This is a genomic window from Tamlana carrageenivorans (assembly GCF_002893765.1).
Lineage (GTDB): Bacteria > Bacteroidota > Bacteroidia > Flavobacteriales > Flavobacteriaceae > Pseudotamlana > Pseudotamlana carrageenivorans.
Genome location: NZ_CP025938.1, coordinates 3,475,587 through 3,590,929, shown reverse-complemented (window position 1 = coordinate 3,590,929; position 115,343 = coordinate 3,475,587). Strand labels below are relative to the sequence as shown.

Here is a 115,343-nt window from a genome sequence, read left to right as displayed (position 1 = left end):
TTAGCTAAAAAATGATCATATAATATGTCTACAATCACACCTGAATAGTGCCCATATTTTTTATGAAGCCTTTTTGTGCTTAATCTTACCGTTGGATGTGCATCGGTAAACGTGTCTATATGTCGATGTAGCAAGATTCCTATTTGAATATCTTTTGGGAACTGCATATACTTTTTTCCCTTAACGCCATCGGCAATAAAGTTTCCTATGGTAACCAATTCATTTTCGCCAGAAAGATAGATGTGCGCTAAATAATTCATTTTGGAAATTTACGAATTCCCTTTTAACAATTCCGATTTTGAAATACTATATTTGTTTCGGAAAAGAGGCGAATTACTATATGCTTTAGGCCGTAAGCTATAACTTATAAAGGCTTTTCAATTTTGACCTAATGTAATGTATAACACGGATATTTTTGGTCAACAGTCAACAGTCAATAGTTAATAGTCAACGGTCAATATTAAATAATAAATAATCAATACAAATATGACACTTATAAAATCAATTTCAGGCATTAGAGGAACTATAGGCGGTGCGGTTGGTGAAAATTTAACACCCATTGACGCTGTAAAATTTGCTTCGGCTTACGGGGTTTGGTTAAAACAACAACGTAATAAAGAGCACTATAAAGTGGTTGTAGGTCGTGATGCACGAATTTCGGGTAAGATGATTCAGGATTTAGTCATGAACACCCTTATAGGGTTGGGGATTGATGTCGTTGACGTCGGGCTATCAACAACACCTACAGTGGAGGTTGCTGTACCGATGGAAGTTGCCGATGGAGGGATCATTCTAACAGCAAGTCATAACCCAAAACAATGGAATGCTTTAAAATTATTAAATGATAAAGGCGAGTTTTTAAATGCTGTTGAAGGGGCTAAAATTCTTGAGATTGCCGAAGGCGATGCTATAAATTTTGCTGATGTGGATAGTCTTGGTAAAATCACAAAGAATAAAGCATACATCGATTTACATATTATTGAAGTATTAGACTTAGATTTAGTAAACGTTGGCGCTATTGAATCGGAGCGTTTTAAAGTGGTTGTTGATGGTGTGAATTCAACAGGAGGGATTGCTATTCCGTTACTATTAGAGCGTTTAGGTGTTGAAGTGATTAAATTATACTGCGAGCCTAATGGCGAGTTCCCTCATAATCCAGAGCCTTTAAAGGAGCATTTAACCGATTTATCGGAAGCGGTTAAAAAACATAATGCCGATTTAGGTATTGTTGTCGATCCTGATGTGGATCGTTTAGCCTTTATGGACGAAAATGGTGAGATGTTTGGCGAAGAATATACCTTGGTAGCTTGTGCCGACTACGTATTAAGTAGAACGCCTGGTAATACGGTGAGTAATATGAGTTCGACACGCGCCCTTCGTGATGTTACCGAAAAGCATGGCGGTATGTATGAAGCGAGTGCTGTGGGTGAAGTGAATGTGGTAAACCTTATGAAAAAGAACAAGGTTGTTATTGGTGGTGAAGGAAACGGCGGTATTATTTATCCAGATTCACACTATGGTCGTGATGCTTTAGTTGGTGTCGCTTTATTTTTAAGTTTGCTTGCCGATAAAAAAATGAAAGTGAGTGAACTTAGAAAAACGTACCCAAGTTACTTTATGGGTAAAAAGAGGATTGAACTTACACCTGGTTTAGATGTTGATGGCATTTTAAAAGAAATTGCTATCCGCTATAAAAATGAAGAACTAACCACTATTGATGGTGTTAAAATCGATTTCGCAGAAAGTTGGGTACACCTAAGAAAAAGTAATACCGAACCTATTATTAGAATTTATACCGAAGCTAAATCGCAAGAAGAAGCCGATACTTTAGGTGATAAATTTATTGCTGAGTTAGGTGAAATTGCAAAGTCCTTGTAATTGTAATAAACCTTAAATAAGCTGTTTAAAAGGTGGGTCAATCATTTTGTTTTAATAAAATGGTCTAAAAATCACTTTTTAAACAGCTTTTTATTTGAGTTGTATTTTAGGATTTTTACCACGATGTTTCCAGCGTTTGTGCGTCCAGAAATAGTATTCTGGTGCCTCGTAAATTTGTTTTTCTACCTCACGTAAAAACATATCTGTTAGCTCGTAGTCTTTAAATTCCTTGGGGTTTTCAGATAAAAGAATAAATTCCGATTCGTAATAACCGCGTTTCACTTTATTAACTTTTAGATAAGCTATAGTTAAGTCTAATTTTTTAGCAATACGCTCGGCACCAGTAAAACAAGGTACTTCAATACCCATAAATTCACCCCAATACACATCTTTAGAAAGTTTTGGCGATTGGTCGCTCAAAAAAGCCATAATACTTTTTAAGCCCTTTGCCTCATTATTTGTTATAACGTTTATAGTTTCTTTAGTGCTTATTAATGTTGTGTTGTATCTGGCTCTAATTTTTCTAACCAAGCGATCAAAATACTTGTTATTAAGTTTTTTGTAAACCCCAAAACCAGGAAGTGAGGTTTGGTTTTGAAGTTCTACAACCCATTCCCAACTGGCATAATGTCCAAACATAAGTAAAATACTTTTGTCTGATTTTTCCACTTTTTTAAAGACTTCAGGGTTTTTAAGAATAAAACGTTTTTGTAATGCTTCTCTAGAAATGGTAATGGTTTTTGCCATTTCCAGAAACATATCACACAAATGTTTATAGAATTTTTTTCTAATAGCAAAAATGTCTTTTTCTGATTTTTCTGGAAATACCAACTTTAAGTTTTCTGTAATGACCTTCTTGCGGTACCCAATAATATAATAGACTAACACATATACCATATCGGAAATGAGATACAAGATCCTAAAGGGTAAAATGGAAATTATCCATAATAAAGGATAAACAATAATATAAGCTAGTAAATGCATTAATTAATTTTAGATTTGCAGTAGCAAATATATGTTAAATCCTATTTAAACTTTTAATCCTTTATGGACAATTTAAGCTTAGTCACTATTATCATCATTGTAGCCAACGCTATCATATCCTATAAAGGTTTTGGTGATTTTAATTTTTTTGAAAAATATAAATTCCAAATCGGTGCTATTCAACGAGGGGAAAAAATTAGAATGTTTAGTTCTGGGTTTTTACATGCCGATACACAACATTTAATTTTTAATATGCTGTCCTTGTATTTTTTTGCTGATGTGGTTATTAATCATTTAGGGGCCTTTCCTTTTATAATTATCTATGTAGGGAGCTTGCTTCTTGGTAATTTGCTGTCTTATTATTTTCATAAAAATGAATACCAATACAGTGCTGTAGGGGCGAGTGGAGCAGTTTCAGGAATTATATATTCCGCTATTTTGTTGCAGCCAGGTATGAAACTCATGTTTTTCTTTATTCCAATTGCTATACCGGCTTATCTTTTCGGAATTGGATATCTGCTGTATTCCATTTATGGTATGAAAAACAGTATTGGAAACATTGGTCATGATGCCCATTTTGGAGGTGCTGTTGGTGGTTATTTGTTTACATTACTTTTAGCGCCTTGGCTTTTTCAAACCAATATGTTAATGATTGTTTTGTTAGCTTTACCAATTGTTTTATTGTACATTTTAAAAAGAACAGGAAAGTTATAAAAACGATTAGGCTTAACGGTTTTAGAGCTCTAAATCCTTCAGTTTTCTTTGCCAAACTATTATGGCATAAGTATTGAAATTATACTACTACAAAATATTACTTATATTTGGTAAGTTGCTGATATTTAACAGGATAAACAATCTATTTAAGAATCAATAAAATGGCTAAATCGGTCTTTAATGACAGATTGACCTAAAATAATATATGAAGAAATCTAATTTTATTACCCTTGACAGTTTGTCATTACAGGAGTTTGATGAAAATGCAGAATTAATCCCGTTAATGACACCTGAAGATGAGGAAGCGATTAATAATGAAGAGTTGCCAGAAACTTTACCCATTTTGTCTTTACGAAATACCGTATTGTTTCCTGGGGTAGTTATTCCTATTACAGCCGGGCGCGATAAGTCTATTAAACTGATTAATGATGCCAATAAAGGCGGAAAAGTTATTGGAGTAGTGGCTCAGAAAGACGAATCGGTTGAAGATCCTTCGGCTCAAGAAATTCATGAAACGGGTACCGTTGCTAAAATTCTACGTGTTTTAAAAATGCCCGATGGCAATGTTACGGTAATTATTCAAGGTAAAAAGCGTTTTAAAGTGGCCGAAGTGCTTACTGAAGAGCCTTACATGACTGCTACCATTAGAGATATTCCTGAAGCCAAACCAGCTCTAAAAAACAAGGAGTTTACTGCTATTATCGACTCAATTAAAGATTTGGCTTTAGATATCATCAAGGAAAACCCGAATATTCCTAGTGAAGCGTCTTTTGCTATCAAAAACATCGAGAGCAATTCATTTTTAGTGAATTTTGTGTCTTCTAATATGAACCTTTCGGTAGCTGAAAAACAAGAGTTATTAGAGATCAATGAGTTGAAAAAACGTGCGCTTGCGACTTTAAAATATATGAATGTTGAATTTCAGAAGCTTGAACTAAAAAACGATATTCAGTCTAAGGTTCAAATGGATATGAGTCAGCAGCAACGTGAATATTTCTTGCATCAACAAATGAAAACCATCCAAGAAGAATTGGGCGGTGTAAGTCATGATCAGGAAATTGAAGAAATGAAAACGAAAGCTAAAGAAAAGCTTTGGGATGAAAAAGTAGCGAAGCATTTCGAGAAGGAAATTGCAAAAATGCAACGAATGAATCCGCAAGTTGCAGAGTATTCAATTCAACGTAACTACCTCGAGTTGTTTTTAGAATTGCCTTGGAATGAGTTTTCAGAAGATAAATTTGACTTAAAACGGGCTATGAAAGTTCTAGATCGTGATCACTTCGGATTAGAAGATGTGAAACGACGTATCATTGAATATCTGGCTGTTTTAAAGTTACGTAATGATATGAAATCACCAATTCTTTGTCTTTACGGACCTCCAGGGGTTGGAAAAACTTCATTAGGGAAATCTATTGCTGAAGCTTTAGGGCGTGAGTATGTTAGAGTTTCATTAGGTGGTTTACGTGATGAAGCAGAGATTCGCGGGCATAGAAAAACCTATATTGGTGCGATGCCAGGACGTATTATTCAGAGTTTAAAAAAGGCTGGAACCTCAAATCCTGTGTTTGTTTTAGATGAAATTGATAAATTATCCAATTCTCATCAAGGTGATCCATCATCTGCTTTATTAGAAGTTTTAGATCCAGAACAAAACAGTGAGTTTCACGACAATTTCTTAGAAATGGGTTACGACCTGTCTAAAGTGATGTTTATAGCCACCTCTAATAGTTTGTCTACCATTCAGCCGGCTTTATTAGACCGTATGGAGATTATAAATGTGACAGGTTATACCATTGAAGAGAAGGTTGAAATTGCCAAACGTCATTTACTTCCTAAACAATTAAAAGAACATGGTTTAAGTGATAAGGATTTAAAAATAGGAAAACCGCAATTAGAGAAAATTGTTGAAGGTTATACACGTGAATCTGGTGTTCGTGGTTTAGAAAAACAAGTGGCAAAAATGGTGCGTTATGCAGCCAAAAACATTGCCATGGAAGAAGATTATAATATTAAAGTGACTAACGACGATATTATTGAAGTTCTTGGCGGACCAAAATTAGAACGCGATAAATATGAAAATAATAATGTTGCCGGTGTTGTTACAGGTTTAGCTTGGACACGTGTTGGTGGTGATATATTATTTATTGAGTCTATTTTATCTAAAGGAAAAGGTAGTTTAACCATTACTGGGAATTTAGGTAAGGTTATGAAAGAGTCGGCTACCATTGCCATGGAATACATCAAATCGAATGCTGACGCCTTTGGAATTGATGCTTCTATTTTCGAAAAGTATAATGTGCATATTCACGTACCTGAAGGGGCTACGCCGAAAGACGGACCTAGTGCTGGTGTTACTATGTTAACCTCTTTAGTGTCATTATTTACTCAGAAAAAAGTAAAGAATAACTTAGCTATGACAGGTGAAATTACCCTTCGCGGTAAAGTACTACCTGTAGGAGGTATAAAAGAAAAGATTTTAGCTGCCAAACGCGCCAGAATAAAAGAAATTTTATTGTGTGAGGATAACAGACGAGATATTGAAGAGATAAAACCAGAATATTTAAAAGGTTTAACCTTTCACTATGTTACCGATATGAGTGATGTTATTAAAATAGCGGTGACTAATCAAAAGGTGAAAAATGCTAAAAAACTGTAGACCTTAGGGTGTATGCCATAGGCTGTATGCTATATGCAATTTCACAACGTAAATTATGAAACGAAAGTGATAACTTTAAACTTTAAACTTTTCACTTCTAATATCTAATATCTAACTATTTACCTTTTAATAGAGGCTTGTCGAAATTCTATAATGAATGTATGCATTATGATTTTTCGACAAGCTTTTTTTATTTATGGCTTTATGCTATAGGTTTTAAGCGCTATGTTATAAGCTATTTCACAACGTTAATCACGGAACGAAAGCCTTAACTTTTAATATCTAATATGTAACGGCTCACTTTAATTATATTTCGACAAGCTTAATATGACAATCAGTATACTTTTCGGCCAGCTTCTTTTTTTTGATTTAAAATAAAAGATACATGCCATCGTTTTAAGATAGATTTACTTACTTTGTGTCGTAAATATGGTGAAAAAAACTATTCTTTCTTTTTGTTTACTCATGGGTACTTTCGCTTCAGCACAAGTTGGAGGTGAAAGCACGTATCAATTTTTAAATCTAATTTCTTCACCACGCCAAGCAGCATTAGGTGGTAAGGTATTTACCAATGTCGATTACGATGTTACCCAACCCTTATTTAATCCAGCAACTATAAATATGGAAATGGATAATCAGTTGGCTGTAAACTATACCAGTTACTTAGGAGGTATAAGCTATGGGTCTGCTGCTTATGCTTATACTTACGACAGACGCGTACAAACGTTTCATGGCGGTATAAACTATATAAATTATGGTTCGTTTGATGGTTATGATGAAGATGGTAATTCTACAGGGGCCTTTTCAGGAAGTGAAGCTGCATTATCTTTAGGTTATGCGTTTCAGTTAGGGTATTCCGATTTTTATTTCGGATCCAATTTAAAGCTGATCACTTCAAAATTAGAACAATATACTTCTTTTGGCGTTGCTGTCGATGTAGGATTAATTTACATTGATGATTATTTAGGATTGAATGCAGCTTTGGTGGTTAGAAATTTTGGTACTCAAATAACAACCTATGCCGATGTTTATGAAAAACTGCCTTTTGAAGTTGGTTTTGGGATCTCCCAAAAATTAGATAATGTCCCTATTAGGTGGCATGTAACCTTAGAAAACTTACAACAATGGCCCATTGCTAGACCAAATCCGTCGCGAACAACTAGTGATTTAGAAGGTAATGAAACAGAGGAAAGTATAAGTTTTTTAGGTCAGGTTATTAGGCACACCATTATTGGAGCCGAACTGTTTCCCGATAAAGGTTTTAATGTGCGTTTGGGATATAATTTTAGAAGAGGCGAAGATTTAAGAATTATCGATCAGCGTAACTTTTCAGGGCTTTCAGCTGGGCTCTCTATAAAAATGAATAAAATGCGTTTTAGTTACACATATGCGAGTTATACGAGTGCAGCTAATGCTAATTTCTTCGGACTTCAAATTGATTTACAATAGGTTTTTAAGTTATAAGTATTTAAAGTTACGAGTACTTAAAGTTATAAGTTGTTGATAAATTAAATGTTAAATACTTTGAATGTAAGTTGGTTTTTTGATTTATCACTTAATAACCAATAAAACAATATAACTTTATACCTTTGCAGCCTTTATAAACAATTTTAATGAACAAGATTACCATTGCCATTGATGGGTTTTCATCTACTGGAAAAAGTACAGTCGCTAAACAATTAGCAAAACATTTAGGTTATGTATACGTCGATACGGGTGCCATGTATCGCAGTGTGGCGTATTATGCTATGCAAAACGGACTAATAACTAAAGAGTCTTTTAATGTTGAGGCTTTGGTTGATCAACTTTCTAATATCAACATTACATTTAAATTTAACGACGCTTTAGGTTTTGCTGAAGTTTACTTAAACGATGTGAATATAGAAAAGGACATACGCACCTTAGAAGTGTCTAAATTTGTGAGTACTGTAGCCTCGGTTTCTGCAGTTCGAAAAAAACTAGTAGAACAGCAGCAAAAAATGGGAGAAAATAAAGGTGTTGTTATGGATGGTCGTGACATCGGAACCGTAGTTTTTCCAAATGCCGAACTTAAATTGTTTATGGTAGCTTCCGCGGAAACAAGAGCCAAACGCCGTTATCAAGAACTTATTGAAAAAGGGGATAAGGTAACTTATGAAGCGGTACTTAAAAATGTAGAAGAACGTGATTTTTTAGATACGACACGCGCAGATTCTCCTCTTGTGAAGGCTGAAGATGCTATTGAATTTGATAATTCGATATTGAACAAGGAAGAGCAGTTTGAGAAGTTACTGGACTTAGTGGAAACTAAATTGTAATCAATTTTTACAGAGAGATACCCAGTGAAAAATAACCAATACTTCTGTAGCATTGTGTGCTCTCTGCGAATCTTTAAATTATAAAAAAAACGAATCTTTAAACATTTAAAGATTCGTTTTATATAGCCTGTAATTTTGTTATGTTACAAATTAGGGATGATTAACTCTTGGCCTGGATGAATTAAATCAGGGTTCTTTAAAATATCAGAGTTTGATTTAAATATATCTTGATATTTTGATGCTTTTCCGTAATACTGAACAGCAATTTTACCAAGGGTTTCACCGCTTTTAACTACATGTCTGTGGAAAACACTGGTGTCGGCAACAGTAATATTCGCTTTAATGTCAGCAGGGTTTTCGCCACCAATTTCTTTAATTTTATCCCAAAGGATGTTTTTTTCATATTGGGTTTTGGCCTGCCCTTTTACTTTTAAAATGCCATCACCTTCTCTTACTTCACCGTTTTTAATTTGTAAAGATTCTCCTAAATCGAGTACTGGTTGATATTTTTCTTTTGCAGTCATAATGAATTAAATAAAATGTTATTGTTTTTTTTCAATCATAACAAGGTATGAAAATTATTAGTGAAAAAGCATACGATGTAGTAAGAAATTCATCCAATCTATGAACTAAAAACAGCTTCTCTTTTAAACCAAAATGATAATCTTTCGTCGGTGACGATATCTTATTTTGTTTTTCTCTTCATCTTAATGATAAAAAAGGGCTAATCATAGGGCAAATTTGCGTTCTTATACACTACAAAACCACTTAACATCAGGGTTTTAAAATTACATGATCATTTTTAGGTATTTAAATCATTATTATGTATTTTTGCACTCCTTTTAGCGGGTTATTGGAAAGATAAAAGGAATGAAATCAATTTTTATATAACACTTCTGTGTGTTAATCGCTTAAATCTTCCAAAACATACAGAATACAAAACATAATGTATTCAGGTTAAAAAAAACTAAGATACATTATCAATTAACAAAATGGCGGAAAACGCAAAACAAGCTGAGGTTGAGGCAACTGAAGCTAAAACTGTAGAAGCTCCAGTAGTATCTGAAGCTAAAGCAAACCCTGAAAAATTCTTAAAAGAGTTTAACTGGCACAACTACCAAGAAGGTATTGATGAAGTTGACGATTTACAATTAAAAGAATTTGAAAAGTTAGTAGCAGAAAATTTCGTTGACACTTTAGACGACGAAGTTGTAGAGGGAACTGTAGTACATATTACAGATCGTGATGCTATTATCGATATTAACGCTAAATCTGAAGGCGTTATCTCTTTGAACGAGTTTCGTTACAACCCTAACTTAGCGGTTGGAGACAAAGTAGAAGTATTAATTGATGTACGTGAAGACGCTACAGGACAATTAGTATTATCTCACAGAAAAGCACGTGTAATCAAAGCATGGGATCGTGTAAACGCTGCTCATGAGTCTGGTGAAATCGTAAACGGTTTCGTTAAGTGTAGAACTAAAGGAGGTATGATTGTAGATGTTTTCGGAATTGAAGCATTCTTACCAGGTTCTCAAATTGACGTGAAGCCAATTAGAGATTACGATCAGTACGTAAATAAAACAATGGAATTCAAAGTTGTTAAAATCAACCACGAATTTAAAAACGTTGTTGTTTCTCATAAAGCACTTATCGAGGCTGATATTGAAGAACAAAAGAAAGAAATTATTGGTCAATTAGAAAAAGGTCAAGTATTAGAAGGTGTTGTTAAAAACATTACTTCTTACGGTGTATTCATCGATCTTGGTGGTGTAGATGGTTTAATCCACATTACTGATTTATCTTGGTCTAGAATTAACCACCCTAACGAGATTGTTGAGTTAGACCAGAAATTAAACGTTGTTATCCTTGATTTTGATGAAAACAAATCAAGAATCCAATTAGGTCTTAAACAATTATCTAAACACCCATGGGAAGCTTTAGCTGATACTGTAAAAGTTGGTGATAAAGTAAAAGGTAAAGTTGTTGTAATCGCTGATTACGGTGCATTTATCGAGGTTGCTGATGGTGTTGAAGGATTAATTCACGTTTCTGAAATGTCATGGTCTACACACTTACGTTCTGCTCAAGATTTCGTATCTGTAGGCGATGAGGTTGAAGCGGTTATCTTAACTTTAGATAGAGAAGATCGTAAAATGTCTCTTGGTATTAAGCAATTAACTGCTGATCCATGGACTGATATTACTGGAAAATACCCTGTAGGTTCTAAACACACTGGTGTGGTTCGTAACTTTACAAACTTTGGTGTTTTTGTTGAATTAGAAGAAGGTATCGACGGATTAATTTACATCTCTGATTTATCTTGGACTAAGAAAATTAAGCACCCATCTGAATTCTGCGCTGTAGGCGATAAATTAGATGTTGTGGTATTAGAATTAGATGTTGAAGGACGTAAATTATCTTTAGGTCACAAACAAACTACTGCTAACCCTTGGGATAAGTATGAAACTGAGTTCGCTTTAGGAACTACTCATACTGCTGAAATCTCTGAAATCGTTGATAAAGGAGCTACTATCGAATTTAACGAAGATATCGTTGCATTTGTACCTTCTCGTCACTTAGAGAAAGAAGATGGAAGCAAACTTAAGAAAGGTGAGTCTGCAGAATTTAAAATCATTGAATTTAACAAAGAGTTTAAACGTGTTGTAGCTTCTCATACTGCTATTTTTAAAGCAGAAGAAGTTGCTAACGTAAAAGCTGCTGTTAAGAAAGCTGCTAGTGCTGCTGCCGAAGCAAAACCAACTTTAGGTGATGCTAACGACGCTTTACAAGCGCTTAAAGATAAAATGGACGGGAAAAACTAATTAATTCCTGTGAAAACAGGATTCTCATTCATTTAAAACTTAAAGCCTCTCGTGTATTCGAGAGGCTTTTTTTATGCTTTATTATCTATATAGGTGTTCGAGCGGAGTCGAGAACATTATAGCATAAATCAAAGACAAAAAACTCTACACGCGACAAATCTCAGAAAGACCTCAGTAACTTCACAGCTATGAAACTCTGCAACTTTCTAAAAAATAGATGCTTCAGCCATACCTCCTTCTAAAAGACAACTTGGGTTTATCGTGTAAGGGATAGAAGCGGCATCCTTTATTGGGTACGAGAAAAAGATATAGCCTTTCAACTTCACTCGAAGATAAATTCCCACCCGACCTTCCCAACGGTAATAGGGAGGTATACACCCTAATAAAGTTTACAACTATTGGTTTCAACTTCTAATATTTTGCATTACCTTTGTTCTCCAACTTACGTTTTGGATAATATATGAGTCAGAAAGTTTTACTTAACGAGAAAGAGGTAAACATCATTCTTCACCGATTGGCTTGTCAACTTATTGAAAAACATAACGATTTTTCGAATACCGTGCTTATTGGTTTACAACCGCGTGGGGTATTTTTAGCAGATCGGCTAGCCAAAATTTTATCTGAAGATTATCAGGTAAAAGACATTCAATTAGGACAGCTAGATATCACGTTTTTTAGAGATGATTTTAGAAGAGGAGAAAAGCCTTTAGAGGCCAATAGCACGAAAATTAATTTCTTGGTTGAAGATAAAAATATCGTTTTTATTGATGACGTGCTTTATACAGGAAGAAGCATTAGAGCGGCCCTAACAGCCATTCAATCTTTTGGTAGACCTAACGAAATTGAGCTATTAACGCTTATAGATAGACGATTTAGCAGACATTTACCTATTCAACCCGATTATCGTGGCAGACAGGTAGATGTAATTAATAATGAAAAGGTAAAAGTGAATTGGAAAGAGCATGATGATGCCGATGCCGATTCTGTTTACCTGATTGAAAAATAAAATAAATAACTAAAGTTCGAGTTTTAAAGGGCTTACTAAGTGATTTTTAACTTCTAACTTTTAACTTTTACCTAGTATAATGAGCGAATTAAGTGTAAACCACTTATTGGGAATTAAATATCTTAACCAAAAAGATATCCAACTTATTTTTGAAACAGCCGATCATTTTAAAGAAGTGATTAACAGACCTATTAAAAAGGTCCCTTCGCTTAGAGATATTACTATTGCCAATTTGTTTTTTGAAAATTCAACGCGAACAAAATTATCTTTTGAGCTTGCCGAAAAACGATTATCTGCCGATGTGATTAATTTTTCCTCCGGACAATCGTCGGTAAAAAAAGGAGAAACTTTAATTGATACGGTTAATAATATCCTCTCTATGAAAGTGGATATGGTGGTGATGCGTCACCCAAATCCGGGTGCTGGAGTGTTTCTTTCTAAACACGTTAATGCGAGTATTGTTAATGCTGGTGATGGGGCTCATGAGCACCCTACACAAGCCCTTCTTGATTCGTATTCGATAAGAGAAAAACTAGGCGAGGTTAATGGGAAAAAAGTGGTTATTGTTGGTGATATTTTACACAGTAGAGTAGCGCTATCCAATATTTTTGCCTTGCAATTACAGGGTGCTGAAGTGATGGTTTGCGGACCAAAAACACTCATTCCAAAGTATATAGATAAACTTGGAGTAAAGGTTGAAACTAATTTGCGTAAAGCACTGAATTGGTGCGATGTAGCAAACATGCTTCGTGTGCAAAATGAGCGTATGGATATTAGTTATTTCCCTTCAACAAGAGAATACACACAGCAATTTGGTGTCTCTAAAGATTTATTAGATTCATTAGATAAAGAGATTACAGTTATGCATCCAGGCCCCATTAATAGAGGCGTAGAAATAACCAGTGATGTTGCCGATTCGCAACAGTCTATTATATTAGATCAAGTAGAAAATGGCGTGGCCGTTAGAATGGCCGTGATTTATTTATTAGCATCAAAAATAAAACAGTAAGTTATGATTTTAGACCAAAACGGAAATACTTTTATAATAACTCAAGAAAAAGCTACTGTTATAGAGCTCGTTAAAAAAATACAGGCTTTATATCCTAAATTTAAAAACAACAATATTATTGTAGCTTTAAACACCTTAGGAAGTTTTAGTAAATCAGATATTGTTGAATTTCTTGAACTTTCCAAAACACATAAGGCCGCAAAGCAATCTTTTGTGATCGTTACCAATAAAATTGATTTAGATTCGGTTCCTGAAGAGATAGCTGTGGTTCCTACCATTGAAGAAGCCTACGATTTTATTGAAATGGAAGATATGGAACGTGATTTAGGTTTTTAAAGTAGTTCCATAAACCCTAAAAGTTGTTTGTGGTAAACTTTACTTCAACAACACATACAACGCCACCAGATATACCATTATGAAATTATCAATTTTAGGCTGTTATAGTGCAACGCCAAGAACTTTAAATAACACCACGTCACAAGTATTAGAAATAAACAACCACATGTTTTTGATAGATTGTGGTGAAGGTACACAAGTTCAGTTGCGAAAACATAAGGTGAAATTTAATCGCATTAAGCATATTTTTATTTCGCATTTACATGGTGATCATTTTTTTGGTTTAGTGGGTTTAATTTCAACGTTCAGATTACTAACTCGTGAAACCGATTTACATGTTTATGGCCCTAAAGGCATTAAAGAAATTGTAACACTTCAATTGAAACTAGCCGATTCATGGACCAATTACAACTTGTATTTTCATGAATTATCGTCTAGCAAGTCGGAATTGGTATTTGAAGATGATAAAGTTGAAGTTTATACCATCCCTTTAAATCATAGAATTTACACTAATGGCTATCTCTTTAAGGAAAAAGAAGGGGATAGAAAATTAGATGTTTATGCTGCCGAAGAAGCCAATATTAATGTGGCTTACTACAGAAAGCTGGTTCAGGGCTTTGATGTGGAAAATGAAGATGGTGCATTAATAGACCATAAAAAAGTGACTACCCCAGGCCCAAAACCTTTAAGTTATGCCTTTTGTAGTGATACCATGTATAAAGAGGATATAGTTCCCATTATTAAAGATACTGATGTGTTGTATCATGAATCTACATTTTTAGATCAACATGAAAACTTAGCCACAAAAACAAAGCATTCAACAGCTAAACAAGCCGCTCAGATAGCAAAACAAGCTAATGTTGGAACTTTAATTTTAGGGCATTATTCAACACGGTATGACAACATTCAAGTGTTTAAAAAAGAAGCCAAGGAAATCTTTAAAAATGTTCAGCTCGCTAAAGACGGAAAAACCTTCGAGTTTTAATCGGTAACCTTTAAATTCATCACCCAAGTAATGGCTTCCTCCAATGAATTGCAGGTTTCCATATCTAACTTAGCAAAGTGTTTCTCTAAACTAGCATTCAATTCTGACATTGAGCTATAAGAAACTATGGCAGTAGCCGTAATCTGAGTTGTATTTTCGGTGACATTCGCCCAGTCTTGAGGGTCTGTAGAATAGGAGTTTACACGATTAGAAATATAAGCTACTTTGGCATCACCACCGTAGTATCCTATAATATCTTTTGTTGCAAGCATGATTTTATTCCAGTCAAAATGAACACCTTCATGTATTTCTGAAATAATAAATTTTTCACACAGATAAAAATTACCAAAGGGTAATTCAAGTTTATAAAAACTATGTATTTTACTTAGAGGGGAATTTTCAAATTTCATTATAGTTTCTTAGAAACTGCAAATTTAAATTGTTTGCTAAGATATTTGTGTTAAAAAAGTATAATTTTTTGTTATTTTGTAACTTATGGAAAAGGATTTAAGTAAATATCGTAAGTCGTACGAAAAGGGCGCTTTATTATTATCAGAAGTCCCTGAAAACCCATTGGAATTGTTTCAAAAATGGTTTCATGAGGTCGATGCTTTTTTTATTGAAGATGAAACCAATGCCATGACCGTGTCAACTATCGGCTTGGATGGTTACCCCAAAAACAGAGTAGTTCTTTTAAAAAAATATACCTATGAAGGTTTTATTTTTTACACCAATTATAACAGTGAAAAAGGTAAAGCTATAGCAATGAATTCAAATGTGTGTTTATCTTTTTTTTGGCATGGTGCAGAACGCCAAATTATTATAAAAGGTAAGGCTGAGAAAATTGCTGAAAATTTAAGCGATGGTTATTTTGAGTCTCGCCCCCGTGGCAGTCAAATAGGTGCCTTGGTCTCCAACCAAAGTGAAGTTATTGAAAATAGAGACGTTTTAGAAAACAAACTCAAAACCTTAGAAATTGAATTTGAGGGTAAGGAAATTGATAGACCAAAACATTGGGGTGGTTATTTAGTTAGACCTGTAGAAATAGAGTTCTGGCAAGGTCGCCCAAACCGTTTGCACGATCGGATTCGTTATAAATTGCAGGACGATTACCATTGGAAAATTGATAGACTGGCTCCTTAATATATAAAAAATGAAAATTGGTTCAAAAATCCGTCCTTTTTCAATGAGTATTCTAAATTGAATCATTCGGAACTATTTATGGACTTAAGTTTAAATTACGAAAGAGATTATAGATTGAGCACTAATAAATCCTTAGCCATGAATAGTATATCAGAACCCACAAATTATCTTAATGATTAATTAGCAATAGCGTCTAAAACGCTTAAAAAGAGAAAGGGATTTTGTATCTCAAAATATTATTTTTGAGTTGCACAACAAAAAACAACCTTTCTCCATGACAAATATAACATTGTTCTCTCAGATAATCTCCAAATTAGACCGTTCTAGTTTTTCTAAACTTGTAAAAGCCAAGGGAACAGATAAACATCAAAAAGGATTTAATAGTTGGACACATTTAGTCTCCATGTTGTTTTGTCAATTTGCAAAAAGTCAATCCGTCCGAGATATAAGTAATGGACTTCGCTCTGCCACAGGAAACCTTAATCATTTAGGCATACAGAAAGCACCTTCTAAATCAACGATAAGCTATCAAAACAAACATCGAGACTGGACGCTTTATCGAGATTACTACTATGTTCTTTTAAAAAGTTTTGGACAGCACCCTCACTTAAAACGTGTTAAATTCAAAATTAAATCCAAGATATTTCTATTAGATTCTACAACGATAAGTCTATGTTTAAGTCTCTTTGATTGGGCAAAATACAAAACCCACAAAGGAGCTGTAAAAATGCACACCTTGCTTGATTATGATGGTAATTTACCGCACTATGTAAATATTAGCGATGGTAAAACAGCAGATAATAAAGGAGCTTACGATATTCCTTTGATTAGCCGTTCGGTTATTGTCGCAGATCGATTTTATAATGATTTTTCGTTACTTAACGTTTGGGACAGCAACCAAGTGTTTTTTGTAATTAGGCACAAAGAAAACATCCAATTTAAGAGTATTAAAGAAAAAGAATTGCCAGAAAATAGACATCATCATGTTTTAAAAGATGAAATCATTGAGCTAACAGGGGCTAAATCAAAAACAAAATACCCAAAGAAGCTACGTAGAATAGCTGTATGGGACGATAAAAATAACCAGGAAATAGAACTTATTACCAACCAAATGTCTTGGACAGCAAACACAATTAGCCAACTCTACAAAGCTAGATGGGATATTGAGATATTCTTTAGAGACATCAAACAACAGCTACATATTAAATCGTTTATAGGAACTTCTGAAAATGCCGTAATGATACAAATATGGACGGCTCTTATTACTATACTCATCCTAAAAGCCTTAAAAGCAAATGCAAAATATAATTGGTACTTGTCCAATTTAGTAGCTTTTATAAGACTTAACCTTTTTGTCAAAGTGGATTTGCAAAAATGGATTGATAGCCCTTTTAACGAGCAGCCTCCCCCCAAACAAAATTATACACAAGGGGTTCTTTTTTGAAAAAGATAAAAAACATGGCTAATTACCAGTAAAATCGTTGACTTTTGATTAGATCAAAAATGTTTAGGACAGGATTGATTAATTAGAATGGAATTAAATACATATTAAAACGGACCAATTAAAAACCCCGTAATTGATACCTAAAGATCATTTACGGGGTTTATTATTTATTTAAAATACAATATAGCACTAATGTCTAAATTTTAATGCTTCCCAAATTTACCAACGAGATAACATCAAAAAAATATAAAGTGCGTTTTAACGGTTAAAGCCGTAGGGATATTAACTCGCGTAAAAATTAAAAGCATCAATAATCATTTGTTCTTCAACCAAACAATCAATTTTCGTTTTTCCAATATCTTCTAGTAAAACAAAATTAATATTGCCATGGGTGTTCTTTTTATCGTATTTAAGCAATTCTATTATAGGCGCATATTCTTGTTCATTAATATCTACTTTACCATAATAACCCGTTAACAAGCTTTTAATAGCATCTGTTTTTTCTTTAGGGAAACCTGTGAGTTGGGTAGATATATAACACGCCAATATCATGCCTATAACCACAGCCTCACCGTGTAATAAGGTGGTTTTGTTAGGACTACTTAAAAAATACGATTCAATGGCGTGGCCAAGTGTATGCCCGTAGTTTAAGGTTTTTCTTAATCCATTTTCAAAAGGGTCGATTTCAACAACATTCTTTTTAATTTCAACCGATTCGTATATTAATCGATCTAAATCCTTTAAAGAAAGTTTCGATAAATCTTCAAAATTACTCCAATACGATTCACCAGTAATAAGACCATGTTTTAACATTTCTGCTAAGCCTGAACGCATTTCATTTTTTGGTAAAGTATCAAGGTATTTTGTGTCTATTAAAACCAAATCGGCATTGCTTATAACGCCTATTTGATTTTTTAAGGCGCCTAAATCCACACCAGTTTTTCCTCCCACAGAGGCGTCAACCATAGATAGGAGCGTGGTAGGTACATTTACATAAGCGATTCCACGTTTAAAAGTACAAGCGACAAATCCGCCTAAATCGGTAATAACGCCACCACCAATATTAATCATCAAACTTTTTCTATCTGCATCTAATTCCGATAAGGTATTCCAAACGCCAACACAGGTATCGATGTTTTTATTTACCTCTCCAGATTCAATTTCAATAATTTCAATAGTAACTTCTGTCTGTAATTTTTCTAAAAAAAGTGGTAAACAGTATTGATGTGTGTTTTCATCAACAAGGATAAAAATTTTAGAAAAATGCTTTTCGGCTAAATATTCGTTTAAAGATGAATAGCAAGTATCATTAAAATGAATGAGACTATCATTGGCTGCAATAGAGTTCATATTTGGTGTCATAATTTAGAAGCCGTGAAATTAAGGAGTTTTTATATAAAATTATAATCAAGAGCTAATTTCTTTGATTTAATTTTAGCTTTATATGGAAGAAATGACTTAGTTTTTTGGGATCGTTTAAGTTAAAACCAAAATTTATTAGAGATAGCTTAATAATACGGATTTAATGTAATCTGGAGGATCATTTGGAGATATCGATTCCAATTTTTTAAAGTTGATTTTAATACAGGTTTTCCTGTTTTTATCGGCTTCAACGAAATAAACGTCTTGAATATTGGTTGATAAATGTTGTTCAGAATCTGATACTAAATCTTCTGCGAGCTTTTCACCACCACGTAACTTGGTAACTTTAATTTTTGAAGTGTCGGGCACTTTATTGTAGTTAAATAATAAGCGCTCTACAATATGTTTTATTTTAATTGGATCGCCCATATTAAAAGTAAAAGTGTTACCCGATGGTTGATTACGAGCACTAAATTTTAATATAAGGTGACAGGCTTTTTGTTTACTTATCATTAGTGTCCGATAAAAGATTTTAAAAGCGGGATTTCCAAGATAGGATTTCCCGCTTATTTTGTATCTTGAAGTTATCACACATCCAAGATATGAATAAAAGTAAAAACTTTATCGGACACCCCATAATCAAACAGGTATTAAATTTCATTTTGCCCAAAGATGTTCATCGGACAGCCAAAAAGCACAACAGCGATCGCTATACCAAAAAGTTTACCACCTATGAGCATTTGGCCACTATGGTATTTACCGTGATCAGTGGCTGTAGCTCACTTCGTGAGGTTTCCAGTATTATGCTTGCCTGCGAGGGAAAGATCAACCATCTAGGACTCACGGACTTTCCAAAACGCAGTACCTTGTCAGATGCTAACAGGAGAAGAAGCTCTGAAGTATTTGCCGATATTTATCATTTACTCTACAAACGTTACCATCGCTTTTTATCGGACAGCAGACCCTTAGAACCTGCAGTGAAGAACCTTAAAATCGTTGATTCCTCGACCATCCCCCTATTTAGCGACATTCTTAAAGGTGTAGGAAGGAACCCGCTCAACGGCAAAAAGAAAGGAGGTATCAAGATGCATACTATGATAAACGCCATGGAAGACGTTCCTTGTCTGATTAAGTTTTCAAGCGCGGCCACGCACGACCACACCTTTTTAAAAGACCTGGAACTCAAGAAGGGCTCTTATGTGGTTTTTGACAAAGGGTATGTGGATTATGAGCAATACCAAAAATGGACACTGGAAGATGTTTACTTTGTGACTCGGCAAAAGGACAATGCTCGCTATACAAGCCTTGAAGAGTTTGATATCTCCAATAAAGTGGACGATGCTGTCCTAAAGGACGAAAAAATAGGGCTTACGGACAAAAACGGCAATGCTTTTTCCCTGAGGAGAATCGCTTTTTGGCACGAAAAGCACCAAAAAGTTTATGAGTTCATCACTAATAATTATGATCTTGATGCAGACAAAATAGCCGACATCTATAAAAATAGGTGGCAGATTGAGACGATGTTCAAGCGGCTTAAACAGAACTTTCCGCTAAAGTATTTTTTGGGAGACAATCAAAATGCCATCGAAATACAAATCTGGGTCAGTTTGATAATCCAGCTCATTATGCTTGTGATCCAAAGAAAAGCCCAAAGAAACTGGGCTTATTCCAATATGATGTCCGTCATACGATACCATTTGATGACATATATCGATTTGTTCAAATTCCTGAAAAACCCAGAAGCTAATTGGGAAGAGATTACAACCAAAAACATTGGGCAATTAAGCCTTTTTGACCCATAAGGAGGTTCTGTTTTCAAAATAAAGAGTGCGATCAATAAAAAAGGCCAACACCAAAGCTTTTTTAGCTAATTCTGTTTTTTATCGGACAACAATAAAAGAAAATATAGATTCTAAGGCCGCTTTATCGGTGATATCTAAAAGTTTGAAAACAATGTTTGTTGTGTTTTCAAATTCAAGATCTTTAATTAAGCTATATAAAGGTGATTCTGCAAAATCAATTAGAATAAGTTTTTGGTATTTACTGGAAATTAATTGTTTGGTTAGTTCGCTACCAATTGTTCCTGCGGCACCAGTGATTAAAATAATTTCATTAGAAAAATCGAAACACTCATGAGGCTTAGTTGTCCTTTTCACGAATGAAAATAGACCGGAATCTTTTAATAAGTCATCTATTGTTTTAACAGTAGATGGTTTCATTAGAGCTTTCTTTGGTGAAAAATAGGATTTTTGAAATTAACTTTAACAGCGTTAAAAGGATTTTACGCTCATAGGGATTTATTTGGCAATAACCTTAATGATGGTTAATCCGATAAGTTTTAAATCGAAAAAAATGTTTCGCTTTTCAATGTATTTCTTATTATATTTTAATTTATCTGGAATTATGGTTTCAATAAAAAATTTTTCGGGATCCTCTGCTTTTTTTAATAATTCGACTTCATTTCTATACTTTAACGAAGCAAGCCCAGTAATTCCAGGTCTAACCTGAAAAATTTTCATATCATCTTCGGTGTAATAATTCACATAATGACGTAATTCTGGTCTTGGTCCAACAAAACTCATATCGCCTTTAATAATGTTAATTAATTGAGGCAATTCATCAATTTTATAACGTCTTAAAATATAACCTGCTTTTGTTATTCGAGAATCATGGTTGCCTATGGTTAAAAGACCTTTGTTATCGGATTTAACACGCATGGTTCTAAATTTATAGATATCGAAGTCTTCGTTGTCTTTTCCAACACGTTTTTGGATAAAAAAAACTGGTCCTCGGGAATCGAACTTAATAACAATGATAATAATAAGAAAGAAGGGCAAAAGCAACACAAGCCCAATCAAAGCAAAAACAAAATCAAAACATCGTTTTATCATACTACGAGTTTAATTTAAAGCTTTTAATAGTGGCAATACTATCACAGTTTTCAACCGTAAGTAGAATATTTCTGTTATTGTGTTCTCCTTCTATACTATAAACGCCACAAGGTTTTTGCCTGGCATTACTGTTAGAGAAGTTGATATCGCCTTTTTTTAAGATTGTAGAAATTTCAGAGGAGTCGGTATCCTTATCATTAATGGATTGCTTAACCTCGGGACTATAAATAATTTTTTTAGAATTTATATTTTTTAATACTCTAGCATCTGGGCCATAGCTACAAGATGTTTTTTTGCCGCTTAAAAAAAAAGCCAAAATTATTAAGCCTAAAGAAAAGCCACCTAAGTAGTAGCCAATACGTTGAATAAGTTTCATTTAAAAAAGTTGAGAACAATAAATGGGTGAACTTTTAAAATATAAGCAAGTTTATATCGCTATATTTTAAATCGTACCATTCACCTACAGATTTGCTGGTTAAAATTCCGTGGTAAAAGTACAACCCATTTTTTAAACCTCGATCTAATCTTAAAGAATTTTCTATACCGCCATCTTCGGCAATTTTTAAAAGATATGGCGTAAAGATATTGCTAATAGAAACGGAAGCTGTTCGTGGATAACGTGCAGGGATATTAGGTACACAATAGTGGACAACATCATGTTTTAAAAAAGTAGGTTGTTTGTGAGATGTCACTTCGCTAGTATCAATACAACCTCCCATATCAATGCTAACATCAATAATAATAGCGCCTTTTTTCATAGATTCTACCATAGTTTCTGTAACAACAATTGGGGCCCTGTTTAATCCGCGTACGGCTCCAATAAGTACATCACATCGTTTTAAAGCTTTGGCTAAATTTTTAGGTTGGATGGTAGAAGTGAATATGGGACGCCCTAAATGCGTTTGAATACGTCGTAATTTTGTAATAGAATTGTCAAAAACTTTTACACCAGCACCTAGGCCAAGCGCACTTCTAGCAGCAAATTCACCAACAGTTCCAGCGCCTAGAATTACCACTTCTAAAGGCGGCACACCACTGATGTTGCCAAACATAAGGCCGTTACCATTTTTAGGTTCAGATAACAACTCGGCTGCAATTAAAACCGAAGCCGTTCCTGCAATTTCACTTAACGATTTTACAGCAGGGTAACTGCCATCGGTATCGCGAATAAACTCAAATGCTAAAGCCGTTATGCGCTTGGTTGCCAGAGTTTCAAAATATTTTTTAGTTTGTGTTTTTAATTGTAACGCAGAAATTAAAATGGTTTGTGGGTTTATCAATTTTATCTGATCCAGAGTAGGGGGTTCTACTTTTAAAATCATAGGACAAGAGAAAACTTTAGCCGTGTCTTTGGTGATTTCGGCGCCAGCCTCACTATAATCTCGATCACTAAAATTGGCACCATTGCCGGCGCCAGATTCTAATAAAACACGATGCCCATTGCTTACTAAGGCGTATACGGCATCGGGAGTTAAACAAATACGTTTTTCTTGAAATGCCGTTTCTTTAGGAATACCTATAAATAATTCTCCTTTTTTTCTGAAAATCTCTAGAGTTTCTTCCTGTGGGATAAGTTGTTGCTTCGTAAAAGGTGATAATTGCTTGGCCATTACAAGGTACGCTTAATAAAAATTCAAATTACAAATAAATTTTATAATGATGTTGATTCTTGATAAATAAATTTTAAAAATGAATGTATAATTTATATGATTTCATTAGTGTCCGATAAAAGATTTAAAAAGCGGGATTTCCAAGATAGGATTTCCCGCTTATTTTGTATCTTGAAGTTATCACACATCCAAGATATGAATAAAAGTAAAAACTTTATCGGACACCCCATAATCAAACAGGTATTAAATTTCATTTTGCCCAAAGATGTTCATCGGACAGCCAAAAAGCACAACAGCGATCGCTATACCAAAAAGTTTACCACCTATGAGCATTTGGCCACTATGGTATTTACCGTGATCAGTGGCTGTAGCTCACTTCGTGAGGTTTCCAGTATTATGCTTGCCTGCGAGGGAAAGATCAACCATCTAGGACTCACGGACTTTCCAAAACGCAGTACCTTGTCAGATGCTAACAGGAGAAGAAGCTCTGAAGTATTTGCCGATATTTATCATTTACTCTACAAACGTTACCATCGCTTTTTATCGGACAGCAGACCCTTAGAACCTGCAGTGAAGAACCTTAAAATCGTTGATTCCTCGACCATACCCCTATTTAGTGACATTCTTAAAGGTGTAGGAAGGAACCCGCTCAACGGCAAAAAGAAAGGAGGTATCAAGATGCATACTATGATAAACGCCATGGAAGACGTTCCTTGTCTGATTAAGTTTTCAAGCGCGGCCACGCACGACCACACCTTTTTAAAAGACCTGGAACTCAAGAAGGGCTCTTATGTGGTTTTTGACAAAGGGTATGTGGATTATGAGCAATACCAAAAATGGACACTGGAAGATGTTTACTTTGTGACTCGGCAAAAGGACAATGCTCGCTATACAAGCCTTGAAGAGTTTGATATCTCCAATAAAGTGGACGATGCTGTCTTAAAGGACGAAAAAATAGGGCTTACGGACAAAAACGGCAATGCTTTTTCCCTGAGGAGAATCGCTTTTTGGCACGAAAAGCACCAAAAAGTTTATGAGTTCATCACTAATAATTATGATCTTGATGCAGACAAAATAGCCGACATCTATAAAAATAGGTGGCAGATTGAGACGATGTTCAAGCGGCTTAAACAGAACTTTCCGCTAAAGTATTTTTTGGGAGACAATCAAAATGCCATCGAAATACAAATCTGGGTCAGTTTGATAATCCAGCTCATTATGCTTGTGATCCAAAGAAAAACCCAAAGAAACTGGGCTTATTCCAATATGATGTCCGTCATACGATACCATTTGATGACATATATCGATTTGTTCAAATTCCTGAAAAACCCAGAAGCTAATTGGGAAGAGATTACAACCAAAAACATTGGGCAATTAAGCCTTTTTGACCCATAAGGAGGTTCTGTTTTCAAAATAAAGAGTGCGATCAATAAAAAAGGCCAACACCAAAGCTTTTTTAGCTAATTCTGTTTTTTATCGGACAACAATAATATGATTTAAATTCTGAAATTAGAAATGTATTTTAACAATTTACCAAAAGGTTTTAGGTAAAAGGTTTGCCCGTTACTAATTTTGAAAAAAAATCTTAAACGCTCGAACCAGGTTACCATTTTATTCAAATAAAGGTTAAATATTATCGACTATCTAATAAGAATACAAAAAACACAACTTTTTAAATAAGCTCTAAAGTACGTTTGTTATGGGTGTCCAAATTAATACGAACTTCGTCATATTCATCAAACAAACTAATATCTACCTTTTCAGGCCATTCAATTAAGGTCCAACAACCAGAATCTAAATAATCTTCAATACCAAAATCGTAAGCTTCCTCTGTGCTTTTTAGACGATAGAGGTCAAAGTGATACAATTTACCATCTTTTAAATTGTATTCATTTACAATAGAAAAAGTAGGACTGCTCACTTCATCTTCGCTACCTAAAACTTCAACAATTTTTTTAATTAATGTGGTTTTACCAACACCCATATCGCCATAAAATAAAATGGTTTTGGTTTTGGCTTGGTTAATAATGTCTTTAGCGACTTGCTCTGCTTCAGATAATTCGTAAGTTATTTTCAATTTTCAAAAAATTTAGGTGCTCAAAATTAATAATTTGTTTATTTAAAACCTAAGTAGAAAATAAGTGCTTATTTCGGATTAAAAACCACGAAAGGTATAATCATTTCTTGTAAAGAAACACCACCGTGTTGATAGGTATTTCTATAATAACTCACATAATGGTTGTAATTGTTAGGATAAGCGAAAAAAGAATCTCCTTTTGCGAAAATAAAAGAACTACTCATGTTAATTGACGGCAGGTGAACGTTTTTTGGGTTTTTAGCTTCAAGGACCTCCTTTTTGTCGTAAGTTAAACTACGTCCAGTTTTGTAACGTAAGTTTAAACTAGTATCACGATCGCCAATAACTTTTGAAGGGTTTTTAACATTAATTGTGCCGTGATCGGTAGTTAATATTAACTTGAAACCCAGTTGATTAGCTTGCTGAATCATTTCTAATAAAGGCGAGTTTTTAAACCAACTTAAGGTAAGTGAGCGGTAAGCTTTATCATTGGAAGCTAGTTCTTTTATAACTTCCATCTCTGTTTTAGAGTGGGAAAGCATATCTACAAAATTGTAAACTATAACTGATAAATCGTTTTCTTTTAGTGATTTGAAGTTTTCTGCAAGTTTTTTTCCAGATTTTAAACTGGTAATTTTATGATATTCGTAATTAAGGTTGGTAAGCCCTAATCGCTTCATTTGCGTTTCTAGAAACACTGCTTCGTGTAAATTTTTACCACCTTCATCGGTGTCATTTTTCCATAAATTAGGAAATAATTTTTCCATATCGGCAGGCATAAGTCCAGAAAATATAGCATTTCTAGCATATTGTGTGGCCGTAGGAAGAATGCTGAAAAATGCTTCTTCTTTTTCTTTTTTGTAGTAGTTGTTAATTATAGGTTCGAAAACTTTCCATTGGTCATATCTTAAATTATCAATAACAACTAAAACGGTTGGTTGTGTTTTATTAAGTTCAGGAACAACTTTATCTTTAAATAAGGTGTGAGACATGGTTGGTGCATCTGTATTTGGTTTAAACCAGTCTTCGTAATTTTTCTCAATAAATTTACCAAAAAGAGCATTAGCTTCATTTTTTTGAGATTCAAGAATTTCAAACATACCTATGTCTTCAATTTCTTCTAACTGAATTTCCCAATAAATTAATTTCTGATACAAGTTACACCATGCTTCATAACTATTTACCATGGCCAAATCCATAGATATTTTCCTGAATTCTTGCTGATAATTCGAGGTTGTTCTTTCTGAAACTAACCTAGAATGATCTAAATTCTTTTTTAAACTAAGTAGAATTTGATTGGGGTTTACAGGTTTTATGAGGTAATCGGCAATTTTATTACCAATAGCTTCCTCCATAATATATTCTTCCTCACTTTTGGTAATCATCACTACCGGCAAGGTGTCCTGCTTGGTTTTAATCTCGTTTAATGTTTCCAAACCTGTAAGCCCAGGCATGTTTTCATCTAAAAAAACGATATCAAAACTTTCTTCATCTATAACATCTATAGCTTCAGAGCCACTTTTACACTTAGTTACTTTGTAGTTTTTCTTTTCTAAAAATAAAATATGAGGCTTTAATAAATCAATTTCATCATCAACCCAAAGTATTTTTATTGTATTCATATAGCTATATTTGTATATATTTAATTGTAAAAGTTAAAGTTTGAATAAACTTAAGATATTAAACGACCCAATTTACGGATTTATTACGATTCCTAATTCGCTAATTTTCGATTTAATTCAACATAAATATTTCCAAAGATTGCGCAGGATTACTCAAATGGGTATGTCGTATTTGGTTTACCCAGGAGCGCACCACACAAGATTTCATCATGCTATTGGTTGCGTGCATTTAATGCAACAGGCCGTTAACGTACTTCGTTTTAAAGGGGTTACCATCTCTGAAGAGGAAGAAAACGGACTCTATGTGGCCATTTTATTGCATGATATTGGTCATGGACCATTCTCTCATGCTATGGAACATTCCATTGTTAATAACGTTTCTCATGAAGAAATTTCGTTGCTTTTTATGGAACGCTTAAATGCCGAATTTAACGGAAGTTTAACGCTTGCTATTAAAATATTTAAAGGCGAATACCCTCGTAAGTTTTTGTTTCAGTTAATATCTAGTCAGTTAGATATGGATCGTGCCGATTACTTAAAACGTGATAGTTTTTATACCGGTGTAGCCGAGGGTAACATTAATAGTGAACGTTTAATTACCATGTTAAACGTAGTTGAAGATGAATTGGTTATTGAAGAAAAAGGTATTTATAGTGTTGAAAAATTTATAATTGCTAGGCGTTTAATGTACTGGCAAGTTTATTTGCATAAAACGGGATTGGTGGCCGAACAATTATTAATTCGTGTTTTAAAAAGAGCTAATGAATTACATGATTTAGGTATAGATTTAAAAGCTAGTAAGGCATTAATGTATTTTTTAAACCATAAAATATCTACCAATAATTTTGATGAAGAAACCCTTGGTGTTTTTGCTCAATTAGATGATTTTGATATCATTTCAGCCATGAAAGAGTGGCAGTCTCATGATGATTTTGTGTTAAGTGAATTGTGTAAAATGATTATTAATAGAGATTTGCTTAAAATAAAAATAAGGAATAAAAATATTAAGGATAGAAGTCTTGAAAAACGCTTCAATAGTTTAATGGAAACCTACCAAATTTCAAAAGAAGAGGCTCATTATTTTGTGTTTACCGGACAAATTTCAAACCAAGCATATCAGCTTAAAGAGAAGCGAATTAATATATTGCATAAATCAGGGAAAATTCAAGATATAGTTAAGGCTTCCGATCAATTAAACTTGAAAGCTTTATCAAAACCAGTAACTAAATATTATATCTGTTATCCAAAGGATAAAGTTTAACACATTTTTTTCTATTTTTGCAAGAATCAAAAAAACATCAAAGTTTTATAGTGTGAAATTTACAGCACAGCAAATAGCGGGAATACTGGAAGGTGATGTTGTTGGAAATCCTGACATTGAGGTTTCAAAACTTTCAAAGATAGAAGAGGGGTTTGAAGGCGCCTTAACTTTTTTAGCGAACCCAAAATATAAGCAACATATATATGCAACTAAAGCCTCAATCACTATAGTGAACAAGTCTTTTGTTCCAGAGCATGAGGTCGAAACCACAATGATAAAAGTAGAAGATGCCTATTTGGCTTTTTCTAAAATTTTAGAATTTTATAATTCTTCAAAACTGAATAAATCAGGGATTGAAAGCCCTTCGTTTATTTCGGAATCAGCCACATATGGAGAAAACTTATATATTGGTGCCTTTTCATATATAGCTGATAATGTTGCTATTGGGAAGAATGTAAAAATCTATCCCAACGCATTTGTGGGTGAAAATGTTGTTATAGGAGATAACACCATTGTTTTTGCCGGAGCTAAAATTTATTCTGATACTATTATAGGGAGCCATTGTGTTATTAACTCAGGAGCCATAATTGGAGCCGATGGTTTTGGTTTTGCACCAAATGAAGATGGTGGTTATAGTAAGATCCCTCAAATAGGAAATGTGATTATTGAAGATTTTGTTGATATAGGCGCTGCTACAACTATAGATAGGGCGACACTAGGATCTACAATAATTAGAAAAGGTGTGAAATTGGATAATCAAATTCAAATAGCACATAATGTTGAAATAGGAGAAAACACTGTTGTTGCTGCTCAAACAGGCGTTGCTGGCTCTACTAAAATAGGTAAGCATTGTCAAATTGGTGGTCAGGTAGGACTTGCTGGTCACATCACCATTGGGGATAATGTTCGAATTCAAGCACAGTCGGGAATAGCAAGAAATGTTAAAGATAACGAAGTGTTACAAGGCTCTCCAGCCATTAAATTAAGTGACTATAATAAGGCATATGTTCATTTTAAAAACTTGCCAAATATTGTAAAAAACATAAACGATTTAGAAAAAATAAATGGGAATAGTTAATACTGAATTCAAACAAAAAACAATTAAAGATAGTGTTTCTTTAAATGGTGTTGGGTTACATACTGGTAAAAACGTAACCTTAACTTTCAAGCCAGCTGCTGAAAACACAGGATTTGTGTTTAAACGTATCGATTTAGAAGGTGAGCCTGTAATAGAGGCCGACGCAAATTATGTAACAAATACTCAACGTGGCACTTGTTTAGAAAAAAATGGCGTTGTTATTCAAACATCAGAGCATGTTCTTGCTGCATTAGTAGGCTTAGATGTCGATAATGTTATTATTGAATTGGATGCGTCGGAGCCGCCAATTATGGATGGTTCCTCTAAGTTTTTTGTTGAAGCTATTGAAAAAGCAGGCGTTGTAGAACTTGAAGCTTTTAGAGAAGAGTTTGAGATTACAGATATCGTTTCTTATGTGGATGAAGAAAGCGGAAGTGAAATTTTAATCATGCCTGCTTCAGAATATCAAGTAACTACCATGGTTGATTTTGGAACTAAAGTATTAGGAACCCAAAATGCGACGTTAAATACAATATCAGATTTTAAGAAAAATATTTCTAACTCGCGTACTTTTAGTTTTTTACATGAAATTGAAATGCTTTTAGAAAATGGTCTAATTAAAGGAGGTGATTTAAATAATGCTATCGTTTATGTAGACAAAGCCATTTCTCCAGAAATCACAGAAAAACTTAAAGCTGCTTTTAAAAAAGACACTATTTCGGTTAAGCCAAATGGGATTTTAGATAATCTAACTTTGCATCACCCAAATGAAGCAGCTAGACATAAATTGTTAGATGTTTTAGGAGATTTAGCCTTAGTTAGAACTCGTATTAAAGGGAAAGTAATTGCTAATAAGCCAGGACATTTTATTAACACGCAATTCGCTAAGAAATTAGCTAAAATCATTAAAAATGAGCGTAGAAATAATGTGCCAAAAATTGATTTGAATGCACCTCCATTAATGGATATCAATCAAATTATGGCTATGTTACCACACAGGCAACCTTTCCTACTAATTGATAAAGTATACGAACTCACAGACAGCTATGTAACAGCAATGAAAAATGTTACAATGAATGAGGAGTTCTTTAAAGGTCATTTTCCAGGTGCGCCTGTAATGCCAGGGGTTTTAATTTGTGAAGCTATGGCTCAAACAGGAGGGATATTAGTATTAAATACAGTTCCAGATCCTGAAAATTATTTAACCTTTTTCATGAAAATGGATAATGTTAAATTTAAGCAAAAGGTGGTTCCGGGTGACACTTTAATATTTAAATGTTCGTTAATTACACCAATTCGTCGCGGAATATGTCATATGCAAGGTTATGCTTATGCCAATGGTAAACTTTGTGCGGAAGCCGAATTAATGGCTCAAATCTCAAAAGTAAAATAAATATGAATCAACCGTTAGCATATGTGCACCCTGGTGCCAAAATTGCAAAAAACGTTGTAATAGAACCCTTCGCAACCATTCATAATAATGTTGTTATTGGTGAAGGCACCTGGATAGGTAGTAATGTTATCATTATGGAAGGTGCTCGAATCGGTAAAAATTGTAATATTTTTCCAGGAGCTGTTATCTCAGCTGTACCTCAGGATCTAAAATATAATGATGAAGATACGACCGTTGAAATAGGTAATAATGTAACCATTAGAGAATGTGTTACCATCAATAGAGGAACAACAGATCGTATGAAAACTGTTGTGGGTGACAATTGTTTAATTATGGCTTACTGTCATATAGCGCACGACTGTATCGTTGGTAATAATTGTATTTTTTCAAACAACAGTACCCTTGCTGGACATATTACTGTTGGCAATTATGTTGTTTTAGCAGGAATGACAGCCGTTCATCAATTTGTATCTATTGGTAATCACGCTTTTGTAACAGGAGGATCTTTAGTTAGAAAAGATGTTCCGCCTTTTGTAAAGGCTGCTCGTGAACCTTTGTCTTATGTTGGTATTAACTCGGTTGGACTAAGACGTAGAGGTTTTTCAACAGAAAAAATTAGAGAAGTTCAGGATATCTATAGAATTCTCTACCAGAAAAATTATAACAATACTCAAGCTGCTGAAATTATTGAAGCAGAAATGGAGGCAACTCCAGAACGCGATGAAATATTACAATTCATTAAAAACTCACATCGCGGAATCATGAAAGGATATTTTAAATCAAATTAAATACATGGCAACAACATCGGATATTAGAAATGGATTATGCATAAGATATAATCACGATATTTATAAAATTGTAGAATTCTTACACGTTAAACCAGGAAAAGGTCCTGCGTTTGTGAGAACAAAATTGAAAAGCGTAACAAACGGAAAAGTTATTGATAATACATTTTCTGCTGGTCATAAATTAGATGATGTTCGTGTAGAAACTCATAAATTTCAGTTTTTATATAATGATGGTGAATTCTATCATTTTATGAATACCGAGGATTATAGTCAAATTCAACTTGTTGAAGCTGCCTTAGATAACCCAGGTTTAATGAAGGAAGGTGAAGTTGTAACCGTTATTATTAATTCTGAAGATAATGCACCGCTTTCTGTAGAAATGCCTGCTAGTGTGATTTTAGAAGTTACTGCTACCGAGCCTGGTGTTAAAGGAAATACAGCAACAAATGCAACCAAACCTGCAACTGTTGAAACTGGTGCTACAGTTAATGTGCCTCTTTTTATTAATGAAGGAGACAAAATTAAAGTAGAAACAGAGAAAGGCACTTATAAAGAACGCGTTAAAGAATAAGACCCGTTGAAATTCCCTTCTAAATTTTCACTTAAAGACATCGCCAACCTCATTCAATGTGAATATGTTGGCGATCCTAATTTTGAGGTTCTTGGTATGAATGAAATTCATGTCGTAGAAGCCGGCGACATTGTGTTTGTCGACCATCCTAAATATTATAACAAAGCTCTTGAGTCGGCAGCAACTATTGTTTTAATCAATAAAAAAGTAGACTGCCCAGGGGGTAAAGCTTTGCTTATTAGCGATGATCCTTTTAGAGATTTCAATAAACTAACAGATCATTTAAAGCCGTTTCAACCTTCGAAAACTAGTATAGCGCCTTCAGCAAAAATTGCAGAAAGCAGTGTTATTCAGCCGAATTGTTTTATTGGACATAATGTGGTGATTGGAGAACATTGTGTTATTCACTCTAATGTGAGTATCTATGATGATGCTGTTATTGGCGACCATGTAACCATTCATTCGGGAACGGTTTTAGGGGCTAATGCATTCTATTATAAGAAACGCCCAGAAGGCTATGACAGGCTGAAATCTGGAGGTCGTGTGGTTATAAAAAACCATGTAGACATTGGTGCTGCCTGTACCATCGACCGCGGCGTTAGTGGCGATACCATTATTGGTGAAGGCTCAAAACTAGATAATCAAATCCAAATTGGACACGATACGGTTTTAGGAAAAAAATGCTTGATAGCATCTCAGGTTGGTATTGCTGGTTGTGTTGTTATTGAAGATGAAGTTACCATTTGGGGACAAGTAGGTTGTACAAGCGGAATAACGATAGGTGAAAAGGCCGTTGTTCAAGCCCAATCTGGAATAAGTAAATCTTTAGAAGGCGGCAAGGTATATTTTGGCTACCCGGCTGAGGAAGTTAGAGTTAAGCTTAGAGAATTGGCAGCCATTAAACAAATTCCAAAAATATTAGATATTCTCAAACTAAAAAAACTGTAATTTCTTATAATAAGTTAATTCAAAAAATTACATTTGTTTTTTAAATATATTAACATTTAATTATCACTTATGAGTGTTTTAGTAAATAAAGATTCAAAAATTATTGTTCAAGGATTTACTGGGAGCGAAGGAACATTCCACGCAAGCCAAATGATTGAATACGGAACCAACGTTGTTGGTGGTGTGACTCCAGGAAAAGGAGGGCAAAAACATTTAGATAGACCTGTTTTCAATACTGTATTAGAAGCGGTTGAACAAGTAGGAGCAGACACAACTATTATTTTCGTACCGCCAGCATTTGCTGCTGATGCTATTATGGAAGCTGCCGATGCTGGAATTAAAGTGATAATTACTATTACAGAAGGTATTCCTGTTGCAGATATGATTACTGCTTCAAGTTACATAAAAGGAAGAGATTGTCGTTTAATTGGTCCTAACTGTCCAGGTGTTATTACACCAGGTGAAGCTAAAGTTGGTATCATGCCAGGTTTCGTTTTCAAACAAGGAAAAGTTGGTATTGTTTCTAAATCTGGAACATTAACTTACGAAGCGGCAGACCAAGTTGGAAAACAAGGTTTAGGAATTACTACTGCCATTGGAATTGGTGGAGATCCAATTATTGGAACAACAACTAAGGAAGCTGTAGAGTTATTAATTAACGATCCTGAAACTGAGGCAGTTGTAATGATTGGTGAAATTGGAGGTCAATTGGAAGCTGATGCGGCAAACTGGTACAAAGCTAGTGGAAGTAAAAAACCTGTTGTAGGATTTATTGCTGGTGAAACAGCTCCTGCAGGACGTACAATGGGGCACGCTGGTGCAATTGTAGGTGGAAGTGATGACACAGCTCAAGCTAAAAAAGCTATTATGAGAGCTTGTGGTATCCACGTAGTAGATTCTCCTGCTGAAATTGGTAAGAAAATTGCTGAAGTATTGGCATAACACATACACAAGAAACATTAAAACCTTGCAAATCTTTGTGAGGTTTTTTTATTTGAAGCCATGTATTTGCTATATTTGAAGTTAATACTGAAATTATTAAATAAAAGGTTTGCTGTATATAAGTAACTAGAATATCAATTAGTTACAGCATTTTTAAAAAATTATACAATGAAATTATTAGAAGGAAAAACAGCCATAGTAACTGGTGCCAGTCGCGGTATAGGAAAAGGAATTGCACAAGTTTTTGCTCAACAAGGAGCTAATGTGGCATTTACATACAGCTCATCGGTTGATGCGGCTAATGCTTTAGAAAAAGAATTGATAGCTTTAGGCGTAAAAGCCAAAGGATATAAAAGTAATGCAGCTAGTTTTGAAGAAGCACAAACTTTGGCAGCCGATGTTGTTAAAGAATTTGGTGCTATTGATATCTTGGTAAACAATGCCGGAATTACAAAAGACAATTTATTAATGCGTATTTCGGAAGAAGATTTCGATACGGTTATTGAAGTGAATTTAAAGTCAGTTTTCAATATGACTAAAGCGGTACAACGTACCATGTTAAAGCAACGTAAAGGTTCAATTATTAATATGAGCTCTGTAGTTGGTGTTAAAGGAAATGCTGGTCAAACCAATTATGCAGCTTCTAAAGCTGGTATTATTGGATTTTCTAAATCAGTTGCCTTAGAGTTAGGTTCTAGAAATATTAGATCGAACGTGGTTGCTCCTGGTTTCATTGAAACCGAAATGACTGCTAAATTAGATGACGCTGTGGTAGAAGGCTGGAGAGCTGGAATTCCATTAAAACGAGGCGGAACTCCTGAAGATATTGCAAATGTTTGTGTGTTTTTAGGAAGTGATATGAGTGCCTATATCACTGGTCAAACACTTAATGTAGATGGCGGAATGCTAACATAAATAAATGTTTTGTCATTCTCTCGTAAGCGGGAATCTCATCCATGATAACTTTAAGGTCTTTAATGAGTTCAGAAATACTTATTTACATCATATTTGCTGGAATTGTTGCACTACTCTTAGCACTATTTCAGTATGTTAAAAAAGGAAAAAACAGGTCTAAACTAGACTTGTTTTTTTCGTTTTTGAGGTTTGTAACTTTATTTTCTGTTTTGCTATTAATTATTAATCCGAGTTTTGAGCAGGTTGAACTCAGCATTGAAAAACCAAGTTTAGTTATTGCTGTTGATAATTCAAATTCGATCAAGTACTTAAAACAAGAGCACAAGACTTTAGCGTTTGTTAATACACTTCAAAACAATGAAGCGCTTCAAGAAAAATTTAATATAAATGTCTATACTTTTGGCAATCAATTAAAGCAAGGGGATGCCATAGATTTTACCGATAAACAAACCAATGTCTTCGATGCTTTTAAAGCCTTGTCACAAATTTACAAACACGGTATGGCACCTACGGTTTTAATGACCGATGGAAATCAAACTTTTGGCCCTGATTATCAGTTTGCAACAAGTGTTTATAAACAACCTATTTACCCTATAATATTAGGGGATACCCTAAGTTATACCGATTTGAAAATTCAACAATTAAATGTTAATCGTTATGCTTATTTAAAAAATGAATTTCCTATTGAAACCATTTTAGTTTACAATGGCTCTGATCGAGTAGCTTCAACCTTTGTCGTTTATCAAGGGAATAAAAAGGTATATTCAAAACGCCTTAATTTCTCAAAACAAGATAATTCTAAAATTATTCATTTCACTTTACCTGCCAATAAAGTTGGGGTTAGCGCTTATAGAGCTGAAATTAAACCTATAGATAGCGAAAAAAATACCATAAATAATATTCAAAATTTTGCTGTTGAAGTCATTAATGAGAAAACCAATGTCGCTATTGTTAGTGATTTTCCTCACCCCGACTTAGGTGCTTTAAAAAGGAGTATAGAAAATAATGAACAACGTTCGGTTTCTGTAATAAACACAAAAAATTTTGTTAGTAAAGCTAAAGATTTTCAGTTGGTTATTTTGTATCAACCCAATAGTAAGTTCAAATTGGTTTTGGAAAAATTAAATACGCTTAAAAAGAATTACTTTACTATTATTGGCACCAAAACAGACCTTAATTTTATTAATAATAGTGATTTAGGGTATCGTGTGGATATCACTAACCAAAGCGAAGATTATCAAGGGGTTTTGAATACCAGTTATTTGCCATTTTATATTGAAGATATTGGATTGGAATCGTTTCCGCCGTTGCTTTCAAATTATGGAGGCGTACAATTTAATCTTCCGGTTGATGTAGTGCTCTACAAATCGGTAAAAAATGTGACAACTAACGATCCATTATTATGTACTTTCGAAACTAACGATAAACGTGAAGGTGTGCTGTTAGGTGAAAATATTTGGCAATGGCGTGCACATAGTTTTTTAGAAAACCAATCGTTTCATCAATTTGATAATTTCATTAGTAAATTTGTTCAGTATTTGGCTTCTAATAAGCAAAGGAGTCGCTTGAACGTCGATTTTCAATCTTTTTATAATGGAAATAATCGTGTTATCATAAAAGCAGAAGTCTTTGATAAAAACTATGTTTTCGATACGCGAGAAATATTACAGATCACAGTTAAAAACAAAGCGTCTGAAACAGAGAAAACATTCCCTTTAATTCTAAAAAACAACCATTACGAAGTAAATTTGAGTGGTTTAGAACCTGCTAATTATGAATTTTCATTATCAGTAAAAAACGAAAATATAACCAAAAAAGGAGCTTTTCAGATTTTAGAATACCATGTTGAGCAGCAATTTTTAAACGCTAATGCCCTAAAATTGCAGCAATTGGCTAAAAACAGTCAAGGTACAAGCTATTTTATGAATAATTCAGTTGAAATTATTGACGAATTATTAAAAGATAAACGTTATTTGTCTGTTCAGAAAAGCAGTGAAAATACCATGCCTTTGATCGATTGGAAATACCTTCTTGCCATTATAAGTTTAAGTCTTAGTATAGAATGGCTTTTAAGAAAATATAACGGATTAATTTAATAAATATAAAAATGGAAAAATTACCTAAAATTGCTATACCCTTTATCATTGCAGTCGTAGTACTGGTTATTATAATAACAAAATCGGCTGTGACCATAGGTTCGGGTGAAGCTGGCGTATTATATAAAACGTTTGGAGGTGGTGTGGTTACAGATGAAGCACCGCTTGGCGAAGGTTTTCATATTGTGGCACCATGGAATAAAGTCTTTGTTTATGAGGTGCGTCAACAAGAATTAACAGAGCGTATGAAAGTATTATCGTCAAACGGATTAGATATCCAACTTGAGGCAACGGCTTGGTACATGCCAGACTTTAAAGATTTAGGTAAATTACACCAAGAAAAAGGTGCTAATTATTTAGATCGCGTATTAAAACCAGCAATGCGTTCGGCTACAAGATCTGTTGTTGGGCGCTATACGCCAGAGCAAATTTATTCTTCTAAAAGAGATGCGATACAGCAAGAAATATTTGATGAGAGTAAAAAAATTGTAAATGATCAATATATTAATTTGGTTGAAGTACTTGTTCGTGATGTAACATTGCCAACGGCTATTAAAGATGCTATTGAACGTAAATTAGGGCAAGAGCAAGAGTCTTTAGAGTATGAGTTCAGATTGGTTACTGCTGCCAAAGAAGCAGAAAAAGTAATTATTGAAGCGCAAGGTAAGGCCGACGCTAATAGAATTTTAAGTGCTTCTTTAACCGATAAAATTTTACAAGACAAGGGAATTGAAGCTACTATAAAACTATCTGAATCTCCTAATAGTAAAATTATTGTGATAGGTTCTGGAGACAGTGGCATGCCCATTATATTAGGAAATCAATAAAATAAAATTAAATAATTCAGTATTTTAATTATTCCTTTAGAAAATAATGATTTTTAAAGTTTAAAAAATACGGATTATTGAAATTATTAAGAAAGCCTCTAGATATTTGGAATATATCATTTTTATTATAGATATTTGTAGGAGAAAAATATAAGACATGACTTTTATTCATACACATCATCATTTTCAGATTTGCACTCAAGCGAAATGAATTTGTATTGAATAAAATCAACATATAAATTAAACCCGTTTGAGACAATCAAGCGGGTTTTTATTTTTCAAAAATCAACTAAATTGTTTCAAACTCATAAAACCATTAAAATGAGTAAATTAAGAATTGCAGTACAAAAATCGGGTCGATTAAATGAAGATTCGATGAGAATTTTAAAAGATATCGGGATCTCAATCGACAATGGTATCGACCAGTTAAAAGCATCGGCTAGGAATTTTCCAGTTGAAGTTTTCTATTTAAGAAATGGCGATATTCCGCAGTATTTAAAAGATGGTGTTGTTGATGCGGCTATTATCGGTGAAAACGTTTTAATTGAAAAAGGCGCCGGAATTAACGTTGTAGAAAAGCTTGGTTTTTCTACCTGTCGTGTTTGTATTGCTGTACCAAAAACTACAAATTACAATTCAATTAAAGATTTAGAAGGTCAACGTATTGCGACTTCTTATCCGAATACCGTAGAAATGTATTTAAAGGAAAACGGTGTTAACGCAAACCTGCACATCATTAATGGTTCGGTAGAAATCGCTCCAAATATTGGGCTTGCTGATGCCATTTGTGATATAGTTTCTAGTGGAAGTACCTTGTTTAAAAATAACTTAAAAGAAGTAGAAACGATTTTAACTTCGGAAGCTGTTTTAGCAGTATCTCCTAAATTAACAGCCGAAAAACAAGACATTCTTGATACCATTCAATTTAGAATTAAATCGGTTTTAAAAGGAAGGGATTCTAAATATGTGTTATTAAACGCACCAAACGATAAAGTTCAAGACATTATTAATGTACTTCCAGGCATGAAAAGTCCAACCGTTTTGCCTTTGGCAGAAGAAGGATGGAGTTCGATTCACTCGGTAATTAGTAAGAATGAATTTTGGAATGTTATCGACGACCTAAAAGCTAAGGGTGCTCAAGGTATTTTAGTTTGTCCGATTGAAAAAATGGTTCTATAATAGATTTATCATGCAAATCATAAATAACCCAAATCGTGAAGACTGGTCGGAAATTTTAAAACGACCAACTCAAACGGTGAACGATATAGAAGACACTGTTAATGCGATTTTCAAAGAAGTTGCTGAAGACAAAGAAACTGCCATTAAAAAATATACATTAAAGTTTGATGGGGTAGATTTGAAAAGTAATGAAGTGACTTCCAATGAAATTGAAGAAGCCATTGCGCTTGTTCCAAAAAAACTTCAAGAGGCCATTAAACTGGCAAAATCTAATATTGAACGCTTTCATGGGATTCAAAAAACAGCGAAAGTTGAAATAGAAACTACAAATGGCGTACAATGTTGGCAGGAAAAACGTCCTATTCAAAAGGTAGGTTTGTATATTCCTGGAGGTACTGCACCCTTATTTTCAACCGTTTTAATGCTTGCTGTTCCAGCTCAAATTGCAGGTTGTAAAGAAATTGTACTATGCTCACCTCCTAATAAAGAAGGGAAATTAGCGCCAGAAATTTTATTCGCCGCACAATTATGTGGTGTGACTAAAATTATAAAAGTTGGGGGAATACAAGCTATAGCTGGGATGACTTTTGGTACGGAATCTATTCCTCAGGTTTATAAAATATTCGGACCAGGAAATCAGTTTGTTACGGTTGCAAAACAAATAGCAACCAAGTACGGTGTAGCCATCGATATGCCTGCTGGACCAAGTGAATTACTAGTAGTTGCCGATGATTCTGCAGATGCTTCATACGTGGCTTCAGATTTGTTAAGTCAGGCAGAACATGGTACCGATAGTCAGGTGATTCTGGTATCAACTTCTCAAGAATTAATTCAAGAAGTTTCGAAAGAAGTTGAAACACAGCTGGCCGTACTTCCGCGTAAAGCGATAGCAGAAAAATCTATAGCCAATTCTAAATTGATATTTGTTGAAAACGACAACTTAGCTTTAGAATTAATTGATGAATACGGTCCAGAACACTTCATTATCTGTTCAAAAAATGAAGATTTGTATGTAAATGGAATTAGTAATGCAGGTTCTGTTTTTATCGGAAACTATACTCCAGAAAGTGCCGGTGATTACGCTTCTGGAACCAATCATACCTTACCAACAAACGGATTTTCAAAAGCGTATTCGGGCGTAAATTTAGATAGTTTTATGAAGAGTATGACCTTTCAGAAAATATCGAAACAAGGCCTTTTAAATATTGGAGAAACCATAGAACTTATGGCAGAAGCTGAAGGTTTGCAAGCGCATAAAAACGCGGTTTCAATTCGATTAAAAGATTTAAAATAAAAGTAGTGTCATACTGAACTTGTTTCAGTATCACATCAAGATAAATTAACATTGAGACACTGAAATAAATTCAGTGTGACGAAAAATGAATATTCAAGATTTAATAAGACCAACCATAAAGGCGCTTAAACCATATTCGTCTGCAAGGGATGAATTTCAAGGCAATAGTGATGCGATGGTGTTTTTAGATGCTAACGAGAATCCGTATGAAAACGGTGTTAATCGTTATCCCGATCCGCAACAACGCTCGGTAAAATCGTTATTGTCGGAGATCAAAAATGTACCTACTAAAAACATGCTTTTAGGAAATGGTAGCGACGAAGTTTTAGATTTGATTTTTAGAGCTTTTTGTGAGCCTAATGAGGATAATATCATCACTTTACCACCAACTTACGGGATGTACAGTGTGTTGGCAAATATCAATGCAGTTGCCATAAAAGAGGTGCAATTAGATGCCGAATTTCAACCAAAAGTAGATGCTATTTTAAATGCAGCAGATGCGCATAGTAAATTATTATTTATCTGTTCACCTAACAATCCAACGGGTAATAGTTTTGCTTCCGAAGCGATTTCAAATTTGCTTAAAAGTTTTAAGGGCATTGTGGTTATTGATGAAGCTTACATCGATTTTTCAAACGAAGAAAGTTGGGCAAGCAGGTTATTAGAATTCCCAAATTTAATTGTCACTCAAACGCTTTCAAAAGCTTATGGTTTGGCAGGGATTCGTTTAGGACTTTGTTTTGCTTCCGAAGAAATTATTTCGGTTTTAAATCGTATTAAACCACCTTACAATGTTAATGAATTAACGCAGTTAAAGGCCATTGAACAACTTCAAAATAAAGCTTTAACCGATAAACAAGTTTCTGTGATTTTAGAAGAACGCGATTTATTGGTGGCTTCGTTGAAAACGGTGGATTATGTTTCTGAAATCTATCCTTCTGATGCCAATTTTGTTTTAGCGAAAGTTGATGATGCTACAAAACGTTACAACCAACTCATAGAAAAAGGGATCGTTATTAGAAACAGAACGACACAGCCCGGTTGTGAAAACACATTGAGGTTTACTGTTGGGACGCCTGAAGAAAATAAGAAATTGATTGAAGAATTAAAAAGTTTAAGTACACTCTAAATTTTTTTATGAAGTTGGGATTTGTCTTAACTAAAAAATGAATAAAGAACTATATCCATTTATAATTATAAAAAGGAAAACTAACAAGTCAATTGGTTTAACGATGTTTGGAAATATTAATTTTCAGAATAAAAGATTAGAGATTGGATGGACATGACTTGTGGAAAAATATAAAGGTACTGGTTTAAATGCATCATGCAAAAAATTGCTTTTAGATTATTGTTTTAATGAATTAGACTTACGTCACGTAGAGTTTAAAATTGATATTAAAAATGTGAAATCGCAAAAAGCTATTGAAAAGCTTGGTGCTTTTAAGAGATTATAATTTTCAGTCTTATGGGAACAGTGCTGGCACTTATGTGTATAGTATCATAAGAGATGAATGGAATAGAGCATAATTTATATTCTGTATTTGATGCAGGGTTTTAGTAGAATTATTAATTAAAAATAGATTTCTGCTTTCGCAGAAATTAAAAAAATGAAGAAAGTATTATTTATAGACCGCGATGGTACGCTTGTTTTGGAGCCACCAGTTGATTACCAACTTGATAGTTTAGAAAAATTAGAATTTTACCCGAAAGTTTTTCAATACATGGCTAAAATTGCAAGTGAATTGGATTACGAATTGGTGATGGTAACGAATCAGGATGGTTTAGGAACCGATTCTTTTCCTGAAGACACGTTTTGGCCGGCTCAAAATAAAGTGATTTCAGCTTTTGAAAAAGAAGGCGTTGTATTCACTGATATTCATATAGATAAAACCTTTCCGCATGAAAATGCAGAAACACGTAAGCCGAAAACAGGACTGCTGACTAAATATTTCTCTGAGGAATATGATTTGGAAAATTCTTTTGTATTAGGAGATCGGATTACCGATATGGAATTGGCTAAAAACCTTGGAGCTAAAGGTATTTACCTTTCTGAAAACCCAGAATTGGGTGCCGATGAAATTGAAGCTTCTCAAAAGGAAATTAACGATTGTATTGCACTTACCAGCACCGATTGGAAAGCCATTTACGAATTTTTAAAGTTGCAAGATCGTGTTGCTGAGATTACTAGAATCACCAATGAAACACAGATTTACATCAAATTAAACCTTGATGGCTCTGGAAAAAATGATATCAGCACAGGGTTATCTTTTTTCGATCATATGTTAGATCAAATTGGGCGTCATGGTGCTATGGATTTAACTATTAAAGTGAATGGCGATTTAGAAGTCGATGAGCATCATACCATTGAAGATACTATGATTGCCTTTGGAGAATTATTCAACAAAGCTTTAGGTAATAAATTAGGCATAGAACGTTACGGATTTTGCTTACCAATGGATGATTGTTTAGCCCAGGTTGCTGTTGATTTTGGAGGTAGAAATTGGCTAGAATGGGATGCCGAATTTAAACGTGAAAAAATAGGGGATATGCCTACTGAAATGTTTTATCACCTGTTTAAATCGTTTACAGATGGTGCGAAATGTAATTTAAACATTAAAGCTGAAGGAGTAAACGAGCATCATAAAATTGAAGGTATTTTCAAAGCTTTTGCTAAAGCCATGAAAATGGCGGTAAAACGTGATGCAAACAAAATGTTTTTACCGAGTACAAAAGGTATGCTATAGGCCCCCCAACCCCCAAAAGGGAGAATTAAAAAGTTTCTAAAAAATGAAAATTCATAAGATAGCTAATTAACAATGAGTGAGTTTAAAGACATGAGTGAGAGTTCTTCCCCTTCGGGGAAGCCAGAAGGGGCTTCTAAGGCTTCGGTTGTCATCATAAATTACGGCGCTGGAAATATTAAAAGCATACAATTTGCTTTTAAACGTTTGGGAGTTGATGCTATTTTGTCTAACAATCCAGATGAGATTTTAGCAGCCGATAAAATTATTTTCCCAGGTGTTGGCGAAGCGAGTTCTGCCATGAAAATGCTTAAGGAAAGTGGTTTAGATACTTTAATTCCAAAGCTAAAACAACCCGTATTAGGGATTTGTTTAGGTATGCAACTCATGTGTTTATCTACCGAAGAAGGGCATTGTGATGGACTAGGTATTTTTCAAACCCATGTAAAACGTTTTTCTAACGATGTTAAAGTGCCACAAATGGGTTGGAATGTAATAAAAGATTTGAAATCCGATTTATTTAAAGGTATAAAAGAAAACGAATACATGTATCTTGTGCATAGTTATTACGCCGAGCATTGTAATGAAACCATTTCAAAAACTGATTACGGTATTAACTATGCTTCAGCTTTACAGCATAATAATTTTTATGGGGTTCAATTTCATCCAGAGAAGAGTGGAATTCAAGGTCAAAAAATTTTAGAAAATTTTTTGAATCTTGAATTCCATTCTGAACTTGTTTCAGAATCTGTTACTTAAAATTATTATTAAATTGAAATTTTATTGCTATATACTATCAAATAAAAATAGAACAACATTATATGTTGGTTATACAAGCGATTTAGCCAAGAGAATTGAAGCTCATAAAAAAGGAATTAGAGCGCTATTCACAAAAAAATACAATGTTACAGAATTAGTTTATTTTGAAGAGTTCACAAATATTGATTTAGCAAGAAATAGAGAAAAACAATTAAAAAATTGGCATAAAGAATGGAAATGGAATTTAATAAAGAATTCTAATCCCAATTTAAAACATTAGGAATATAATAAAAAGACCCTGAAATTAATTCAGGGTTGATTAACAAGTTAATCAAAATGAGAATCATACCAGCCATAGATATCATAGACGGAAAATGTGTGCGTCTTACAAAAGGTGATTACGACACCAAAAAAGTGTATAATGAAAACCCTTTGGAAGTTGCCAAAATGTTTGAAGCTTCGGGCATTGAAAATTTACACCTTGTAGATTTAGATGGCGCAAAAGCCAAGCATATTGTAAATTATAAGGTGTTGGAACAAATAGCAGCTAAAACCAAGTTGAAAATTGATTTTGGTGGCGGTTTAAAATCCGATGAAGATTTACATATTGCTTTTAACTCTGGAGCGAGACAAATAACCGGAGGTAGTATTGCTGTAAAAGATCCAGAAATTTTTGAGGGATGGATAGAAAAATACGGTAGTGAAAAAATTATTTTAGGAGCAGACAGTAACGCTGGAAAAGTAGCGATTAGTGGTTGGCAAGAAGATAGTGAGGAGGAGCTTATTCCGTTTATTAAGGGTTATCAAAATAAAGGTATTAAGTATGTGATTTGCACCGATATTTCTAAGGATGGTATGCTTGAAGGACCATCGTTTGAGTTGTATAAACAAATCTTGGCTGAGTGTTCTAGCCAAAGTAGTGGGCAGTCTATTAAATTAATCGCTTCTGGTGGAATTTCAGAAATTGGTGAATTGCCAAAATTAAAAGACCTAGGCTGTGAAGGCGTAATTGTTGGAAAAGCCATTTATGAAAACCGTATTAGTTTACATCAATTAGAAAAATACGTTTAAAGTATTGTTTTTTCTATTTCCGCGAAAGCGGAAATCTAATTAATTGGATAAGGATTTCCACCTCGATGGAAACTCAAAAAAAGAAATTAAATGTTAACAAAAAGAATAGTTCCTTGTTTAGATATTAAAAATGGACGTACCGTAAAAGGTGTGAATTTTGTAGATTTGCGTGATGCGGGAGATCCCGTAGTGTTAGCTAAACAATATGCCGATCAAGGGGCTGATGAGTTGGTTTTTTTAGATATCGCTGCGACCTTAGAAGGAAGAGGAACTACTTTAGATATGGTTTTACGTGTTGCCGAGCAAGTTAATATTCCTTTTACCGTAGGTGGAGGTATATCATCCGTAGAACATGTCGATGCGCTTTTACAATGTGGTGCCGATAAGGTTTCTATAAATTCATCGGCGGTTAAACGCCCCGATTTGATTAATGAATTATCTAATAAATTTGGTAGTCAGTGTGTGGTAGTTGCCATTGATGCCAAGCAAGTAGAAGGGCAGTGGAAAGTACATTTAGCTGGTGGAAGCATACCAACAGAAATTGATTTGTTCGAATGGGCTAAGGAAGTGGAACAACGTGGTGCTGGTGAAATTTTATTCACCTCGATGAACCATGATGGTACCAAAAACGGATTTGCTAATGAAGCTTTGGCTAAATTATCGGATACTTTAAATATTCCAATAATTGCATCTGGCGGAGCAGGAAATGTTCAGCATTTTATAGATACTTTTAAAGACGGAAAATCGGACGCAGCATTAGCAGCTAGTGTGTTTCATTTTGGCGAAATCCCAATTCCGCAGCTAAAAAAAGAGCTGAAAAAAAATAACATAGAAGTACGACTTTAAGTCGTCAATTCTGAACTTATTTCAGAATCATATAAAGAAATTATCATGACAATTAAATACGACTCAAACGGACTCGTTCCAGCGATTATTCAAGATGCTACAACAGCTAAAGTATTGATGCTAGGGTATATGAATGAAGCATCCTACCAAAAAACCATTGAAACCAATAAGGTTACTTTTTTTAGTAGAAGTAAACAGCGTTTATGGACGAAAGGTGAAGAAAGTGGTAACTTTTTAAATCTTGTGAGTATTAAAAATGATTGTGATAATGATTCGCTTTTAATTCAAGTAAATCCCGTAGGTCCTACTTGCCATAAAGGAACAGATACCTGTTGGGCTGAAGAAAACGCATCGTCTTATGGGTTCTTTTCTACTTTAGAAGATGTGATTGCAGAGCGTGTTGCTAATAAAGACACCAAAAAATCTTATGTAGCCAGTTTGTTTGCAAAGGGGATTAATAAAGTCGCTCAAAAAGTTGGTGAAGAGGCTGTTGAAACCGTTATTGAAGCCATGGATAACAATGATGAATTGTTTTTATATGAGTCTGCCGATTTGTTATTTCACTACCTCATGTTACTTCAAGCTAAAGGATTTACCCTTAAAGATATTGAAGCCGAATTAAAAGGAAGACACAAGTAATTCCGTGGTTTGAAAAAGTTTTTCTACGTTTTTAACATACAATATTTAGGATATCGTTTTCACGGATGGCAAAAACAGCCAGATGTGAAAACGTTGCACCTTATGGTGGATAGAACTCTAAATTATATCCTGGAAGGTAAACCGTTTAAGAGTTTAAGTTCTGGGCGTACTGATGCCATGGTTTCGGCAGAATGTGCAGCTTTCGAATTATTTTTACAGGAACCCATTGAAGATCAGGAGGCTTTTCTTGAATTATTTAATTATAATTTGCCTCAAGATATTCGGGCTTTAAGTATTCGAGAAGTTGATGCTAAATTTAATATTATTAATAACTCGAAAATTAAAGAGTATTTATATTTATTCACTTACGGTGAAAAGTGCCATCCTTTTTGCGCACCAATTATGACGACCATTTTAGATGATTTGGATATCGAATTGATGAAAGAAGGAGCGAAACTTTTTGAAGGTGAACACTATGTGCGTTCCTACTGCTACAAACCAACCGATAATGGTATTTACACAAGAGAAATTCTAACTTGTGAATTGGTTGAAAACACAATCTATACCGCCAATTACTTTCCGAAACAATCTTACATTTTACGTGTTAGGGGTAAAGGGTTCATGCGTAATCAAATTCGTTTAATGATGGGAACCCTTATCGATTTAGGGAAAGGCAAGCTCACATTAGAAGATATTCGCGTTAGTTTACTTCCAGATAGTAAAGTGAAAATGGAGTATATTGCCCCAGCTTCAGGGTTGATCTTGAATAAAATAGATTTTATTTAAATTTTTATCTATTGAATAATTTTCATACGTATTTAATGAGGTTCCTGTGTCATTTTTATCACAAAATGACCATTTAAAGCATGTCCTTGAATGATTTTATTATATTTTAAAAAAATAGTGTAATTTATTTATTTTCAATACGTTATACAGTAATTTTTCTTTTTTGTAAGTAAATGGGTTGAATTTTGTTTTTATGAGCTAAAATTATTTTCCCTTTGTAAGGATTAATTTACTAACTTTAGTTTGCTGAAATTAAGCGTTATGTTATTCCATGTATAACTCTTAAAATTAGTCATTTACAAATCTCTAATAATTAGAGTAAGTTTACTTCATGCGTAAACTTTATCTATAATAAAAATCAAAAATTATGTTACGTTGGACCATCACTTTTATTATTATTGCTTTAATCGCTGGAGTTTTAGGCTTCGGAGGAGTAGCTGGAGCATCAGCTGGAATTGCTAAAATTTGCTTCTATATATTCATTATTTTATTTATTCTGTCCTTATTAAGAGGTGTGATGAAAAAGTAAAAGCATACTAAACACAAATTGATTGTCTTTCAATTAATTTAAATAAATATTAATGTTTTTTGAAGGCTTTAGTTATTTCATAGGTATTTCATGAAAAACTACGACCTAACAATTAGCATCAAATTATTTTTATAATAAATTTAAATAGTATCATAAACAATTTACGTTATGAAAAAACTTATATTATTACTATCATTATTATTTACTATATCAACTGTATTAACTAGCTGCAGAGAAAAAAAAGAAACTCCTAGCGAAAAAATAGAAGAAGCTGTAGATGATACAGGAGACGCTATTGAGGATGCTGCAGATGATGTTGAAGATGCCGTTGATGACGTTGTGGATGAAATTGAAAATTAATAATACTTTAAATCCATGTGAAAAGGCATGGTGTTTTTAATACATATAAACTAAAAAAGAGGCTGTACAAAAAGTAAAATTTTCGCCAACCTGAACTTGATTCAAGTTCTCATAACGACTGGTTATCAGTGTGATGAGATTCTGAAATAAATTCAGAATGACGTGTTTAATACTTTTTAGACGGCCTCTTTTTGTATTTTTAAAATTTAAAATTAAAACAAATTATGAGTTTAGTATTGCAACCTTCTGTTTTTGATTTCTTTAAAAGATTAGAAAAAAACAACAACCGCGATTGGTTTAATGAAAATAAACAGGAGTTTAAAGCCATAGAAAGTGAAGTGAAAACGTTCTATAATACGGTTTTAAATCAACTAAATACTCATGATGAAATTGATAAACTTAAAATTTTTAGAATTTACCGAGATGTACGGTTTTCAAAAAATAAATTACCTTATAAAACGCATTTCGGTGGTTTATTTCACAGAGTTAAACCGCGTTTAAGGGGAGGCTACTATCTACATATTCAACCAAATAATGAAAGTTTTATTGCTACAGGATTTTGGGATCCAGCCAAAGAAGATCTATTAAGAATTAGAAAAGAATTTGAAATGGACGACTCTGAAATCCGAGACATCATAGAAGAAAAATCATTTAAAGCCGTTTGGGGTGAATTTGTTGGTGATGAAGTTAAAACAGCACCTAAAGGATTTAGTAAAGACCATAAATCCATCGATTTAATAAGAAAAAAGCAATTTTTATTTGTTAAAAAGTATAGCGATAAAGCGGTTTTAGATGCTCATTTTCTAAAAAATATAAGCCAGGCGTTCAAAACAATTCGCCCATATTTTGATTATATGAGTGATGTTTTAACCACAGATTTAAATGGTGTTTCAATAATTGAGTAACTAAACAGCTTTAAGAAATTCAGGATTGTCAAATAATTGTATTTGACTTAGTAATCGTTCTTTTACAATATTCATCATCCTTTTGTTTAGAGCAGAAGAATTTTCAATATAAATGAGGTATTCTTCAACAGTAAACTGACCGATAATCATGCCTTTCATAGAATTTCTAAGCTTCATGTCTCTTTGTATGGCATTTTCTATGTAAGTCTTGCGTTTTTCTAAAGTGAATTCATGAAAAACAGATTTGTGTTTTCGAATGTAATTTTTGAAAACTTCTATGAGCAAATCATTCTGTAGCTTTATAATTGGTCTCAGGACTAAATTTTGAAACCGCTCGTCTTTACTCATGTTATCCTTAATAGTCTCGCCTAAAATCTCAGGTCGAATGTTGGTCAGATTTGATTGTCTAGTGTTCATTTTTAGGAGATTTTTACTAAAAATAGATATAATAAGAAGGTTTGATGTAAAATTAACTTTATAATTATTAACGGTTTTATTAACATTCGAGAATTTCTTACCTTTAAAAATTTTATAAAAAGTATGGGTTTCACTTGCTATCTATGACCTTTATAAACTTTTATTTTTACATAAATAACCCTTGCATTTTAGCTAAAAAAAAAGACAAAAACTTTTAATACTTAAATATAAAATATGAATTTTCACACAAGAAAATGGATTAAACCAGAAGATTTAAATGCTAATGGTACCTTATTTGGAGGCCGTTTATTAGATTGGATTGACGAAGAAGCAGCGCTCTATACGATTATTCAATTAGAAAACCCTAAAGTAGTAACTAAATATATTAGTGAGATTGATTTTAGAGCTTCAGCAAAACAGGGTGATATCATTGAAATTGGTATCAGTCCTGTGAAATTTGGAAAAGCCTCGTTAACCTTAAGTTGTGAAGTTAGAAATAAAATGACTCGGGAAACCATTATTACCATTTCAAATATCGTTATGGTTAATGTTGGACCAGATGGTAAGCCTTTAGCTCACGGTAAAACTAAGGTAGAATACGTTAAAGATAGGCTAGAATAATAATGATTGAAAATTGCAATCAATTTTAATAATCTGTTGAAAAAAATGCAGTTTATGTCGTATCCACTGTTAATTTTATAAAAATTTAATAACAAAGAGGTATTAAGTTTTTAATAATTGTAATAAAACATAAATTTGTATGACTTAAAAAGCTATGCATACCTTGATCAATTCGGTTTGAAGGTATTTTAATACATATAATAAAAAAATTATGAGTAAATCATTGTTTGACAAAGTGTGGGATTCACATGTTGTAAGAAAAATTGAAGATGGTCCAGATGTTTTGTATATCGATCGTCATTTAATCCATGAAGTAACCAGTCCTGTGGCATTTGTTGGTTTAAAGAGTAGGGGTTTAACAGTATTATATCCAAAGCGTACTTTTGCAGTTGCCGATCATAATACGCCTACCATTAACCAGCATTTACCAGTAGAAGACCCGTTGTCTGCTAATCAATTAAAAACATTAGAAAATAACGCGAATGAATATGGTATTAGTCACTGGGGACTAGGACACCAAAATAATGGTATTGTTCACGTTGTAGGACCAGAGAATGGTATTACACTACCAGGAGCAACTATTGTTTGTGGAGATTCACATACGTCAACTCATGGTGCTTTTGGAGCCATTGCTTTTGGTATTGGTACGTCAGAAGTAGAAATGGTGCTTACTACACAATGTATTATGCAGCCTAAGCCTAAAAAAATGCGTATCAACATTAATGGGCCTTTAAGTAAAGGGGTTACACCTAAAGATGTTGGTCTTTATATCATTTCACAATTAACAACTTCTGGGGCTACTGGATATTTTGTTGAGTACGCTGGTGATGTTTTCGAGAATATGAGTATGGAAGGCCGTATGACGGTTTGTAACCTATCTATAGAAATGGGTGCCCGTGGTGGTATGATTGCTCCAGATGAAAAAACTTTCGAATACATTAAAGGGCGTCCTATGACTCCTAAAGGAGCTGATTGGGATAAAGCCATGGCGTATTGGGAAACTTTAAAAACGGACGAAGGTGTTGTGTTTGATAAAGAATATACTTTTGATGCAAGTGATATTGAGCCTATGATTACCTACGGAACAAATCCAGGTATGGGTATGGGTATTTCTAAAAACATCCCATCTGCTGAATCTGTTGAAGGTGGTAAAGCAACTTACGATAAGTCTTTAGCTTACATGGGTTATGCTGAAGATGAGCAAATGATTGGAAAGAAAATTGATTACGTATTTATTGGTTCTTGTACTAATGGACGTATTGAAGATTTCCGTGCTTTTGCATCGATTGTAAAAGGAAGAAAAAAGGCTGATAATGTAACAGCTTGGTTAGTGCCAGGTTCACACATTGTTGAAGCCAAAATAAAAGAAGAAGGTTTGTTAGATATTTTTGAAGAAGCTGGATTTGTACTTAGAGAACCAGGTTGTTCGGCTTGTTTAGCGATGAATGATGATAAAGTACCTGCAGGGAAATATGCGGTAAGTACATCAAACAGAAACTTTGAAGGTCGTCAAGGTCCTGGATCAAGAACCTTATTAGCTAGTCCTTTAGTGGCTGCTGCAGCTGCTGTAACTGGCGTTGTAACCGATCCTAGAGAACTTTTATAATTAATAATTAACAATGAAAGGTTGAAAAATAATGTAAAGGATTCAAAACCTTTCTCTTTTAACTTTTCACTTTTAACTTGAAAAAATGGCTTACGATAAATTTACAAAATTAACCAGTACTGCAGTTCCATTACCAATCGAGAACGTAGATACTGATCAAATTATACCAGCACGTTTTTTAAAAGCTACAACTCGTGATGGTTTTGGTGATAACTTATTCCGCGACTGGAGATACAATGGTGATGATACACCTAAAGAAGATTTCGTTTTAAACAACCCTATTTACAGTGGCAAAATCCTTGTAGGAGGAAAGAACTTTGGTTCTGGATCTTCAAGAGAGCACGCTGCTTGGGCGGTTTATGATTACGGATTTCGTTGCGTAGTATCTAGTTTCTTCGCAGATATCTTTAAAAATAACTGTTTGAACATTGGTGTATTACCAGTTCAAATTTCTCCAGAATTTTTGAATGAAATTTTTGAAGCGGTTTATGAAGATCCTAAAACGGAACTGGTAATCGATTTAGAGGCTCAAACAATTACATTACCATCATCTGGTACACAAGAATCATTTGATATTAATGGTTACAAAAAAGGTAACATGTTAAATGGTTTTGATGATATTGATTACTTACAGAGCATGAAAAGTGAGATTGAAAGTTTTACTGAAACACGCCCGTTCTAAAGCATGAGTTTTAGAAAAATAGAAATAATGGATACGACATTACGCGATGGTGAACAAACCTCGAGTGTGTCGTTTTCTGCTTCTGAGAAGTTGACAATCGCAAAGCTTTTACTTGAAGAATTAAAAGTGGATCGTATTGAAATTGCTTCGGCACGTGTGTCTGAGGGCGAGCTTCAAGCTGTAAAAGATGTTACGAAATGGGCAGCAGAAAATAATCATTTGTCAGCCGTAGAAGTTTTAACGTTTGTTGATAAAGGTGTTTCTATAAATTGGATGGTTGAAGCTGGTGCTAAAGTACAGAACCTACTAACGAAAGGTTCATTAAATCATTTAACTCACCAGCTTAAAAAGACTCCAAATCAACATTTTGAGGAAATAAAAGAAAATATTGATCTTGCTCAGAATCACGGTATCATTACCAATGTATATTTAGAAGATTGGAGTAATGGTATGCGAAATTCAAAAGCTTATGTTTATGAGTTTTTAGATTTCTTATCCTCACAAGCTGTAACACGAATTATGCTTCCAGATACTTTGGGGATATTAACTCCCGAAGAATCGTTTAACTTCATTAAAGAAATAAAGGAAGCTTATCCTAAAATGCATTTTGATTTCCATGCTCATAATGATTATGATTTAGGAGTAGCCAATGTTATGGCTGGTTTAAATGCTGGCGCCGATGGATTGCATCTTACGGTAAATGGAATGGGTGAGCGTGCTGGAAATGCACCGATGTCCAGTACCATAGCTGTAATTAACGATTTTATGCCGCACCTTAAAATTGGTGTAAATGAGAAGATGCTATACACGGTTAGTAAATTGGTAGAAAACTTTTCAGGATTAGTTATTCCTTCTAATAAACCTATAATTGGAGCGAATGTTTTTACGCAAACTGCTGGTATTCATGCCGATGGTGATAGTAAAAACAATCTCTATTTTAGCGATTTAATGCCAGAACGTTTCGGCAGAACTCGAAAGTATGCTTTAGGAAAGTCATCTGGTAAAGCTAATATTCAAAAGAATTTACAGGAACTCGGACTTCAACTTAACGACGCAGATTTAAAAAAGGTAACCCAACGAATTATTGAGTTGGGTGACAAGAAGCAAGTGGTAACCAAAGAGGATTTACCATATATCATTTCTGATGTTTTAGATAGAACGTATGAGGAAAAAGTAAAGGTAAACACCTACGTGTTAACGCATTCAAAAGGACTGAAACCTACAACTTCGGTATCCATTACTATAGAAGGTGAAACATTTGAAGAAAATGCACAGGGCGACGGACAATTTGATGCTTTTATGAATGCTATTAAAAGTATTTTCAAAAACGAACGTTTAATGGTTTTACCCGACTTAATCGATTATGCAGTAAGAATTCCGCCAGGAAGTCGATCGGATGCTTTATGTGAAACCATTATTACATGGAAAAACGAAAATAGAGAGTTTAAAACTAGAGGTTTAGATTCCGATCAAACGGTTTCAGCCATTATAGCAACCGAAAAAATGTTGAATATCATTATTAGTTAATTTAATAATTGAAATTTCAAATTAGTTACAATAAATAAATATAAAGACTAAAATAAATAAAAAATGAAATTTAATATAGCCCTTTTAGCTGGAGACGGCATAGGACCAGAAGTTATAGATCAAGCCGTGAAGGTAAGTGATGCTGTGGCTAAAAAATTCGGACATGAAATTACTTGGAAACCTGCTTTAACAGGTGCTGCTGCTATCGATGCAGTTGGAGAGCCTTACCCAGATGAAACTCATGAAATTTGTGCATCGTCTGATGCGGTTTTATTTGGAGCCATCGGTCACCCAAAGTATGATAATGATCCGTCTGCACCAGTAAGACCAGAACAAGGTTTACTTAAAATGCGTAAAAAATTAGGGTTGTTTGCTAATGTGCGTCCAACGTTCACTTTTCCATCATTATTAGATAAATCACCTTTAAAACAAGAGCGTATCGAAGGAACTGATTTGGTTTTCTTACGTGAATTAACTGGTGGTATTTACTTTGGAGAAAAGGGTAGAAGAGATGAAGGTGAAACCGCTTATGATAACTGCGTTTATACCAGAGCAGAGGTACAACGTCTAGCTAAAAAAGGTTTTGAATTAGCCATGACACGTTCTAAAAAACTTTGTTGTGTTGATAAAGCTAACGTTTTAGAAACGTCTCGTTTATGGAGAGAAACGGTTCAAGCTATGGAAAAAGATTATCCAGAAGTTGAAGTTAGCTATGAATTTGTTGATGCGGTAGCTATGCGTTTGGTGCAATGGCCAAATAGTTATGACGTATTAATTACTGAAAACCTTTTCGGAGATATTTTAACCGATGAAGCTTCAGTGATTTCTGGGTCTATGGGATTAATGCCATCGGCGTCTATGGGGGCTGATATTGCTTTATTCGAACCTATTCACGGATCATATCCACAAGCAACAGGTTTAAATATTGCCAATCCAATGGCTACAGTATTATCTGCTGCCATGATGTTCGAGACCGCTTTTAATTTACCGGAAGAAGGTAAGGCTATTAGAGACGCAGTAAACAAAGCTTTAGCCGAAGGTATTGTTACTGAAGATTTAGCCGATGGAGATAAAGCTTACGGTACTAAAGAAGTTGGAGACTATTTAGCTGCAAATATTTAATGAGTAAATAATTATTCAAATAATTTTATAATAACTCCGTTAAAGTTTTATCTTTCACGGAGTTTTTTTAAAAAAAAGGTTATTCGCTATAAAGTAAATTATTATGAGTAAAAAGGTTATAAAAATGTCGGATCATATAAGACAGTCTAACGAAGCTAAAGTGGGTTATAGCGAATTAATGGAAGGCTTTATTGGTCCGTTCGCCAAGGAATTTCCAGAGCACCATGACTCAGAAGACGTTATCAATTTTTCTATTAGAGCATGGAATTTAGCTAATTTGAAAGATATACTTCATGGTGAAGTTTTTGAAAACCTCTTAGAATTATCTGTTCAAGATCGTGAAGAAAAGGGTTTAATGACAAAAATGATTGAGCATAAGCGTTCAAAATTTCTAGAATACGATAATTTTATTATAGATTTTGAACTGAATGAATCTAAAAACAGCGAAATTAAGTTAACCATGGTCACTCAGGATAAGGAGTCTTATGTCTCTGATTTTTTCAATATGTCTGAGGATGATTTAGAAGACGAATTTTTTGAGAGAGAATTCGATGAAGATTTTGAAGAGAATTTTATTAATAGAAATGCCATTGTATTAAGTCCGAAGCAGCCATTTTACGATTGGTTAAATGAAGTGTTTCCAGAAGATGAGTTTTCAGAAGAGAATAATATAGATGGAGCGTATATTTATTTAATTGATAATAACATTGAAAATGCCTTAGAATTAAAAAAATGGCTCAGAAAAAAATTCGATAAATTTTTTACAAGAACGCTTGAAGATTGGCTTAGCAATAAAAAAGAATGGCCACAAAAACGTAATTTTAAAATGTTTAACGCGTGGTTTCATGTTAGTTGGTCTACTTCAGTTTTTGATTTAGAAGAAAGTCCTGTTTTAAAACATGACGATTTTGATTTTTAATAGGTAATAGTTTTGCTATAAAAAAAGCCTGTGAATTTTAAATAGATAGGCTTTTATTAGGCGTATTCAGAAAATGCCCTATCCCTTGTAAATACAGGTGTTTTTGCGTAAATTTAAGTACATAAAAACCCCAAAAAAGGCCGTTGAGAGCCAAAAACGGGGTTTTCTTATTCTTACATTTATGAAAATACAGAAAATTAGTGAATTTCAGCATGAGTTTTCATTTTTATCTTCTACAGAAAACTTTAATGCTTATTACCGTCGATTTTTAGAAAGTGATTTAGGAAAAATTTACAGCGCAATTCCATGGGATTCTTTAGTTGATACTTTTGGTATTAAAGAAAAAACTACAGGTAGCAAAATGCTGTTTAGTCCCAAAGGCAGAATAGCATTGATGTTTTTAAAGCATTACACTTGTAGCTCAGATAGGAAACTTATAGAGCAACTCAATAGTAATATTGATTATCAGTTTTTCTGTGACATACACTTGGGTTTTAATAGACTTACTAATTTTAAAATAGTCAGTCAAATACGTTGTGAATTGGCAGACAAGCTAGATATCGATTTATTAGAAAAGGACTTGTTTAATCATTGGAATAATCATATTGATTGTCAGAACCAAATTACTGTTGACGCCACTTGTTACGAGAGTGAGTGTCGTTATCCTACACCTCAAAAATTACTATGGGAAGCTGTAAATTGGCTTTATAAGCAGCTTAGAGAAACCTGTAAAATTTTAGGTATAAAAATGCAGCGTTCTAAATATAGAAAATGGAAGCATCGTTATACAGAATTTAGTAAAATGCGTCGAAAAACTAACAAAAAACGAAAACCACTCACAAGATCATTACTACATCTGCTTGACAAGTTTATAAAATTCGAACAAGAGCTTCGAGATACCTACAAAGTTCAATTTACAAAAAAAACTATTACCGTCGTGTGGCCATACTAAAAATAGTTTATACTCAGCAAAAAGCGTATTTTGAAATAGGAATCTCTCCCAAAGATAGAATTGTGAGTATTGATAAGGATTACCTCAGACCTATCGTACGAGGAAAAGAGGTCAAGCCTGTTGAATTTGGAGCCAAGGTTAACAAACTACAAATAGATGGTATTAATTTTATAGAACACTTAAGTTTTAATGCTTTTAATGAAGGTACACGGCTAAAGAGCTCTGTTTACAAGACACAATCACTAACAAAAAGGAAAGTGAAAATAGTAGGTGCAGATGCTATATATGCTACCAATAACAATAGAAATTTTGTAACTAAAAACAATATCAAAACAGACTTCAAGCGTAAAGGGAAACTTCCTAAAAACTATAAGCAAGAGAAACAACTTAAATCAGCAATTACCAAATAAAGAGCAACTAGATTAGAAGGAAGTTTTGGAAAGGAAAAGGAACATTACCATCTCAAACGCATAAAAGCTAAAACAAAAGCTACCGAAACCCTTTGGATATTCTTTGGAATACATACCGCAAATGCTCTAGAAATTGGTAGGCGAATGCAAAAAAACGAGTTCAAATAGCGGCCTAAATTTTAGTTATTATAAAATTTTACAGGGATAGCTATGTCTTGTTACCACCTCAAAACTATTACATAGTAGGATTTTAATTATTGTTGTCCGATAAAAAACAGAATTAGCTAAAAAAGCTTTGGTGTTGGCCTTTTTTATTGATCGCACTCTTTATTTTGAAAACAGAACCTCCTTATGGGTCAAAAAGGCTTAATTGCCCAATGTTTTTGGTTGTAATCTCTTCCCAATTAGCTTCTGGGTTTTTCAGGAATTTGAACAAATCGATATATGTCATCAAATGGTATCGTATGACGGACATCATATTGGAATAAGCCCAGTTTCTTTGGGCTTTTCTTTGGATCACAAGCATAATGGACTACCTAATAAATTTGGTGCTATTTTATACTAAGCAGCTTTGTTAATAAATCCTTTTAATTGTAATTCTTTTTCAAGAGGCGTCATGTATCCTAAACTAGAATGTAATCTTTGAGTGTTATACCAGTTTAAATATTGATCAATAGATTTGTATAATTGATTATAAGACGTATACTTAAATCTGTTAATCCACTCATATTTAATGGTTTTAAAAAAACTTTCAGCTACAGCATTATCCCAGCAATTTCCCTTTCTACTCATGCTTTGTATCACTTTTTGATTAAAAAAGAACATATTTGTGATTCTGTTGGATGCATATTGCACACCCCTGTCCGAATGAAAAATACACTGCTGGTTTATCACTCTGTTTCTTCTAGCATCAACCCAGGCCTTTAAAACCGTATTCTCAGTAGTCATATCTTCACTTAAAGACCAGCCTATTATTTTTCTATCAGCCAAATCCATTATCGTGGTTAAATAGTTCCATTGTTGATTAACTCTTATATACGTAATGTCAGAGACTAATTTGTAGCCTAAAGAAAAACTGGTAAAATCCCTGTCTAATTCATTTTTAGCTGTTTTTAGAGAATGATTTGAATCCGTAGTTACCACAAATTTCTTATTCAATACACTTCTTAGTCCCATTTCTTTCATAAGTAACCCCACATATGAACGGGAATAAAAAAGCTTTTCTCGTTCAAGTTGTTTTTGAATTCGATAGCTACCATAAATCTGTTTACTATTGTCAAATATAGCTTCGATTCTGTCTTTTAAAAATGATTTAGAGGAATTAACCTTTAAGGTGTCTTTGGTTTTAAGCCAATGGTAATAAGCATTTTTACTAACCTTCATGCATTTGCACATCTTTTCGACAGGATAAGTATTTTTGTTTGATAAAATGAAGTTATACCTTATCTGTCGCTCTTGGAAAAGATGCTCACCGCCTTTTTTAAGATGTCACGTTCCATTTTAACATCTCTTAATTCCTTTTTTAATGCTATAAGTTCTTGATGTTCTTTGGATTTAGGTTCATTTTTAGAAAAATCTCCTCCTTTTAAATCATACTCTTGTTTCCATCTATTAATAACACTTGTATGAACTCCATATTCTTCACTCAGTTGTTTTGTTGGTATACCAGATTTGGATAAATCTAATATCATCGATTTAAACTCGTTGTCATATTTTTTTTCCATAATTCAAATATAGTTTATACTCTATATAAAACCGTCACAACAAAGGTAGACACTTCATAATGAGCTGGATTATCAAACTGACCCAGATTTGTATTTCGATGGCATTTTGATTGTCTCTCAAAAAATACTTTAGCGGAAAGTTCTGTTTAAGCCGCTTAAACATCGTCTCAATCTGCCACCTATTTTTATAGATGTCGGCTATTTTGTCTGCGTCAAGATCATAATTATTGGTGATGAACTCATAGACTTTTTGGTGCTTTTCGTGCCAAAAAGCGATTCTCCTCAGGGAAAAAGCGTTGCCGTTTTTATCCGTAAGCCCTATTTTTTCGTCCTTTAAGACAGCATCGTCCACTTTATTGGAGATATCAAACTCTTCAAGGCTTGTATAGCGAGCATTGTCCTTTTGCCGAGTCACAAAGTAAACATCTTCCAGTGTCCATTTTTGGTATTGCTCATAATCCACATACCCTTTGTCAAAAACCACATAAGAGCCCTTCTTGAGTTCCAGGTCTTTTAAAAAGGTGTGGTCGTGCGTGGCCGCGCTTGAAAACTTAATCAGACAAGGAACGTCTTCCATGGCGTTTATCATAGTATGCATCTTGATACCTCCTTTCTTTTTGCCGTTGAGCGGGTTCCTTCCTACACCTTTAAGAATGTCACTAAATAGGGGTATGGTCGAGGAATCAACGATTTTAAGGTTCTTTACTGCAGGTTCTAAGGGTCTGCTGTCCGATAAAAAGCGATGGTAACGTTTGTAGAGTAAATGATAAATATCGGCAAATACTTCAGAGCTTCTTCTCCTGTTAGCATCTGACAAGGTACTGCGTTTTGGAAAGTCCGTGAGTCCTAGATGGTTGATCTTTCCCTCGCAGGCAAGCATAATACTGGAAACCTCACGAAGTGAGCTACAGCCACTGATCACGGTAAATACCATAGTGGCCAAATGCTCATAGGTGGTAAACTTTTTGGTATAGCGATCGCTGTTGTGCTTTTTGGCTGTCCGATGAACATCTTTGGGCAAAATGAAATTTAATACCTGTTTGATTATGGGTTGTCCGCTAAAGTTTTTACTTTTATTCATATCTTAGATGTGTGATAACTTCAAGATACAAAATAAGCGGGAAATCCTATCTTGGAAATCCCGCTTTTAAAATCTTTTATCGGACACTAATGATAAAAAAAAACAAAAAACCAAGACTGATATTTAATCAATTCTTGGTTTTTAATATCTGAGTATTACTCAATTGAGCTAAATTCTGAATGCGCCTTATTAGATTAAAGTGTCAACAATTTTAGCTCCTTAAAGAAAAGGTGTTTACTTTAACTATTTGGTAATTATTAGTTTTTTAGAAACTCCATTTGCTGCTCTAACAAAATACATACCTTCGCTTAAATTTCCAACATAAACAGTTTTCTCTGTGTCAGATTTTGCTTTGAATATTTTAACAATCTGCCCAAGTTGATTAACTATTTGAAAATCGTCACCTAAATTAGATTTTATTGTTAAATTATTTGAGGCAGGGATGGGATACATTGAAAAATAAAATTTATTTTTCTCTAAATTTGATATAGATAGCGTAGTTACAGTTATGCACATAGATTCGACTTGGCAACCACCTAGAATAATTTTTACTTTATAATTTCCTTTAGCTGTTGCGGTATAACTTTGATTTGTTTCTTTTATCAATAAAGTATCAGAATTACTACACTCATACCATTGATACGTAGCTCCAGTTTGATTTGCTGTTAACATATTTACATTTTGCGTTACGCTATCATCTAAATTATTAATTAATGTTAAACTTTCACTTGAAGAACTAGCACATCCATTCGCATCAGTGATGGTAACAGTATAATTGCCAGCAGAAACACCTGCTATTGTAGCGGTAGTTGCAGAGTTACTCCATAAATAAGAATACGGTGCAGTTCCGCCAGAAGCAGAAGCTGTAGCACTACCATCGGAACCACCATTGCAACTCACATTGTTATTAATAGTTGTACTTGCTACTAAAGCAGCAGGCTCTGCAATCGTTGCAGAAGTATTAGTAGCACATCCATTCGCATCAGTGATGGTAACAGTATAATTGCCAGCAGAAACACCTGCTATTGTAGCGGTAGTTGCAGAGTTACTCCATAAATAAGAATACGGTGCAGTTCCGCCAGAAGCAGAAGCTGTAGCGCTACCATCGGAACCACCATTGCAACTCACATTGTTATTAATAGTTGTACTTGCTACTAAAGCAGCAGGCTCTGCAATCGTTGCAGAAGTAATAGCAGCACATCCATTCGCATCAGTGATGGTAACAGTATAATTGCCAGCAGAAACACCTGCTATTGCAGCGGTAGTTGCAGAGTTACTCCATAAATAAGAATACGGTGCAGTTCCGCCAGAAGCAGAAGCTGTAGCACTACCATCGGAACCACCATTGCAACTCACATTGTTATTAATAGTTGTACTTGCTACTAAAGCAGCAGGCTCTGCAATCGTTGCAGAAGTATTAGTAGCACATCCATTCGCATCAGTGATGGTAACAGTATAATTGCCAGCAGAAACACCTGCTATTGTAGCGGTAGTTGCAGAGTTACTCCATAAATAAGAATACGGTGCAGTTCCGCCAGAAGCAGAAGCTGTAGCACTACCATCGGAACCACCATTGCAACTCACATTGTTATTAATAGTTGTACTTGCTACTAAAGCAGCAGGCTCTGCAATCGTTGCAGAAGTAATAGCAGCACATCCATTCGCATCAGTGATGGTAACAGTATAATTGCCAGCAGAAACACCTGCTATTGTAGCGGTAGTTGCAGAGTTACTCCATAAATAAGAATACGGTGCAGTTCCGCCAGAAGCAGAAGCTGTAGCACTACCATCGGAACCACCATTGCAACTCACATTGTTATTAATAGTTGTACTTGCTACTAAAGCAGCAGGCTCTGCAATCGTTGCAGAAGTAATAGCAGCACATCCATTCGCATCAGTGATGGTAACAGTATAATTGCCAGCAGAAACACCTGCTATTGCAGCGGTAGTTGCAGAGTTACTCCATAAATAAGAATACGGTGCAGTTCCGCCAGAAGCAGAAGCTGTAGCACTACCATCGGAACCACCATTGCAACTCACATTGTTATTAATAGTTGTACTTGCTACTAAAGCAGCAGGCTCTGCAATCGTTGCAGAAGTATTAGTAGCACATCCATTCGCATCAGTGATGGTAACAGTATAATTGCCAGCAGAAACACCTGCTATTGTAGCGGTAGTTGCAGAGTTACTCCATAAATAAGAATACGGTGCAGTTCCGCCAGAAGCAGAAGCTGTAGCGCTACCATCGGAACCACCATTGCAACTCACATTGTTATTAATAGTTGTACTTGCTACTAAAGCAGCAGGCTCTGCAATCGTTGCAGAAGTAATAGCAGCACATCCATTCGCATCAGTGATGGTAACAGTATAATTGCCAGCAGAAACACCTGCTATTGTAGCGGTAGTTGCAGAGTTACTCCATAAATAAGAATACGGTGCAGTTCCTCCAGAAGCAGAAGCTGTAGCACTACCATCGGAACCACCATTGCAACTCACATTGTTATTAATAGTTGTACTTGCTACTAAAGCAGCAGGCTCTGTAATCGTTGCAGAAGTATTAGTAGCACATCCATTCGCATCAGTGATGGTAACAGTATAATTGCCAGCAGAAACACCTGCTATTGCAGCGGTAGTTGCAGAGTTACTCCATAAATAAGAATACGGTGCAGTTCCGCCAGAAGCAGAAGCTGTAGCACTACCATCGGAACCACCATTGCAACTCACATTGTTATTAATAGTTGTACTTGCTACTAAAGCAGCAGGCTCTGCAATCGTTGCAGAAGTATTAGTAGCACATCCATTCGCATCAGTGATGGTAACAGTATAATTGCCAGCAGAAACACCTGCTATTGTAGCGGTAGTTGCAGAGTTACTCCATAAATAAGAATACGGTGCAGTTCCGCCAGAAGTAGAAGCTGTAGCACTACCATCGGAACCACCATTGCAACTCACATTGTTATTAATAGTTGTACTTGCTACTAAAGCAGCAGGCTCTGTAATCGTTGCAGAAGTATTAGTAGCACATCCATTCGCATCAGTGATGGTAACAGTATAATTGCCAGCAGAAACACCTGCTATTGTAGCGGTAGTTGCAGAGTTACTCCATAAATAAGAATACGGTGCAGTTCCGCCAGAAGCAGAAGCTGTAGCACTACCATCGGAACCACCATTGCAACTCACATTGTTATTAATAGTTGTACTTGCTACTAAAGCAGCAGGCTCTGTAATCGTTGCAGAAGTATTAGTAGCACATCCATTCGCATCAGTGATGGTAACAGTATAATTGCCAGCAGAAACACCTGCTATTGCAGCGGTAGTTGCAGAGTTACTCCATAAATAAGAATACGGTGCAGTTCCGCCAGAAGCAGAAGCTGTAGCACTACCATCGGAACCACCATTGCAACTCACATTGTTATTAATAGTTGTACTTGCTACTAAAGCAGCAGGCTCTGCAATCGTTGCAGAAGTATTAGTAGCACATCCATTCGCATCAGTGATGGTAACAGTATAATTGCCAGCAGAAACACCTGCTATTGTAGCGGTAGTTGCAGAGTTACTCCATAAATAAGAATACGGTGCAGTTCCGCCAGAAGTAGAAGCTGTAGCACTACCATCGGAACCACCATTGCAACTCACATTGTTATTAATAGTTGTACTTGCTACTAAAGCAGCAGGCTCTGTAATCGTTGCAGAAGTATTAGTAGCACATCCATTCGCATCAGTGATGGTAACAGTATAATTGCCAGCAGAAACACCTGCTATTGCAGCGGTAGTTGCAGAGTTACTCCATAAATAAGAATACGGTGCAGTTCCGCCAGAAGCAGAAGCTGTAGCACTACCATCGGAACCACCATTGCAACTTATATTTGTTTGTGATGAAATAAAAGGTGAAACGGATGTTGCATTTATGGTTACTGTAGCACAAGTAGAAGGAGTTATACAACCTCCTTCACCTCTAATATAATATGTTGTACTTGGTGACCCAGGAGTAACGTTAAAAGAAGAAGTGTTAGTAGATCCAACAAGTGTACCTCCGCAAGAACCAGTATAAATATGCCATTGTGTAGCATCATTTAGATTACCTACAATATTTAAAGTTGCAGTTGCTCCCAAACATACAGTGGTTGCTGAAGGTGTAATTGTAGGGATATCTGGATCTGTACAAGGTATCGATACTGAGAAAAGTGTTGATGATATTCCAAACGCTATGTCATTATCATATTCCCAATTCGAAATATTCATAATAGCAGCTAAAATAGCAGATTTATCGCCAGAATGTAATGCGCTAGGTTTGTAACGGGCATTATCAACTTCTGATTGAACCCCATCAGGATATAATCCAAGTGCATTAGTTCCGTTAGTTAAAGAACTAGGTAAGATAGAATTTGAAGTTGAGGCTGCACTTTGCCATGCATCGCCTGGAGTTCCAAATGAACCTGCGTTTGCACTAATACCGGTAATAAAATCATTTACAGTAGGTGAGCCTTGAGTACCTTGATGGATAAATAAATTATCACCAGCTGTTCCAAGCATATTATTCGTAGGAGAATTAATGCCAACGGAAACCATATTTCCCAACGTATTACCACTAGAAAAAGTTAACGTTTCTAAAGCTGTATTGTAAGATATTTCTTCTCCTGGAGCTATAGCAGATGTTGCCGTAAATTTTAATTCAGACTCATTCGTTTGCAGGCTGGATCCATTCCAAGCTTCATCAGTTATATAAAAAACAGTACCATTTTCTAAAGATGTTAAAACAAGAAAAGAAAATGAATCATCGTCCATTTGAATTCTAGTAAAAACAAGATCACCTTTTGTTAAAGTGGTTTGAGAAAAAACAGGATTACTAACCGTGGCTAAAAATAAAAACAAAACTATTGTTTTTAAATATTTAAAATAATTATTTGTCATTTGGATAGATATATTAATTTCTTGAAGGAAATGTTCCAAAAAGACAGATTATATAATTGATTCCTAAATAAGGATTTCTATTATTAAAAGATTGCTGTCCGCCATTGCTAGAAACAGTTACAATGCCTTGAACATTTGTTATGCCATTGGCTAAGGTCGCATCAGAATATGCATTACTATACAGCATATTAGCGCCTCCAATATTAGGGATGGCAAGTTTGTTATTTGTTGGGTCGTCTGTGTTTGCTTCATCGGCTACAGCTGGAATGGTTGAAACACCATGTGTTTGTGTAAAGGTTGCCGTATGTGTGTGACTAGGCATATTTAAAATATTTAAAGTAATATTTTCTTTTCCTGATCTTTCACCAGCTTTAATTGTTGATAATCCCGCACCTGTTCCAACGCCTACAGGGGCTCTACCGCGCAAGTCGGGTAGAGCAAAAGTTGTTCTACCATCACCACCATAAGTGGTGCCTATTATGGCAAATAGAGCTGTATTTTGAGCAATAGACAATAATTGACCATCACAAAACGCCCAATTTCTTGGAGCAAAACTCCCAGCAAACATTTTTACTTCCCCAATAAACCCTTCTTGTTGAGCTTCAGATTTTTGGGCAAACAATAGTAATACCATAAGCAGCCCAATAATTTTAATTTTCACTTTCATAATTAATGAATTATTTGGTTAATATTACTTGCAAATATATTGTAAAAGCCTACATTTACACAAATATAGACCTACAAGTTTAAGTTTTTGTAATAAAAACCTTATTCGCAAATAATTTCATTTGAAATTATGAGTATTTTAAATTATTGTTGTCCGATAAAAAACAGAATTAGCTAAAAAAGCTTTGGTGTTGGCCTTTTTTATTGATCGCACTCTTTATTTTGAAAACAGAACCTCCTTATGGGTCAAAAAGGCTTAATTGCCCAATGTTTTTGGTTGTAATCTCTTCCCAATTAGCTTCTGGGTTTTTCAGGAATTTGAACAAATCGATATATGTCATCAAATGGTATCGTATGACGGACATCATATTGGAATAAGCCCAGTTTCTTTGGGCTTTTCTTTGGATCACAAGCATAATGAGCTGGATTATCAAACTGACCCAGATTTGTATTTCGATGGCATTTTGATTGTCTCCCAAAAAATACTTTAGCGGAAAGTTCTGTTTAAGCCGCTTGAACATCGTCTCAATCTGCCACCTATTTTTATAGATGTCGGCTATTTTGTCTGCATCAAGATCATAATTATTAGTGATGAACTCATAAACTTTTTGGTGCTTTTCGTGCCAAAAAGCGATTCTCCTCAGGGAAAAAGCATTGCCGTTTTTGTCCGTAAGCCCTATTTTTTCGTCCTTTAAGACAGCATCGTCCACTTTATTGGAGATATCAAACTCTTCAAGGCTTGTATAGCGAGCATTGTCCTTTTGCCGAGTCACAAAGTAAACATCTTCCAGTGTCCATTTTTGGTATTGCTCATAATCCACATACCCTTTGTCAAAAACCACATAAGAGCCCTTCTTGAGTTCCAGGTCTTTTAAAAAGGTGTGGTCGTGCGTGGCCGCGCTTGAAAACTTAATCAGACAAGGAACGTCTTCCATGGCGTTTATCATAGTATGCATCTTGATACCTCCTTTCTTTTTGCCGTTGAGCGGGTTCCTTCCTACACCTTTAAGAATGTCACTAAATAGGGGTATGGTCGAGGAATCAACGATTTTAAGGTTCTTCACTGCAGGTTCTAAGGGTCTGCTGTCCGATAAAAAGCGATGGTAACGTTTGTAGAGTAAATGATAAATATCGGCAAATACTTCAGAGCTTCTTCTCCTGTTAGCATCTGACAAGGTACTGCGTTTTGGAAAGTCCGTGAGTCCTAGATGGTTGATCTTTCCCTCGCAGGCAAGCATAATACTGGAAACCTCACGAAGTGAGCTACAGCCACTGATCACGGTAAATACCATAGTGGCCAAATGCTCATAGGTGGTAAACTTTTTGGTATAGCGATCGCTGTTGTGCTTTTTGGCTGTCCGATGAACATCTTTGGGCAAAATGAAATTTAATACCTGTTTGATTATGGGTTGTCCGCTAAAGTTTTTACTTTTATTCATATCTTGGATGTGTGATAACTTCAAGATACAAAATAAGCGGGAAATCCTATCTTGGAAATCCCGCTTTTTAAATCTTTTATCGGACACTAATGTGTTTAAACCCAAGGCTTTACTTTTTATAAATACTTGAATTAGTTATTTAAATGTTTGGCGTAAAAACCCATCATAGCCTTGTAAAGATCTAGTCGGTTTTCTTCTTTATGAAATCCGTGGCCCTCATCATATTTAACCATATAAGGCACATCTACACCTTTTTCTCTAAGCGCCTTCACGATTTGATCCGATTCATCAATATTCACTCTTGGGTCGTTAGCTCCTTGAACTACAAAAAGTGGTTTTTTAATTTTATCGATGTGATATGCCGGAGAAACTTCTTCCATGATTACTTTTTCAGAAGCAACTTCTTCATCATACCAAATTTCTTTCATGATTTTTAAATAAGGTTTCCAGTATGGAGGGATGGTATTCATAAAAGTAAATAAGTTAGAAACACCTACATAATCGACACCACAAGTGTATAAATCTGGAGTTTTTGTTAATCCGCGTAATACAGCATAACCACCATGACTACCACCATAAATAGCGACATTGTTTTTATCAACCCAACCTTTTTTTACCACATAACGCAAACCATCTTCAACATCATCCATAGCTTTTCTTCCAATTTGTTTGAACCCAGATTCTAAAAATGATTTACCATAACCACCAGAAATTCTAAAGTTTACTTGCAGCGTAGCATAACCACGACTAGCAAAAAGTTGTGCTTCAGGGTTGAATCCCCACGAATCACGTATGCCTTGAGGTCCGCCATGAGGGTTAACAATTACGGGAACTTTTTTACCATCTATAGCTGCTTTAGGTAATGTAATATACCCATGAATGTGCATGCCATCTCTACTTTTAAAAGAAATAGGGCGCATTTCGGCCATGTCTTCTTCCTTAAGATTTGGCATTAAATTGTAAAGTAATTTAAATTCATCTTTAATAGGGTCGTAAGCATAATACATCCCGTATAATTTATCGCTTTGAAGGAAAATTAAATATTTGTCTTCTTCATCGGTTACACCAGCAATAGAGTAGTTGTAATTAGGAAACTTAGTCGTAAGTTTTTTGTGAAGTTTTTTAAAATAATCACTTACAGGAACAATTTCTTGTTTTTCACCTTCATAAGCAAAATAATCTAATTCGTAAGTTCTCTTTTTAGATAGCCTTAAACCAGATACATCAAATTCTTTATTTGAAAATAATTTTTTAATAACCTTATCTTCTTTTAAATCATATAAATAGATTTCCGTTTTATCGGTATCTAAATTTGAAACCACGTAGGCGTCATGAGGATTCTCGGTGGCATAGTTAAAAGAAATGATACTAAAAGTTTGTTTCCAGTTTAATTTCTTTTTGATTTCATAATTCTTACCATCCGTGGTGTAATATAAATCCATGTTAACCCCATCACGTAATCTTGAAAACCCACGAAGCTTACCGTCTTTATCAAATTCGTATCCATCAATTGGATTGGCAGCATCATCATTTTTGTAAAGCTGAACCAATTCTCCAGTGGTTATATTGATTTTATAAGGTTCAAAAATTTGCGGATTATTTTGATTCATAGAAATAATCATATGCTCTTTATCCTCTTTTAAACTATTGAGAATATTCACTTTTACACCATCAAAAGGCGTTAGTTCGGTTTGCTTGCTTCCATCTAAGTTTACAGCAAATAAATGGTAGTTTTCATTACCGCCTTTATCCATGATATAAACCAGTCGGTTGTTGTTAGCCCATCCAAAAGCACGAATTAATTCATCTTCTTCCTTAATAACCTGGGTTACCTTATCGGTTTCAAGGCTTTTAACATAAACGTGGTTTTTAGCATTTTCATCTTTTTCTTTATACGCTAAGTAATCACCATTAGGAGAAAAGGAAAAAGCGCTGGCCTTAGGTTTTGCAAAATAATCTTCAACCGAATACTTATAATTGCCCTTATCGTAATGCATGAGTTTTTCTAATTCTGCTTCCGATGATGGTAAATCTGTGTTTCCAGGCAAGGTTTTTACCGTTTTAGTTAGAACTAAAGGCAGTTCTTGTCCGCCCTGAAATAAAGTCCCATCAAAAACATCATTTTTAAAAGTTCCCACATATTTTAAAGCGGCTTGGTTAAATTTTATCGTAATCGTGTTATCTGCAAAAGTAACTTCATCCATAGGGATATCTGTTGCGCCTTGAGCTGGACTATCCATGGTACAGCTAAGTTCTTCGCCTTCTTTAGAAATGTTAAACATTAGGGGGAGTTCTGTTTTTTGAACTGTGATTTTCCCCGCCCACGAACCTGTAATGTTTTGTGCGTTTGTTTGTATAATCATACTTAATACTAAGAATAAAGCACTGCTAATTTTTAAAATTGTTGTTGTCATTTGAATGTGTAAAGTTAAAAAATCTGAAAGGAGTTAATTAATAATGTTTATTAGAAGGGTGAAATTGTATTTTGTTACATTTTTTTAAAAAAAATCATTAGTGTCCGATAAAAGATTTTAAAAGCGGGATTTCCAAGATAGGATTTCCCGCTTATTTTGTATCTTGAAGTTATCACACATCCAAGATATGAATAAAAGTAAAAACTTTAGCGGACAACCCATAATCAAACAGGTATTAAATTTCATTTTGCCCAAAGATGTTCATCGGACAGCCAAAAAGCACAACAGCGATCGCTATACCAAAAAGTTTACCACCTATGAGCATTTGGCCACTATGGTATTTACCGTGATCAGTGGCTGTAGCTCACTTCGTGAGGTTTCCAGTATTATGCTTGCCTGCGAGGGAAAGATCAACCATCTAGGACTCACGGACTTTCCAAAACGCAGTACCTTGTCAGATGCTAACAGGAGAAGAAGCTCTGAAGTATTTGCCGATATTTATCATTTACTCTACAAACGTTACCATCGCTTTTTATCGGACAGCAGACCCTTAGAACCTGCAGTAAAGAACCTTAAAATCGTTGATTCCTCGACCATACCCCTATTTAGCGACATTCTTAAAGGTGTAGGAAGGAACCCGCTCAACGGCAAAAAGAAAGGAGGTATCAAGATGCATACTATGATAAACGCCATGGAAGACGTTCCTTGTCTGATTAAGTTTTCAAGCGCGGCCACGCACGACCACACCTTTTTAAAAGACCTGGAACTCAAGAAGGGCTCTTATGTGGTTTTTGACAAAGGGTATGTGGATTATGAGCAATACCAAAAATGGACACTGGAAGATGTTTACTTTGTGACTCGGCAAAAGGACAATGCTCGCTATACAAGCCTTGAAGAGTTTGATATCTCCAATAAAGTGGACGATGCTGTCTTAAAGGACGAAAAAATAGGGCTTACGGATAAAAACGGCAACGCTTTTTCCCTGAGGAGAATCGCTTTTTGGCACGAAAAGCACCAAAAAGTCTATGAGTTCATCACCAATAATTATGATCTTGACGCAGACAAAATAGCCGACATCTATAAAAATAGGTGGCAGATTGAGACGATGTTTAAGCGGCTTAAACAGAACTTTCCGCTAAAGTATTTTTTGGGAGACAATCAAAATGCCATCGAAATACAAATCTGGGTCAGTTTGATAATCCAGCTCATTATGCTTGTGATCCAAAGAAAAGCCCAAAGAAACTGGGCTTATTCCAATATGATGTCCGTCATACGATACCATTTGATGACATATATCGATTTGTTCAAATTCCTGAAAAACCCAGAAGCTAATTGGGAAGAGATTACAACCAAAAACATTGGGCAATTAAGCCTTTTTGACCCATAAGGAGGTTCTGTTTTCAAAATAAAGAGTGCGATCAATAAAAAAGGCCAACACCAAAGCTTTTTTAGCTAATTCTGTTTTTTATCGGACAATAATAAAAAAAAATGAACAATTTCAAGATTTAAAATCATTAGTGTCCGATAAAAGATTTTAAAAGCGGGATTTCCAAGATAGGATTTCCCGCTTATTTTGTATCTTGAAGTTATCACACATCCAAGATATGAATAAAAGTAAAAACTTTAGCGGACAACCCATAATCAAACAGGTATTAAATTTCATTTTGCCCAAAGATGTTCATCGGACAGCCAAAAAGCACAACAGCGATCGCTATACCAAAAAGTTTACCACCTATGAGCATTTGGCCACTATGGTATTTACCGTGATCAGTGGCTGTAGCTCACTTCGTGAGGTTTCCAGTATTATGCTTGCCTGCGAGGGAAAGATCAACCATCTAGGACTCACGGACTTTCCAAAACGCAGTACCTTGTCAGATGCTAACAGGAGAAGAAGCTCTGAAGTATTTGCCGATATTTATCATTTACTCTACAAACGTTACCATCGCTTTTTATCGGACAGCAGACCCTTAGAACCTGCAGTGAAGAACCTTAAAATCGTTGATTCCTCGACCATCCCCCTATTTAGTGACATTCTTAAAGGTGTAGGAAGGAACCCGCTCAACGGCAAAAAGAAAGGAGGTATCAAGATGCATACTATGATAAACGCCATGGAAGACGTTCCTTGTCTGATTAAGTTTTCAAGCGCGGCCACGCACGACCACACCTTTTTAAAAGACCTGGAACTCAAGAAGGGCTCTTATGTGGTTTTTGACAAAGGGTATGTGGATTATGAGCAATACCAAAAATGGACACTGGAAGATGTTTACTTTGTGACTCGGCAAAAGGACAATGCTCGCTATACAAGCCTTGAAGAGTTTGATATCTCCAATAAAGTGGACGATGCTGTCCTAAAGGACGAAAAAATAGGGCTTACGGACAAAAACGGCAACGCTTTTTCCCTGAGGAGAATCGCTTTTTGGCACGAAAAGCACCAAAAAGTTTATGAGTTCATCACTAATAATTATGATCTTGATGCAGACAAAATAGCCGACATCTATAAAAATAGGTGGCAGATTGAGACGATGTTCAAGCGGCTTAAACAGAACTTTCCGCTAAAGTATTTTTTGGGAGACAATCAAAATGCCATCGAAATACAAATCTGGGTCAGTTTGATAATCCAGCTCATTATGCTTGTGATCCAAAGAAAAGCCCAAAGAAACTGGGCTTATTCCAATATGATGTCCGTCATACGATACCATTTGATGACATATATCGATTTGTTCAAATTCCTGAAAAACCCAGAAGCTAATTGGGAAGAGATTACAACCAAAAACATTGGGCAATTAAGCCTTTTTGACCCATAAGGAGGTTCTGTTTTCAAAATAAAGAGTGCGATCAATAAAAAAGGCCAACACCAAAGCTTTTTTAGCTAATTCTGTTTTTTATCGGACAACAATAATTTAAAATAAAGATATCACTTTTTATCGCATTATTTTTAGTTTTCAACTTGCAATTAATGGCTTAATAATCTTTTGCTTAGTGAATACTATAAAAACACAACATAATTTTAAGTCAATTCATGTATGATAAACCCTTTAAAGATGTTATTTTTGCACGTCATAAAATTTTAAGCATGTCGGCAACAAAAGCGGAATTAGAAGAAAGAAAAGAAGGAAAAGATCTGTATAGCTATCAAAAAGGGGCAATAGATAAAATATTTAAAGCCTTTGAAGAGTCTCCAGATGATTATCATTTGCTATATCAGCTACCTACTGGTGGAGGGAAAACAGTAATTTTCTCTGAAATTGTTAGACAATATTTAAAGCACCATAAGAAAAAGGTTTTGGTCATGACCCACCGTATTGAGTTGTGTCGTCAAACATCGAAAGTGTTAACCGAATTTGGTGTTCATAATAAAGTGGTAGATAGTAAAGCAGATTTAAGTGATCAAGCCGATTACAGTTGCTTTGTAGCCATGGTTGAAACCCTAAACAACCGATTAAACGACGATAAACTTGATATTTCTGATATTGGATTAGTGATTATCGATGAGGCACACTACAATTCGTTTACAAAATTATTTAAATTCTTTAGCCAGTCGTTTATTTTAGGTGTTACCGCAACGCCTTTAAGTTCTAGCATTGAATTGCCAATGACCGATAATTATGATGAACTTATTGTAGGGGAGAGTATAGAGTCTCTAATTGAAAATGGCTTTTTAGCACGTGCCGAAATGTTTACTTATAACGTAGGTTTAACTTCGTTAGTGGTTGGAGCGAATGGTGATTATACGGTGAAATCATCGGAAGACTTGTATACCGACAATGACATGTTATCCAAATTGTTACAAGCTTACGAAGAACGCTCTAAAGGCAAGAAAACTTTAATTTTTAATAATGGTATTAATACCTCTTTACATGTTTATGATACCTTTAGAAGAGCCGGATATCCTATTGCACATTTAGATAATACCAATAGTAAAAAAGAGCGTGCTATGATATTAAAATGGTTTAAAAATACACCAGATGCCATTTTAACTTCGGTAAGTATTTTAACCACTGGTTTTGATGAACCTACCGTTGATAGTATCATCTTAAACAGAGCGACTAAATCCTTAACCCTTTACTATCAAATGATTGGTCGTGGGTCGCGTATATTGAAAAATAAGAAAACCTTTTCTGTAATCGATTTAGGAAATAACTTCCACAGATTTGGTCCTTGGGGTGAAGACCTAGATTGGCAACGTATTTTTAAATCGCCAACTTATTACTTAGATTCTATTTTAAGTGATGAAGATCTAGAGAGTAATTTTAGATATGAAATGCCGGATGACCTACGTGCTGAGTTTAGTAAATCTAAAGATGTGTATTTCGATATTCAAAAAACCTACGTGGATTCTATTAGAAATGGAGAATCTTCAAAAGTAGTATTAGAGCGTTCTATTGAGCAGCATGCTAAAATTTGTATTGAAAACAGTGAAGATGTATACGATGCCATTGCCTTAGCTAAAATGTTAGGCGATGATATCGATTTTAGAATTCAACGTTACACCAAGTGTATTAGTAAAAGTACTTATAACTTTGTAGATTGGTTAAAAGGGGATTATCGAAAAAAGCTAAATTCATATTTACGCTCTAATTTTGATGAAGTTTTTGAAGAAATCCATGGTTTTCCTCCAGAAGATTAAGTCATCCTTCTTAATAATAACATGAATAATTGTAGCTTACTTAAAATAAGCTTTATCTTTGCAGTATAATTAACACATTAAATTCTGTTCGAATAGATAAACTATGGCAAAATCGCAAGTTACCTTTAACAAAATTGAAAAAGAAAAGAAACGTTTAAAAAAACGTGAGGAAAAGCAAAAAAAGAAAGAAGCTCGAAGAGCGGAAGCTAAAGAAAACCCACAAGGGATTCAATTTGCTTACGTTGATTTTAACGGGAATCTAACAGACACACCTCCAGATCCTGCAATGCGTGAAAAGATTGAGGCCGAATCCATTGAATTAGGAATTCCTAAAAAAGAAGATCGCGAAGAAGAAGAGCCAGTTGCAAAAGAAGGTAAAGTGTCTTTCTTTGATCATTCTAAAGGTTTCGGATTTATTATTGATAGTGTGAATCAGGAAAAATATTTTGTTCATATAAGCGGTACTTTAGAGCCTATTGAGGAAAATGATAAAGTGACTTACGAGCTAGAACGTGGTCAAAAAGGCATGAACGCCGTTCAAGTAAAAAAGATTTAAAAATTTTTATCCTGTAGTTTATACTACAAACCCCTAAGCAGATATATGAGTATATCGCGTAAAACGATTCTTATCATTTTATCCTTTTTTGCCATCTATGTGATATGGGGTTCCACTTATTTACTCAATAAAATAGCTGTAAGCAATTTACCACCTTTTTTTTTAGCCTCAGTTCGTTTTTTAACGGCTAGTGGCTTAATTTTCATTATAGCTAAAGTTTCTAAAATAAGTTTAAAAATTACTTCCAAACAGCTTAAAAATACGGCTATAGCTGGTTTTTTGTTTTTAACCTTTGGTAACGGTGTTGTTGTTTGGGCCTTAAAATACGTCGATAGTGGTTTTGCTGCTTTAGAGATCTCTGCCCAGCCCTTGGTAGTGCTATTGCTTTTACGTTTCCTTCAAGGTAAACGCATTTCACTCATGTCTTTTTTTGGCGTGGTATTAGGTTTTATAGGCATCTTTTTATTGGTCGGGCAAAAAGAAATATTGAGTCAAGATGGGCAAATTTTAGGCATGGCAACCATTTTTGCTTGTATGGTTAGTTGGGCTTATGCCAGTATTTTTGTGGGCAAAGCCGATTTGCCTAGTAATCATTTTGTAAACACAGGCTATCAAATGTTATGTGGTGGTGTTTTTCTGGGTTTCATCAGTCTTATTTTAAATGAATCTTGGTCTTGGCCTAGTACTTGGCAAAAGGAAGTACAATGGTCTATGTTAGGCCTAATTTTATTTGGAAGCCTTATTGCCTTTACAGCATTTAATTATCTTTTAAAAACGGTTTCTCCTGAAAAAGTAGCAACTTCAACCTACGTTAATCCTATTATAGCTTTGATTTTAGGGTGGTGGGTTTTGAATGAACAAATTTCACTGCAATCTATATGTGCAGCGTTTATTTTACTTACTGGGGTGTATTTCATAAATTCTAATAGAAAATTTAAATTAAGAGCTCATGGACGTTAGAAACGCGATAAAATATATGTTAATAAGCACATTAGCTTTTACATGTATGAATGCCATCGTAAAATATTTAACACATTATGATGCGTTTCAAATAGTATTTTTTAGATCCTTGAGTTCCTTGTTTTTTACTTTTGGATTCCTATGGAAGCATAAAATTCCTATTTTCGGGAATAAAAGAAAACTATTAGTTTTAAGAGGTATTGTTGGGGTAACTTCCATGGCCTTATTTTTTATGTCAACCAAATACCTTCCTATAGGAACAGCGGTTTCATTACGCTATATGGCACCAATTTTCGCTGCCGTTTTTGCTGTACTACTGCTAAAAGAAAAGGTAAAAGCCATACAATGGCTCTTTTTTCTTGGAGCCTTTATTGGTGTAGTGATTTTAAAAGGATTTGACGCCACCTTAGATCCTTATGGCTTATTACTCATTTTTATTTCTGCGCTCTTTAGTGGTTTAGTTTACGTGGTTATTAGTAAAATAGGGAAAGCAGACCATCCGGTGGTTGTAGTAAACTATTTTATGGTTATTTCAACTATTATTGGAGGTACTGTCGCCTTGTTTAATTGGACTAACCCTGTAGGAATTGAATGGCTTATGTTATTTGCCTTAGGTGTTTTTGGTTATTTCGGACAAGTATATATGACTAAAGCTTTTCAAATAGCTGCTACAAATCAAGTTGCGCCGTTAAAATATTTAGAAGTTATTTTTACAGTAATGTTTGGTGCTTTTATTTTCGGTGAGGTGTATACTATATGGAGCCTATTAGGTATTACAATGATAATTGTTGCTTTAGCTTTAAATGCCTTATATAAAAGTAAAAAGTAAATTTACTTGTTTTGTTTCATTGCTTAGTAATTAAAAAGTTTGAAAATCATGTCTTTTAAAATACGAATTAACAATTACAGAAGAAAAATAATGAAAGCCCTAACAAAACGTGTTGGGGCATCGTATGTAGAGCCTCAAAAGGGTGACCTTCATATTAAGAATATCAAAAAAATTTTAATAATACGTCCCAACCATAGATTAGGCAATCAATTACTTTTAACTCCTTTAGTTCAGGAAGTTATTCGCACTTTTCCCGAGAGTCATGTGGATCTTTTTGTAAAAGGAGGTGTGGCACATCCGGTATTTGAGAAATATAAAGAAATTTCGCAAATCATCAAGCTTCCTAAAAAACCTTGGAGTAATCTTTATAAATATATAAAATGTTGGATTTCTATTAAAAGTAGAACTTATGATTTAGTAATCAATGCTGATAAAAACTCATCTTCAGGAAGGTTATTAACAGCACTAGCTCAAGCAAAATTTAAAATTTTTGGCGATGTTGATGAAAGTATCATTAATAAATATGAGGATTATAAGCACATATCAAAATATCCCATCTACAATTTGAGACATTATTTAACCGTGTTAGGCGTTGAAAATACCAATAAAAATATGCCTCTATTGGATATCAAACTAAGTGATATTGAAATTTCTAAAGGAAAAAAGATGTTAGACAACATCACTAATAATAATAATAATAATAATAATAAGAAAACCATTTGTATTTATACCAACGCTACTGGAAACAAATGCTATTCTGAAACTTGGTGGGAAACCTTTTATGCAAGATTACAAAAGGAATACCCTGAGTTTAATATCATTGAAATGCTTCCCATAGAAAATATTTCAAGAATAAATTTTAAAGCAGTTCATTTTTATAGTGAAGATATTCGTGAAATGGCGAGTATTATTAGAAATACCAGTGTTTTTATAGCAGCAGATAACGGTGTTATGCACTTGGCAAGTGCTTCTTTAACTCCAACAGTTGGTTTTTTCTCGGTAACCCATGTAGAAATTTATAAGCCATATGGCAATGGGAGCGTAGCACTTCATACCAATAAGACAAACATCGAAGATTGGATCACTACTATCGACAAGATTTTAAAAAAAGATCGAAAGAAATAAGGCTTTTTCACCTCTAAATGCACCTAAAATCATATTATTAAATAATCGTAAAATGAAATTTTGATTTGTTTTTAAAAAAGAATTAATTGTAAGTTATTTATTTTTAAAGAAATAAAGCCTTAAGTCTATGTTTTAGATCACTTTTTATGTTTTTAATAATTATTAAATCTGTAATAAAAACAGCATTATTTTTATTTACAAGCGAATTACAGTCTAGTTTATTTTCATTTGTTTAAAAATTACAGTGAATTTTTATCAAATATACAGCGGTAAATTTGGCTAAAAAAAAGTCGTCATAATATTTAGTAATTAGTCCTTAAATATTTATTAAATTTATTGAATAACTCAAGGCGTAATTACTAAAATAAAAGATTTGAAAGACCCACTTAACCTTCCATTATTTTCATCATACGAGTTTGATTCTAGGTTTTATGATGAATTATTTGCTAAAAGAGATGATATCAGAGGCATATACAAAACTTTATTTGAACTTTTTGGGACTTACTCCGTATCAGAGTTTAATAGACTAAATATTCAAGCGAAGGATTCTTTTTTTAATTCAGGAATTACATTTCAAGTTTATGGTGAAAATGAAGTAAATGAAAAGATATTCCCTTTCGATTTATTTCCTCGAATTATTGATCATGAAGAATGGGAAACTATAGAAACAGGAGTTTTACAGCGTAGCAAAGCGTTAAATCTTTTCCTTTGGGATGTTTATCACGATCAAAAAATTATAAAACAAGGTATTGTTCCTAAATCCCTAATTGATTCGTCTGTTAACTTTTTACCAGAAATGATCAATTTTGATCCCCCTGAAGGCGTTTATAATCACATTTCTGGAACAGATTTAATCAAGCATTCTGATGGGCAATATTATGTTTTAGAAGATAATATTCGTTGCCCTTCTGGGGTGAGCTATGTTATTGGAAATCGCGGCGCTGTAAAACATGCCCTATTTGGCGTATTTAACCAGTATAAAACACATACGGTGGTCAATTATGGTTCTAAACTATTAGAAACGATGCAGTCTGTAAAACCAACAGGGGTAGATAATCCTGTATGCGTTATTTTAACGCCTGGTGTTTATAATTCTGCTTATTATGAACATTGTTTTTTAGCCAAACAGATGGGGATTCTTTTAGTAGAAGGACGCGATTTGTTTGTTGAAAATGATTTCGTTTACATGAAAACCATCTATGGGATTGAAAAAGTTGATGTTATTTATAGAAGGGTAGACGATTTATATATAGACCCTCTAGTTTTTAAAGCAGATTCCTTGTTAGGGGTTCCTGGTCTGTTTTCGGTGTATTTAAAAGGTAATGTAGCTCTTGTTAATGCACCGGGAACAGGTGTTGCCGACGATAAAGCCATTTATACCTACATGCCCGAAATTATTAAATATTACCTCGATGAAGATCCCATTTTAAACAACGTACATACTTATCATTGCAGTCGAAAAAACGAATTGAATTATGTGCTGGAAAATATAGATAAATTAGTTGTAAAACCCGTAGATGAATCTGGGGGATATGGCATATCTATAGGTAATAAATTAACTAAAGATGAGATTGAAAAGGTAAAAGAAAACATTAAAAAGGATCCAAGAAAATACATCGCACAGCCTATCATGTCTTTATCTACGCACCCTACTTATATTGATGATAATGAGTCTTTTGAATCCAGACATGTCGATTTAAGAACATTTACACTTTTAGGAAAGGATATTAATTTTGTATTAAAAGGTGGGTTAACAAGGGTAGCACTAAAAAAAGGCAATTTGGTTGTAAATTCATCACAAGGCGGAGGGTCAAAAGACACTTGGGTATTAAAAAAATAGAATATATATGTTAGCAAGAGTAGCAAATAATTTGTTTTGGATGGGGAGGTATATTGAACGATCTGAACATGTAGCGCGTTTTTTAAGAGTTAATTATTTTTCATCGTTGGACGCTCCCGACGAATTATCACAGTCTAGGCAATTTGTTCTACGCTCTATAATGTATATGTCGGCTAACGAAATTATCGATTCTGATATTATTTTAGAAGAAGAAGAAGTTCTGTATAATGTTGGATTAAATATAGATTCCCCTTATTCAATAGTAAATGGTTTTATTAATGCCCACGAAAATGCAAGAAGCGCTAGAGACCTTATTTCAACAGAGTTATTTGAAGCCGTTAACCGTGTTAAACATGCTATAAAAGGATATCCTGTTGAAAAATTGGTAAAAAGTCAATTATACGATTTCACCACCATTGTAAGTAATGCCACATCGGATATTAAAAGTAAAATACAAAGTACACTCTTACATGATGAAGTTTACGCCATCATTATGCTAGGTATTAATATAGAACGTGGTTTACAGGTGGCGCGTATCATTAACTCCAAAGTAAGTGATGCCAGTACGGTTAAAAAGATTTATGGCGATTTAGTTGATGGCAATTACCAGTGGGTGACTTTATTAAAATGTGTTTTAGCATACGATATGATGCGTAGAAGCTATAAAAAAGCACCTGAAAGAACTAATACTTTAGAATTTCTAATTTTAAACGCCAAATGTCCACGCTCCATTAAAAACAGTTTAAATCAAATGAATAAATATATTTGTATGATTTCTAAACAACACGAAAAACCTGTTAATTCTGCTGCTTTTTTAATTGGAAAAATGACCTCTCAATTTAAATATAAGTTGATAGAAGAAATAGATGATAATTTAGAAGAATTTACTGCCGAATTAATTGATAAACTGGCTAATATAGCAGTGAAATTAGAAGAAGATTATTTTGATATTTCGCATACTTTAGACGTTAAGGCCAAGGCCTAGAAGAGTGGGTAATATGATGTTTATTAGTCTTTTTTGTGTTTAGCATTTTCCTTTGCGGGACGTAAATCTACCGATACTTCCATGTCATTTTTCCCTGTAGAATAGATTACACCTTTTAGTGGCGGAACATCGTAATAATCTCGGCCATGTGCTACAACAATATGTTGGTCTTTAGGTATTTGATTATTTGTAGGATCAAAATCTACCCAACCATATTGAGGAATAAAAACTGAAAACCAGGCATGTGACGCGTCAGTGCCTATTAATTTTTCTTTGCCTTCTGGCGGAATGGTTTCGATATAGCCACTTACATATCTTGCAGGTAAGCCCATAGAGCGCACACAAGCAATAGCAATTTGGGCAAAATCCTGACAAACCCCTTTTTTGGCATTCATGACGTTATCTAGGGGGGTAGCAATATTTGTAAAACCAGGAACAAAGTCAAAATCAATGAAAATACGTTGCATGAGTTCGTGTGCGGCTTCATAAAGAGAACGGCCAGGATTAAAGGAAACCTCGGCATACTTTTTTATTTTCGGCGACAATTTTGTAATTAGAGGGGAAAACAACACATATTGTCTTGCATTGATAATAGCGGGGTCAATACCTTTTAATTGTTTTAAAGCTTCTTCTATAGTCACCTTGTTTCTAGCCTCAATATTTTCATTAGAAACTTGATATTTATAGTCTCTAACGATTTTGCTTCGCGCAATAACCGTAAGCTCTTCATGGTTTTCCTGAATAGAAAAAGTTGCTATGGTATTTCCGAAAAAATCAATTCTTTCAGAAATTTCAGTTGGGGTTGGACTAATTTCTAAACGATAATCTAACAACTCTTGACCCGGAAAATTTTTAGGCTTTAATGTGACTAGATTATGACAAAAAGAAGCGCCTTGCTCGTACTTATATTTGGTTTTATGCCAGAGATCGAAAACTACCATCTAATTTGTTATGTTACGTTTTACCAACTGTTTCTGTTGTAGGGAATGATTGAAATATGTGTCTGAAATTGACATGGAAGTTACATGAAACAAATCACTTAATTTTGAAAATAACTGATCCAATTTTAAGCGTATATTCGTTTCTTTATCTACTTCCAGAATACTATCAATATCAATATTTTGCACTAGACTAAGTGCTTTTTCAATATTTTTTAAGCATTCTGTAGGTTCACCATTGGGGGTGTTATTGGGTAATTTGCTAATGTCCTTTTGCAACCTATTTATTTGATACGTTAAAGATCGTGTGTATTCTTGATCTAAAAGTAGCAGTCTAACAACATTTTCTAAACTTAAATAGGATTTATAGCTGTATCGATAAATGTTTAAACTCTCATGACTAGATAATAAAGATTCTAAAATTTCATATTCTAAGTCTTCGTCATGATTAACAACAATAAGCGCTCTAAATTTTTCAATGGTCATGGAAGCTTCTTCTAATTCTAAACCAATAAAATAGAGTAAAAGCCCTTGTTTAACCATGATACTTTCTTCTGTAAGCGCCATGAAAGCAATAATTCTAGTAATTATTTTATCAAAAAAACGCGTTATGCTATAGATGCTATAATTTTCTTCAGATTTAAAATTTTTCCAAATTTTATCGATGCTGTCAAAAACTCGCCACATGTCTTTAGACCATAAATTTCGAAGCGTGAAATACGACCCACTAAAACTTTGTAAACTTTGAGCAAAACTTCCAATGCGTTTTTCATCAATGATAACCGAAACAATTTCTTTTAAAGGATCTTTAAGCAGTGCTTCAGATTTTTTATCATCGTAAAAGCCAGGAAACGTAGAAGTTATTGTGGTTATCGAATGGTATAATATGTTTAAACACTCCTGATTTGGCAGAATCATGTTGTTATATTGCCCGTTGGTCATTCGGTTTAATACCATCCGTATGTACCTCGCCGTGAGTAAAGTTCTTGCCACATAACGTCCAGACCAGAATAAATTTTCTGCAGTATTGCTAGGAACATCATTGATACTAGTAATATTGTTAGGTAAGCTTTTATTCCACGAGTAGAGTGCTAAGTGAGCTTGATTTTGATCTCCAATAACCCAAAAATCCTTACTGGTTCCTCCACGCTGATTAGAAACAAAAAGCTTCTCACGTTCGGCAGCCACACGTACTAAACCACCAGGCATTACACTATATTGATCACCTTTAGCAATGGAAAATGTACGACATAACACCTTACGAGGTTCTAATTTCTCATTAATAAAATTTGGTGCTGTAGAGAAATATATTTTCTCTTGGGCTACATATTGGTTTGGATTAGCAAGTATATTTTTCTTTAACTGTTTTAATTCTTTTTTACTTAAAAACTCACAGAAAATGATATTCTCACGCTGAGAGCGATCTATTTTTTTTACTACAAATGACGTGAGATTTTCAAAAACATGGTTACGCTCTTTTTCTTGTCCGCACCACCAAGAAGCAATTTGAGGTAAAATAAGGTCTTCTTTTAAAAAATATTTACAGATATTTTCCATGAAAGGAATAAGACCAGGGTTTTCCAGCACACCGCTACCAATCGGGTTTACAATGGCAACATTTTGAAGTCGAACTACTTCCAAAAGTCCAGCAACTCCTAGATAGGAATCTTCACGAAGTTCTAAAGGATCCATAAAGGCATCGTCAACACGGCGTAAAATAACATCTACTTGTTTTAAGCCTTTAAGAGATTTCATCCACACCTTACCGTTTCGAACCACTAAATCATTCCCTTTCACTAAAGGATATCCCAAAAAAGTTGATAAATAAGCATGTTCAAAATAAGTTTCGTTATGTGGTCCAGGGGTTAAAACAACCACATTAGGGTTTTCTTTATTTCCTGGCGCCGCATTTAAAAGCAATTGATCAAAATCTTTAAAAAATTCTGAAGGTTGTGTGACATGAATGTTTTCAAAAATCTCAGGAATCACTTTGCTCTTAGAGAAGCGATTTTCTAAAGCATAGCCCATGCCTGAAGGTGCTTGGGTGCGGTCGTTAACTACCCACATGCGTCCGTCGGGTCCACGAGCCAAATCAACAGCATGAATTAATAAGGTTTTGGCTGTTTTATAATCAATTTGGTCGCAAGCACGCAAAAAGCCGCGATGTGCATAAATTACTTCAGGAGGAATAATGCCATTTTTAAGCAATTTACGTTCTCCGTAAATATCTTTAAGGATAAGATTTAGCAATTCTGAGCGCTGCTTAATGCCTTTTTCAACCAATTCCCATTCTTTTTGTTGAATGATGAAGGGGATGATATTTAAATTCCAAGGCCTGTTTAGACCATTTGGATCGTTGTAAACATTGTAAGTAACACCATTTTCGGCCAACAACCAATCAATTTCCGATTGCCTATCAGCCAATTCTTTACTCCCAATTTTTAATAAATTATCCAACAGAATTTTCCAATCGGGTTTGATTGTTAATTCTGAAGTTAATAACTCGTCATATTTACTAAAATCCTTAAAGTAATTTTCAAATATGCTATTTTCTTTCGTCTCCATTAATTAGGATTCCTTATGCTTTAAGAGACTTTCTGCATCAAAAGATGCTGAAAATTTCACTTTATTTTTTTCTTAAATCTAGAGTGTAAGGGAATTCAAAATTAACAGGCAATTCTTTGTATTTAAAACGTTTAGAGCTTCCTTTTTCTTCAACACTTCTATTCGGATTTTCCTTATCTGGATTGATGTTTTCAACCGGATCAATTTCCCCTTGCGTATGGCCAAACTCCCAAAAACGATTTATTCGTCGAGATTCTGCTTCAAAACTATTCACTGGGTACCTTTCGTACGATCGGCCTCCTGGATGCGACACAAAATAAGTGCAGCCACCAATAGAACGTTTATTCCAAGTATCAACAACATCAAAAACTAAAGGTGTATCCACAGGAATTGTAGGGTGCAATGCAGAATAAGGATCCCAAGCTTTATACTTGACTCCAGCTACATATTCACCTTGAACTCCAGTACTTTTTAATTGAACTTTTACACCGTTGCAAGTTAATACAAATCTTTCATCTATGAAATTAGAAACTTTAACTTGAAGTCGTTCTAAAGATGAATCTACGTATCGTGCTGTACCGCCTCCTGTCATTTCTTCACCTAACACATTCCAAGGCTCTATTCCAGCTCTTAATTCCAAGTGAATATTATTAATTTCAACCATACCATGAAGTGGAAATCTAAATTCAAAAAATGGATTAAACCATTCCTCTTTAAAGGCGTAACCGGCACGGTTTAATTGTTCGACCACATCTTTTATGTCTTCACGAACATAGTGTTCAATTAAGAATTTGTCATGTAACTCGGTGCCCCAACGCACTAAATTGTGCTCGTAAGGCTTTTTCCAGAACCAAGCTACTAGTGTTCGTACAAGCAACATTTGCGTCAAACTCATTTGTGGATGTGGAGGCATATCAAATCCACGAAGCTCTAAAATTCCTAATCTTCCAGAAGAGGAATCTGGCGAATACAATTTATCAATACAAAATTCGGCACGATGCGTATTTCCTGTAAGATCGGTTAGTAAATGACGGAATAAACGATCGGTTAGCCAAAAAGGCACCTCTCCATCCTTAGGGATTTGTTCGAAGGCAATTTCTAATTCGTATAAATTTTCCATGCGGGCTTCGTCAATTCGTGGCGCCTGACTGGTTGGACCAACAAAGGCTCCAGAAAACAAATATGTTAATCCCGGATGATGTTGCCAAAAAGTTAGTAAGCTTCTTAACAAGCTAGGTTTTCGAAGTAGCGGACTGTCCTGAGGGCTGGTACCACCCAAGGTGACATGGTTTCCTCCGCCAGTACCTGTATGTTTACCATCGAGCATGAATTTTTCGGTACCCAAACGTGATTCTTTTGCCAGCTGATATAGTGTGAACGTGTTGTTACATAACTCATCCCAATTTTTCACAGGATGGACATTCACCTCAATTACTGCAGGGTCTGGTGTAATTTTTAATGATTCTAACCTGTTGTCTTTTGGTGGCTCGTACCCTTCCAAAATCACCGGAACATTAAGTTCTTTGGCAGTCATTTCAATGGATGCAATTAAATCTAGAAATACTTCGGCAGACTCTAAAGGTGGAAGGAATAAATATAGTTTTCCATCTCTAATTTCGGAACACAGTGCTGTGCGCACGAAATAGTTGGGTTGATTATCATCAATTCCAAAATCGCAATAATCTTTATAACGTGCTTTTACAATATTTTTAAAACTTGGCAGTCTTCCTTTAATACCAAACAATTCGGGTTCGTAAATTGGGAAAATTTCATGTTCTGGTTTAGCTTCCAAGGAGGCTAATGGTAATCGCAACCCAATAGGGGAGTCGCCTGGTGTTAAAAACAGGTGTTGACGCCTAAAGGTCCAAGCACTTGTAAACCATTTATTTTCCGTTTTATTTAACGGTAGTAAGTAACCAACAGGAGTTGATGTGCCTTTTTCAAAAATGGCATTTAGTTTTTTCTTGGCCAGCTCGTTATCCTTGTCATCGGCTGGATTATAATCGGTTGGTAAATTACCTTGTTCCCATAGGTAGTAAAATGGATCTTCGTAAGTAGGTAAAATATGCTCGTTTGTAACCCTTAAATATTTGGTAAGGGTTTCTAAGAATTTTTTATCAGTATCTGGCGGTATTGTAATCTTGTCGGTGTAAGTGGCTAATAATTTTTTATTATACCAAATTGGACGACCATCTTTACGCCAACAAATTTCAATTTGCCATCGGGGTAAAGGTTCGCCAGGATACCATTTGCCTTGAGCATGATGAAGCACACCACCTTTCCCGAAGGCTTCATGTAATTTTTTAGATAAATCTTTGGCTAATTTTCGTTTTAGAGGTCCGTCGGCCGTAGTATTCCACTGAGGAGAGTCCAAATCATCTATAGATATGAATGTAGGCTCGCCTCCCATAGTTAAACGCACATCACCTTTTTGAAGTTGTTTTTCAACCTTATTCCCTAGTATATAAATGTCTTTCCATTGTGCTTCGGTATATGGTTTTGTAACTCTTGGTGATTCAAAAATACGGGTTACCGAGTTTTCAAAAAGAATTCGGTTTCACAAACATCGGTGGCTCCCGAAACAGGTGCGGCACTTTCAAAGGAAGGCGTACATGCTAATGGGATGTGACCTTCGCCAGCAAGCAGTCCTGAGGTGGCGTCAAAACCAATCCATCCTGCTCCAGGTATATATACCTCGGCCCAAGCGTGTAAATCGGTAAAATCTTCTTCAGGACCAGAAGGGCCGTCTAGTGATTTTTCATCAGATTTTAATTGAACCAAGTACCCAGAAACAAATCGAGCTCCAAAGCCGAGGTGACGCAGTGTTTGTACAAAAAGCCAAGCGAAATCACGACAAGAACCATTTTTACGCTCTAAAGTTTCTTCACAGGATTGCACCCCAGGCTCCATTCGAATATTATAACTTAAATATTCATAAATCTTCCTGTTAATATCAATTAAAAAATAGATGGTTTTACGCGGCGTATAATCGATAGTTTTAATGAATTCTTTTAGTAAATCACCATCATCGGTAATTTCTAAATAAGGAAGGAGTTCCTTTTTTATTGTATCACTATATTCAAAAGGATATTCTTCGGCAGATTCTTCAATAAAAAAATCGAAAGGATTTATGGTTTTTAAATCGGCAATAATCTCGACATCTATTGAAAGTTCGTCTGTTTTTTCAGGAAACACTAGGCGTGCCACATAATTTCCAAAAGGGTCTTGCTGCCAATTAAAAAACTGTTCTTCAGGTTTTATTTTTATGGAGTAGGACTCAATGGGTGTTCGAGAGTGTGGGGCCGGCCGCAGTCTGAAAATGTGAGGAGATAATGAAACTTTTCTATCGTACTTATACTTTGTTTTGTGGGAAATTACGATTTTTAACGCCATAAATTATCTTATGAATAGCAGATTTTGCTGCTAGAGTTTAACTTAATACTATCTGAAATTTAATAATAAACCATATTAAAAAAATCTAATATACCCCCAATAAACGGAAAGGAAGCTCATTTTACAACTTCAAAATAATAAATTAATAGTAATTATAAAATTAGTAATAAAAGCTTAAATAGCTTCTAAAAATGTATTCATAATAACTCCATTTTAATGTTAAAATCATAGTTTTTTGACATGATAATTACGATATTCGTACATGCTATATTAACAAAACCAAAAAATTATCATTTAACATGGCGTTCTAAAAAAGATATGAGAATGACATCTATGGGCTTTTGATGATGATATCATTTTTGCTTTACATTATGGCCACCAGACAATAAAACATTTTTGAATTCTGCCTTTTGGAAATTTAACCCAACAAAGAGGTGCCGTTTTTTGTTCAATAATCGGTGCTATTTTATCACAAAAAGTTGAATAAGAACACCAATCGACTTGATTTTGGGTTTCTTGTAGCAAATCGATTTTGTCGGGCATAAAAAACTTACAGTGTTGTAATTCATCGATTCTTGTATAATGCATATAGAACCCACTAACACATGCCTTGTTAAGGATTTTAAATGGGACATCAACATCTTCAAAAGGAAGGAATAATTGAGCTTTAAAATAAACCTGCTGTTTGATGCTTGCGGATTGTAGTTGCAGCGGTTTTAATACTTTTTGTGTATGTTGATTATAAAGTAAAGGAAGTTGTTTGTTCTTAAGTTTTGTTATTTTTTTAAGTAGAGTATCCTTTCGGTTGGGACCAATCCAGTGTTCGATTTCTGTGTGGCCATGGTTAGGATCATACAAGTAAAATTTATACACAATTTCAAGATGAATAAAGGTTTGGTCTAACTGTAAAATACAATCTATTTCACCTATAGTTTGTTTGTTGTTTTGAATTTGAGTGTTTTTTAAAAGTATTTTGATATTGTTAAAGGTTGATAATTCAAAGAAAACAAACTGCTCTACACGTTTTCCTAAACGTATATTTGGTTGCTCAAGCGTCGTAAATTGTGACACATGTTGCTCTGGGAGTAATAACTGATGTAATCCCATTACATCTGAATTCTTCCAGAGTAAAGGTGTGTTTATAAATCCTTGATATTGAAGTTGTAATTGATTTTTCATAAAACTCATAGATGCTAAATTTAGAGTTTACGTTTGAAATACCTTCATTTATATGTAAATTAACATCGTAGAACTTACTATCAAACTTGTAATTTCAACGTATAACTTTTTAAATATATCACAATGAAAATCAACTTTCCTAAATCCGTTCTAGCCATTTTTGCAGTATTTCTCATGGCTTGTGGTTCGAATAAAACCCCAGCAACTGAAGCTGAATTAGATCGACTAGCAGCTATAGTTAAAAATAAGGATTTCAAGATTGTTTCGGATTGGGCTTATCCAACTACCACCATGGCCATGCAACAAGCCGCTCGATTATTACCTCCGGGGAATCAGGGAGGATCTGTGAATTTAATTGGAAACAGCAATTTTCTAACCATTTCTGGAGATAGTATCACATCTTATTTACCTTATTTTGGAGAGCGACAAATGGGAGGAAGTTATGGAGGAGACGATAGCGTCATTGCTTTTAAAGGCCTTATGAAAAATTATAATGTCACTCAAAAAAAGGACTCCAGTTATGATATTTCATTTGAAGCACAAAGTAAATCTGAAAATTTTCAGGTAAATATTACTTTATTTCCAAATTTAAAATCTGAAATGATTTTAAGAGGAAATAAAAGAACAGCTATACGTTATTCTAGTTTGGTTCAAAACAAAACAGCATCCGACTAAAAACTAAAATGTAAGCCACTATATGTTTTAAATCCTTAATTTTCCATTTCAAAAAGTTACATAAAAATAAATGGATTCTCTTACCCAAATCGTTTTAGGTGCCGCTGTTGGTGAAGTTGTGTTAGGTAGAAAAATTGGCAATAAAGCTATGTTATATGGCGCTATTGCAGGTACTATTCCAGATTTGGATGTCCTAGCAAGTCATTTTACCGATACGGTTACAGCTCTGGAAATTCATCGCGGATTTACGCATTCTATAGTTTTTTCGGTTTTATTTGCGCCTATTTTTGGTTGGATTGTTTCACGGTATGAGAAATATAAAAATTTTAAGGGGTGGTCTTGGCTGTTTTTCTGGGCCTTTATTACGCACCCCTTATTAGATGCCCATACCACTTGGGGCACTCAATTGTTTTGGCCCTTTGATTTACGACTTGCTTTTAAATCCATTTTTGTAGTCGATCCTCTGTATACCTTACCTTTTTTAATCTGTTTAGCACTAGCGATGTTCCAACATAAAACATCGCCCAAAAGACGCCTTTATAACCGTTGGGGACTAATTTTGAGTAGTGCTTATTTGGTTATTAGTATGATTCTGAAAGGTTTGGCGTATATGAAATTTGAAAATGCATTAGATGCTCAACAAACTATATATACTGATATAGACACACGCCCAGCTCCACTTACAACTCTGTTATGGACAGCCAATGTTGACACCAAAGATGCATATTTGGTTGGGTATTATTCTTTTTGTGATAAAAAGCCCATAACGTTTTATAAGTACCCTAAACATCATGAATACTTGGGCGATTTGAGAAATAACGACAAAGTAAAACGTATGATTCATATCTCGAAAGGCTGGTACACTATTACAAAGAAGAATGATAAACTATATTTTAACGACCTACGTTTTGGAACCATAGGAATTAAACCTGATAACAATCAGTTTGTTTTTCAATATGAAATTCAAGTTTTGGAAAACGGAGAAGTCCGTTTTATAGAAACTCCAAAAGATGGTAGAGATGCTAAAAACCTCATGGCGGATTTATGGCTTCGTATCAGAGGAAATTAAAATCATAAAAGTTGTTTTTCAGTTTCAGAACTTCTTATGACACTTCAAAATGACTTTCAAAGTACCTTAGTGAACGTCTAATAGTTTGTGTTTGGTCTAAATATCATAACAATTTCATCTTATAAAGGAATTACGAAGTAAATAGTCATCCCCAGAGCAAAAGTGTCGCTATCTTTGCTCAAAAAAATAGCCATGTTAAAACAGTTTTCAGATTTAGGAATTAACGAACAGCTCCAACAAAGTTTAATCGATTTACAAATTTCTGAACCGACAGACGTTCAGAAAAAAGCGATTCCGGTAGTTTTAAATCAGAAGGATGATCTCGTTGTTTTAGCAAAAACAGGTACAGGAAAAACAGCGGCTTTTGGCTTACCGTTATTGCAATTGGCCGACATAGAAAATAAAGATATTCAAACCTTAATCCTTGCACCTACAAGAGAATTAGGGCAGCAGATTTATAAGAATTTAGAATCTTTAGCTTCAAATAGCACAGAAATTAAAATCGTCTCTTTGTGCGGAGGCACACCCATAAAGCCACAGATTGAAGCTTTAACAAATCGGCCTCAAATTATAATTGCTACACCTGGTCGTTTGGTAGATTTAGTTAAACGTGAAGCCATTAATCTGAAAAGCATAAAATATTTTGTTTTAGATGAAGCTGATGAAATGGTAAGTGCTTTAAAGGAAGAGGTGGATGCCATTATAAAAGAACTTCCTAAAACCAGAAGAACCTTATTATTTACAGCGACCATGCCTGGTTACATAAAACAATTGGTTCAAAACTACATGTCTAAACATGTGGTACACATTGAAGCCGATATGGAAACGGTTGGTCATCAAGGTATCGATCATCAATATGTTGTTGTAGAGCCTATTGAGAAATTAGAGGTTTTAATGCATTTTTTAAACTCTAGAGAAGGAGAACGTGGTATTATTTTTTGTAAAACCAAGGCTGCTGTTAATAAATTGGCTAAAAATTTAGCGATTAATAAATTTTCATCAGGCGCTTTACATGGTAGTTTGTCTCAAGGTATTCGTGATCGTATCATGGGACAATTTAGAGATGAACATATCGATATTTTGGTTGCTACCGATTTAGCTGCTCGTGGTATTGATGTTAAAAACCTGTCTTACGTTGTAAATTATCATTTACCAGATACTTATGATGCCTATGTACATAGAAGTGGAAGAACGGCTAGAGCAGGAGCAAAAGGGCTTTCTTTAACCATTTTACAGGAAGAAGAAGTTATTGATATCGCCGATTTTGAAGATGAATTAGGCATTACTTTTAAGACCTTTAAAAAAGCCGATGCTCAAAGTATTGAAGAAAATAATACGTTGTTATGGGCTAAAAAAATATTTAAAACCAAACCTAATCGTGAGGTTTCAGAAGATTTAAAAGCCAAGATAAAAACCATATTTCATCATTTAACCAAAGAAGAACTTGTTGATAAAATATTAGCAAATTACTTAGCTCAAAACGCCACGGTAATTCCAAATCCTGAAGGCGCTAAAAAGCATAAAAAGAAAAAGCAATAATGGCTAACGACATAAAAAATCAACAGGATATTTTAAATAAATTAAATATTCAAGCCTTAAATCCGATGCAGGAGGAGGCTTTTTCGGTTATCGAATCGAATACAAACACTGTTTTATTATCACCGACTGGAACGGGGAAAACACTGGCGTTTTTGCTACCCTTATTAGAGGTTTTGGATTCAGAATCGCAAGAAATTCAAGCCTTGATTATCGTGCCATCAAGAGAATTAGCAATTCAAATTGAACAAGTGGTACGTTCGATGGGTTCTGGTTTTAAAGTGAATGCTGTTTATGGAGGCAGATCTATTTCCAAAGATAAAATTGAAATAAAGCATAATCCTGCCATTTTAATTGGTACGCCCGGCAGATTATTAGATCATTTTGATGCCAATCGTTTTGAAAAAACAAGCATAAATACGCTTATTCTAGATGAATTTGATAAATCATTAGAAGATGGTTTTGAGGAAGAAATGAAGGCCATTATTGGGCAATTGCCAAGTATTAACAAACGTATTTTAACCTCAGCAACCCAAGGTGTTAAAATACCTGGTTTTGTAAGGTTTGATAAGCCTATTACAGTGAATTACTTAAACACAAAAAAAACATCGCAATTAGCTATAAAAACCGTGGTTTCTCCAAAGGCTAATAAGTTAGGAACTTTGTTAGAATTGGTAGCGCATATTGGCAACAAACCAGGCATTATATTTTGTAATTTAAGAAATAGCATTAGTGAAGTGAGTGCTTTTTTAAAACGCAATAAAATTAGTCATGCTTGCTTTTCTGGTGGTATGGAGCAAAAAGACAGAGAAAGGGCGCTTATAAAGTTTAGGAACGGAAGTTGTCAGGTTTTAGTGGCTACAGATTTGGCCGCCCGAGGGATTGATATTCCAGAAATGAATCATATCATTCATTATGAATTACCTCGTCACGAAGAAGAGTTTATTCACAGAAATGGAAGAACAGCCCGGGTTAATGCTAAAGGAACGGCCTATATTTTAAAGTGGGAGAACGAAATATTACCAGAATTTATCAAAGATGTTAAGGGTATCAATATTTCAAAGAAAGCCCATAAAATTGAGCAATATTGGGAAACCTTGTTTATTTCTGGTGGCCGAAAAGATAAAATTTCAAAAGGTGATATTGCAGGATTATTTTTTAAACAAGGCGGTATAAATAAAGACCAGCTGGGTGTTATTGAACTTAAAGTAGACTGTGCTTTTGTAGCAGTGCCGTTAGCTCTTGCGAATGCTTTAGTTCAAAAACTAAACAACACCAGATTAAAAAACAAGAAGGTTCGCGTAACCATCTTATAATCAGCGATTTTTTAATTGTTGTTTTTTTGTATTTCATGTGATTTTTACACCTACTTTTGCGGCTTCAAAATAAACATGATATGAAGCGCATAAATGAATATAAAAAACTCTTTGGAGTTGAAAACGAAATCGAGTTAAAGGCTTTAAAGAAAAGTTACCGCGATTTGGTTAAAGCATGGCATCCTGATAAGTTTCAAGATGGTGATGCTTTAAAAGAAGAAGCTGAAATTAATAGCCGAAAAATTATTGATGGCTACCATTTTCTTGTTAGTATTGCGCCAGAAACCTTAGCAGCGAATTTAGAAGCCTATACAGAAACCATTACAAATTCTGGTATTGCCGATTACAATCACAAAGGTTTGTTACTAGAAATCACTTTTACGGATGGTACCACCTATGAGTATTTCGGAGTTACAAAACAGGTTTATATTAAAATGATTAATAGTAATAAACTAAATCGATTTGCTAAACGCTCTATTTATCCTAAGTATCCATATAGAATGGCAAAACGTGAGCTTGAAACCGTTTAATATATTCAAATAAAAGGAAGCTGTCTATTAAGCATTATTGTCGTCAATCTGAATTTATTTCAGATTCTCATAATAAGTGAATGTCAGTTTATGAGATTCCGTGCTGAGCACTGCCTTACGATGGGTTTAACTTACTAGACAGCTTCTTTCTTTATTATATACATGCAATCAAAGGATATTAAGCATTTGTCGAAATAACGTTTAATATGTCATTTTTTTGAAGTACGCCAGACTGTCTCCAAACTTGTTTTCCGTTTTTAAACAGTAACATGGTTGGTACACCTCTTACTTGATATTTTGTTGCTAACTCTTGGTTTTTGTCTACATCTATTTTAATAATAGAAATGGAGTCTTTTAATGTGTCTTTCACATCTTTTAGAATCGGACCTAAAGTTTTGCATGGACCACACCAAGTGGCATAAAAGTCAACAAGTACAGGTTTATCCTGATTTATAATTTCTGAAAATTTACTCATTTTATTAAGTTTTATAGTCAATATTTAAAAATAGTACACGTCTTTTCGACCATAGTCTAATAAGCCATTTTTACAATTTTTTCAACCTTCTCTGGAGATAAATCTTGATGCTCACCCAATCCTAACCAACCACGGTCGGTAAAACGTTTTGAAATTTCTTCGGCAGTACCTTCATAGTCTTTAGTATATTCAGATAATTTGGTGTCAATCTCTAAACTTTGGAAAAAAGCTTCTGTTTTTTCAATAGCGGCATAAGCTTTATCATCGGTATTTCCTTCTGTCACATTCCAAACGCGTTCAGCATACTGTGCTAACTTTTCTTTTTTCGCTTCAAAATTGAATTTATAATGACTAGGGAAAATGATGGCTAAAGTTCTTGCGTGATCAATTCCATATAAAGCGGTAAGTTCATGCCCCATAGCATGCACAGCCCAATCGGTAGGCACACCTTTTTGAATTAAACCGTTTAAGGCCATCGTGCAACTCCACATAAAGTTTGCTGCCGATGTATATTCTGTAGGATCTTTAATTACTTTAGGAGCGACTTCAATTAAAGTTTGTAAAATGCTTTCCGCAAATCTGTCTTGTAATAAGGCTCCAATAGGGTAGGTCATATATTGTTCTAAAACATGAGAAAAAGCATCGGTAATTCCGTTGGCTAACTGACGTTTTGGAATAGAAGCAATCACTTGAGGATCTAAAACAGAAAACTCCGGAAATAAACCAGGACCACCCATAGCAAGCTTTTCTTTAGTTTCCTCTCTGGTAATCACAGCACCAGAATTCATCTCAGAACCTGTTGCAGGAAGGGTTAAAACCGTTCCGAAAGGCATGCCTTTTTCAGTTCTTATTTTATCAGTTAGAATATCCCAAGGGGTATCGCCATCAAATAATGCTGCAGACGATAAAAATTTGGTGCCATCAATAACAGAACCACCACCAACAGCTAATAAATAAGTGATGTTTTCATCTTTAATCACTTTTAAAGCTTGCATTAAAACAGCATATTCCGGATTGGCAGGAATACCACCAAATTCAAGCACATCAAATGATGATAAAGCGGCTTTTACTTGGTCGTATATACCGTTCTTTTTAATACTTCCACCACCATAAAGCATTAAAACTTTGGCGTCATTAGGAATTTCATTTTCTATATTTTTTATAGTGTCTTTTCCAAAAATAATTTTGGTCGGGTTTTTAAATTCAAAAGTGTTCATTTGCTTAATTTTTATGGTTATGTGTGTTGTAAATAAGTTTTAAAAGTGAGCTTGTCAGGTTGAGCATGTTGAAACCTTTACTGATTATCAAATAGTTAAAATATTTCAACAGGCTCAATATGACAACTTTTTCACATTATGTTTTTAGATTTTAACAATCATTTTTCCTTTATTTTTTCCTTCAAATAAATCGATGAAAGCCTTTGGAATGTTATCAAAACCTTCAACAATCGTTTCAGTATAAGTTAATTTACCTTCTTTCAACCAAGTGGCTAACTGTTGTATCGCTTCTGGGAACTTTTCAGCATAATTAGATACAATAAATCCTTGCATTAAAGCACTGTTTTTAACCAAAAATGGTTGTACGCTTAAACCTGTTGGTAATTCTGTTTTATTGTAAACCGAAATGGCTCCACAGATAATCATTCTAGCAAAACGGTTGATGTTAAAAAGTACCGCGTCAGAAATTGGTCCACCCACATTGTCAAAATAAATATCAACACCATTTGGAGCTAGTTCTTTGAGCTCTGCATTTATATCTTCACTGGTGTTATAATTGATGCCTGCATCAAAGCCAAATTCATTTTTTAACATGTCAATTTTTTCATCGGTACCAGCAATTCCTATAACGTGAAGGCCTAGAATTTTAGCTATTTGCCCAACCACACTACCAACAGCTCCAGCAGCACCAGAAATGACAATAGTTTCTCCGGCTTTAGGTTTTCCTATTTCTTGTAAACCTAAAAAAGCGGTGAGTCCGGTCATTCCTAATACACCTAAGTATGCGCTTAAAGGCGCTTTAGAAGCATCTACTTTATTTAAACCTACACCTTTTGATATTTGTTGTGTCGACCAATCAAGCATACCTGAAACATAATCGCCTTCAGCAAATTTCTTGTTTTTAGAAGCTACTACTTTGGCAATGACACCAGATTGTATCGGTTTGTTTAATTGGAAAGGTGGTACATACGATTTGGCATCACTCATGCGTCCTCTTAAATAAGGGTCTACTGAAACGTAAGTGGTTTCTAAAAGTATTTCACCTTCAGAAATTTGAAGTGTGTTGTCTTCAGTAACAAATTCAAAATTTGAAACCGTAGGTTCACCTTGGGGTCTGTTATTTAATAAAATGGTCTTTTTCATAGCTATTTTTTTTATTCAATAACAGTTACTAATTCATTCATTGGTTTTCTCACCTTTACTAGGTTTACTAACCAGTCTTTGTCTTCTTGTCTATATCCTAAAGGAAGCATGACTGCACTGCGTAAACCTTTTTCTTTTAAGCCTAAAATCTCATCAACGGCAGCAGGATCAAAACCTTCTAGAGGTGTGGCATCTACGCCTTCAAAAGCAGCAGCAATTACGGCTTGAGAAAAAGCGATATATGCTTGTTTTGCAGCGTGATTAAAATTCTCTTCGGCGTCTTTTTGCGGATAAGAATTTAATAACATCTGGCGGTAGTTTTCCCAACCTTCGTTTTTAAATCCGCGAATATCGTTTGTTAAATCAAACATGTGATTAATACGATCGGCAGTATAGGTATCCCAAGCAGCAAAAACGAGTAGGTGAGAGCAGTCGGTAATCACCGATTGATTCCAAGCTACAGGTTTGATCTGTTCTTTAACATCTTGATTTTTAATCACTATAATTTCAAAAGGTTGTAAACCGCTTGAGGTAGGAGCAAGGCGAGCAGCTTCTAAAATATGTTCTATTTTTTCTTCGGCAACCGTTTCACCATTCATGGCTTTAGCAGCATATCTCCAATTTAATTTATCTAATAATTCCATATTCAATTTTTTATTTATGATTTTTTGCAATGTTTTTTATGTCGTTTGAAGTGATAATTACTTCGTTGTAATTTGTAGTATTCGATAGCTCTATCATAGCTTGAGCGATATCTTCGGGTTCGGTAATTTTATATTGTTTCAGTTTTCCAATAAATAAAGGCTGAAGCACTTTAAAAATGGCCAGTCCTATATTTTCAAGTGTCCGTTGCTCATCACGATCACCACCAATTAATGAAGGTCTAAAAATAAAGGTGTTCTTAATGTTTTGTTTTTGAACATCAAGCTCCATCTCACCTTTAGTTTTATTGTAAAGCACTTTACTATTTGGGTTAGCCTCTAATGCAGAAACCACAGAAAATGTTTCGATATTATTATCCTTAGCTAACTTTGCTGCAGCCACCGGAATACCATAATCTATTTGCTTGTATAGTGTTTTATCTGGCGTTTTTTTAGAGGTTGTTCCAATACAACAATACACTTCGTTAGCCTTAAAATCGCTTTTAAACTGTTCGAACTCTAAAAGATCACCTATAAACTGTGAGACCTTGTGTGGTAGATTTTCGATTTTAGATCGCGAAAATAATTTGATATGTTCATATCTAGGATCTGCTAACAATTTCTCAAGTAAAATAGAACCTGTTAAACCTGTTGCTCCTAAAATTATGGCTGTTTTTTTCATATTATTTACAAACTTTTATACTACTCCAAGCTGCTTGATAAGCCTCTTCTAAAAGGGTTTCATCTAAGATAAACGAACCTCGTTTTTGGTTAATCATTAAAAAGGACAACGGATTTATAGTATATGCGTATAACAGATAGTCGGAAATAGGTTTTATAACCCCTTCTTTTTTACCACGTGCCCACAAATCTAAAAGCGGTTGTAAATGTTTTATACCTTCTTGTCGGCAGGATTCATCAATAATTGGGGTATTATCACATTGGGCAAGAAACATGGCGTTTTCGCACTCTTTAAGTTTAAAGTCAGCAATGCGTTTCCAAATAATTTCAAAACTTTTTTGAACACAAGTGTCTTCATTATAATTAGCAAAGGCATATTTGGTGTATTCTGCTTTGACTTCGATATAGGTTTTGTTAACCAAATCCTGTTTATTTTCAAAATACAAATAAATGGTAGCTGGTGAGACATTAGCCATTTTGGCTATTTTACTCATGGGTGCTGCATGAAATCCATCATTATTGACCAAGTCTATGGTTGCTTTTATTAAAGCATTACGCTTGTCTATACTTTTTTGAAGTTTCGCCATCTTACTAAATTTGAATACAAAGATAACAAAAAATGAATGTTCATTCTTTTTTTAACAAAAGATTGGGTTATAGGCAAGAAGTCATAAGCTTTAGGCTATATGCAATTGCTTAAGCGCAATATTTTTGGAAATAATAAATAATCAATTTTAAACTAGGAGTATAGTATAAAAAAAACCCCAAGCATAATTCCGGCAAGTGGTACTAATTTTTTACGTTTATTTTGTTCTTTAAAGATAACGCCGCCAACTAAAACGGCGATTAATATCTGACTCCTTTTAATGGCAGAGAGCAGCATAATTAAAGCTTCTGGATCTTGCAGGGCTTTAAAATAGAAGTAATCTGCGGCTTGCAATAGGATACCTACTGCTGGAATAGACCATCTAAACTTAAAGGCTTTACGTTTTTCGGCATAAGGGAACCAAGTGATGCTTAAAATGACAAGCAGAATTAATATCACATAAAAACAAAACCAAAAAATTAGGGTTAGTGGTGCAATGTTTAAATATTGAATTAAAAACTTGTCGTACAAACCACTAGAAGCACCTAAAAACGTTGCTGCTATGATGGCTAGAATCCATTTGTCTTTTTTAAAGTTGATGCCTTCTTTTTTTCCTATTTTAGAATATAACATCACTGAAAAAATGATTAGAAAAAAACCTACCCATTGTAAAGTGTTAGGGCGTTCTTGATAAATTAGTATCGCTCCAATAAAAGTGAAAAATGGGCCTGCCGATCGAATGGGCGTCACAATGGTGATGGGCAAATGCTTTAAAGCCTGATAAGCTAAAATCCAAGATGCTGCCATTATAGCTGATTTAATAAAAATAAATCCGTGTAATTCCCAGGCCATGGAATGAATATAAATGGCGTTGGATTTAGCATATTCTGGAAAATAAACCGAAGCTATATAAAAGGGTAGTAGAAAGGTGAAACCCGAGCCTACGGTACCTAAAAGCACCGGAAACACTTCGTTTCCGCGTACAGCATGCTTTTTACATAAATTGTGTAATCCTAAAAATAATGCGGCCAAAAGCCCTAAATACATCCACATGGCCGCGAAGATATATTAAAGCTCATTTTTAGAAAATATTTTTTCAACTAAATTTAAATGATGTGACTGTAAAAGGTTTTTAATGTATTTTTAAATGCGCGATAAAGCCTGTTTTTAAGTTGAATCTCGCATAAACCAAATAAACCACCACCTAATTATGTCGACTATAGAGGCAAATACCACGATTAATATGAAATTAATAATCGCAGGGTTATTAATATTTTTTAGCATCATTTTCTTTGTAGATCTGCAACCTGGCATGCCTGAAGTCACTTATACAGCGGCTATTGCCTTTTTAATGGCTTTTTGGTGGGTAACCGAAGCTCTACCTATAGGTGTTACATCGTTGTTGCCTATAATTTTGTTTCCTGTTTTAGGTGTTCTGGACGGTAAGTCCATTTCTGGTGCGTATATCAATTATGTTATTTTTCTTTTTATTGGTGGTTTCGTCATGGCTCTGGCTATGGAAAAGTGGAATTTACACAAACGTATCGCCTTAAAAATTTTAGCGCTAGTAGGCGGGAGCCCGTTTAGAATTTTGTTGGGGTTTATGTTAGCTTCTTCATTTTTATCGATGTGGATGTCCAATACAGCAACAGCTATGATGATGCTTCCTATTGCGTTTTCGGTAACTGCAGCTTTAGAAGAAGTTTACGGCGAAGGAAAAATAAGTTCTTTCGCGGCTGGTTTATTATTAGCTATTGCTCATGCTTGTTCTATAGGCGGTATTTCAACTTTGGTAGGAACACCTCCAAATTTATCATTTTTACGAATTTTTGAAATTATTTATCCGAATTCACCTGAAATATCTTTTGGTCAATGGGTTGTTTTTGCTTTTCCGATAAGCGTCATGATTTTTGCTGTATCGCTAGGCTTAATTTATTTAACATATCGTCCGAAAGGACATATTGAAAAACTTGATAAATCATTTTTTAGAGATAAATACCGTGAATTAGGAGCTGTAAGTCTGGAAGAAAAGCGTGTTTTTATACTTTTTATAAGTTTAACGCTATTATGGGTGTTTCGATCGGATTTAAATTTTGGAATTATAAGTATTCCTGGGTGGAGTGGTTTTTTCAAAAATCCTAAATATTTAAATGATGGCACGGTGGCTATTTTTGTGGCTATGCTTTTATTTATTGTGCCAGCGTCTAAAAAAAACACAGCCTTAGTCGATTGGAAAATCATGGGGAAACTCCCGTGGCACATTGTGTTTTTATTTGGTGGCGGTTTTGCACTTGCTAAAGGTTTTATAGATTCAGGTTTGTCTAGTTATGTTGGAGGATTATTGGCAGGTACTAAAGATATGTCGCCACTAATGCTAGTGGGTACTTTAACCACCATGATGTCAACGTTAACCGAGTTTACCTCTAATACAGCAACTACGGAAATGATGCTTCCTATAGTGTCTGGATTGGCATCAGAAATTCAAGTTAACCCTTTATTAATTATGATTCCGGTGACTTTAGCGGCGTCTATGGCCTTCATGCTGCCCATTGCCACACCACCAAATGCCATTGTTTTTGGTACGGGAAAATTAAAAATGGTTCAGATGATAAAAACGGGACTCATTATCGATATTGTGGCAACCATCATCATCGTGTTCATGACGCTTTTTTGGGGTACGATAATTTTTGAAATAGACCCGACTGTGTTTCCGGAATGGGCGGCTTCTTCCGCGAAAGCGATAAAATAATACTAGAAAAAATTGAAGTTATTATAATAGTTGATCATTCTATGATTTGTCAAGATGAGCTTGTCGAAACCGATGTATACCGTCATTCCAGTTTAAAATATTTCGACAGGCTCAATAGGACAATTATAGACTTTTTATACAACCTTATAGTACGGCTGCCATGATTATTATTACGGATTAGTAGACCACAAAGCAGCACTTTTAAGCATAGCGCGCTTTGGTAATTTTAAACCTGCAACAATAAGTTGAGCAAAATCTTCGGGTTGTAAAACGCTGTCTTCCGAATCTTTAGTGGCAATGCCTAGGTCGATAGACATGTCTGATGCAATGGTGCTGGGCGTTAATGTACACACTCGAATGTTATTTTTACGGACTTCCTTCATTAAGGATTCCGACATGCCGATAACCGCAAATTTTGAAGCAGAATACGCCGAAGTACTTGCGTTTCCATTTAATCCAGCTGTTGATGACACATTTATGATTTCGCCATCGTTTTGATGGATTAAGTTTGGTAAAACTTCTTTGGTGACATAATACATGCCCATAACATTGGTTTGAATTATTTGAGTCCATTGGTCGACTGGCATATCATTTAAAGTACCAAAAGCCGCAATTCCAGCATTGTTTACTAAAATATCAACGCCTCCTAATGTTTCAATAAGTTCTTTAATGACTATCTTAACATCTTCATAATTACCAACGTCAAAGGCAGCATAGGTGGCCTTAACGCCTAAAGCTTCAATTTCGGCAACGGTTTCTTTTAGAAGTTTTTCATTTCTACCTGTTATAGCGACATCAATGCCTTCTTGTGCAAAAGCAAGTGCTGTGGCTTTTCCTAATCCTCGGCTGCCACCTGTAATTATGGCTTTTTTATTTTTTAATGTTGTCATTTTGAAATATTTATGTATTGATATTGAGTTATTTATAATGATCAGTTAAATCATTTATCAAAACTGTAAGTTACAAAACTCTGGGTACAGAAGTATAAAGCTATACGTTGTTTTTAAGTTAAAACTGAAGAGCGTCATAAATTTAATGTAGTATTCTCTGAATGAAGAAAATAAGGCTAACCAAATCCATCAATTATGCTATTGTGTAATATGTTTCCTGTTAATTTTTGATATATTCGCTCTTTTGAATCCAAAATTTTACAACCTAACAAACTAACCCCGTCCTGCATGACTAGAACTTATACCTGGGTTTTATTATTCATTTTACTTATTACAGGTGGCTATTTGGTTAAAGCTTTTTTTGAGGAAGATGACGCACTAAAACGTGTTGAGTTTGAATTACAGCAAACTAAACTAAGTTTAAATGAAGCCTTGAATTCTAATAAACAGACTAAAAAGGAGATTACGCAGTTAAACCTACAGCTTACCAACTATCAAGCGGAATTAGAGCGCTTTCAGCATAAAATAGACATCATAAATTTGCTTCAAGAACGCATCAAAGTAGCAACATTTAAAAGACGCCAAACCATCGATTCTTTATTAAAAATAAAACGTGAACGCCTGTCTGTGCTTATAGCCAACGATAGTGTATTCGATTAATACCAGTAATTCTACTAAAAACTCTTTGATGAAAAGCAGCCTCCTCATTTTATGTTTTTTGATTTTTATAAACACCAACATGTTTGGTCAGAGCCCGAAGCAAAAGTTTTCTGAAACCATAACCATTGATTCCTCATATGTAATAAAACTTGAAAAACCATACATTTTAAAGCCTCAAGAGGTATTAAAAAACAACACCAATAGTAAGTTATATGTGTTTAATGCTCCGAGTTTTAAATATTTTCAGGAATTACGTCAATTTTTAAAAATGGAAAATGAAACGGAGCTTGATACCGTCATAAACAGCTATCATCAACTTATTTTAGAAAGTCAGGATTTATATGATAAGCTTGCCAAAGACTGTCGTGCTCAACAAAATTTATATGAGCAAAGCATTAGCGAGTTTCAGGAAAGTGTAAACTATTTAGAAACTTCGGTAAATCGCACAGAACAAGCCCTATTGGAATCCAACACGTCGTTAGAAGCAGCCTCATCAGAATTAAAATCCTATAGAAAAAAACGATTTTGGAGAAACGTTGGCGCTGTTGGAGCAGGAACCGTAATTGGTGTGCTTATAGGTGTTCTAGTGGCTAATTAAAAACGGATAAGGAAAAGTCTTAAACTAATTTTTTCTTCTGAAAACACTTACAAACCTGTATATTTATAACCCTATTAAAAGAGATGTTCCCACATTTTATAAACCAAAAGACACCATGGCAGAAGACTTTAAACCATTTGAAAACATCGGACTCTGTTTTAGCGGAGGTGGATATAGAGCCACGTTTTATGCCTTGGGTGTTTTATCATATTTAAATCATCAGAATTATAAAAACTTACCGCTTTTAAAACGAACCAAAGCCTTAAGTACGGTTAGTGGTGGTACTTTAACAGGAGTGGCTTATGCTAAAGCTGTACAGGATCCTAACTTCGATTTTAAGGTGTTTTTTAATAGGTTTTATGAGACGTTCACTCCCGAAAATGATACTTTACTAGAAAAAGCCATTTCAAAATTGGAAGATGATGCTGTTTGGAAGGCCAATCCTTCTAAAAAACGTTCATTAATCAATGCTTTTGCTTTAACCTACGCCGAATTGCCTTTATTTCAAGGGGAATTCAGTCTTTTTAAAAAGGAGCATATTAAACAACTGGAGCAGGTTTGTTTTAATGCTACCGATTTCTCATTCGGACTTACCTATCGCTTTCAAAACAGGGGATATTTTGGAAATAATCCTTTGTATAAAACCAATCAAAAGGAAATAAATGCGCTGCGTTATCAAATCGCATTAGGCGATGTTATAGCGTCATCATCATGTTTTCCAGTGGGATTTGAACCTTTGGTTTTCCCTGATGATTACTTTAAAGATCATAACGATACCGACTATAAAAATTTAAAAGCCATTGATGCTTTTGATAAAGGTGTAGGCATTATGGATGGTGGTATTGCCGATAATCAAGGTATTGGCAGCATGATGCTTATTAACGAGCGCATGAAAAACGGTTTAGATTTAATTATTGTTAATGATGTAGGAAGTTTTAAAATGCAGCCCTGGGAACCCGATGCGTCTAAAATTGAAAAAACATCAACACTCCAACAAGCGATAAACAAAATTTTAAAGTATTTCACCATCAAGCCTTTGTATGTTATAATGCTCATCATTGGTGTTTTGATTTTAACTTTGAATAATATGCAGGTTTTTGGTTCGCAATCTTATACAAGTCTGTATATTCTAGGCGGTGTTTTTCTAGGGGCTGGTAGTTTATTAACCGTTTTAGGGTTATTGGCTTCCATGTTAAAATCGGCTGTGCTGTCTAAACTGAAAACCATTTTCAAAAAAAATGTTCCAGAACCTTTGTTAGATGATGTTTTAACGTTTCAAAAATTGGATATTGGCTTAATTCAGAGAATGCTTTCAGAACGATTTAGCTCGGCTATGACCATGATAAACGATGTGTTTTTAAAGCAAATGCGACGTTTAAACTACGATTTGTTTTATTCAAAAGACATTTTAAAAAATAAACGCATCACCACAACGGTGTATAAATTAAGTGGTAAAAAAACAGCTTACAATAAAGCTACTAGTCTGAGTAAAGACATTAAACCTCCAAGTAAAATTTTAAAAAAGGTGTGTTTAACGGCTTCGGAAACGCCAACAACCTTATGGTGGGATAAAACTGATATTGCTAGTAACCGTATGGAAACGCTATTGGCTTGCGGACAATTTACCATCTGTTACGAACTCATGGATTATATTTTGGAACTAAAATCTAAGAACGAAAATTTATTTAATGATTTCCCTGAAATTGAACCACTTTACAACGCTTTGGAGTCCGATTGGAACCTATTTAACAATGACCCCTTGTGGTTAGTGCATGCCCTAAAAGTTTAAGAATATCACAGAAAATCTTATTTTTAAACTTTAAACCCAACCCGATGAACAAACCAATTGGCGATTTACATTGTCACCCGTCATTTAAACCATGTAATAATCCAGATATAAGCGATATATGGACCTACAAAAAAAACATTCATCCCAAAGATTTATTTAAGGGAATACTAGGTGTTAGTCCGCGACGTTGGATGGTGAATCTTTTTGTTAAAGATTTAGCTACTTATACCCAATCAAATTTAGACAGTTGTTACGAAGGCGATAACCGACTTCTGTTTCTTTCCATTTATCCCATAGAAAGGCAGTTTTTAAGACCTGACAGACCTTTTGCCTCATCTACTTTTGTGCAGCGTTTTATTTTGGCCCAAGTATTTGGCATAGAATTAAAAAGACATATTGATAGTAGAATTATTCAAATTCTAACGGGGTTTTCTTCTACAAAAGTGGTCGATTATTTAAAAAGTGTTTATGATTCAGAGTACGTCGATTATTTCAAAACTGATTTTTCATTAGAATATAAGTACATCAATCAAAGTCATTTAAGCTGTTCGCCGAATGCTGAAGATAATGTTGCTACATTTCAATTAGTATCTAATTATGAAGAGTATGCAGCACTTCGAAATCAGAATATTATAGCTGGAATCCTTACTGTTGAAGGCGCCCATGCTTTGGGAGAATACAACTCCAAGGATTTGGTGGGGGATAAAATGATTGATGACTTATCAGAAGAAAATAAAGAGAAGCTTAAGGCCAGTTTCATTAGGAACATTTCAGCATTAAAAGATAAAGAGCAATTCGAATTCACACCATTTTTCATCACATTTGCGCATCACTTTAACAATTTACTTACGGGTCATGCTAAAAGTTTTGGTGAAGCCAAAAACAAAAGTATGCCTGGGTTTTCCAATGTTTTTAATCAGAAAAATGGCTTAGACTTGGGTATTAGTGATTTTGGAAAGCAACTCATCAAATCGCATTTACTTAGCCGACATAACGGACAGCGTATTCTTATAGACACCAAGCACATGTCGTTGCAAGCGCGAAATGATTATGCAGCTATTGTGAAAGCGCTAAGAGATGAAGGCGATGCTATGCCCATCGTTATTAGTCATACAGCTATAAACGGGATTTCAACACGAGCAAAAGCAGCAGAGCGTCTGGATACCAATCAACTAGATAAAAAATCCTATGTAAGCCGATGGGACATCAATATTACCGATGAAGACATTCGTGAAGTGTTTGATTCCAATGGTATTATTGGCGTTTGTATGCATGATGGTAGAATGCCTGGTGGAAAGTTTAAAGACCTACTTAAATCCTATAAAAAACGCTGGCCACAAAAAGAGTTTATAAGTAAACTGCATACGCAAATGTTTTTAACCAATGTGTTTCATATTGTAAAGGTTAACTTGGATCACATTCGAACATTAAATGCCCAAATACCGATTGAGGAAAATAGAATTCCAGAAGTTCAGGCTTGGAAAACCATTTGTCTAGGTTCAGACAATGATGGCATCGTGGATCCTTTCGATAATTTTAATACAGCCAGTACGCTAAAAGATTTTAAAACACGGGTAAAAAATGCCATAGATATGAATTTTGATCCCCTTTGGAAGCGCTTTAAAATTTTAGACATTAAGGAGGAAAATTACCGTTTTTTCAATGAAAATGAAATTACAGAGTTAAAATTAGGATTGACATCAGAAGAGATTGTAGATCGTATTTTTTCTGATAATATTGAAACATTCTTAAGCACTTATTTTGTAAGAGCCTACTTAGAAGGCACCGAAAATTAAGCGTAATTTGAAAAAGTAAGCCGTGTTTTGTAATGAATCGGTGTTTCTACGACTAGCTTAAGGGTTATAATGAGATAATTGAAACAGTTAAAAATCTTTTGATTTATTACCGTGTTAACGCATAAAAACCATTTAATTGCTTTATAAAATTAGTGCTATGAAAAAGAAACTAAAAATTGATATGGTATCCGATGTGGTGTGCCCATGGTGTACCATTGGATTTAAACGATTGGAAAAAGCCATTGCCGAACTAGGTATTAAAGACCAAGTAGAGGTGGAGTGGCAGCCTTTCGAGCTTAATCCACAAATGCCTAAAGAAGGCCAGAATGTAACCGAACACATTAGCGAAAAATACGGATCGACTTTAGAACAACAAAAAGCCTCTCAAGAACAAATGACTGAAATAGGTGAGGAGCTTGGCTTTAAATTCGATTATTTTGAAGATATGCGCATGGTTAATACGTTCGAAGCTCATATTTTATTGGATTATGCTAAAAAATATAACAAGCAAACCGATTTAAAAATGCGTTTAACTACGGCGTTTTTTAGTGAACGAAAAGATGTTTCTAGCCGTGAGGTTTTAAAGCAAGCTTTAATTGATGTTGGTTTAAATGCAGAAGATGGCATGGCATTATTAGACAATGACGAAGTGCGTTATAATATTAAAAGTCAGGAAGCTTTTTGGCAGAATGCTGGTGTTCAATCGGTTCCAACGGTTGTTTTTAACAGAAAAAGTGCGGTTACTGGGGCTCAACCGGTTGATGTATTTAAGGAGGTTTTAAGTGAGATGCTGGAAAACGTATAGCTAGGTGTTCGAGCGAAGTCGAGAACAATATAGCTTGATTAAATTAAAACTTCTCGACTTCGCTCGAAAACGGTATTATGGAGTACGCGAATTAACTTTTGCCTCTGTGAACCTCAGTGTATTCAGCAATCGGTTCCAACGGTGGTTTTCATCAAAATGTTTGAAAACGTATAGTAAGGTGTTCGAGCGAAGTCGAGAACAATATAGCTTCAATGAAATCAAAACTTCTCGACTCCGCTCGAAGACCGTATTATGGAGTAGGTGAATTAACTTGTAGGCTCTGCGAAACTCAGTGTATTATCTGAGTAACTCTGTGTAAAAACAGTCATGCAAAACGCAGTGAAGCAACTAATTATTTCTGACTATCTTCCAATCCCCATTTATCCAAACTTCTTAAAATATGCTCAAGGGATTTCCCTCGAATGGTTAATTCGTATTCCACTTTAGGAGGAACAACAGGGTAAACTTTTCTAAAAATAAGACCATCTTTTTCTAAATCTCTTACTGTTTGGGTAAACATTTTATTAGAAATCCCAGGAATTTTCTTTTGTAATACTCCTGAACGTAAACCGCCTTCTAATAAATGAAATAGAATTAAAGGTTTCCATTTTGTTCCTATTAAATTCATAGTGTAATTCAACGGACAACTATTTTCTTTATTCAAAATTTAAACTTATATTGTTGATATTCTTTAATTTACTCGTTTTGGTAACTATATTACTTTTTGGTAGGTTATTGCCAATAAGACAAATATAGACTAATTTTGCTTTAAAAATAAAACATATGACAAGTAGTAACAATTATCCAAAATCATTTTCGCATATCGGAATAACCGTTCCAAATATAAAAGAAGCCGTTAAATTCTATTCGGAAGTTATGGGCTGGTACATCATTATGGAACCTTCAACCGTAAAAAAGGAAAAGGAAACCGCCATTGGTCAAATGTGCATTGACGTTTTCGGAGACGATTGGACAGCATTTGAAATTGCTCATTTAGCAACTTCCGATGGTATTGGAATAGAATTATTTTCTTTTCCGAATGGCATTAAAGAAGCACCAGAATTTAATCCTTTCAATACAGGGTTATTTCACTTTTGCGTTCAAGACCCCAATATTGAAGAACTTATTGATAAAATTTTGTCATACGGAGGAAAACAAAGAATGCCTATTAGATCATACTATCCAAATGACAAGCCATTCAAAATGTGTTATGTTGAAGACCCATTTGGAATTGTTTTTGAAATTTACACCCATAGTTATGAACTAACATATTCTTCGGGTGCTTATTCAAAATAAAACGATTTTTTATTCGTGCCTCCTAATGAATGATATACTTCATTTTGAAAGTTAACGTTTAATAGAGGTAGTTGTCATGCAGAACGCAGTGAAGCATCTATCAATAATAACAAAAAACTCAAAATCATGAAATCCCTCATAAACTTTATAGCATTACAATTACCTATAGGAACACCAAATCCAGACGACAATCAGCCTCTGGATTTGTCTGACCCATTTGAGGTCATTGTGTTTATCATTTTACCTATAGTTATTGCAATTCTTTATTTTCTTTGGAGAAAACAAAAGCAGAAGGATAAAAAATAAGCGTTTATTTTTCGTTACCCGGATCGGTGTCCAATTCAATATTTTCTATGGGCTCTTTTTTAGGTTTCTTATCATCTTTCTTCTGATCCTGATGCCTGTCATTGGTTAAAGGCCTAGCCGTTCTTCCGCCAGGAATATCTAAATTCTCCTTGGCGCTTTCGGGTTCATTTTTAGTCTTTCTTAGCATTTTACTGTTTTGTACATCTAAATCTACCTGTTTAGATGTATCTTTTTTGTCCTGTTCCTTTTTCATGAGTTTTTTATTTTAAACGTTAGTATTACCTTCTTTTATCAAAAATAACTTGAATAAAAATGGACGGTTAGCTTGATTAAAATAAAGTTTGATCCTTTTCGAAAGGGAATACGCTATAAAAACAAGTTATTATGTAGTTTGTAGAAACCCTCTCTTAATTATTGTCCTTTTTAAGAACCAAATCATTTTTGATACTTATAGGAGCTATTGGGGATGAAATTGAAATTAAAGGAAAATACTTTTGGCCAACTAGATATGTTAAATTTGTTTTTAACTAATTTGTTGAATTAATTTGAAAACTTCCAATTTCGTAGAAAATTAAGCGCTGGTGTCAATCCATGAGAATCGCGTATTTGAAAATTTATGAACCATAACCACTTAATACTGAAAAGATAGTAAATGATAAGTTTTCAATATTTTACTTAACTATTAGAACTTTTGAATTAGGATTTAGTAAGGCCTAGTTTTAAATAAGCGGTTACAGAGTTACAATTATGTCAAATATCGCGAAAAAGCGCTATTTAGCTAATTGTTGTAAAATGCACTATAATGGCCCGCATTAGGTAACTTTGCTTTGGTAAAGCAAAGTTTTCTTGTTCTAATTTTATTTAAAAAAATCTTTTACATAAGTTTCTTCAAAAAAAGTAATGGAATGCGCTTTGACTGAAGCGAATATAGGAGTGAAGAGGGAATGTGTATGAAATGGGCTATTAGCACTATTTTTCCTTTTTTAATAACTCTCTCAAATAAGCTATTTCTTCTTTTAATGAAGTAATATGCTCTTTATCTGCATTTATAATTGTTTCTACATTATAAGCTTGTACGTTCTCGTTATTATGTTGGTTAATAATTTTTTCAGATTTTTCATCAAACAAATAGGATATTGTAATATCCAACACTTTTGCTATTTTTTGAATTTTTGGTATAGTTAACCTATTATCACTTTTTTCTAATCTGCCATAGTTAGATTGTGTAATATCTAACTCTAATGCCATTGCTTCTTGAGAAATGCCTTTATTTTCTCTAACTTTTTTAATTCTATAACCAATACTGTTATTCATAATACAACTTGTTTATGCGTAAAAGTAATGGTTTTATTTAAATAACGAATAGTAATGTAAGATAATTAAACGGATATTTGAACGTCAATACTTGGCAAAGTCTTATAATTGTAAAAATTTTATGACTAATTTTTAACTTTTATATTTATTTTTATGAAAAAATTAGAAGATTTCAATTGTGAGAAAGTTGAATTAAAAACCGTTTATGGAGGAAGAATGGCTATGGCATTTTCAGACCAAAACACGGTAACTGTTGGTGACAACGGAGGAAATCCAGATGATGGACCTGATGATTCTTGGGACTAAAAGTTAAACCTTGTTTAAATTAAGGAGAGGAATGTTTATTTCCCCTCCTTATTCTTTTAAATTAAATGTATGATACTTATATTGAGCACTCCCACAGATTTAGACACCCAAAATGTAATAGATTGGTTAGTTCATTTTAATACTCCATTTTTTCGTTTAAATGATGAAGATTTATTAAAAGGAAATGTAGGTTTTTATTACGATTTATCTAATGAATCGCAAGCATATTTCAGTCAAGGAAATATAAAGATATTTTTGAAAGATATATCTGTAGTATGGTTTAGGAAATTTGGATTTCTAAAATCGTATGAAAAAGTATTTAACAAGAAAAGTGATATAACAAAATATCTTTACACAGAGTTTATTGTAATAAGGTCTACTATTTTTAACTTGTTAGACAGCAAAAAATGGTTTTATAGAAAAGGAAATATGCCAACTAAATTGGAGGTTTTAAAAACAGCCCAAGAATGTGGTTTAAATATTCCGAAAACTAAAATTCTTTCAAATAAAAAAGCACTAGATGTTTTTTTTGAGTTTAATAATAACGAAGTGTTAACCAAATCACTAGGAGAAGGTAAACATGTTGAATATGATGCTGGTAATTATCCTTTTTTCACTAAAAAAATAGAAAGCACCGCCTCTATATCTGATAAATTTAGCCCCACATTATTTCAAAAATACACAGATAAAATTTTAGAGTTGAGGATTTTTTATTTGGATGGAGATTTTTATTCAATGGCAATATTTTCTCAAAGTAACCCCAAGACTAAAATAGATTTTAGAAGTTATGATATGGAGAATCCAACAAGATATGTTCCTTATTCATTACCAAATAATATAAAAGATAGTATTGACAATTTGATGAAAAAGCTAGGGCTAAATACAGGCTCAATTGACATGATTCATGCCACAGATAATATGTATTATTTTTTAGAAGTAAATCCATCAGGTCAATTTGGAATGACTAGCACTCCGTGTAACTACAATTTGCATAAAAAAGTTGCTCAATATTTATATAAAAACTCTAATTAATTATGACAAAACTAATAGATATTCTTCCAGATGACTATCGAGATAAGTTACCTGCATCTGTGTTTTTTATAGAAAAAAAGAATGTTATTACTCAAATAAACGAATTACATTACGCCAAATCCAAATTATATAATACTGATAAAATGAGATGTTATTTATATTATAAATCTGCTTTTTTATGAAAAAGTATTATAGATTTTATGAGTGTTGCAAGTTAGTAAGAGGAGCAAATAGAACTGCAGTCTATGATTTACAAAGATTAAATTTGTATTTTATACCAAATTCTGTAATTGAAGTTTTCAAAGACTATGAAAATAAAGGAATAGATACCCTGTTTAGTGACTATTCTTCTCAAAAAGAACATTTAGAAAAACACTTTGATTATCTGTTATCAAGTGAAATAATTTTTACAACAGATAACAAAGATGTATTTCCTGCTATGAGTTCTGCTATAGAAAAACCTCTTTATTTAGATTTTTTATTTATCGAAATAGATTCTTTACAGGAGTTTAAAAAGAGTTTTTTAGAAAATTTTATTGATAATACGGGTGTAGAGCATATTGTAATTATTAATTCAAGTAATTCTACTGAAAACTTAAATAAAGTATTAAAATTATTGAATGAGTCTAGAGTTAAGCTAATTACATTTATATCATTATTTGATGATAATTTAATTAAGGAGGTCATAGCCTTAAAAAACAAACATGAAAGACTAAAGAAATTGATTTTTTTTAATAGCCCTAATAACGATATAACGAATACAGAAGATGAAAGTGTAGAATATTTTAAAAACGATTTAAACAAACTACTAACAAGAAGAATATCTGGCATTAAAAGTTTTACACTAAACATAAAGGCATATCTTGAATCGTTAAACCATAACCTATACTTCAACAGAAGAGCATATATAAATAATAATGGAGAGGTAAAGCCATCTTTTGTTCATAGAGAATATTACGGAAACATTAAAGATGAGGACATAAAAACCATTGTTTTTAAAGAAGGTTTTCAGCACCTATGGGCTTTAACTAAAGACAAAATTGGTGTTTGTAAAGATTGTGAATTTAGATATATGTGTCCTGATAATAGAATCCCAATAAAAATTGAAGATAGATATATTCATAACACGGATTGTAATTATAGCCCATATACAAATACTTGGAATGAAAAATAAATATTATATATATATATTATTTTTGTTAATAATTTTTACTTCTTGCGGGACTTACCATCCTCAAAATAAATTTAATTACTATAATGGAAGTACTTTTTATAATGATAGTTTAAATATGAGTGTTAATTTTTTTGGGGACACAAAAATTGATAACCCCAAAAAAGAGCAAAAAAAGATAATTAAATTAGCTATAAAAGATTTAAAAGGGATTAAGCTTAAAAACTTAATGGTTTTTGGTTTTTGTTCTGACCCTGAATATAATATTTTTCTCTTTTATAAAGAACCAAAAAAGGCGATAACCAAAATTAAAGATTCTATAAAGTTAATAGTAAAAGATACAGTAAATAATCGCATTTTGTTTAAAAAAAAAAATACGGAAATTTATTTACTTCTAAAAGGCAAGAACAAACTCAAGGGACTTAAACATATATTAAAAGATGGTTTTGCACTTACTGAATCTATACTTTTAGATAGCGCTAATTCTGAAAAATTAACCTTTTCTAAGATATTTGAAACCTATAAAAATAATCCGAATTATCTTTTTGTAAGAGAAAAACTTAAAAATACGTTTATTCCTAAATCCAAAAAAAAGGATTGGATGCAATTTCAATATTTGGCAACTGTAAATTCTTTTATGTCAAATAATATAGAATATGATAGTTTAATTAATGAATTTCAATCTTCTAGGAAAAAATATTTACAGCGGACTGTCGATAGTATAATAAGTAAACGAAATGCTATTATTAATGATGCCGTTTTTGATTCAATTTCAGAAGCTTCAAGTCGCACTAATGTAGTTATGCTTAATGAAATGCACTGGGAACCAAATCATCGTGTAGTGGCTAATAAGCTTCTAAAAATACTAAACAATAAAGGGTATAAATATTTAGCGATTGAAGCAGTCTATAAGAATAGAGATAGTTCACTTAACTTTAGAGGTTATCCAATTAAAAATGATGGTTATTATACAAGAGAACCTTATTTTGGTCAATTTATTAGAGAAGCATTAGATTTAGGGTTTAAAATTGTAAGCTATGATGATTTTGAAACAAATAATAGAGAAGAAACACAAGCTAAAAATATAAAAAAGATTATTGAAAAAGACTCTACAGCCAAAATTTTTGTTTATGCAGGAATTGCCCATATTAATGAAAAAGAAACAGTAAAAGGTAAAAGAATGGCTGCATATTTTAAAGAATTAACAAATACAGACCCTTTAACAATTAATCAAGTTGATATTGTTTCAGATATAAAAAATGATTTGTTATTAATTAAATCAGATAATTTTAAGAGTAAGAAAAAAATAGATACAAATGTTGATTATTTTTTAATGAATAATACAACACCAATACTTGATTCCATATTTGATAATAAAGAATTAACCAATATATCTCTAAAGAAAAATATATTCAATGAATATATTAATGAAGAGTTATTAATTTCTGTTTATTATCAAGAGGAATACGAAAAGTATAAATCAGGTAGTATTCCTATAATAAATAGAATTATCCACATCAAAAATAATAAAATTACAATTCGTGTTCCAGTTTCTAAATTAACCATCAAAATTAAGGACAAGAATGATAATACTATTTTAATAGAAAAGATTGAAAGCAAATAATTTTCCTTTTTATAAACAACTAGATTTTAAGGATTGTGGGGCGACATGTTTAAAAATAATTGCAAAACATTATAAAAGAACCATTTCTACACAATATTTAAGAACTTTAAGCGAGACTACTCGTGAAGGTAGTAGCTTGTTAAATTTAAGCGAGGCTTCGGAAAAAATCGGTTTTAGAAGTATTGGAGTTAAAGTATCATTAAACCGTTTATTAGAAGCCCCTTTACCTTGCATATTGCATTGGAATAAAAATCATTATGTTGTTTTTTATAAAAAAAGAAAAGAAAGTTTTTATATTTCAGACCCTGCTTATGGCTTATTAACATATTCCAAAGAAGAGATTTTAAATCATTGGATAGGAAATAATGCTACTGAACAAACTCATGAGGGCATTGCACTTCTTTTAGAACCTACCCCAAAATTTTATGATTCCAATTTTGATAAAGAAAAGCCAAACCTTGGGTTTGAATTCTTGTCAAAATATGTTTTTAAATATAAACGGTTTTTATGGCAGTTAGTCATTGGTTTAATAACTGCAAGTTTATTACAATTAATATTTCCATTTTTGACCCAAAGCGTTGTTGATGTAGGTATTAAAAACCAAAATATTCATTTTATTTATCTCATTCTATTTGCACAATTGGCGTTATTTATTGGCAGGACAGCAATAGAAGTTGTCAGAAGCTGGATATTATTGCATTTAAGTACTCGCATTAACATCTCTTTAGTTTCTGATTTCTTTATAAAATTGATGAACCTTCCAATAGCCTTTTTTGATACCCGAATGACAGGTGACATTTTACAACGAATTAATGACCATAAGCGTATAGAACAAATGCTAACTACTTCATCTTTAAGTATTTTGTTTTCAATGGTTAACTTA

The 115,343-nt window shown here is 34.1% G+C and carries 107 protein-coding genes and 1 pseudogene (2 of these 108 cut by a window edge); 73 read left to right on the top strand and 35 right to left on the bottom strand.

The features are described from left to right. A protein-coding gene (locus C1A40_RS15810) for an acyl carrier protein phosphodiesterase (RefSeq protein ID WP_102996742.1) crosses the window boundary here: on the bottom strand, positions 1–260 show its start. It extends 334 nt beyond the left edge of the window; the window shows 260 of its 594 coding nt (coding positions 1–260); its start codon is at positions 258–260; the stop codon falls past the left edge of the window. 226 nt (positions 261–486) lie between these two features. On the opposite strand from C1A40_RS15810, the gene glmM reads away from it, so the two are divergent. After that, the gene (gene glmM, locus C1A40_RS15805) at positions 487–1,878 is read left to right on the top strand and encodes a phosphoglucosamine mutase (protein WP_102996741.1); all 1,392 of its coding nucleotides are present in this window, start codon (positions 487–489) and stop codon (positions 1,876–1,878) included. Positions 1,879–1,968: 90 nt separating this feature from the next. On the opposite strand, the gene C1A40_RS15800 is transcribed toward glmM, so the two are convergent. Beyond that, positions 1,969–2,862, bottom strand: a complete 894-nt coding sequence (locus C1A40_RS15800) for a lysophospholipid acyltransferase family protein (RefSeq protein WP_102996740.1) — start codon at positions 2,860–2,862, stop codon at positions 1,969–1,971. A gap of 63 nt (positions 2,863–2,925) precedes the next feature. On the opposite strand from C1A40_RS15800, the gene C1A40_RS15795 reads away from it, so the two are divergent. From C1A40_RS15795 to cmk, 4 genes are all read left to right on the top strand, one after another. Next, positions 2,926–3,576, top strand: a complete 651-nt coding sequence (locus C1A40_RS15795; protein WP_102996739.1) for a rhomboid family intramembrane serine protease — start codon at positions 2,926–2,928, stop codon at positions 3,574–3,576. A gap of 205 nt (positions 3,577–3,781) precedes the next feature. Then, a complete protein-coding gene (gene lon / locus C1A40_RS15790; RefSeq protein WP_102996738.1) occupies positions 3,782–6,232 on the top strand; it encodes an endopeptidase La in 2,451 nt (816 codons plus the stop codon). A 429-nt stretch (positions 6,233–6,661) separates the two neighbouring features. Further along, positions 6,662–7,681 carry a type IX secretion system protein PorQ gene (gene porQ, locus C1A40_RS15785; protein ID WP_102996737.1) on the top strand — a complete coding sequence of 340 codons (1,020 nt, stop codon included), beginning with the start codon at positions 6,662–6,664 and terminating at the stop codon, positions 7,679–7,681. Between the two features lie 164 nt (positions 7,682–7,845). Next, positions 7,846–8,529, top strand: a complete 684-nt coding sequence (cmk, locus tag C1A40_RS15780; protein ID WP_102996736.1) for a (d)CMP kinase — start codon at positions 7,846–7,848, stop codon at positions 8,527–8,529. Positions 8,530–8,672: 143 nt separating this feature from the next. On the opposite strand, the gene C1A40_RS15775 is transcribed toward cmk, so the two are convergent. Next, a complete protein-coding gene (locus tag C1A40_RS15775; protein ID WP_102996735.1) occupies positions 8,673–9,053 on the bottom strand; it encodes a LysM peptidoglycan-binding domain-containing protein in 381 nt (126 codons plus the stop codon). A 468-nt stretch (positions 9,054–9,521) separates the two neighbouring features. Here C1A40_RS15775 and rpsA point away from each other — a divergent pair, with 468 nt between their 5' ends. The 5 genes from rpsA (at position 9,522) to C1A40_RS15750 (ending at position 14,690) form a co-directional block, all read left to right on the top strand. Then, the gene (gene rpsA, locus C1A40_RS15770) at positions 9,522–11,354 is read left to right on the top strand and encodes a 30S ribosomal protein S1 (protein WP_102996734.1); all 1,833 of its coding nucleotides are present in this window, start codon (positions 9,522–9,524) and stop codon (positions 11,352–11,354) included. A gap of 460 nt (positions 11,355–11,814) precedes the next feature. After that, on the top strand, positions 11,815–12,360 hold the full coding sequence (gene pyrR / locus C1A40_RS15765; protein ID WP_102996733.1) for a bifunctional pyr operon transcriptional regulator/uracil phosphoribosyltransferase PyrR: 546 nt from the start codon (positions 11,815–11,817) through the stop codon (positions 12,358–12,360). 79 nt (positions 12,361–12,439) lie between these two features. Further along, positions 12,440–13,369: an aspartate carbamoyltransferase catalytic subunit gene (locus C1A40_RS15760; protein ID WP_102996732.1), complete on the top strand. Its 930-nt coding sequence runs from the start codon at positions 12,440–12,442 to the stop codon at positions 13,367–13,369. 3 nt (positions 13,370–13,372) lie between these two features. Next, positions 13,373–13,705, top strand: a complete 333-nt coding sequence (locus C1A40_RS15755; RefSeq protein ID WP_102996731.1) for a ribonuclease Z — start codon at positions 13,373–13,375, stop codon at positions 13,703–13,705. A gap of 79 nt (positions 13,706–13,784) precedes the next feature. Further along, positions 13,785–14,690, top strand: a complete 906-nt coding sequence (locus C1A40_RS15750; RefSeq protein ID WP_102996730.1) for a ribonuclease Z — start codon at positions 13,785–13,787, stop codon at positions 14,688–14,690. Here C1A40_RS15750 and C1A40_RS15745 read toward each other — a convergent pair. Further along, positions 14,687–15,100, bottom strand: a complete 414-nt coding sequence (locus tag C1A40_RS15745) for a hypothetical protein (protein WP_102996729.1) — start codon at positions 15,098–15,100, stop codon at positions 14,687–14,689. The two genes, C1A40_RS15750 and C1A40_RS15745, sit on opposite strands and share 4 nt — an antisense overlap. An 85-nt stretch (positions 15,101–15,185) precedes the next feature. On the opposite strand from C1A40_RS15745, the gene pdxH reads away from it, so the two are divergent. Together pdxH and C1A40_RS15735 are read left to right on the top strand one after the other, a co-directional pair. Continuing rightward, complete coding sequence (gene pdxH, locus C1A40_RS15740; RefSeq protein WP_102996728.1) at positions 15,186–15,833, top strand: pyridoxamine 5'-phosphate oxidase; 648 nt, start codon at positions 15,186–15,188, stop codon at positions 15,831–15,833. Positions 15,834–16,107: 274 nt separating this feature from the next. Then, the gene (locus C1A40_RS15735; RefSeq protein WP_102995256.1) at positions 16,108–17,277 is read left to right on the top strand and encodes an IS4 family transposase; all 1,170 of its coding nucleotides are present in this window, start codon (positions 16,108–16,110) and stop codon (positions 17,275–17,277) included. Between the two features lie 282 nt (positions 17,278–17,559). Here C1A40_RS15735 and aroB read toward each other — a convergent pair whose 3' ends face one another. Further along, positions 17,560–18,627, bottom strand: a complete 1,068-nt coding sequence (gene aroB, locus C1A40_RS15730; RefSeq protein ID WP_102997241.1) for a 3-dehydroquinate synthase — start codon at positions 18,625–18,627, stop codon at positions 17,560–17,562. 147 nt (positions 18,628–18,774) lie between these two features. Further along, positions 18,775–19,152, bottom strand: coding sequence for a polysaccharide biosynthesis protein (locus tag C1A40_RS15725; protein ID WP_102996727.1), 378 nt, complete (start codon positions 19,150–19,152; stop codon positions 18,775–18,777). Between the two features lie 89 nt (positions 19,153–19,241). Between C1A40_RS15725 and C1A40_RS15720 the strand changes: the two genes are divergently transcribed. Next, positions 19,242–20,441 (top strand): IS4 family transposase, encoded by a 1,200-nt coding sequence (locus C1A40_RS15720; RefSeq protein WP_102996726.1) that lies wholly within the window; start codon positions 19,242–19,244, stop codon positions 20,439–20,441. Between the two features lie 78 nt (positions 20,442–20,519). Here C1A40_RS15720 and C1A40_RS15715 read toward each other — a convergent pair whose 3' ends face one another. The 4 genes from C1A40_RS15715 to C1A40_RS15700 form a co-directional block, all read right to left on the bottom strand. Next, a complete protein-coding gene (locus C1A40_RS15715) occupies positions 20,520–20,858 on the bottom strand; it encodes an SDR family NAD(P)-dependent oxidoreductase (RefSeq protein ID WP_102996725.1) in 339 nt (112 codons plus the stop codon). 78 nt (positions 20,859–20,936) lie between these two features. Further along, positions 20,937–21,530 (bottom strand): sugar transferase, encoded by a 594-nt coding sequence (locus tag C1A40_RS15710; protein ID WP_102996724.1) that lies wholly within the window; start codon positions 21,528–21,530, stop codon positions 20,937–20,939. 1 nt (position 21,531) lies between these two features. Further along, a complete protein-coding gene (locus C1A40_RS15705) occupies positions 21,532–21,906 on the bottom strand; it encodes a DUF4258 domain-containing protein (protein ID WP_102996723.1) in 375 nt (124 codons plus the stop codon). A 34-nt stretch (positions 21,907–21,940) separates the two neighbouring features. After that, positions 21,941–23,140, bottom strand: coding sequence for an alanine dehydrogenase (locus C1A40_RS15700; protein WP_102996722.1), 1,200 nt, complete (start codon positions 23,138–23,140; stop codon positions 21,941–21,943). 195 nt (positions 23,141–23,335) lie between these two features. On the opposite strand from C1A40_RS15700, the gene C1A40_RS15695 reads away from it, so the two are divergent. Beyond that, entirely contained in the window at positions 23,336–24,535 is a 1,200-nt protein-coding gene (locus C1A40_RS15695; RefSeq protein ID WP_102994545.1) for an IS4 family transposase, read from the top strand. Positions 24,536–24,812: 277 nt separating this feature from the next. Here C1A40_RS15695 and tsaE read toward each other — a convergent pair whose 3' ends face one another. After that, complete coding sequence (tsaE, locus tag C1A40_RS15690; RefSeq protein WP_102996721.1) at positions 24,813–25,217, bottom strand: tRNA (adenosine(37)-N6)-threonylcarbamoyltransferase complex ATPase subunit type 1 TsaE; 405 nt, start codon at positions 25,215–25,217, stop codon at positions 24,813–24,815. A 68-nt stretch (positions 25,218–25,285) separates the two neighbouring features. Further along, on the bottom strand, positions 25,286–26,839 hold the full coding sequence (gene porX / locus C1A40_RS15685; RefSeq protein WP_102996720.1) for a T9SS response regulator signal transducer PorX: 1,554 nt from the start codon (positions 26,837–26,839) through the stop codon (positions 25,286–25,288). A 40-nt stretch (positions 26,840–26,879) separates the two neighbouring features. Here porX and C1A40_RS15680 point away from each other — a divergent pair, with 40 nt between their 5' ends. The 24 genes from C1A40_RS15680 to C1A40_RS15565 all read left to right on the top strand — a co-directional run bounded on the left by C1A40_RS15680 (position 26,880) and on the right by C1A40_RS15565 (position 48,767). Next, positions 26,880–28,100, top strand: coding sequence for an HD domain-containing protein (locus C1A40_RS15680; protein ID WP_102996719.1), 1,221 nt, complete (start codon positions 26,880–26,882; stop codon positions 28,098–28,100). Positions 28,101–28,152: 52 nt separating this feature from the next. After that, positions 28,153–29,178, top strand: a complete 1,026-nt coding sequence (gene lpxD / locus C1A40_RS15675) for a UDP-3-O-(3-hydroxymyristoyl)glucosamine N-acyltransferase (RefSeq protein ID WP_102996718.1) — start codon at positions 28,153–28,155, stop codon at positions 29,176–29,178. Then, positions 29,165–30,571: a bifunctional UDP-3-O-[3-hydroxymyristoyl] N-acetylglucosamine deacetylase/3-hydroxyacyl-ACP dehydratase gene (locus C1A40_RS15670; RefSeq protein ID WP_102996717.1), complete on the top strand. Its 1,407-nt coding sequence runs from the start codon at positions 29,165–29,167 to the stop codon at positions 30,569–30,571. The genes lpxD and C1A40_RS15670 overlap by 14 nt, the downstream gene beginning before the upstream one ends. A gap of 2 nt (positions 30,572–30,573) precedes the next feature. Continuing rightward, positions 30,574–31,359, top strand: a complete 786-nt coding sequence (gene lpxA, locus C1A40_RS15665; protein WP_102996716.1) for an acyl-ACP--UDP-N-acetylglucosamine O-acyltransferase — start codon at positions 30,574–30,576, stop codon at positions 31,357–31,359. 4 nt (positions 31,360–31,363) lie between these two features. Then, on the top strand, positions 31,364–31,930 hold the full coding sequence (efp, locus tag C1A40_RS15660) for an elongation factor P (protein WP_102996715.1): 567 nt from the start codon (positions 31,364–31,366) through the stop codon (positions 31,928–31,930). Between the two features lie 6 nt (positions 31,931–31,936). Then, positions 31,937–32,878 (top strand): UDP-3-O-(3-hydroxymyristoyl)glucosamine N-acyltransferase, encoded by a 942-nt coding sequence (locus C1A40_RS15655; protein WP_102996714.1) that lies wholly within the window; start codon positions 31,937–31,939, stop codon positions 32,876–32,878. Positions 32,879–32,947: 69 nt separating this feature from the next. Next, complete coding sequence (gene sucD, locus C1A40_RS15650) at positions 32,948–33,820, top strand: succinate--CoA ligase subunit alpha (RefSeq protein WP_102996713.1); 873 nt, start codon at positions 32,948–32,950, stop codon at positions 33,818–33,820. Positions 33,821–33,988: 168 nt separating this feature from the next. Then, positions 33,989–34,735: a 3-oxoacyl-[acyl-carrier-protein] reductase gene (gene fabG / locus C1A40_RS15645; protein WP_102996712.1), complete on the top strand. Its 747-nt coding sequence runs from the start codon at positions 33,989–33,991 to the stop codon at positions 34,733–34,735. A 62-nt stretch (positions 34,736–34,797) separates the two neighbouring features. Then, positions 34,798–36,831 (top strand): hypothetical protein, encoded by a 2,034-nt coding sequence (locus C1A40_RS15640; protein WP_102997240.1) that lies wholly within the window; start codon positions 34,798–34,800, stop codon positions 36,829–36,831. Positions 36,832–36,842: 11 nt separating this feature from the next. After that, positions 36,843–37,658 carry a prohibitin family protein gene (locus C1A40_RS15635; protein WP_102996711.1) on the top strand — a complete coding sequence of 272 codons (816 nt, stop codon included), beginning with the start codon at positions 36,843–36,845 and terminating at the stop codon, positions 37,656–37,658. A 321-nt stretch (positions 37,659–37,979) separates the two neighbouring features. After that, positions 37,980–38,837 (top strand): ATP phosphoribosyltransferase, encoded by an 858-nt coding sequence (hisG, locus tag C1A40_RS15630; RefSeq protein WP_102997239.1) that lies wholly within the window; start codon positions 37,980–37,982, stop codon positions 38,835–38,837. Positions 38,838–38,847: 10 nt separating this feature from the next. Beyond that, positions 38,848–40,131 (top strand): histidinol dehydrogenase, encoded by a 1,284-nt coding sequence (gene hisD, locus C1A40_RS15625; protein WP_102997238.1) that lies wholly within the window; start codon positions 38,848–38,850, stop codon positions 40,129–40,131. A gap of 85 nt (positions 40,132–40,216) precedes the next feature. After that, positions 40,217–41,260 carry a histidinol-phosphate transaminase gene (gene hisC / locus C1A40_RS15620; RefSeq protein WP_102996710.1) on the top strand — a complete coding sequence of 348 codons (1,044 nt, stop codon included), beginning with the start codon at positions 40,217–40,219 and terminating at the stop codon, positions 41,258–41,260. Between the two features lie 160 nt (positions 41,261–41,420). Then, positions 41,421–41,585, top strand: coding sequence for a GNAT family N-acetyltransferase (locus C1A40_RS15615; RefSeq protein ID WP_102996709.1), 165 nt, complete (start codon positions 41,421–41,423; stop codon positions 41,583–41,585). A 153-nt stretch (positions 41,586–41,738) separates the two neighbouring features. Next, a complete protein-coding gene (gene hisB, locus C1A40_RS15610; RefSeq protein WP_102996708.1) occupies positions 41,739–42,875 on the top strand; it encodes a bifunctional histidinol-phosphatase/imidazoleglycerol-phosphate dehydratase HisB in 1,137 nt (378 codons plus the stop codon). Positions 42,876–42,965: 90 nt separating this feature from the next. Continuing rightward, positions 42,966–43,631 (top strand): imidazole glycerol phosphate synthase subunit HisH, encoded by a 666-nt coding sequence (hisH, locus tag C1A40_RS15605; protein WP_102997237.1) that lies wholly within the window; start codon positions 42,966–42,968, stop codon positions 43,629–43,631. A gap of 13 nt (positions 43,632–43,644) precedes the next feature. Then, positions 43,645–43,911: a GIY-YIG nuclease family protein gene (locus tag C1A40_RS15600; RefSeq protein ID WP_241910438.1), complete on the top strand. Its 267-nt coding sequence runs from the start codon at positions 43,645–43,647 to the stop codon at positions 43,909–43,911. A 56-nt stretch (positions 43,912–43,967) separates the two neighbouring features. Next, positions 43,968–44,702 (top strand): 1-(5-phosphoribosyl)-5-[(5-phosphoribosylamino)methylideneamino]imidazole-4-carboxamide isomerase, encoded by a 735-nt coding sequence (gene hisA, locus C1A40_RS15595; protein WP_067149332.1) that lies wholly within the window; start codon positions 43,968–43,970, stop codon positions 44,700–44,702. 90 nt (positions 44,703–44,792) lie between these two features. Continuing rightward, the gene (hisF, locus tag C1A40_RS15590; RefSeq protein WP_102996707.1) at positions 44,793–45,548 is read left to right on the top strand and encodes an imidazole glycerol phosphate synthase subunit HisF; all 756 of its coding nucleotides are present in this window, start codon (positions 44,793–44,795) and stop codon (positions 45,546–45,548) included. Between the two features lie 18 nt (positions 45,549–45,566). Beyond that, positions 45,567–46,187: a bifunctional phosphoribosyl-AMP cyclohydrolase/phosphoribosyl-ATP diphosphatase HisIE gene (gene hisIE / locus C1A40_RS15585; RefSeq protein ID WP_277871408.1), complete on the top strand. Its 621-nt coding sequence runs from the start codon at positions 45,567–45,569 to the stop codon at positions 46,185–46,187. Positions 46,188–46,196: 9 nt separating this feature from the next. Further along, positions 46,197–46,973, top strand: a complete 777-nt coding sequence (locus C1A40_RS15580; protein ID WP_102996705.1) for a tRNA pseudouridine synthase A — start codon at positions 46,197–46,199, stop codon at positions 46,971–46,973. A 367-nt stretch (positions 46,974–47,340) separates the two neighbouring features. Continuing rightward, on the top strand, positions 47,341–47,502 hold the full coding sequence (locus C1A40_RS15575) for a DUF1328 domain-containing protein (RefSeq protein WP_102996704.1): 162 nt from the start codon (positions 47,341–47,343) through the stop codon (positions 47,500–47,502). A gap of 168 nt (positions 47,503–47,670) precedes the next feature. Further along, a complete protein-coding gene (locus C1A40_RS15570; protein WP_102996703.1) occupies positions 47,671–47,862 on the top strand; it encodes a hypothetical protein in 192 nt (63 codons plus the stop codon). Positions 47,863–48,086: 224 nt separating this feature from the next. Beyond that, positions 48,087–48,767, top strand: a complete 681-nt coding sequence (locus C1A40_RS15565; RefSeq protein WP_102996702.1) for a DUF2461 domain-containing protein — start codon at positions 48,087–48,089, stop codon at positions 48,765–48,767. Here the strand turns inward: C1A40_RS15565 and C1A40_RS15560 are convergent, their stop codons facing one another. Further along, on the bottom strand, positions 48,768–49,184 hold the full coding sequence (locus C1A40_RS15560; protein ID WP_102996701.1) for a glyoxalase: 417 nt from the start codon (positions 49,182–49,184) through the stop codon (positions 48,768–48,770). A 234-nt stretch (positions 49,185–49,418) separates the two neighbouring features. Between C1A40_RS15560 and C1A40_RS15555 the strand changes: the two genes are divergently transcribed. The 8 genes from C1A40_RS15555 to C1A40_RS18590 all read left to right on the top strand — a co-directional run bounded on the left by C1A40_RS15555 (position 49,419) and on the right by C1A40_RS18590 (position 57,023). Beyond that, positions 49,419–49,805, top strand: coding sequence for an acyl-CoA thioesterase (locus tag C1A40_RS15555; protein WP_102996700.1), 387 nt, complete (start codon positions 49,419–49,421; stop codon positions 49,803–49,805). 211 nt (positions 49,806–50,016) lie between these two features. Beyond that, complete coding sequence (gene leuC / locus C1A40_RS15550) at positions 50,017–51,411, top strand: 3-isopropylmalate dehydratase large subunit (RefSeq protein WP_102996699.1); 1,395 nt, start codon at positions 50,017–50,019, stop codon at positions 51,409–51,411. 85 nt (positions 51,412–51,496) lie between these two features. Next, a complete protein-coding gene (gene leuD / locus C1A40_RS15545; protein WP_102996698.1) occupies positions 51,497–52,093 on the top strand; it encodes a 3-isopropylmalate dehydratase small subunit in 597 nt (198 codons plus the stop codon). 3 nt (positions 52,094–52,096) lie between these two features. Next, positions 52,097–53,620 (top strand): alpha-isopropylmalate synthase regulatory domain-containing protein, encoded by a 1,524-nt coding sequence (locus tag C1A40_RS15540; protein ID WP_102996697.1) that lies wholly within the window; start codon positions 52,097–52,099, stop codon positions 53,618–53,620. 63 nt (positions 53,621–53,683) lie between these two features. Further along, positions 53,684–54,742 carry a 3-isopropylmalate dehydrogenase gene (gene leuB, locus C1A40_RS15535; RefSeq protein ID WP_102996696.1) on the top strand — a complete coding sequence of 353 codons (1,059 nt, stop codon included), beginning with the start codon at positions 53,684–53,686 and terminating at the stop codon, positions 54,740–54,742. A 103-nt stretch (positions 54,743–54,845) separates the two neighbouring features. After that, complete coding sequence (locus C1A40_RS15530; protein WP_102996695.1) at positions 54,846–55,661, top strand: hypothetical protein; 816 nt, start codon at positions 54,846–54,848, stop codon at positions 55,659–55,661. Positions 55,662–55,842: 181 nt separating this feature from the next. Further along, positions 55,843–56,613, top strand: a complete 771-nt coding sequence (locus C1A40_RS18595; protein ID WP_158651388.1) for a transposase — start codon at positions 55,843–55,845, stop codon at positions 56,611–56,613. Continuing rightward, complete coding sequence (locus tag C1A40_RS18590) at positions 56,601–57,023, top strand: hypothetical protein (RefSeq protein ID WP_241910437.1); 423 nt, start codon at positions 56,601–56,603, stop codon at positions 57,021–57,023. The genes C1A40_RS18595 and C1A40_RS18590 overlap by 13 nt, the downstream gene beginning before the upstream one ends. Positions 57,024–57,372: 349 nt before the next feature. Here the strand turns inward: C1A40_RS18590 and C1A40_RS18240 are convergent, their stop codons facing one another. The 7 genes from C1A40_RS18240 to C1A40_RS15490 form a co-directional block, all read right to left on the bottom strand. After that, positions 57,373–57,549, bottom strand: a complete 177-nt coding sequence (locus C1A40_RS18240; protein WP_158651387.1) for a hypothetical protein — start codon at positions 57,547–57,549, stop codon at positions 57,373–57,375. Positions 57,550–57,584: 35 nt separating this feature from the next. Further along, a protein-coding gene (locus tag C1A40_RS15515; protein ID WP_102996033.1) for an IS3 family transposase occupies positions 57,585–58,747 on the bottom strand; the annotation gives its coding sequence in 2 pieces (ribosomal slippage) (positions 57,585–58,510 and positions 58,510–58,747; 1,164 coding nt in all). 34 nt (positions 58,748–58,781) lie between these two features. Continuing rightward, positions 58,782–59,828 carry an IS4 family transposase gene (locus C1A40_RS15510; RefSeq protein WP_102996693.1) on the bottom strand — a complete coding sequence of 349 codons (1,047 nt, stop codon included), beginning with the start codon at positions 59,826–59,828 and terminating at the stop codon, positions 58,782–58,784. A 243-nt stretch (positions 59,829–60,071) separates the two neighbouring features. After that, complete coding sequence (locus C1A40_RS15505) at positions 60,072–64,700, bottom strand: T9SS type A sorting domain-containing protein (RefSeq protein ID WP_158651386.1); 4,629 nt, start codon at positions 64,698–64,700, stop codon at positions 60,072–60,074. Positions 64,701–64,752: 52 nt separating this feature from the next. Further along, positions 64,753–65,406, bottom strand: a complete 654-nt coding sequence (locus tag C1A40_RS15500; protein ID WP_241910436.1) for a phage tail protein — start codon at positions 65,404–65,406, stop codon at positions 64,753–64,755. Positions 65,407–65,644: 238 nt separating this feature from the next. Then, positions 65,645–66,844 carry an IS4 family transposase gene (locus C1A40_RS15495; protein WP_102994338.1) on the bottom strand — a complete coding sequence of 400 codons (1,200 nt, stop codon included), beginning with the start codon at positions 66,842–66,844 and terminating at the stop codon, positions 65,645–65,647. A 131-nt stretch (positions 66,845–66,975) separates the two neighbouring features. After that, a complete protein-coding gene (locus C1A40_RS15490) occupies positions 66,976–69,258 on the bottom strand; it encodes a S9 family peptidase (RefSeq protein WP_102996691.1) in 2,283 nt (760 codons plus the stop codon). A 187-nt stretch (positions 69,259–69,445) separates the two neighbouring features. Here C1A40_RS15490 and C1A40_RS15485 point away from each other — a divergent pair, with 187 nt between their 5' ends. From C1A40_RS15485 to C1A40_RS15445, 9 genes are all read left to right on the top strand, one after another. Next, entirely contained in the window at positions 69,446–70,645 is a 1,200-nt protein-coding gene (locus C1A40_RS15485) for an IS4 family transposase (RefSeq protein WP_102994338.1), read from the top strand. Between the two features lie 217 nt (positions 70,646–70,862). Next, positions 70,863–72,062, top strand: coding sequence for an IS4 family transposase (locus C1A40_RS15480; protein WP_102994338.1), 1,200 nt, complete (start codon positions 70,863–70,865; stop codon positions 72,060–72,062). A gap of 269 nt (positions 72,063–72,331) precedes the next feature. Next, the gene (locus C1A40_RS15475; RefSeq protein WP_102997234.1) at positions 72,332–73,885 is read left to right on the top strand and encodes a DEAD/DEAH box helicase; all 1,554 of its coding nucleotides are present in this window, start codon (positions 72,332–72,334) and stop codon (positions 73,883–73,885) included. A 103-nt stretch (positions 73,886–73,988) separates the two neighbouring features. Further along, positions 73,989–74,441, top strand: coding sequence for a cold-shock protein (locus tag C1A40_RS15470; RefSeq protein WP_102996690.1), 453 nt, complete (start codon positions 73,989–73,991; stop codon positions 74,439–74,441). Positions 74,442–74,486: 45 nt separating this feature from the next. Next, positions 74,487–75,401, top strand: a complete 915-nt coding sequence (locus tag C1A40_RS15465) for an EamA family transporter (RefSeq protein ID WP_102996689.1) — start codon at positions 74,487–74,489, stop codon at positions 75,399–75,401. Beyond that, on the top strand, positions 75,391–76,230 hold the full coding sequence (locus tag C1A40_RS15460; RefSeq protein ID WP_102996688.1) for a DMT family transporter: 840 nt from the start codon (positions 75,391–75,393) through the stop codon (positions 76,228–76,230). Before C1A40_RS15465 ends, C1A40_RS15460 begins: the two co-directional genes overlap by 11 nt. A gap of 90 nt (positions 76,231–76,320) precedes the next feature. Then, on the top strand, positions 76,321–77,355 hold the full coding sequence (locus C1A40_RS15455) for a glycosyltransferase family 9 protein (protein ID WP_241910435.1): 1,035 nt from the start codon (positions 76,321–76,323) through the stop codon (positions 77,353–77,355). A 373-nt stretch (positions 77,356–77,728) separates the two neighbouring features. Next, on the top strand, positions 77,729–79,195 hold the full coding sequence (locus C1A40_RS15450; RefSeq protein ID WP_102996686.1) for a circularly permuted type 2 ATP-grasp protein: 1,467 nt from the start codon (positions 77,729–77,731) through the stop codon (positions 79,193–79,195). Between the two features lie 7 nt (positions 79,196–79,202). Beyond that, the gene (locus C1A40_RS15445; protein WP_102996685.1) at positions 79,203–80,180 is read left to right on the top strand and encodes an alpha-E domain-containing protein; all 978 of its coding nucleotides are present in this window, start codon (positions 79,203–79,205) and stop codon (positions 80,178–80,180) included. Between the two features lie 23 nt (positions 80,181–80,203). Here the strand turns inward: C1A40_RS15445 and C1A40_RS15440 are convergent, their stop codons facing one another. The 4 genes and pseudogenes from C1A40_RS15440 to C1A40_RS15425 all read right to left on the bottom strand — a co-directional run bounded on the left by C1A40_RS15440 (position 80,204) and on the right by C1A40_RS15425 (position 88,264). After that, complete coding sequence (locus C1A40_RS15440) at positions 80,204–81,121, bottom strand: transglutaminase family protein (RefSeq protein WP_102996684.1); 918 nt, start codon at positions 81,119–81,121, stop codon at positions 80,204–80,206. Then, on the bottom strand, positions 81,122–83,683 hold the full coding sequence (locus tag C1A40_RS15435; protein WP_102996683.1) for a circularly permuted type 2 ATP-grasp protein: 2,562 nt from the start codon (positions 83,681–83,683) through the stop codon (positions 81,122–81,124). Positions 83,684–83,744: 61 nt separating this feature from the next. Then, positions 83,745–87,076: pseudogene (locus C1A40_RS15430) on the bottom strand (transglutaminase family protein). Positions 87,077–87,445: 369 nt separating this feature from the next. Beyond that, positions 87,446–88,264, bottom strand: coding sequence for a DUF1853 family protein (locus C1A40_RS15425; protein ID WP_102996682.1), 819 nt, complete (start codon positions 88,262–88,264; stop codon positions 87,446–87,448). Between the two features lie 114 nt (positions 88,265–88,378). Here C1A40_RS15425 and C1A40_RS15420 point away from each other — a divergent pair, with 114 nt between their 5' ends. The 5 genes from C1A40_RS15420 to C1A40_RS15400 all read left to right on the top strand — a co-directional run bounded on the left by C1A40_RS15420 (position 88,379) and on the right by C1A40_RS15400 (position 93,381). Next, on the top strand, positions 88,379–88,930 hold the full coding sequence (locus C1A40_RS15420; RefSeq protein WP_102996681.1) for a DUF4251 domain-containing protein: 552 nt from the start codon (positions 88,379–88,381) through the stop codon (positions 88,928–88,930). A gap of 70 nt (positions 88,931–89,000) precedes the next feature. Further along, positions 89,001–89,999, top strand: a complete 999-nt coding sequence (locus tag C1A40_RS15415) for a metal-dependent hydrolase (RefSeq protein WP_102996680.1) — start codon at positions 89,001–89,003, stop codon at positions 89,997–89,999. A gap of 192 nt (positions 90,000–90,191) precedes the next feature. Then, positions 90,192–91,538, top strand: a complete 1,347-nt coding sequence (locus C1A40_RS15410; protein ID WP_102996679.1) for a DEAD/DEAH box helicase — start codon at positions 90,192–90,194, stop codon at positions 91,536–91,538. Then, positions 91,538–92,851 (top strand): DEAD/DEAH box helicase, encoded by a 1,314-nt coding sequence (locus C1A40_RS15405; RefSeq protein ID WP_102996678.1) that lies wholly within the window; start codon positions 91,538–91,540, stop codon positions 92,849–92,851. The genes C1A40_RS15410 and C1A40_RS15405 overlap by 1 nt, the downstream gene beginning before the upstream one ends. 80 nt (positions 92,852–92,931) lie before the next feature. After that, positions 92,932–93,381 (top strand): KTSC domain-containing protein, encoded by a 450-nt coding sequence (locus C1A40_RS15400; protein WP_102996677.1) that lies wholly within the window; start codon positions 92,932–92,934, stop codon positions 93,379–93,381. Positions 93,382–93,559: 178 nt separating this feature from the next. On the opposite strand, the gene trxA is transcribed toward C1A40_RS15400, so the two are convergent. The 7 genes from trxA to C1A40_RS15365 form a co-directional block, all read right to left on the bottom strand. Continuing rightward, the gene (gene trxA, locus C1A40_RS15395; protein WP_102996676.1) at positions 93,560–93,856 is read right to left on the bottom strand and encodes a thioredoxin; all 297 of its coding nucleotides are present in this window, start codon (positions 93,854–93,856) and stop codon (positions 93,560–93,562) included. A gap of 56 nt (positions 93,857–93,912) precedes the next feature. Next, a complete protein-coding gene (locus tag C1A40_RS15390) occupies positions 93,913–95,073 on the bottom strand; it encodes an iron-containing alcohol dehydrogenase (RefSeq protein WP_102996675.1) in 1,161 nt (386 codons plus the stop codon). Between the two features lie 144 nt (positions 95,074–95,217). Beyond that, positions 95,218–96,216, bottom strand: a complete 999-nt coding sequence (locus tag C1A40_RS15385) for an NADP-dependent oxidoreductase (protein ID WP_102996674.1) — start codon at positions 96,214–96,216, stop codon at positions 95,218–95,220. An 11-nt stretch (positions 96,217–96,227) separates the two neighbouring features. Next, the gene (locus tag C1A40_RS15380; protein ID WP_102997233.1) at positions 96,228–96,860 is read right to left on the bottom strand and encodes an NAD(P)H-dependent oxidoreductase; all 633 of its coding nucleotides are present in this window, start codon (positions 96,858–96,860) and stop codon (positions 96,228–96,230) included. A gap of 10 nt (positions 96,861–96,870) precedes the next feature. Then, positions 96,871–97,539 (bottom strand): NAD(P)H-binding protein, encoded by a 669-nt coding sequence (locus C1A40_RS15375; RefSeq protein ID WP_102996673.1) that lies wholly within the window; start codon positions 97,537–97,539, stop codon positions 96,871–96,873. Between the two features lies 1 nt (position 97,540). Further along, a complete protein-coding gene (locus C1A40_RS15370) occupies positions 97,541–98,125 on the bottom strand; it encodes a TetR/AcrR family transcriptional regulator (RefSeq protein WP_102996672.1) in 585 nt (194 codons plus the stop codon). Positions 98,126–98,277: 152 nt separating this feature from the next. Further along, positions 98,278–99,177, bottom strand: a complete 900-nt coding sequence (locus C1A40_RS15365; RefSeq protein WP_102996671.1) for an EamA family transporter — start codon at positions 99,175–99,177, stop codon at positions 98,278–98,280. Positions 99,178–99,334: 157 nt separating this feature from the next. Between C1A40_RS15365 and C1A40_RS15360 the strand changes: the two genes are divergently transcribed. Further along, on the top strand, positions 99,335–100,873 hold the full coding sequence (locus C1A40_RS15360; protein WP_102996670.1) for an SLC13 family permease: 1,539 nt from the start codon (positions 99,335–99,337) through the stop codon (positions 100,871–100,873). 170 nt (positions 100,874–101,043) lie between these two features. Here C1A40_RS15360 and C1A40_RS15355 read toward each other — a convergent pair whose 3' ends face one another. Further along, complete coding sequence (locus tag C1A40_RS15355; protein WP_102996669.1) at positions 101,044–101,763, bottom strand: 3-ketoacyl-ACP reductase; 720 nt, start codon at positions 101,761–101,763, stop codon at positions 101,044–101,046. Positions 101,764–102,051: 288 nt separating this feature from the next. Between C1A40_RS15355 and C1A40_RS15350 the strand changes: the two genes are divergently transcribed. The 5 genes from C1A40_RS15350 to C1A40_RS15330 all read left to right on the top strand — a co-directional run bounded on the left by C1A40_RS15350 (position 102,052) and on the right by C1A40_RS15330 (position 107,411). After that, positions 102,052–102,423 (top strand): hypothetical protein, encoded by a 372-nt coding sequence (locus C1A40_RS15350; protein WP_102996668.1) that lies wholly within the window; start codon positions 102,052–102,054, stop codon positions 102,421–102,423. 79 nt (positions 102,424–102,502) lie between these two features. Continuing rightward, complete coding sequence (locus C1A40_RS15345; protein WP_102996667.1) at positions 102,503–103,021, top strand: hypothetical protein; 519 nt, start codon at positions 102,503–102,505, stop codon at positions 103,019–103,021. 115 nt (positions 103,022–103,136) lie between these two features. Beyond that, positions 103,137–104,810, top strand: coding sequence for a patatin-like phospholipase family protein (locus C1A40_RS15340; RefSeq protein WP_102996666.1), 1,674 nt, complete (start codon positions 103,137–103,139; stop codon positions 104,808–104,810). Between the two features lie 44 nt (positions 104,811–104,854). Then, positions 104,855–106,606 carry an amidohydrolase family protein gene (locus tag C1A40_RS15335; RefSeq protein ID WP_102996665.1) on the top strand — a complete coding sequence of 584 codons (1,752 nt, stop codon included), beginning with the start codon at positions 104,855–104,857 and terminating at the stop codon, positions 106,604–106,606. A 157-nt stretch (positions 106,607–106,763) separates the two neighbouring features. After that, the gene (locus C1A40_RS15330; protein ID WP_102996664.1) at positions 106,764–107,411 is read left to right on the top strand and encodes a DsbA family oxidoreductase; all 648 of its coding nucleotides are present in this window, start codon (positions 106,764–106,766) and stop codon (positions 107,409–107,411) included. A gap of 352 nt (positions 107,412–107,763) precedes the next feature. Here the strand turns inward: C1A40_RS15330 and C1A40_RS15325 are convergent, their stop codons facing one another. After that, on the bottom strand, positions 107,764–108,039 hold the full coding sequence (locus tag C1A40_RS15325; RefSeq protein ID WP_158651411.1) for a winged helix-turn-helix transcriptional regulator: 276 nt from the start codon (positions 108,037–108,039) through the stop codon (positions 107,764–107,766). Positions 108,040–108,194: 155 nt separating this feature from the next. On the opposite strand from C1A40_RS15325, the gene C1A40_RS15320 reads away from it, so the two are divergent. Both C1A40_RS15320 and C1A40_RS15315 read left to right on the top strand, forming a co-directional pair. Then, the gene (locus C1A40_RS15320; RefSeq protein ID WP_102996662.1) at positions 108,195–108,707 is read left to right on the top strand and encodes a VOC family protein; all 513 of its coding nucleotides are present in this window, start codon (positions 108,195–108,197) and stop codon (positions 108,705–108,707) included. A 126-nt stretch (positions 108,708–108,833) separates the two neighbouring features. Next, positions 108,834–109,013: an adenylosuccinate synthetase gene (locus C1A40_RS15315; protein WP_102996661.1), complete on the top strand. Its 180-nt coding sequence runs from the start codon at positions 108,834–108,836 to the stop codon at positions 109,011–109,013. A gap of 4 nt (positions 109,014–109,017) precedes the next feature. Here the strand turns inward: C1A40_RS15315 and C1A40_RS15310 are convergent, their stop codons facing one another. Beyond that, a complete protein-coding gene (locus tag C1A40_RS15310; RefSeq protein WP_102996660.1) occupies positions 109,018–109,266 on the bottom strand; it encodes a hypothetical protein in 249 nt (82 codons plus the stop codon). Positions 109,267–109,982: 716 nt separating this feature from the next. After that, positions 109,983–110,327, bottom strand: a complete 345-nt coding sequence (locus C1A40_RS15305) for a helix-turn-helix domain-containing protein (protein ID WP_102996659.1) — start codon at positions 110,325–110,327, stop codon at positions 109,983–109,985. 153 nt (positions 110,328–110,480) lie between these two features. Here C1A40_RS15305 and C1A40_RS18235 point away from each other — a divergent pair, with 153 nt between their 5' ends. From C1A40_RS18235 to C1A40_RS15280, 5 genes are all read left to right on the top strand, one after another. Beyond that, the gene (locus tag C1A40_RS18235) at positions 110,481–110,633 is read left to right on the top strand and encodes a hypothetical protein (RefSeq protein WP_158651385.1); all 153 of its coding nucleotides are present in this window, start codon (positions 110,481–110,483) and stop codon (positions 110,631–110,633) included. Positions 110,634–110,702: 69 nt separating this feature from the next. Further along, positions 110,703–111,665 (top strand): grasp-with-spasm system ATP-grasp peptide maturase, encoded by a 963-nt coding sequence (gene gwsG, locus C1A40_RS15300; RefSeq protein WP_102996658.1) that lies wholly within the window; start codon positions 110,703–110,705, stop codon positions 111,663–111,665. Positions 111,666–111,843: 178 nt separating this feature from the next. Next, the gene (gwsS, locus tag C1A40_RS15290; RefSeq protein WP_102996656.1) at positions 111,844–112,839 is read left to right on the top strand and encodes a grasp-with-spasm system SPASM domain peptide maturase; all 996 of its coding nucleotides are present in this window, start codon (positions 111,844–111,846) and stop codon (positions 112,837–112,839) included. Beyond that, positions 112,829–114,460, top strand: a complete 1,632-nt coding sequence (locus C1A40_RS15285) for a hypothetical protein (protein ID WP_102996655.1) — start codon at positions 112,829–112,831, stop codon at positions 114,458–114,460. The genes gwsS and C1A40_RS15285 overlap by 11 nt, the downstream gene beginning before the upstream one ends. Beyond that, positions 114,447–115,343, top strand: partial view of a peptidase domain-containing ABC transporter gene (locus tag C1A40_RS15280; protein WP_102996654.1) — the 5' end (the start) only. The gene runs 1,299 nt beyond the window's last position; 897 of the gene's 2,196 nt are visible here — the first part of the coding sequence; it begins with the start codon at positions 114,447–114,449; its stop codon lies beyond the right edge, outside the window. The genes C1A40_RS15285 and C1A40_RS15280 overlap by 14 nt, the downstream gene beginning before the upstream one ends.

Bases quoted from the DNA above. Each gene is read 5' to 3' on its own strand.
- hisF (WP_102996707.1), top strand. From the start codon at position 44,793: ATGTTAACAAAAAGAATAGTTCCTTGTTTAGATATTAAAAATGGACGT.
- C1A40_RS15360 (WP_102996670.1), top strand. From the start codon at position 99,335: ATGTCGACTATAGAGGCAAATACCACGATTAATATGAAATTAATAATC.
- hisG (WP_102997239.1), top strand. From the start codon at position 37,980: ATGAGTAAATTAAGAATTGCAGTACAAAAATCGGGTCGATTAAATGAA.
- C1A40_RS18240 (WP_158651387.1), bottom strand. From the start codon at position 57,549: ATGCTTGTGATCCAAAGAAAAGCCCAAAGAAACTGGGCTTATTCCAAT.
- C1A40_RS15490 (WP_102996691.1), bottom strand. From the start codon at position 69,258: ATGACAACAACAATTTTAAAAATTAGCAGTGCTTTATTCTTAGTATTA.
- C1A40_RS15390 (WP_102996675.1), bottom strand. From the start codon at position 95,073: ATGAACACTTTTGAATTTAAAAACCCGACCAAAATTATTTTTGGAAAA.
- C1A40_RS15565 (WP_102996702.1), top strand. From the start codon at position 48,087: ATGAGTTTAGTATTGCAACCTTCTGTTTTTGATTTCTTTAAAAGATTA.
- lon (WP_102996738.1), top strand. From the start codon at position 3,782: ATGAAGAAATCTAATTTTATTACCCTTGACAGTTTGTCATTACAGGAG.
- C1A40_RS15315 (WP_102996661.1), top strand. From the start codon at position 108,834: ATGAAATCCCTCATAAACTTTATAGCATTACAATTACCTATAGGAACA.
- C1A40_RS15350 (WP_102996668.1), top strand. From the start codon at position 102,052: ATGACTAGAACTTATACCTGGGTTTTATTATTCATTTTACTTATTACA.
- C1A40_RS15710 (WP_102996724.1), bottom strand. From the start codon at position 21,530: ATGATAAAACGATGTTTTGATTTTGTTTTTGCTTTGATTGGGCTTGTG.
- C1A40_RS15325 (WP_158651411.1), bottom strand. From the start codon at position 108,039: ATGAATTTAATAGGAACAAAATGGAAACCTTTAATTCTATTTCATTTA.
- C1A40_RS15495 (WP_102994338.1), bottom strand. From the start codon at position 66,844: ATGAATAAAAGTAAAAACTTTAGCGGACAACCCATAATCAAACAGGTA.
- C1A40_RS15480 (WP_102994338.1), top strand. From the start codon at position 70,863: ATGAATAAAAGTAAAAACTTTAGCGGACAACCCATAATCAAACAGGTA.
- C1A40_RS15575 (WP_102996704.1), top strand. From the start codon at position 47,341: ATGTTACGTTGGACCATCACTTTTATTATTATTGCTTTAATCGCTGGA.
- C1A40_RS15485 (WP_102994338.1), top strand. From the start codon at position 69,446: ATGAATAAAAGTAAAAACTTTAGCGGACAACCCATAATCAAACAGGTA.
- rpsA (WP_102996734.1), top strand. From the start codon at position 9,522: ATGGCGGAAAACGCAAAACAAGCTGAGGTTGAGGCAACTGAAGCTAAA.
- C1A40_RS15700 (WP_102996722.1), bottom strand. From the start codon at position 23,140: ATGGCCAAGCAATTATCACCTTTTACGAAGCAACAACTTATCCCACAG.
- C1A40_RS15425 (WP_102996682.1), bottom strand. From the start codon at position 88,264: ATGAGTTTTATGAAAAATCAATTACAACTTCAATATCAAGGATTTATA.
- C1A40_RS15540 (WP_102996697.1), top strand. From the start codon at position 52,097: ATGAGTTTTAGAAAAATAGAAATAATGGATACGACATTACGCGATGGT.
- C1A40_RS15670 (WP_102996717.1), top strand. From the start codon at position 29,165: ATGGGAATAGTTAATACTGAATTCAAACAAAAAACAATTAAAGATAGT.
- C1A40_RS15510 (WP_102996693.1), bottom strand. From the start codon at position 59,828: ATGAATAAAAGTAAAAACTTTAGCGGACAACCCATAATCAAACAGGTA.
- C1A40_RS15445 (WP_102996685.1), top strand. From the start codon at position 79,203: ATGTTAGCAAGAGTAGCAAATAATTTGTTTTGGATGGGGAGGTATATT.
- C1A40_RS15775 (WP_102996735.1), bottom strand. From the start codon at position 9,053: ATGACTGCAAAAGAAAAATATCAACCAGTACTCGATTTAGGAGAATCT.
- C1A40_RS15330 (WP_102996664.1), top strand. From the start codon at position 106,764: ATGAAAAAGAAACTAAAAATTGATATGGTATCCGATGTGGTGTGCCCA.
- C1A40_RS15735 (WP_102995256.1), top strand. From the start codon at position 16,108: ATGACAAATATAACATTGTTCTCTCAGATAATCTCCAAATTAGACCGT.
- fabG (WP_102996712.1), top strand. From the start codon at position 33,989: ATGAAATTATTAGAAGGAAAAACAGCCATAGTAACTGGTGCCAGTCGC.
- C1A40_RS15800 (WP_102996740.1), bottom strand. From the start codon at position 2,862: ATGCATTTACTAGCTTATATTATTGTTTATCCTTTATTATGGATAATT.
- C1A40_RS15725 (WP_102996727.1), bottom strand. From the start codon at position 19,152: ATGATAAGTAAACAAAAAGCCTGTCACCTTATATTAAAATTTAGTGCT.
- C1A40_RS15410 (WP_102996679.1), top strand. From the start codon at position 90,192: ATGTTAAAACAGTTTTCAGATTTAGGAATTAACGAACAGCTCCAACAA.
- sucD (WP_102996713.1), top strand. From the start codon at position 32,948: ATGAGTGTTTTAGTAAATAAAGATTCAAAAATTATTGTTCAAGGATTT.
- C1A40_RS15560 (WP_102996701.1), bottom strand. From the start codon at position 49,184: ATGAACACTAGACAATCAAATCTGACCAACATTCGACCTGAGATTTTA.
- C1A40_RS15365 (WP_102996671.1), bottom strand. From the start codon at position 99,177: ATGTGGATGTATTTAGGGCTTTTGGCCGCATTATTTTTAGGATTACAC.
- C1A40_RS15715 (WP_102996725.1), bottom strand. From the start codon at position 20,858: ATGAAACCATCTACTGTTAAAACAATAGATGACTTATTAAAAGATTCC.
- C1A40_RS15370 (WP_102996672.1), bottom strand. From the start codon at position 98,125: ATGGCGAAACTTCAAAAAAGTATAGACAAGCGTAATGCTTTAATAAAA.
- trxA (WP_102996676.1), bottom strand. From the start codon at position 93,856: ATGAGTAAATTTTCAGAAATTATAAATCAGGATAAACCTGTACTTGTT.
- C1A40_RS15380 (WP_102997233.1), bottom strand. From the start codon at position 96,860: ATGGAATTATTAGATAAATTAAATTGGAGATATGCTGCTAAAGCCATG.
- C1A40_RS15335 (WP_102996665.1), top strand. From the start codon at position 104,855: ATGAACAAACCAATTGGCGATTTACATTGTCACCCGTCATTTAAACCA.
- C1A40_RS15705 (WP_102996723.1), bottom strand. From the start codon at position 21,906: ATGAAACTTATTCAACGTATTGGCTACTACTTAGGTGGCTTTTCTTTA.
- C1A40_RS15465 (WP_102996689.1), top strand. From the start codon at position 74,487: ATGAGTATATCGCGTAAAACGATTCTTATCATTTTATCCTTTTTTGCC.
- C1A40_RS18595 (WP_158651388.1), top strand. From the start codon at position 55,843: ATGAAAATACAGAAAATTAGTGAATTTCAGCATGAGTTTTCATTTTTA.
- C1A40_RS15455 (WP_241910435.1), top strand. From the start codon at position 76,321: ATGAAAGCCCTAACAAAACGTGTTGGGGCATCGTATGTAGAGCCTCAA.
- leuD (WP_102996698.1), top strand. From the start codon at position 51,497: ATGGCTTACGATAAATTTACAAAATTAACCAGTACTGCAGTTCCATTA.
- gwsG (WP_102996658.1), top strand. From the start codon at position 110,703: ATGATACTTATATTGAGCACTCCCACAGATTTAGACACCCAAAATGTA.
- C1A40_RS15285 (WP_102996655.1), top strand. From the start codon at position 112,829: ATGAAAAATAAATATTATATATATATATTATTTTTGTTAATAATTTTT.
- pdxH (WP_102996728.1), top strand. From the start codon at position 15,186: ATGGAAAAGGATTTAAGTAAATATCGTAAGTCGTACGAAAAGGGCGCT.
- C1A40_RS15345 (WP_102996667.1), top strand. From the start codon at position 102,503: ATGTTTGGTCAGAGCCCGAAGCAAAAGTTTTCTGAAACCATAACCATT.
- C1A40_RS15530 (WP_102996695.1), top strand. From the start codon at position 54,846: ATGAGTAAAAAGGTTATAAAAATGTCGGATCATATAAGACAGTCTAAC.
- C1A40_RS15570 (WP_102996703.1), top strand. From the start codon at position 47,671: ATGAAAAAACTTATATTATTACTATCATTATTATTTACTATATCAACT.
- hisH (WP_102997237.1), top strand. From the start codon at position 42,966: ATGAGTGAGAGTTCTTCCCCTTCGGGGAAGCCAGAAGGGGCTTCTAAG.
- leuB (WP_102996696.1), top strand. From the start codon at position 53,684: ATGAAATTTAATATAGCCCTTTTAGCTGGAGACGGCATAGGACCAGAA.
- C1A40_RS15470 (WP_102996690.1), top strand. From the start codon at position 73,989: ATGGCAAAATCGCAAGTTACCTTTAACAAAATTGAAAAAGAAAAGAAA.
- C1A40_RS15640 (WP_102997240.1), top strand. From the start codon at position 34,798: ATGAGTTCAGAAATACTTATTTACATCATATTTGCTGGAATTGTTGCA.
- hisC (WP_102996710.1), top strand. From the start codon at position 40,217: ATGAATATTCAAGATTTAATAAGACCAACCATAAAGGCGCTTAAACCA.
- aroB (WP_102997241.1), bottom strand. From the start codon at position 18,627: ATGAACTCTATTGCAGCCAATGATAGTCTCATTCATTTTAATGATACT.
- leuC (WP_102996699.1), top strand. From the start codon at position 50,017: ATGAGTAAATCATTGTTTGACAAAGTGTGGGATTCACATGTTGTAAGA.
- C1A40_RS15760 (WP_102996732.1), top strand. From the start codon at position 12,440: ATGAGCGAATTAAGTGTAAACCACTTATTGGGAATTAAATATCTTAAC.
- porX (WP_102996720.1), bottom strand. From the start codon at position 26,839: ATGAATACAATAAAAATACTTTGGGTTGATGATGAAATTGATTTATTA.
- C1A40_RS18235 (WP_158651385.1), top strand. From the start codon at position 110,481: ATGAAAAAATTAGAAGATTTCAATTGTGAGAAAGTTGAATTAAAAACC.
- C1A40_RS15320 (WP_102996662.1), top strand. From the start codon at position 108,195: ATGACAAGTAGTAACAATTATCCAAAATCATTTTCGCATATCGGAATA.
- C1A40_RS15750 (WP_102996730.1), top strand. From the start codon at position 13,785: ATGAAATTATCAATTTTAGGCTGTTATAGTGCAACGCCAAGAACTTTA.
- lpxA (WP_102996716.1), top strand. From the start codon at position 30,574: ATGAATCAACCGTTAGCATATGTGCACCCTGGTGCCAAAATTGCAAAA.
- hisA (WP_067149332.1), top strand. From the start codon at position 43,968: ATGAGAATCATACCAGCCATAGATATCATAGACGGAAAATGTGTGCGT.
- C1A40_RS15635 (WP_102996711.1), top strand. From the start codon at position 36,843: ATGGAAAAATTACCTAAAATTGCTATACCCTTTATCATTGCAGTCGTA.
- gwsS (WP_102996656.1), top strand. From the start codon at position 111,844: ATGAAAAAGTATTATAGATTTTATGAGTGTTGCAAGTTAGTAAGAGGA.
- C1A40_RS15475 (WP_102997234.1), top strand. From the start codon at position 72,332: ATGTCGGCAACAAAAGCGGAATTAGAAGAAAGAAAAGAAGGAAAAGAT.
- C1A40_RS15340 (WP_102996666.1), top strand. From the start codon at position 103,137: ATGGCAGAAGACTTTAAACCATTTGAAAACATCGGACTCTGTTTTAGC.
- C1A40_RS15440 (WP_102996684.1), bottom strand. From the start codon at position 81,121: ATGGTAGTTTTCGATCTCTGGCATAAAACCAAATATAAGTACGAGCAA.
- porQ (WP_102996737.1), top strand. From the start codon at position 6,662: ATGGTGAAAAAAACTATTCTTTCTTTTTGTTTACTCATGGGTACTTTC.
- C1A40_RS15405 (WP_102996678.1), top strand. From the start codon at position 91,538: ATGGCTAACGACATAAAAAATCAACAGGATATTTTAAATAAATTAAAT.
- hisD (WP_102997238.1), top strand. From the start codon at position 38,848: ATGCAAATCATAAATAACCCAAATCGTGAAGACTGGTCGGAAATTTTA.
- hisB (WP_102996708.1), top strand. From the start codon at position 41,739: ATGAAGAAAGTATTATTTATAGACCGCGATGGTACGCTTGTTTTGGAG.
- cmk (WP_102996736.1), top strand. From the start codon at position 7,846: ATGAACAAGATTACCATTGCCATTGATGGGTTTTCATCTACTGGAAAA.
- C1A40_RS15310 (WP_102996660.1), bottom strand. From the start codon at position 109,266: ATGAAAAAGGAACAGGACAAAAAAGATACATCTAAACAGGTAGATTTA.
- C1A40_RS15695 (WP_102994545.1), top strand. From the start codon at position 23,336: ATGAATAAAAGTAAAAACTTTATCGGACACCCCATAATCAAACAGGTA.
- C1A40_RS15755 (WP_102996731.1), top strand. From the start codon at position 13,373: ATGATTTTAGACCAAAACGGAAATACTTTTATAATAACTCAAGAAAAA.
- C1A40_RS15355 (WP_102996669.1), bottom strand. From the start codon at position 101,763: ATGACAACATTAAAAAATAAAAAAGCCATAATTACAGGTGGCAGCCGA.
- C1A40_RS15400 (WP_102996677.1), top strand. From the start codon at position 92,932: ATGAAGCGCATAAATGAATATAAAAAACTCTTTGGAGTTGAAAACGAA.
- C1A40_RS15375 (WP_102996673.1), bottom strand. From the start codon at position 97,539: ATGAAAAAAACAGCCATAATTTTAGGAGCAACAGGTTTAACAGGTTCT.
- pyrR (WP_102996733.1), top strand. From the start codon at position 11,815: ATGAGTCAGAAAGTTTTACTTAACGAGAAAGAGGTAAACATCATTCTT.
- C1A40_RS15415 (WP_102996680.1), top strand. From the start codon at position 89,001: ATGGATTCTCTTACCCAAATCGTTTTAGGTGCCGCTGTTGGTGAAGTT.
- C1A40_RS15305 (WP_102996659.1), bottom strand. From the start codon at position 110,327: ATGAATAACAGTATTGGTTATAGAATTAAAAAAGTTAGAGAAAATAAA.
- C1A40_RS15435 (WP_102996683.1), bottom strand. From the start codon at position 83,683: ATGGAGACGAAAGAAAATAGCATATTTGAAAATTACTTTAAGGATTTT.
- C1A40_RS15420 (WP_102996681.1), top strand. From the start codon at position 88,379: ATGAAAATCAACTTTCCTAAATCCGTTCTAGCCATTTTTGCAGTATTT.
- C1A40_RS15555 (WP_102996700.1), top strand. From the start codon at position 49,419: ATGAATTTTCACACAAGAAAATGGATTAAACCAGAAGATTTAAATGCT.
- C1A40_RS15500 (WP_241910436.1), bottom strand. From the start codon at position 65,406: ATGAAAGTGAAAATTAAAATTATTGGGCTGCTTATGGTATTACTATTG.
- C1A40_RS15795 (WP_102996739.1), top strand. From the start codon at position 2,926: ATGGACAATTTAAGCTTAGTCACTATTATCATCATTGTAGCCAACGCT.
- efp (WP_102996715.1), top strand. From the start codon at position 31,364: ATGGCAACAACATCGGATATTAGAAATGGATTATGCATAAGATATAAT.
- C1A40_RS15460 (WP_102996688.1), top strand. From the start codon at position 75,391: ATGGACGTTAGAAACGCGATAAAATATATGTTAATAAGCACATTAGCT.
- C1A40_RS15385 (WP_102996674.1), bottom strand. From the start codon at position 96,216: ATGAAAAAGACCATTTTATTAAATAACAGACCCCAAGGTGAACCTACG.
- C1A40_RS15745 (WP_102996729.1), bottom strand. From the start codon at position 15,100: ATGAAATTTGAAAATTCCCCTCTAAGTAAAATACATAGTTTTTATAAA.
- glmM (WP_102996741.1), top strand. From the start codon at position 487: ATGACACTTATAAAATCAATTTCAGGCATTAGAGGAACTATAGGCGGT.
- C1A40_RS15720 (WP_102996726.1), top strand. From the start codon at position 19,242: ATGAATAAAAGTAAAAACTTTATCGGACACCCCATAATCAAACAGGTA.